Genomic DNA, 114,130 nt, shown 5'->3' with positions numbered 1-114,130 from the left:
GCAGGCATGTATCCTTTTTCAACTGCAGTATCATAAATTTTTTCAATGAAGGCTTCGCTTTTCATATCAACAAAGACGGCAACAACAGCTGCTGATGTCTCTACTTGCCTTTGATTGAATTTTGCAAGTGGTGCCAGTGTTTCTTTGCCTTCTTTTGAATCGATTACCACAAAACGCCATGGCTGCAGGTTTACAGATGAAGGAGCTAAAGAGGCTTCCTCCAGGATTTCAGCCATTTCTTCTCTGCTGATTTTGACTGTTGGGTCATAATTACGGATGGAACGGCGGCCTTTAACGATTTCTTTAAAGTCATTGATAATGGTTTTATTCATGGTGAACTCTCCTTTATGTTTTTCTGGATGAAAAAATTAAAGATTATCTACATTTTCCTGGATGCGAGTGAGCATATTTAATAGTGTGCTTCGCTCAAGCTCCGAAAAGCCGTTCAGGATTTTGGAAATAAACAATTGCTTTTCTTCACAGTAAGCAGCAATCTTCGTTTTGCCTTCCTCTGTCAGGCTGACATAAGTAAAACGGTTATCTGCAGGATTTTTCCTGCGGATCACCATGCCTTTTTCTTCAAGCTGTTTTAGATGTCTCGTGACAGCAGCATGATCGATATTTACTTTTTTCTGAAGCTCCCGCTGTGTAATTTCTTCCGCTTCAAAAAGCTCCCGGAGAATCTCAAGCCGTGACTGGCTGATGCCTGTACAGCGTTCAAACTTCGGCATTGTCTGCTTATTGAGCTCAAACAGCCGGGCAGCAATTAATTCTTCTTGCTTAGAACATTTGAACACAGCATCCCCGCCTTTTTAGATAATTGATAGGTCAATCATTGATACGTCAATTAATATACTGCAAAATATTTTATAAGTCAAACTGGATGCTTAAGGCAGAGAAAATCCTGCTGAATAGCTTATGGATCAGCAGGGTTTTCAGTCATTGAGATCCGTTTTCCTAAAGTTTCTCTGCATCTATTAGCCACACATATCGATTTAGCTGCTTAAACTCAACAGAGAATCCATTGGAATGAAACATGCTTTCTAATATGTGGATGGTTGTATAGTATTCTGTTTCCAGGTCTTGCGCCAGGCTGAGGTAGTGTTTGTTTTTAGCTTCCTGGATAAAAATCTCTTTTTTGTCCTTGCTGCGAAAGACAGTATCGGCAAAAACAACTTTTCCGCCAGTTGTAAGGAGGGCGCTGTATTTAGAGATGGCATTGGCTTTTTCGCTGTCTTCTAAATGATGGAATGCGTAGGTGCTGACGAAAGCATCTATAGGGCCATTCAATTGAAAGCTTAAGAAGTCACCATCCAATATTGTGAGATGAGGCATTTTTTTGCTTGCTATTTTCCTCATGGCAGCAGAAGGTTCAACTCCGACTACTGAACAGCCTTTCTCCAGAAGCATTTGAGTTAAGTTGCCTGTACCTGTACCGAATTCCACTACATTCCCATGAACAAGATCGGCTACTTTATAAAGAATCTGTTCATAATTCATAAACACCTCCTGATATTCAAGGTCTTTACCGGCCACAGTCTCATCATAGGATTCTGCCCAATGGTCAAACAACTCTACAAATTCACGTCCCATTGTAAAATCACTCCTATTAATTCATATAATACTTATTGGTATAGTATGAATTAATGTCTCACTTGGCAACTTTGCAATCTGCCTTAATTCTCAGATGCCAGCTGATTTTTTAGCTGATAATTAATAAAAGTAAACTTAAAACATTCTATACAAGTAGGGATAATAAGGATTAAAAAGAACGTAATAATATCCAAAAAACGCAATGAAAAAGAGTAACCATTCTTTCTGAAAAACAGAGTGCTGACGATGAATTATTACAGCAGCGTGAAAGAACTGATTGGGCATACCCCTCTTGTGATAATCAAACACTATGCTATTCCGCAAGGAGTAAATGTTTTTGCAAAGCTTGAATATTTTAACCCGGGCGGAGTGTAAAGGACCGGTTAGGACAGAAGCTGATTCAGACAGCGATTAAGGATGGACTTCTCCCGGAAGACGGCGCTGTAATTGAACCGACTGCAGGGAATACAGGGATCGGCTTAGCGCTGGCTGCTATAGGAAAGAAGATCAAAATCATCTGTGTTGTACCTCAAAAATTCAGCATTGAAAAGCAGGAACTAATGAAGGCGTTAGGGGCAGAAGTGGTTAATACGCAAACTGAAGAAGGCAGAAAAGCCCCATTTAGTTTAAAATCTAAATGGGGCTTGAGTATTTTTTTATGAGAATGATTAACCTCTTAACGCTCTTCTGACTTTATTAGTGACCTGCTAACAACTTTGCTTTAATGTATGATGTTAGGCTTTGGAGTGTTCTAGGCATCGAAATTTCTTGTACGGGAATATGAAAATCCACTTGATGAAAGGGAAAAGTAAGTGCCCGTCATCTTCAACAGGCACTTAATTTCTTAATTATGGTCTGCAAGGTAAACATCATCTATCTGCCGGGCTAGCTTAAAATCCAGACCTGTCAGCCCATTTTCACTCCAGGAAGTGAGGGAGACAATCACCATTTTGTATTGAATGGCGATAAAAGGATGATGATTTTCGTTTTCAGCAAGTGATGCAATTTTATTTACGAAGGCGATACCGTCTAAATATTCTTTGAAGCGATAGCGCCGTTCAATCCATTTGCTGTCTTTTCTTTTCCAGTCCGGCAGCATGGATAGTTTCCGGGCTATTTCTTCTTCACTTATTTTTGTCATACTGTGACATGCCTCCGATCTAAGATGACATCGAGTCCGTTTTGAATCAGGCGGACATAGCGTTCTTCCTTACTTAACTTTTCAAGCTGGTCCAGGAGCAGTTTTTTCAAAGGCGATTCTTTGTCATGCTTTTCAAGCAGTTCCAGAACTTCCAGCTGAAGCAGCCATTCTTCCGGGAACTCATCGAGAATTTTTCCGATAACACTGTGAAGAAGGACATCTTGAGGGAAATTCGTTTCCCGGATTTGTCTTACTTCCGCATATAATTCTTCTAGAGGGGTTAGGACTGTTCCTTCTTTAGGGCTTTCTTCATTCATAACAGATTCTCCGTGGAATGCAGCGTAATCGGCTGCGAGTGGACGTGCAGAAACAATCTGGCTGCCCACAGCTAAATCATAGGTGCCCCAAGTGGGGTCGAAAAAGATTTCATCTCCCTTTTTGACGAGACATTCTTCAAGTGATATTAAAACAAGGGAATCATGATTAAATAAAAGATTCGTCACATGGCCGGAAATTTCTACTCCGCTTTCGAAGGTGATTTGCATCATTTTATTCATCTCGATGCCAAGTTTTTTCAGGCTCTGTTCCGTTTGATTTTCAAGCCTAATGCCTCCAGCCAATTTTCCGATCGGCGCTCCAAAGCCGTCATGGTGAATATCAGGACCATGATGATTAATTTGTTCATTTTGAAACGAAAGGGCACTCGGACCTGTCGTTTTGACATAGATGGCTTCACCTTCTGCATCCTTCATGATATCAGTGAAAAGACCAGTAATTTGAATGCCTGAATTGAGTTCGATGTGCGCAACCTGGCTTGAAGCGATTGCTTTTTCGATAGCCGCTGTTCCACCTTGCCTGAAGGACATGGACTCGCCGAATCTCGTCACTTCCTCTATCAATTGTTCAAAGCTTTCGCAAACAAATAGCTGGGTCTGCATAGATGTAACGTCATAGCTGGTGTTAATAGCATCTTCAATTGTGAATCGGCGTTTCTTCACCTGATCGGACAGGCAATGCTTGCTTTCACCCACAGATGACAGCAGTCCTGCACCAAAGATCTTGGGCTTCTGCAGGTCGCCAATCAGGCCAAATTCGACCGTCCACCAGAAAATCCGGGAGATTTGCTCAGCTTCAGAAAGTCCTTTTACGTGCTGCTGTTTTTCCTTTAATCGCTGTTTGGCTGCTTCAATTTCTTCTTCAGTTGAAGCTGGCCTTTCCATGACAATCGATAAATGCCTGGTTGCCTCAAACACCTCATGTTCTTCTTTTGTCGCAAAAGCGTTAGCTCCGATATTCCCTATTAATTTAACAAACTCTGAGTAGGTTTCATCAAATAAAATCGGCGCATGCCCCGCCGCTTCATGGAGAATGTCAGGAGCGGGTGTGTATTCGATATTGGTCTTCTGGCGTATATCCGTTGCAATTGGAAGAATGCCATGCGCTTGAAAATCAAAAAATGCTGTGCCGGGAATCAATCCGTCGACAATGACAGCTCCCCAGCCGATTTTATCTAAATGCTCGTTCATTTCACTTACCCGTGGAATGCTGTCGATGGAAATGCCGGATGACTTCAGACCTGAAGTGAATGCATCATGGGCGATGTCCTCAAGGAAATGATGGTTTTGCCTCATCACATATCTCCAAACCGCATGATCAATGGGGCTGTAAGCATTGTAATGCTGCTGGGCTGTAAATGGACGTAAGTGCAAGGGTATCGATTTCTTCATTTGGTATGTCTCCTTTTATTAGCTTTTTATGCTTAAACGCTTTTAAGTGCGAAAGTATTCAGGTATAAAAAATCCCTGCTGAATGTTCATTCAGCAGGGACGAATTTATTCGCGGTACCACCCTGATTGTAAGTAAGAACTTACCACTTCACAGAATAACGGCTAAACCGTCTTATTTCAGAAAAGAAATAAGAAGCTCCAGAAACGTAATTCGTGATCTCCTTTGTACTGGTTTTCAGCACCACCAGCTCTCTGCAACAGGGAGGATACCACTACTTCAATTCCTTCAAAGCATTTAAGTATTAGGATGCTTTATATCTTAAACGCTTTTAAGTATTAAAGTCAATACGTTTTAAATTTAAATCAAAAGAAAAAGCCCAGAAGCCTTTCTGAGCTTGTGTATTATTGCTCAATTTTAGCTGATCTGCGCTCCTGCTCTGCCATGATTTCCGCATCTTCGGCATTGTCCCTTGTCACTTTCTGAGTCAGAATGGACCCGACCGCCACCAGAAGCATGACGGCAATGTAATACCCTTTTTCATTAAGCTCCATATCAGCATTGTAAAGTCCGATCAGAAACAGCCCAGCGCCGGCAATCAGTGTAAAGTATGCTAAAAATGTAAAAGCTGGCGTGTTTCTCCTTCTATACTTTTGCATGTGTTTTAATCCCCTTTTTTCTTAACATATTCTCTCTTTCTCTCCTTGAAGCTGTAAGTTTTCAATCCAATACAACAGATGTAACAATTTATTCTATATTATATAAAATTACCCTTTTTTGTAAAAAAACGCAACAGAAATTTATGGGTGTTTTTTACTGTTTATGATTTTTGTTGAAAATTCACATATTTAGGATGAAATGTTTGTGTAAAAAAGTTTAAATAAAAGAGAGAGACTAAAGCTTGATTTTAATATTGGCTGGAGGGAGGTAAAGATTTGTTAGCAATATAGGTATTCCAGGACTGATTCTGCTATTCCTTAGAAATGTGCCGATGAAAGGTTTGGAAGAGGAAAGGGCTGAAACAAGCCACCATTTAACTGTCAAGTGGATAATAGGTACTGCTCTAGCGGTGTTCGCTTTGGGAGCATTGTTAGGGCTTATAGCCAAATACGCAGATGGTTCAGCTTTGGGGTTAATTGGCTCTGGCCTTGGATTCTGGATAGAAGCAGCTTCTTTGCTTGCAGCCTGGAGCCGAACGCCAATGGCTGCTGGTCTGCATGTTTTAGTGTTCTTTTCTGCGATGCTGTCGGCTTACTATTTGTATTCTATGATTCTGTTCGGATTTTTTCCAAAGTCCCAATTTATCTATTGGGGGAGCATTGCCTTGCTTTCTCCTGTTTGCGGCTATACTGTATGGTTTGCGAGAGGGGCAGGGTGGCTTGCAGCGTTTTGTGCTGCTATGCCGATCAGCCTGCTTATTGGTGAAGGGTTTAGTTTTATCTATACTTACTCCATCCCAAAAGGATTTGTTTTGCTGTTAGCAGTGTTTTTGTGAATTGTTTTGCCTAAAAATCATTTTCAGCGCATTAGGGTTATTCCGCTCACGGCTGTAATCTTATTTTTCATCGAACAGCTTGGACTTCTTTCTATATTGGCAGGCTAAAAAAGCCGGATTGCGTGCGCATGAAGGAGCACTTATGAAAAAACTGATACCATTAGCGGTTTTGGGAGTACTGCTGATTCTGCTTCATTCAACTCCAAACATGGCATTAAGAACCCACGTCTTTTTCAGCGGATATCCTGCAGCTGCCATCGGTTCAGGGATTATTGAAGACGACTTTCATAATGAGGTGGATCGGGATAGGTTTGCTGAGTTAAATGCTAAAGCTTATACATTAACGGAACCTCCTGTTGAAAAAGCGACTCAAGGAAAGTTGAGAAACTATTTAGTTAGAAAATATGAATTCTTCTATTTTGCTGAATACTACGGTGAGGGTTAAAAAGTACAGGGTAATGACCATGCAGGCTGGTTGCAGCCCCTATGATATTAGTTTTTTAAAAAACATATAAACTTCGGCTTAAAGTAAAGGCTCAAGGCCAATAATGTATAGGAGCAATTGTTGAAAGGGTGAGGATCATGACTTATGAAGAAATCATGCAAAAGCTTGAAGAGCTTGGTACAGAGCAGACGAAGAAGACTTTCAAAAATCACGGGGCGAAGGAGCCTTTTTTTGGTGTGAAGGTTGGAGATTTAAAAAATCTGGTAAAGTTTGTAAAGAAGGATCATGAGCTGGCACTTCAATTATATGAATCAGGAAATCATGATGCGATGTATCTGGCAGGGCTGTCTGTCAATCCAAAGCTAATGAAAAAAGAGACTTTACAGGAATGGGCTGAAAAGGCATATTGGTACATGGCTGCGGAGTATACAGTTGCCCAGGTGGCGGCCGAAAGTGAGTATGCTCTTGAATTGGCCCGGGAGTGGATCAAATCCGAGGATGAAATGGTTTCGGTCTGCGGCTGGAACACGTATTCAAATTATGTATCGATTACACCTGATAATGAGCTTGATATAAGTGAAATAAAAGCATTATTGACACAAGTTAAAAATACCATTCATGAAGAAAGAAACCGAGTAAGGTATGTGATGAACGGCTTTGTTATCTCAGTGGGCTCTTATGTACCTGAACTGAATGAGGAAGCGAAGAATATTGCTGAGCATATCGGAAAAGTGCATGTGGATGTTGGAAACACAGCCTGTAAAGTGCCTTTAGCCAAGGAATATATTGAGAAGGTGGAATCGAAGGGAAGGGTTGGGCTTAAGCGGAAGACTTGTATATGTTGAGAATAGCTTTGAACAAAAGACTTGGGAAAATACGTCTCAATAAACTACTGCATCAGACTTTAGGTGAGTGCCAAGATGATCTGGTATAGCTGAGGCACGTAAAATGAGCTCAGGAGGCAATGCTTCTGAACTCATTTGTTTTTATTGAGTTTTCGTTTCTGAATATTCTTTTTCGGTTCCATCTGGAAATTTTGCTTCCAATTCAAATTTTTGGAAAATGCGTCCTTAACCTGGTTAATGACCTCTTGATCTTCAGTATTTTGATCAAACGATATCCCTCAAAAATTGGAGGCATAATTAATAAAATTACTCAAAAAGGATGGACACTATGTTCAAAAAAATCTTTGGAAGAAACTATACAGTTACTGACTTCTGGATCTGGTTTGAAAAGAATTCACAAGGCTATTATCTGTTAGAAGAAGGAAATTTAAATTCATTGTTCAACAAACTAAGTAAACAGTTATCTAAGATAAATGCAGATTTAGCATTTGAATTTAGTGCAGATCTTATCGAAGGAAAGAGAGAGTTTATAATAAGCGCTGATGGCATCTTGTCTGCCTTTCCAGATGTCATTGGCCTTGTTGAAAATGCACCCCAGCTTGCAGGCTTTAAAATAATTGCCTTTCGCCAAAAAAGTACTGTTGATGATATATCCACTATAGAATATGAGGATATACGTTTAGGGCCTGATGATGTCTATTTCACTTACAGAAAAAATGGTGATACTTTAGACATTGTTCTATATCTCAAAGGCTATGATTCTGATTTTGAAGAATGGGAAAATGCTGCTTTTATATTATTAGACACCATTATTGGAGAGTATGATGTTGCTGCTAAAATTGGAAGCATTGATATGCTGCCTTATAAAAAAAGTCCTAATTTAAAATCCATTTTAGAATTACCTGCATTAATAGATAAGGAAGTAACGGGGATAAGATTATAAGTCTTATCCTTTATTAGATAGCAGCTCTTATTGTACTTAAAATAGTTGCCTGACCACGTTTGCTAAAGCTTAAAGCAGGTGGGGCCAGCCTCCTATCTCCTGAAACCCAGCTTGTAAAGTACGCTTGGCCGTATTTACCCTCCGAATTTACCAGTCATTCCCTGCATTATCCACCTTGATGAAAAGAGTCCGATCTTCTATTACATCTCAAGTCCTATTTGAAATAAAGCTGAGGCTCATTATTGGTATTTCCAAATACAGGTAAGATGAAATCAATTATATTTTTTAGCATTCCAGCAACAGGACAAACCGTTGATCAAGGACATTGGTAGAGGGAGAGGTTATATGGCAGTCTTGCCGTCCAGTTTATTAAAAATAATATTGATTCTTATCTTGTTCACTTCATTTAGTTGTTTGCCTGAAAATTCGGCTTCAGCTGAAGAAGACATCGAAGCAAAAATTGAGAAGGCAATTAAGGATTACCTGGAAGACTATCAAGTTCCAGGGGCTTCAGTTGCCTTCGTCAATAATAATGAACTATTTTTTTCAAAATCATGGGGAGTTACTGGAGAATCAGAGGAGGAGGTTACAGAACAAACTCCTTTTACGATTGGCTCCATAAGCAAATCATTAACGGCAATGGCCATTATGAAATTAGCTGATAATGGAACTATCCGCCTGGATGCCAGTATTGAAGAATATCTTCCGTGGTTGAAACTGAACAAGGGGAAAGCGGGCGAAATCACAGTGGAGCAATTGCTCGCGCAGACAAGCGGGTTCAGCACCTATGACGGGCTTGCCCTATCTGATAAAGAGTTAACAGGCAGTAAGGCTATTAAGCATCAAGTCAAGAAACTGGCTGAAGTTGAACTGACTGCTGCACCTGGTGAAAAGCATCAATACAGCAATGCCAATTTCTTAATCTTGGGAGCGATGATTGAAGAACTGACGGGAATGTCCTATGAAGAGTACATGGAACAGCAAATTTTTGATCCCTTAGGGATGAAATACGCTGCGGCTGATAAAGAGGGAGCTTATGAGAAGGGCTACCTGAGCGGGTATCAATCCTGGTTTGGATTTCCGGTGAAAAGTTCTGTAGCCTATGATGACGCCGGGGCACCATACGGATACATTACGGCCAGTTCTGCAGATATGGTCCAATTTGTAAAATTATTGAGCGGGAAAGGGCCGGAGCATTTTATCAGTGATAAAACTTTGGATTTATTTAAGACACCGCAGGTCCAAACTGGAGAAGACCGGTATTATGGTTTAGGAATCCGCATATCAGGACCGGATACTCCCAAAGAAATAATTTGGCATTCTGGTTCTACCCCTGATTCGCATGCAGAAATCTTTTATATTCCGGGAACCAGCTGGGGCGGTGTGATTCTGACAAATAAGAATCATATTTTAGAGGAAGATGGACTTTACTATCTGAAGGAACATATTATTAGTCTATTAAATGGCGATGAGCCTGAACAAGTACCTAATCATAGTTTGACCATACAATACATTCTGCTGGGTTGCGTCCTCCTGCTAGTAATACTTTCAATCTATTTATGGAAAAGATTCAGAACCCGGAAGTTTCTAAAAAAGGGAAAAGGACTTTCCGTAGGGCTGATTTTTATTGGTCTGTCAGCTGCACTAATCCCTGTTTTCACAGCTTGTACATCTTCACCTTGGCATTCCATCTCTGTCTTTGCACCTGATATTGCCCTTTTAACGATAGTGGCAGTAATTATGCTGGCCATAAATGGGCTGCTGCTGATTAGATTAATTCATAAAAAAACAAAGTAATGAAAATGCCTGTCTAAACCAGTTAGACAGGCATTTATTATACGTTCACAGCATTTTTCCTTGCTTTCCGATCTGTCATCACTTTCCATAAACCAAACCCTATTAACGCTCCGATCATATTTAGAATAAAATCATCAATATCCAAACTGCCTCTTCTTGTGACCAGCTGTATAATTTCCACACTAAGGATTATGACAGTCATGGTAATTGTAAAGGACTTATGTCTGTTTAGCCTTTTACTAAAATAGGGCAGAAAAATTCCCATTGGCAAAAATGCAGCCACATTGCCGGCAAGGTTTTTTATAGGAATGATTAAATTCATGCTTCCATTGGTCATAGCCAATACATACCCTTTAATGGTTTTAAAGGGCACAAGATTTGAGGACTGCTTCATATATTCGATTAAAGGCATTTCTGACCAGAATCCTCTCGACATGAAAAAGAGCAGTACTGTTAATAAAAGCAGGTAAATAAGAAAGCTTATTCCCATGAAAAATCTTATAATTATCTTCATCTTTATCTCCCGGAAAAATGAGTCTTTGATAATAGTAACATAATTTTTCCATATTATTTAATTGCCAGCTATTATAATGAAAGTATCGCAATACATAGGGGGGATGTTATGGAAAAGATTTCATCTTTTCAGTGCCTGGAGATGTTATGATGACCCTTGTATATTGGAGCAGAGTGCCTGATAAGTAGAATTCAAGATTATTATGCCGTGCCTAATATAAGATGGGAGAGGCATTTTTTTATATGGTGAAAGTGGATGGTGAATTTTATATCTAATTGGATGGTTAATTGTTGGCCCTTTTGCGATATTATTTAGATATAGCAGTTTATTAAAATGTAAAAGAAGAGGTGCGCAGCATGGGAGTAATGCTTGGACTGGTTCTAATTATCTTAATTTTTGCTGTGGTTTCAACTTTGCTGCTGACAGGCAAGGCTGATGAGAACTATGGAAGTTCAACAAAACGGAACACAACCAATTTAACCTTAATATATGTGGTTATTATTTTTATCGGATTAGCTTCTCTTGGAGTTTATATTTGGCGGATTTAAATACAGATGGAGATGAAGAAAGATGACATGGGCAGTATTGGTACCTATTATTCTCGTTAGTCTGCTGAAAATCGTGCTGACCTGTATGCCGACCGGCACGGTTAATTGGCTGATCCGGAAATTTGAAACTCATTCCAGGCTTGATGAGAAAGAGGTTACAGTCACAATTGGTGATAATAGGCTGGAAGATAAGGAGAAACTTCAGATTATCAATCAGTTCAATGAAGGAATATTTATTAAGAAACATTATATCCACCCGGGCAGCGAACAGCTTTTTTTACGGCCTGAGTTCAGTGGAATACCAATAGTTATCGAGTTTCTGGAAAGAGATGACAAGCTGTTCGTATATAGCTATAAGGACCGCATTGATGTGGTCAAACAGCGCAGAAAAAAGGTCATCGCATACAGCCTGATTTCTGATAGCCTTCAAAACAGCTCACTGGCAATAAAGGTCAGTTAAACTAAGAATATTAAATGAAAGCTAGATCCTTGGATCTAGGCTTTTTTTGTCTGCAGGAGGGATGTAATTAACTGCAGCTTACCATGCAGATCGTGGGTGCTCCTTTGATTCTGATGATATATGAAAAATAGTCATAAGGGATTGGGGCCTTTTTCAATACATGTACATATTGAGTTTACAAATATTTGTTAATATTTATATAATTACTTAATTAAAGTTATAAAGGTGGTTATAAAAATGGAAATATATCAAGCTTCAATGGCGGATCTAGAAGGAGTTTCCGCTTTATTTAATTTATATCGTATATTTTACAAACAAGCACCCGATTTGGAAGCAGCAGCCGAGTACATAAAAGAACGCTTAGAAAAGAGGGATTCTGTCATATATGTGGTGAAGAAGGAAGGAAAGTATCTTGGATTTACTCAGCTTTACCCAACTTTTTCATCTATATCTATGAAAAGAGCCTGGATCCTGAATGACTTGTATGTGGATGCAGAGGCAAGAAATCTGGGAATAGGGGAAAAGCTCATAGACAAAGCGAAGGAGCTCGCTGCTGAAACAGGGGCGGTAAGTCTCAGCCTCAGTACGGCTCCTGATAATTTCTCTGCACAAAGACTCTATGAAAAAATCGGGTTTAAGCGGGATGAGCAATTTTACCATTATGAATTAAGTGTTTAATAAAGAAGAAAGAACGCCTGAAACCCAGGCGTTCTTTCATTATTCGAGATTTATCAGGGCATCGGCAAACCGTTTAATCCCTTCATGAATGTTTACTTCATTTTCCCTGCCAAATGTAAATCGAACGAACCCTTTCTCGGATCCCATGGTTGTTCCGGGAACATATATGACACCATGTTTTATTGACTCTTCAAGCAGCTGATTTTCATTGTGCTCTTTTTTGATCCGGCACCAAAGATGTATTCCGCCTTGCGGTGTACTAAATTCCACTTGGTCTTCCAAAAAATGATCCAGGCTTGAAACAATTGAGTTTCTCCGCTGTTCTAATTGCCTGGTCAGAAATTTTAAATGTGACTCAAATTCTGCGGACTCAATAAAATCATTCGCAACCCATTGTGAATAGCTGCCATGGCCGAAATCCACCTGCTGCTTGGCATCTGATAACCGCTCAATTACCGATCTGGGGCCAATGATCCAGCCGATTCTAAGCCCGGAAGCGACAATTTTGGTCAAAGAACTAATATATAAAACAATGCCATCGCGATCCAGGGATTTGAGTGTATTCATTTTTTCACCGGTAAAGGGTGTTAGGCTGTAAGGATCATCCTCCACCACCGGAATCCCGTATTCAGAGGACAATTCAAGGATTTTTCTGCGCCTGTCTTCAGGAAGCAATGTGCCTGTAGGGTTTTGAAAAATAGGATTTAAAAAGATCATCTTTATTCGATGCTTTTTATATAAGGCTATAATATCCTCAGGATTTACTCCATACTTGCCTGTTTTTAAATAATAGGTTTTGACTCCGGCTGATTTAAAGATTGGCAGGCTGTAGTGATAAGAGGGATCCTCGATTGCAACAGAGTCCCCGGGTTTTAAGAGGCATTGAACGACAAGGTGCAGGGCCTGCTGGGCACCGGATGTAATCATTATGGAAGAAGGGCTGGTCTCGATGTCCCGGTACTCTTTTACATGATCAGCCAGTGTTTTTCTCAAAATTTCATTTCCCTGCGGGTGATCGTACCCCAGTGTCCCGATAAAAGAGCGATTGGAAGTAATTTCTCTTAGGGAAGCCAACGGAAAGAGGTCGTGAGAGAGCTCCCCGCTGGCCAGATTGATCAGTTTTGTCTCTGCCAGTTCTTTATGGATCCTTTGTGTGACTGGTAAGTTGGGCAAAAAGGAGCCTGCTTCAATATACCGGTTCCAGCTTGGAATACGTCTTTTCGCCATTCCCCAAATATCCTTGCTGACCATCGTACCGCTTCCCCGATTACGTTCAACGATCCCGTTTGACTCCAGTTCATCATATGCAGCAACAACCGTGCTTCTATTGATATCAAACTGTTTTGCTAATCCTCTTTCTGAGGGCAGCGGCTTGTCTGGCGGGAAGGTGCCATCTGCTATCCCGTTTTCTATATAAATCGCCAGCTGTTTATAAATAGGTGTTTTTGATTTTCTATCAGGTTTCCAATCCAATTGAAACATCCTTTTAAAAAAATGAGTTATGTAATATTATATCAGCTCTTAGAAAAATTATCGGCTGCAAAATTGAGTGAAAGTTCATGTTGACTTTTGTAACTGTAAATATTATTATTACAGTATATCCTGTAGTAAAAATGAATGCAAATGAATGGTCTATTAACTGTAATTTTTATTATTACATTTTTATAAAGACGAACACAATAGAGGGAGTGTTTTTAAATGGTGAATTTATTCTTATCATCAAGCTGCGGTTCCTGCCGGAAAGCCCGTGCCTGGCTTGAGGAGCATCAAATTGAGTATGTCGAACGGAATATTGTAACCGATCCGCTTACCGTTGATGAAATCAAATCGATTCTTCGCCTTACAGAAAATGGAACCGAGGAGATTATCTCTACTAAATCAAAAGCTTACCAGGAGCTGAACGTGAATATTGATTCCATGCCGCTGAAAGAGTTATATCAATTAATTATTGATAACCCGCAAATGCTGCGCAGACCGATTATTTTAGATGAAAAAAGACTCCAGGTCGGCTTTAACGAAGACGAAATCCGCAGCTTCCTTCCACGGAAGTTTCGTACGTTTTCTTACAATGAACTGCAAAGATTGGCTAACTAGATTAGCTCCAGGCTGTATATTCTTGACAAGCTAATCTGTAAAACTTAACATTACAGTATAACAGCAGAAAATATAGGAGGCCGGCCATGAATAGCGATTTTACTCTTGCCATTCACAGTCTAACTTATCTCGCTCTGCAGCTGGATCGCATGTCAACGAGCGATGCGATTTCTGAAAGTGCAGGTGTCCATCCGGTCCGAATCCGAAAAGTCCTGAGTTTATTAAAAAAACATGGATTTATTAAATCAAAAGAGGGAACGGGCGGCGGTTTTATTTTTGCCCGGGATTTAAGTGAAGTGAATCTTTGGGATATTTATAAGATTACATCTGAAGGTGCACTTCAGCCGAAGTGTCCGGATTCCAATGAAGCGTGTGTAGTGGGTGCGAATATGCAAAGAGTTCTGATCAGCATCTTTTTAGGTGCAGAGGAACATTTGGGTGAATATTTGAAGCACTATACCTTAAAAGATATTGTTGATCTCATCCATAAAGAAAATTAATTGGAAGCTTCCAGGCTTTCCAGCAGCAAAAATGTAATAAAAAATGTTACAGTTTTGAAAAACTCTTCGAAGAAGGTGAATGAAATGATGTCCAACCATAATGCCATTTTAAAAACGGGAGATTGGGTTAAGGGAAAATCCCGTGAAGGGGAACTGATCATTGGCTATATCGAGAACCTTGATGAAGGAATTATTAAGACAAAGGTGATTTCGAGTGATAATAAAACCATTGAAGGCAAAATCATTCCGCTGCAGAGCAAACAGGTTAAGAAAATCCCGGCGGCGAAAGTGTCCAACAAGGAACAGATTCATTTCCTAATTGATCTTGCTCTTTCCACTGGAGATGAAGAATGGTTCTTTGAATTGACCTCGAAGCTGAACTCAATGAGAGAGCTTGTGAAGGATGTTAAATAAATCCGGGGAAGTGCCTGTGTCTGTCTGCTTATCAGCAGGTGGATGCAGGCACTTTGTTTTTATTTTGTAGTTATCCCCATAAAAATACCATTTGAAGAGGGATTAGAGCTTGGATTTCGAATATATTATACCAGGTGGGTTACCACTATTTTTTGTAAGTTTTAATATCGCGTATCGGCTGATTGGGAGGATAGTGTTTTATAAAAATATTACGAATAGTTTTGTCTGTTATTATTCTTCCTTTAGCACTTTATATGTTAGTTACTAATAACTTTGAGTGGATGCCTTTTAATTTGTTTTTGTTAAGCTTGTCTATGATGGTGATGGGGACGGATGAGTTTATGAAAGGCAGAAAACAGTATGGGTATCTAAATGTAGCTGTTTCATTTTTTATTGTCTTTGTTGCTTTTTACATTTGGTGAAAAGGTAGCATGTGAGTGATCATTGCAATATTTTTTTTAAAAGGGATGATTTTATATCAAATACAATTTCAGTCAAATGCTGGCAAGAAAAATAATAACTGCATCTATAGCAGGGTCGCTGTTCGCCGTTATGTTAGGTCTGATTGCAGCGGATCCGTTTGCCGGAGAAGTTAATTCAGCTGGCGAGTATTTTCAGGGAGTTATGTTGTCCATTCCCTTCTATCTTCTGTACAGCTTCCCGGTCATTTTGGTTTATGGCACAGTAACTTCTGCCATTAGTGATTACATAGCCCTGTTTATTTCTTACAAAACAAACAAGAAACTGGAATTTTATATTTCCTTATTCCTTCACTTGCTTTTTGGATTAATTTTACTTGGCTTAAGTTTAGCTGCAGCTGTATTATTTTTTGTTACGGATATTGTTTTACGCCGTATACAAATCGGCGGCTGGAGAGATGCTTTGAGATCATTAGGTTTGCCGGTTTTCATTTGGATTGTGTTTATGGGCGGCGTGTATCTTATGGATGTTGGTGGGATTTGATGTGTATTGTCCAGTCAGCCTATGTTTGTCCGAACACAATGGAATTCCAAGATGTAAATATCACAATACACCATTCCCTCCATTGCCTATAAACTGAAATCGGGGTGATGAATATGTTTAGGCTAAACCAAAAAGATATAGAATCCTATCATCAAAACTATTTCCGCTATTTTCCTATTTTGTATATAGCACTTTTATAAATCTCGATTACAGAAATCATATGATTAACTAATACCCCCACAAAACGTGGGGGTCATGTTCACCAAATATAAGCGCCTTCACATGTATTGGCCTTAGGCTCATAATAGCAATGCTGTTTGAATTGCCCTGAGAAAGGTTGATCGTACCATGTTGGCGGACATGCGGCGTACGGATTGAAATACCAGAGAGCAAACTTGGAAGGATGCTGTCTCCAAAAGTCTAAGGTTTGTTTGGCCAATCTCTTTTCCACACTTCGTGCCCTGTTGTAAAAGACATTTCCTTTTTGTACAGCTTCAAAAGAATAATTCCCTCCCTGCACCTGGAAAATGACTTGCGGGATGGTCCTTAAGCCTTCAAAATCGAGGCAATTAGCTTTTCGCCGGTTAACGATTACATTTCCAACCATCAGCATCCCCAGTTTTCCTTCACCTTCGGCCTCTGCCCTCATCATCCTTGCCATTAAAGCTACATCGCTGTCGGTATATTGTACTCTTGGCACTTTTAATCACCTCTAAAGGAATTGTATTAGGAAATTCTGCAAACATGTTGACTCGAGAAAATATTAATTGGGGGTGCAAACTGCATCGCGTTCAGCACCCCCTTATTAGATATATAAATATTAGAGTTAATGAGCTTGCTAATTTATATGCTATGTCTGTAAGAGAAATGCAGAAAAGTAAATATTGGGTGAAACTTTCATTTTGGGAATTCGTACCATCATTTAAGGGGGTAGGTATCTTGAAAACTAAAGATGATAAAAGAGAAGTAAGCCTGAAAAATTTATTATATGGTATAGGCTTATTTATTTTCAGTGGCATGGCTTTAACAAATGTGACGACACCACTGCCATCAAAGGAAGAAACCAAAGAATTTCTTCTGTTTATTTTTGGAAGTGCATTAATCTATTACTTTTTAGTAAGCATCTACTACATAGGCGGTTTTTGGAGAAAGGTTTTTTATATAATGTTAATTCTGCTATGCGGGATTAGCATCTGTATGGCTTTTTATCTGGCAGCTAATTCAATAGCTCACTAACAAGAAAAGGACAAGGGGACAGACAGGTATTCTGTCCCCAATTTTCAACTGGGACGGGGCATCTGTCCCTCTGTCCCGCTCTTAAACACTGTTGCAGGAATCCCCATTGTTGTTTTTCGAGGTCTTGTTTTAAGTGCCGAGAATAAGAAACAACCCGCAATGACAATAATGCTTCCAATGGCTTGTATCCAGTTCATAACCTCTCCTAAGAAGATAAAAGCTAAGAGGGCTGTGAAAATCGGATTAAAGTTTAGGAACAGGCCGGAAGTGCTTGGTCCCAGCTGGCTGATCCCGATGTTCCAGAGCACCATGCATAGGACTGTTGAGATCAGACCCGTATACAAAATGGATAAAAGAAAGGAAGCAGTGACATCTGTGACGGTGAAATCAGCAGTACCAAATGGCAGAAGCACAAGAAGGCCAAATATGCCTGAGTAAAGAATGGACATCATTGGTGAAACGAAAGACATGGCCCATTTGCTGCAGACCGAATAGATTCCCCACATGCCCACTGCAGCCATCATATAAAGATCTCCGGTATTAAACTGCAGTAAGACCAGCATTTCCAGGCTGCCTTTTGAAAGGACCATTACGACGCCAAACAATGAAACGAACATGGACACGAGCTGCAGTGTGTTTATTTTTTCCTTTAGAAAAATGAAAGAGAAGCCAGCAATGGAAAACATATTTAATGTAGAGATTAAGCCAACACTAGTAGCCGATGTCTTTTCCAGTGCCATGAATTGCAGAGCCTGAAACAAAGCAACGCCCGTGATACCCATCAGCAATAATGGCAGGATGGCATTTTTCGGCGGCAGGAGCCGTTTTTCTTTATGCCAGACAAGAGGAACAAGACAGATAATGGCGATGGTCCATCTTAAAATGGTTAAGGTAATAGGAGATGCGTGGTCCACAAGCGTTTTTCCAACAATAAAATTTCCGCCCCAAAGTAAGCTTGTTAATAAAAGGAGAAGATAATATTTCACGTCATTTAGCCCCTTTTCAGAGCCATTGTGCACAATGACATTGTTTATATGAATAATTTTAACATTTTTTATATTAAACAAAAGATAATTTTGTATAATGAAGTTAATTTAAAATAATTAATAGTATATTGGATAATAATTAAGAAAAATTCAGTTTTGGTATGTAATTTGAAAAGGATTTGGAATAATTGAAAAGGGTGGATGGACAGTGGAATCGATTGTAAGTAAAGTATTGGATCACCTGGATATAAAAATCTTGGATTTACTTCAAAAGGATGCGCGGACTAGCAATCTGGAACTGTCGAAAAGGGTGAACCTGTCAGCTCCGGCTGTTCATGCAAGAATTAAGCGACTGGAAGCGGAAGGGTATATCCAGGAGCATGTCGCTATTCTAAGTCATGAGAAGCTGGGCTTTGACTTATTATGCTTCGTGTTTATGAGCACCAATATGCACCAGGCGGAAAAACTGGAATCTCTTGAAAAGACGCTGGAATCCATGAAGGAAGTTTTGGAATGTCATTGTTTAACAGGAGAGTATGATTATCTTTTGAAAGTGGCGTGCAAGGATCGCAAGGGGCTGGAGATGTTTATCAGGAAGCTGAATGAATTGGGGATTACGAAAATACAGACCAGCCTGGCGCTGAGGGAGATAAAAGATTCGACGGTGCTGCCGATTCAAGATTAGCATTTTTATGGTAAAATTGAAACATTTTCCAGGAAAAACGTAGAATCTAGAAACAAATTTTAGGAGGGATCAGGTTGACGAAAAAGCTCGCGCAGCTCCAAACCCGTTATTATGTGCTTTTTGGCGCAGCAATTGGTTCTGTGGTCGGATTAGTGGCTTATGTGAAAGATTGGATTTAAACGATGGACGGGCAGCCGATTAGCTTTTCTGTATGAGGGGTATGCTTGTCTGTGTTTAAAACAAACATAATCAGGAAAAATACATATAAGTACTTGTGCAGGGGAGGAAACAAAAATGCCATACGATAAACTAAGCGATCTGCCAGACTCCGTTAAAGACAATCTTCCGCATCATGCCCAGGAAATCTTTAAGGAAGCTTTTAATTCTGCAAGTGAAGAGTATGACGAAGAAGAAACGGCCTTTAAGGTAGCCTGGAGTGCAGTGAAGAAGAAATATGAGAAGAATGATGATGATAAATGGGTTGAAAAGGAAGAGTAAATAGGTAAAAGGTGTCCCGTTTGAGGACACCTTTTTTCAATCTTCTTCCGCTTCATTCTCAACATATTTCTTCAATTTCTGGTATTGCTCTTCAAACACAAATTTAGCCGTCCAGCCTAAAAGTTTGGTTGTCAGCTTATAAAAGAGGCTGCTTGGAATCAGGCTGGCTTCTACAATCAGGCGTGTCCCGTCATGTTCCCTTGATAAGAGATACCTTGAAATGCTTAATCCCTCTTTGGAATGGGAGTGCATAACCACTTTATAGGGAGCCTCATATTCGATCAGCTCGGAATCGATTTTGAGTATTTTTTTATCCAATTTCTGAACGGTAACAAATTTAGTCCCAGGCTGCGGGATTGGTTTATTTTCCTCATTGTCATATATGTTTTCGATCAGCATGGTATTCCAGAGCTTTATTTTTTCATCATCATCCACGTATTTAAAAACCAGATCAATGGGGGCGTGAATGACATCCTCATATCTGTAAACCAGTATTTCTTTCATTTTAGAATCCTCATTTTCTACTTAATCAAAAGCATCTTACTAGTTTTTTCGGCAAAGCCCGCTGGAAATTAATAAAGCTTACTAATTTGTAAATTTTCTGAAACTAAACAATCCCTCATCCGTATATAGAAATAAGGGGTGATGGACATGACAGGAATAATTATTATGGGTTTGCTTCTTATTATTGTAATTGGTATTAGTGGTTCCAAACCATCAAAACGTACTTATGATAGCGGGGATTCATCCTCCCATCATTATATAGGAGATTATAGCAGCAGTTCGGATAACTGTGATAGTTTCGGAGGAGATGGCGGCGGCTGCGGAGGCGGCGGTGACTGATTCCAAGCCATATTATTAAAAAAAAGAGGTGCTAAATGAAGTGTTTTTGGAAACTGGCTGCCGGGTTATGGCTGGTTATGGCATTGACGGGCTGCATAGCGGAAGAATATGATTTCACTCCGCCAGCTGTAACTCTCTCCAACACCGATAGTGTACAGTCAGCAGAATTAAAGGAAGCAAATGTTGATTGGATAGGAGAAAATAACAAGCAGATCAAGAAAGAGACAGATGATATAAAATCATTTGCGAAGAAACAGAAAGCACTGACCTATAATGCCGGGCAAAAAATAGATCTGCTGTTTGACAGTGAGGATTTTATGGTGGAAGAATTATCAGTTTCCCTTTGGAAAAATGATAAGGAGATTCAATTGGCCTTAAATGACCATCGTTCTTTTTCTCTTCCTGAAGAAAAAGGTGAATATGTAATAGAAGTGTATCTTCGTTCTGATAGTGGAAGTGCACAATATGCAGGGAATGTGGTCATTCAGTAATTGGAGGATTTCCAAATTTGGATATAGAGAGTTTATCTGCATAGAGTGCCCCCTAAATTAAGGGGGCTTTTTAATTATGCAAGCAAGACACAGGAACAGGTATGAAAGGGAGAGTGTATAATGCTTAGAGTTCTGATAAGAAGACCAAAGGCAGGGGATAAGGCGGAGCTGAACAATTTCTTCAGGGCAGTGATCACCGATACATTTCATAAAGAAGGTATAGGAGAGCTGAAGGAAGACATGGAAGATGAGATAGAAGCCAAGAATGAATATCTGCATTGCGATCTGTTAAGCGGCGGCAAAAATAGATTTTTTTTTAATTGCTTTAGCTGGTGATAAGATCATCGGCACCATTGAATACGGCCCGGCAAGTGAGCTTATAAACAAAAGTACAGAGGGGGCGCTAAGTGATATATATGAAATGGGTACAGTATTTGTGCATCCTGACTATCAGAAATCAGGCATTGGCAATCAATTGCTAAATGAAATGTACGTGACTCTAAAGAATAAAGGGGTGGAAGAGTTCTGTCTGGATTCGGGCTATAAACAATCACAAAAGATCTGGAAAAAGAAGTTTGGTGAACCGGAATATCTGTTAAAGGATTATTGGGGTAAAGGGGCTCATCATATGATTTGGCGGGTCAGGATTAAAGATATTGAGCCAAACTAAAAAAAGAGCCTCAGCGTGAAGGCTCTTTTGCCGTTCCTGTACTGTGAGATGAATTCAATAGAAAAATCCCGCCTATAATCAGCAAAATTCCGGCTATCTTAAGGGTGCTAAAAGCTTCTTCCCAAATAATGGCGCCTATCAAAGCAGTTAACGCAGTTCCTGCCCCAGACCAAATGGCGTAAGCCAGGCTTAATGGAACAGTTTTAAGACATAATGATAAGCAATAAAATGAGAGTGCATACCCAAACACGACTCCTGCAGTCGGAAGCAGCACGGTTAATCCATCCGACAATTTGAGCATGGTAGTGGCAAAGATCTCTCCAGCGATTGAAATTGTTAAGAATACATAGCCCCTCATATTAATGGCCTCCGCTGCTATTCAACAAGATGACTCCGCCGACTATTAAAGCCAACCCCAGCAGTTTTTTGCCATTTGCATTCTCTTTGTAGATAAAGATCCCGACTAAGGCTGTCAGCACAGTCCCGAGGCCGGCCCAGACCGCATAGGCTACGCCGAGAGGCAGCGATTTTAATGATAAAGATAGCGCGTAAAAAGCGACACTGTATCCAATGATTACACCAATGGATGGCAGGAGCTTTTTAAATCCGTCTGCTGCTTTAAGCAAGGAGCTGCCAGCCACTTCACTTACAATGGCTAATGCTAAAAGAAAATAGGCATTCATATAGTCTCCCCGTTTCTTCTGCGAATGGTTTCAATCTATTTTACCTTTTCGAAGGCTCCTTTTGCCAAGTATATGAATAGGTGAAACCAATTTATTTCCAAATCGTATTAATAGGCATAGTCATATTGGGACCCAGGTTGGAGGCTTGTTAATGAACTTCATAACTCGAAAAACAAAATCACTTTGGATAGATCAAATAGCCGGCAAGAGCTGTGAAATAACGGATCCGCTTGATTTCTCCTGTATGGATCGATATGTTGAGGGGAAAAGGATTGTGCTGCTGGGAGAGAGCAGCCATGGAATCGGAGATTACTATAGAACCAAAGTGAATATGATTAAATATTTGCATGAGGTCCATGGATTTAATGCTGTTGTATTGGAGAGTGGCCTGCTTGAAGCGGTATTAAGCAGAAGACTGCTGAAAGGCCTGCCTGCTAAAGAACAAATTCAGCACAGTCTTCTTGATATTTTTCATAACGAAGAGATGCTTCCTTTATTTCAGGAGTCCTGGGCAGATGGCCTTCATATTGCAGGAATGGATATTCAGCCTGCAAATCAGCAGGTCTCTCATCAGATGCTGGACTGGCTCGAACTCCACACTGACAAAGAAATGGTTTCTTCAATCAATCGGGCAGAAACCGTATTCTTTGAAATCGATGAGGAGATTAGAGGACAAGCCAAAATACCAAAAGTGGTCAAAGAAAAGATACGAATGTGCATGGGTTTATATCAATCGTGCCTGGAGCTTTTTGCTAGAAGAGTAAGTGAAGCTGATCTGGAAAGAGAAGAGATCCTGAAGGTTATTGGAGAGGGGCTGAAAAACCGTCTGAAGTGGCTGGAAATCAATACAAAAAGCTTGATGGCATCTGGTGTTATGCGGGGAGCGAATATGTTCAACAATCTGCAGTGGTTATTAGAAGAGCATTTCAAGGGTGAAAAGGTCATTGTCTGGGCTCATAATTTTCATATTAGAAAAAGCAAAACACTGACCTCAAGCCTTTTGGGAATTACGACTGTCGGACAGCTCCTGTCCAGCAGCAGATATAGTAATCAAGTTTATTCAGTAGGGTTTTATGCAGGAGAGGGTGAGTTTGCTTCCCTGATAAGGGTTCACTTTTCCATTAATGCCTCCAAAAATAAGCACCTGGAAAGTTTGCTTCTGGACGCTTGCCGGCATGACAGCTTTGTGCCTTTATGTGACAAGGAGCTGCCGGAGCGCAATTGGATGAAGCGGAGATGGCAGCTCCTTGAAGCAGGAATGATGGGACAGCTGCCGATTTCCATTTATCCTCAAAAGCATTATGACGGCATCTTTTTTTGCAGAGTGGTGCAGCCGCCCGTTTATTTAGAGCGATGAAGGAATGAGAGCAGGAAAGGGTATGTGGTCATGGGTACTATGAATCCGACAAGTGAATACATATTAAATGAAGAGTACTCGGCGATTGCGGGCTGGTCTACTGTTCCTTTGTTTTTCCACGGGACTTTAATGCAAGGTCTTACTTCTCCAAAAAAGTGTACTGAAACATCAATCCGGGATGAATAATGGACCGCCGGTCAGGCATTCTAATTTAGAATGCTTAGTCAAAGGAGATTGATGATCCATGTACTTTTATAAAGAAGATTTAATCAATATGATTGTACCTGATAAGCCGGATCCGCATGCGGCGAGAGTGCTGCAGGAGGCATTGGGCGGACAGTTTGGCGAAATGCGGACCATGATGCAGTTCTCATTCCAAAGTGCGAATTTCAGAGGAAAGGCGAAGCAATACCGCGATCTGATAAGAGGCGTATTTTTGGAAGAGCTGAGCCATGTGGAGCTTGTCCAATCCACGATTAATCAGCTTCTGAATGAAGCTGGAGGCGAAATGCCCGGCAACCAGGCAGCAGATGGGGCTCCTTTGGATGATGTCATCCAGGGTGGAGCGAATCCGCATCATTTCATAATTGGGGCAAAGGCTTCACTTCCAGTCGATGCTGGCGGCAACCCGTGGAATGGCTCCTGGGTATATGACCATGGCAACCTGGTGGCGAACCTCCTGAATAATGTGGTTCTTGAATCCACCGGAGTTCTTCAAAAATCAAGGATTTACGAGATGAGCAGCAATAAGACGCTGAGGGAAACGATTGCCTTTCTGATAGTGCGGGATAATGCCCATCAAAATGCCTTCGCAAAAGCACTGGAAACGCTGGGAGTGGATTGGGGTAAAATATTCCCGATTCCTAATTACGATCTAAATAAATACCCGGAATGCCGTAAATATGTGGAAATGGGCTTTCATAATGCCCAGTTTAATTTCAGGCTGGATGATACCAGGATCGGTGAGGTCTTCCAGGGTAAAACTCCAAGCAGAAATGGCGGAGATCTTGCTGTAGTAGAACCGCCAAAAGGTTATCCAGTTCCAGAAATGCCTGATATGCCGAATGAGCATGCTCCGGGGCTTTTTGATTTGAATAATTAGCTTTTTCTAATGGCGTCCTGAATATAGGACGCCATTTTTCTATATATTTTTAAGGTTTCCTTTAGCATTTTTGGGGAATCTATAGTTATCGAATTAAAGAAGAACTTGTTTGTTCCTGAAAGGAGTGTCGCGGATGGAGTCTATTTGGCTCGAGTATGCCTGGGCATTATTGATATTAATTGGACTGGAAGGATTGCTTTCGGCTGACAATGCTCTCGTATTAGCCGTCATTGCGAAGCATTTACCAGAAGATCAGAAGAAAAGAGCGATAAATTACGGAATCATTATGGCATTTGTTTTCCGGTTTGGAGCACTGTTTGCCATCTCATTTATCGCAAACGTCTGGCAGATCCAGGCGATTGGAGCCGCCTATCTATTGTACCTTGGTTTAAAACATGTGATTAAAGCCAAGTTCGGGAAAGAAAACAAAAATATTCGCGAGGATGTGAAGGAAGAAGCGGCCGGGAAAGGATTTTGGCCTACAGTAGGAAAGATTGCATTAGCCGATCTTGCCTTTGCCATCGATTCGATTCTTGCTGCTGTTGCACTGGCACTTGGTTTGCCGGATTCACCGCTTGATGATTTCGGAGGCATGGATGGCGGGCAGTTTATCGTAGTCGTGCTTGGCGGGATTGCCGGTCTGATCCTGATTAAGTTCGCGGCAACCTGGTTTGTGAAACTGCTTGGCAAACGGCCTGCATTGGAAACAACGGCTTATGCGATTGTCGCCTGGGTTGGTGTCAAGCTTGCTGTTATCACACTTGCCCATGAGGATATTGGTGTCCTTGATCATCATTTTCCTCATAGTACAGGCTGGACTATCGTCTTCTATGGTGTATTGGTGGCCATTGCACTGCTTGGGTGGTTTGCTCCGGGTAAGAAACAAACGGAGGGTGAAGCTTTATAAAGAGAAATGCGTTGATCTTAGGATTAACGCATTTTTTTTATGGGCAGCTTTTGCGGACTGTCTTTTTTGATTGGGTGAATAAAACTGCTGCAGCATTCGATTAAAGTATAAAAAATTACAGGTGATATTAAAAGAGTGCTAGTGATAACGCTTTCATGAACTGGGAATAAAGTTATAATTTTTCCTGTAGACAGGTAATTCTTATCCATTATAAAGGGGGAAAAAGAATGAAAAGAAAGTGGAAAGTCGTTTCTCTTATGCTGTTGATATTTGCATTTATTGCAGCAGGGTGCAGCCAGGGAACCGGCGGCGGAAGCAGTGAAGTAAGTGTCGGGATTGTTTTGCCAACGAAAGATGAGCCTAGGTGGGTTCAGGATGAGCAAAGATTTAAAGATGCGTTAAAAGGAACGGAATACACAACTGAAATTTTATTTAGCCAGGGATCTTCGGCTAAGGAAAAAGAAAATGTAGAGACTTTGCTGAACAAAGGGATTGATGTACTGATCATCTGTCCTCAAGATGGTGATGCAGCTGCAGCGGCGGTTGAAGCCGCAAAGAAGGATGGCGTAAAAGTCATTTCCTATGATCGTTTAATTACTAACACAGATGCAATTGATTATTATGTAACATTTGACAGCCTTGCAGTAGGAGCTGCACAGGCACAATATTTAGTTGACAACGCAAAGGGCAAGGACGTGCCACTGTACCTATATGCCGGCGCTGCTTCTGATAATAATGCCTTCTTATTCTTCCAGGGAGCATGGAGCGTGCTTCAGCCTAAAATTTCAGATGGCACATTCAAGATTGCTAACTCAAGCGAAGCCGAAGCTTTGAAAGATACAGCTGATCTGTCCCGTGACCAGCTAAGCAAAATTATTGGTCAGGTAACAACCAACTGGGATCCTAACGAAGCAAAGAACAAAGCGCAAACCCATTTGACAGCAGCCTCTGACGATCTGAAGGGCGATGTGGCTATTCTTGCTCCGAATGACGGAACTGCCCGTTCCATTGCAGATGTATTTGGAACTGACAGCGCAGTATCCAGCTATCTTGTGACAGGTCAGGATGCAGAGAAAGCTTCCATTCAATACGTTATTGATGAAAAGCAATCCATGACAGTATTCAAGGATGTTCGTACTCTCGTAAAAGATGCAATGGGCATGGCGATTGATATCCTTGAAGACAAAGACCCTGAGACAACTGGATCTTACGATAACGGCAAGATTGAAGTTAAAGCAAAGCAAACAGATGTAATCGTTGTCGACAAAGATAACGTAAAAAATGAACTGATCGATTCTGAATACTATAAAGCAGATGAATTTACAGGGCTTTAATCAATAAAGGACGAGAAGTAGTGATAGATGCGTCTATCACTATTTCTCCTTCTGAATAGCTGTTTGGCTAAGGGGGAGTCATAATGAGCGAAAATATTTTGGAAATGCACGGAATTTCCAAAGAGTTTACAGGTGTTAAAGCGCTCAGCAATGTCAATTTCAAGGTGGAGAAAGGTGAGATACACTGCTTAATCGGTGAAAATGGAGCGGGCAAATCCACTCTGATGAAGGTGCTCAGCGGCGTATATCCTTATGGCACATATGAGGGTGATATTGTATTTGAGGGCAGTGTGCAGCAATTCAACAAGATTAGTGACAGTGTAAAGGCAGGAATCGTCATTATCTACCAGGAGCTTGCCTTGTTTCCTGATCTCACAGTCTATGAAAATATTTTTGCGGGCAATGAAATCAAGCAAGGGGGAATCGTCGATTGGAACCGGACCATTGCTGAAGCTAAAAAAATGCTGGATAAGGTTAAGCTCGATGTGAACCCTGAGACACTCGTTAAAGACCTGAGCGTTGGAAAACAGCAGTTGGTCGAAATAGCCAAAGCTTTAAGCAAGGATGTGAAACTGCTTATCCTGGATGAACCGACTGCAGCATTGAATGAAGATGACAGCGAAAATCTGCTGGATTTGTTAGGTGAGCTGAAAAAGCAGGGAATTACCTGCATTATGATCTCCCATAAGCTGAAGGAAGTCATTTCCATTGCAGATAAGGCGACGGTGCTTCGTGATGGCCAAACCATTTGTACCCTGGACGCAGCAAAAGGTGAAATCTCTGAAAATGTCATTATCAAAAACATGGTTGGCAGGGAGATTGAAGATATTTATCCGAAGAGGCCGAACAAGACGTTTGGTGATCCTGTTCTCGAGCTTCGCAGCTGGTCTGCGTATGCTGTGCATTTGGGCAGGCAGGTTGTAAAAGATGTAAATTTTCATGTTAAAAAAGGAGAAATTGTCGGGATTGCTGGCTTGATGGGGTCAGGCAGGACAGAACTTGCCCTGAGTATTTTCGGAAATCCAAAATCTTATAAATTGCAAGGCGAGCTCCTGGTGGAGGGAGTTCCAAAGACGCTGAAGCATCCGAGTGACGCCATCAGGTCAGGGATTGCGTATGTGACGGAAGACCGAAAAGGGGACGGCCTGTTTTTAATACAGGACATTAAAAACAACATTTCTGCAGCAAATCTCAAACGGGTTGCAGTAAATGGAGTGATTAACGATAACGAAGAAGTGAAGGAAACAGCGGAATATAAAAAGTCCATGTATATCAAAGCTTCATCACTTGAACAGGTTGTCGGCAACTTAAGCGGAGGAAACCAGCAGAAAGTATCCCTGGGCAAATGGCTATTTGTCGGGCCGAAATTGCTGATTCTGGACGAGCCGACGCGTGGCATTGATGTGGGAGCTAAGTTCGAGATTTATACGATTATGAACCAATTGATTGAGGAAGGCATGAGCATCATTATGATTTCTTCGGAACTGGGTGAAGTTCTTGGGATGAGCGATCGTGTCTATGTCATGGCGGAAGGCCAAATGAAAGGTGAGCTGTCGATTGAAGAAGCCAATCAGGAAAGTATTATGCAGCTTGCTACGCAATAGGAGGTTAATCTAATGGAATTTATTAACGAAGCGAAGACGCTATTTAAAGATAATATCCGTGACTACGGCATGTACATTGCCTTATTCGTTATTATGCTCACTTTCACCATTATGACTGACGGGCTGTTTATGTCTTCACGGAATATAAGCAACATGCTTGATTCAACGGGGTACATCGCTGTCCTGGCAGTGGGGATGACGCTGGTTATCGTGATTCGCCATATTGACCTCTCAGTCGGATTTGTTGCCGGCTTTTTGGGGGCCATTGCTGCAATTCTCCTGACGGGAATGGGAGTGCCTTTTTATATCACTATTCCGGTTATTCTGGCGCTGGGTATTTTTGTCGGACTGTTCAACGGTCTTCTAGTTGCAAAATTTGGTATCCCATCCTTTGTTGCTACACTTGCAGGAATGCTGATCTTCAGAGGAGCCCTTCTTCAGGTAACAGAGAAAACAGGGACCATTATCATCAAGGATGCCGGATTTAACGCAATCGGGAACGGATTTATTCCTTCCGTTATGCAAGTGAATGGACTGCACCTGCTTACACTGATTCTGGGATTACTAGCGATATTGCTGTATATATACAGTGAAATTTCCACCCGGACAAAAAAGATCAACTATCAATTCGAGGTAGTGTCTAAAGGGATTTTTATTGTCAAATTAGTTTTCGTTTCAGCTATCATTTCCTATATTACATGGATCCTCGCAGGCTACAACGGATTTTCCTGGACAGTTGTCATCATGCTTTTAGTGGTTGTCGTCTATCATTTCCTGACAACGAAAACCGTGCTCGGAAGACATATATATGCAGTAGGAAGCAATCCGGAAGCGGCACATCTGAGCGGAATCAATGTAAATAAAATTACGTATATAGTCTTCGGTTCAATGGGGATGCTGGCAGCCCTTTCAGGTATATTATTTACCTCCCGGCTTCAGTCAGCGACTACTACTGCCGGGACATTATTTGAACTTGATGCCATTGCAGCTGCTTATGTTGGCGGGGTTTCATCAGCAGGGGGCGTGGGCAAAATCACCGGTGCTATTATTGGTGCTGTGGTCATGGCTTCTTTATCCAGCGGCATGAATCTGCTCGGAGTAGGGGTTTCCCTCCAGTATATGATCCGTGGAGGCGTACTGGCGGGTGCTGTGATCTTTGATGTCATGACTCGGAAGAAGAGAGGCTAGATTACCAGTTTCCTGCATTCATAGTTTTGAAAATGGGGCATCCGGGAAGGGTGCCTTTATGATGCAGATGGGCAGCATTCCATAAAGCGCTGATTATCCTCTTGTTAACACCAAACAATCCTCTCACTTTCTAACTCTTCTATCAGCCTTAAAAAGGTGATAGAATTAAAATTATTTAACTATTCATACTTAGAAACGGAGATACAGCCTTGCGTAAAACGGGTATTTTAATATTTTGTCTAACATGTATCGTCCTTGGTTATTTCACATTCACGCTTTATAAGAAAGCGTTTACATCCGAACGGGATCTTCCGGCAGCATCGGATGGAAAGGAAGTGAAATACCGGCTGGTTCTGATAACGCAGGAATTAGAGACCCCTTTTTGGGATAAGGCAGGTATTGCTGCACAGGAACAAGCACGGAAGGATGGGGCAAGTCTGGAAGTCTGGGGAAGCTATGGAAAGAATCAAGAGGAATTTTTAAAAAAGCTGGAGATAGCCATTCAATCAAAAGTGGACGGCATCATTGTTCAGGGTCTGGACACTCAGGAATTCAAAGATTTAGCAAAGATAAAAGCAGCTTTTTATGGAATTCCGATTATTACAGTGGCCAATGACGTGCCCAAATCTGAAAGTTTGAGAAAAACGTACGTCGGCTCTGATCAATATCTGGCCGGGCAGTTAATTGCAGAACAGCTTCTTGACGATATGGGCCATGAGGGAAAAGTCATCCTTATGGGCGACAAGCATAAAGAGTATTATCAGCAGCAGCGCCTCGATGGGATCCATGAAGTACTGAAGGATTACCCAAATATCCAGACAGTCTATGCGGAAACGACTGATGTTAGGGAGGAAATTATTGCTTCCACTCAGAACATGCTGAATCAAAACCCGGATACTGATAGTTTTGTAGCTATTAAGGCCAATATAGCCGGAGCGATGATTCATGAAATTGGCAGGCGATCACTGGTTGAACCTTATTATATTTATTCTTTTGACGATGGTCCGGATTCAATTTCTTTGCTTACTCAGGGAAAACTTGATGGAATCATCGAACAATCCCCTGAGAAAATGGGAAGCCTCAGTGCAGAACTGATTTTAAAATGGCTCAGGGATGAAGAAGTGCCGCTGAAATCTGATGGCTACCTGACCGATATCAGGATATTAAAGACGATGGAAAAGAAATGAACAAAATACATAAGAAAATCTGGACACTTACGACTGTAATTCTTTTGATCATGGCAGCCATTTGGATCACACTTACTTATTATAATCAGAAAACTCAGAATCAATATAACGATATCCTTCAGCGGTACCTTCGGATGAATGAGGTTACAAGGACAAGCCAGCAGATGATTGCAGACTTGAATAACTATTTTATCACCCCCATTCCGGAGAATTTGGACAAATTAAACACTAGCAAGGAAAAAATGATAAAGGTGAGAAGTGAAGTTTCATATCTGCGAAATTCAGAAAATGATTTCGCACTGACAAATTATATGAATCTAATTGATAGCCTGGTTGAGACAACGGACCGCTCCCTTCTTTTCTTTAAAGAAAAGGAGACAGAGGACTCGGCCAAGGAATTCTCGGAAGCAACGCGCATCTCCATGTATATATCTGAGATGACGCTGACACTGGTCGATAGTGAACTGAATACATATGAACGGTTTTACCGGGGGATCATTGAACAATCCGAAGAAATTAAAAAACTGGGGATTTGGCTCATGCTGATGATCACATGCCTTTTAATGTTCTTGACCTATGGCTTTTCCTTGAGCATCACGAAGCCTGTACAGAAGCTGACCAAGGCAGCCAATGATTTATCAAGGGGAAGATTTCATTTGCCGATAAAGGTAGATTCGAATGATGAAATTGCTTTCCTTGCGCAGACTTTTGACCGGATGCGGGTTAATATCAATAATCTGATTTCAGAAATCCAGCATAAGGCACAGCTGGAGCATGAGCTGCAGGAAAGCAAGCTGCTGCTGAAGGAAAGCCAGCTCTTGAACCTGCAAAGCCAAATTAACCCTCATTTTTTATTTAACACATTAAATACCCTTTCCAAGAAAGCCTATCTGGAAGGTTCTCTTGAAACAAGTGACTTGCTTGTAAGTGTTGCCGGCCTGCTCCGCTATAACTTAAAAAGGCTTGATAGGCCCGTGACACTTGGTGAAGAAGTGATGGTCCTGCAGCAGTACATGGATATTCAAAAAGCCAGATTTACAGATCGTCTGCATTTGAAAATGTCTATAGATGAAACGTGTCTGAATGTGGACATTCCGGGTCTCACGCTGCAGCCAATCATCGAGAATGCCGTTAATTATGCAGTCGAGCCCAGAGAAGATGGCGGGAAAATCTGGTTTCGCATTCAGGACGGAAATGACTGTGTAATTATAGAAGTGGAAGACGATGGTCCAGGAATTGAGGAATTTAAAATTAAACAGATTCTTCAAGGGCAGTTCATTCAGAAAGATGGAAATTCAACAGGCATTGGTTTTACCAATGTAGTCAGGCGTTTGCGCCTTTTTTACGGCAGTGACGATGTCATGAGCATTGAGAGCAGTGCTGCAGGCACAAAAGTAGTTATGAAAATACCGAAAGATAGGAGGGGGGCTGCATGACAAAACTTCTGATCGCGGATGATGAACAAATTGAGCGGGAAGGACTGGAAATGATTCTGCAGAAAGCCTTTCCTGGTGTTGAAATCATCCAGGCGAAAAATGGAAAGATGTCCGTTCAGCTGGCTAAAGAGTTTATGCCTGAATTAATCCTGATGGACATCCAAATGCCAGGGATGAATGGCCTGGAAGCTATAAAGCAAATCAGTGAAGAGATTCCGCATATTAAATTTATCATGATTACAGCTTTCGATACTTTCGATTATGCACGCCAGGCGATAAAGCTTGGGGTAAAGGATTATTTACTGAAGCCAAGCAAGATCACGGAAATTGAAGCAACAATTGGGAGGGTGCTTGAACAGATTGAGGAAGAGCGGAGGTTCCGTGAAATGACAAAGCTCCAGCAGGATGCGCTGCAAAGGGCTCTTCCGGTCATTGAGACAGATGTCGTGACACAGCTGCTGTTCGATCATGTCCATGAAGTTCATCTGGATATGCTGGTTGAAATGCTCGATATTCGCTCAACAGATGAACAGTTTGTCATGAGCATTCTGCTTCCTGATGGACAGGGACACCTCTATACCGCAGTCAAAGAGAAGGTCAGACAAGCAGGCAGTGCATGGGTAGGTGCACTATATGGCCGTCAGCTTCCCATCATTGTTTTTCGGGAAAAGCAGCATTCATTCCGTTTGCAGGCTATATCCATGGCCGGCGAAATTCTTTCTCTTGCAAAAAAAGGGTCATCAGAAGGCTGGTTCGTCGGGATCGGGAATGCTTGCGGTTCCCTGCAATCCATCCGTCAATCCTATCAGGAATCTCTTATTGCCACTTTGGATTCAACTCTTCCTGTTAAATACCGTTTTTATTCTGATGTGCCAGTACTTAGTGCAGGGGAGGATCTGCAACTGACCAAAGAACGGGAAAAACAGTTTTTCGATCAAGTCAGGCTTGGAAAATGGCAGCAAATCAGCTTGCGTGTAATGGAGATGATTCAGCGTTGTGAAACGGAAAGAGCAGGGGTGATTCAAGCTCAGCAGCGGGTGCTGCAAATGCTTTGGATTGCTTCACGCGTAATGAGTGAGATTGGGGTTGAAGCTCCCGCACCATTTTTTGCCTATCAAACGCAGGATTTCCGGCAGCTTCGCTCTGAAACAGATGAATTGTTAGGACAAATGAGGAAATCGTTTATGGAGCATTACGACAGGCTGGAAGCGGATACTGTCCATCAGCTGAAACAATATATAACCGAACATTCCCATGAAGATATTTCTCTTGAAGCATTGGGAAGGAAAGTGGGGTTAAGCCCGATTTATATCAGTAAAATGTTCAAGGAGAAGCTAGGGGTTAACTATATTGACTTCCTGACTGAATGCCGTATTGAAAGAGCAAAGAAGCTGATGGCAGATCAGGGGGAAAGTCTGAAGGAAATTACCTTTGAGGTGGGTTATCATGAACCGAACTATTTCAGCAAGGTTTTCAAAAAGATGTGCGGCCGCTCACCGACGGAATTCCGCAAAACCCTTCTGGGCAAAAGAGACTGATGGAAGGAAAAGGGGCAAGACAGATGGATAGGATTCAAAGGAAGCTGACTCTGGCTGCACTGTTTCTGGTTTGCCTCCTGTCAGCCTGCCAAATGGATACAGCAATCGAAAAAAATCCCGGGAAAGCAATACCTGCAGGCAAAGTGCAAGGAGAAGAGGATGGGAAGAAACCCATTAAAATCGGCTTTTCAATGGATACTTTATTGGAAGAACGCTGGCTGAAGGATCGAGATCTGTTCAAAGAGGCTATAGAAGAGCTTGGAGCGGAAGTGGAGATCATGGCTGCGAATGGGAATGATGCGGTTCAAATATCACAGGCAGAAACATTAATAAAACAAAGGGTGGACCTGCTGGTTGTTGTTCCCCATAATGCTGAAGCCACCGCTTCGATCGTCAAAAAAGCACATGAGGCAGGCATTAAGGTCATCTCATATGACCGGCTTGTGAAAAATGCTGATATCGACTTATACATATCCTTTGATAATGAAAAGGTTGGTGAGCTGCAGGCAAAGGCCATCACCAAACTGGTACCTAAAGGGAAGTATGTGTATATAGGCGGAGCAATCACTGACCATAACGCCCATTTATTCAAACGAGGAGTCTTTAACGTGCTTCAGCCTTTAATTGATAAAGGAGATATTCAGATTGTTTATGATCAGTGGTCCAGAGATTGGACACCGGCGAATGCATTTGTGAATATGGAAGAGGCTCTTAAAGCCAATCAAAATCAAATTGATGCCGTGATCGAGGCAAACGATGCAACTGCAGGCGGTGCCATCCAGGCATTGGCGGTGCAAGGGCTGGCAGGAAAAATCCCTGTAGCCGGGCAGGATGCCGAGCTTGCCGCTGCCCAGCGGATCATCAGAGGCACGCAGACGATGACAGTATACAAACCTATCGGCACACTGACCAAAGAAGCTGCTGAACTTGCGGTCAGAATAGCAAAGGGTGAACAGGTAGAAACAACCCGAAAAATTAATAATGGCAAAATTGAAGTGCCTTCAGTCCTTCTTTCGCCTATTGCTGTTGATAAACACAACATGGATAGCACCATTATTGCAGATGGGTTTCATTCCAGAGATGAAGTTTATAAGTAGGGACGCGGGGACAGACACCCACGCCGCCGACTGGGACTTGGAACCTGTCCCTGAGTCCCTATTGCCTGAACGGTTCTCTGCTGGTATGATAAATGTAATTATAATGAAATGGAGGTTTTCCTTTTGACAGCATCAATTAGACTAAGAAGCCCGCTTTTCAATCGTTAATTGAATACGTTTGAAGGCTCTGCCTATGTTCAGAGCAAAGGGATTGGTCTGTCTATTTAAGGAAACCTATATTTAACGGTATTTTTTAAAGAGGGGATGAATTTCTCCTCTTTTTTGCTGTCTTCAGAAATAGAATGTATAGAACGGATTGATCAGCTGAATATAGGCAAAGCTTGTTTTTATTAAATATAGAAATGAGTGATTAGCAATGAATACAATAAATTCTAATCTGCAGGAGAATTGGCTGAAGAATATTATTCTATTTTTAAGCAGTCAGACGATCTCGCTTTTTGGATCGTCCCTTGTTCAATACGCCATTATGTGGCATATTACGTTAACGACAGAATCCGGTTTGATGATGACTCTCTACATTATTTGCGGGTTCATTCCGACCTTCTTTTTATCACCGGTTGCGGGTGTTTGGGCAGACCGGTACAACCGGAAAATGCTGATTATTTTAGCAGATGGCCTCATTGCCTTTTCCACACTGATACTCGCCATCCTCTTCTTAATGGGATATGAGTCCATCTGGCTGCTGTTTGTCATGGCAGGAATTCGTGCCCTTGGAACAGGAATCCAGACTCCTGCTGTCGGGGCGATTCTGCCTCAGATTGTCCCGAAGGAGAAGCTGACAAAGGTGAATGGAGTAAATGGGAGCATACAGGCTGTCATTATGTTTGTTTCACCGATGGTCAGTGCCGCTTTAATTGCTATGGCATCGCTTGAGGTCATCTTCTTCATCGATGTCATCACAGCAGCGGTTGCAATTGTTACACTGATGACGTTTGTCAAAATTGCTGTGCACAAAAAAGCAGCAGCGGAACAGACAGCGAGTTACTTGAGCGACTTTAAACAAGGGCTGCAATATGTGAACAGTAATCCTTTCCTGAAGAAGTTTTTCTTGTTCTTTGCCGTATTCATCGTATTAATGGCGCCTGCGGCATTTCTGACGCCGCTGCAGGTTACCCGCACCTTTGGAGGAGATGTGTGGGAACTGACTGCCATTGAAATTGCCTTTTCAGTCGGCATGATGGCAGGGGGCGGAATTATTGCTTCCTGGGGTGGATATCCAAATAAAATTACAACCATGACCCTTGCCAGTCTCATTATGGGGATCTGCACCCTGGCACTCGGCATCGTGCCGATTTTCTGGATTTATTTATTGTTCATGGCATTCTTCGGGATTGCCATGCCAATTTTCAATACACCGGTAACCGTATTGCTTCAGGAAAAAATTGATGAGAATTATTTAGGCAGAGTGTTTGGTGTCATGGGAATGATCTCCACCTCCATGATGCCGATTGGCATGCTGATATTTGGCCCGGTTGCAGATGTCGTTGCCATCGAATGGCTTCTTGTGGGAACAGGGGCATTCATTATCCTGTTAGCTGTTATTTTAGGCCGGGATCAGGTGCTTCTGGAAGCGGGGAAGCCCGCGCTGAGTGAATCGTAAGTTTTGTGAAATGGAGCTGTCATATTGGCAGCTCTATTTTTTTGTGAAAACAGGGAACAACAGCACTGAAGGAGAATAGTTATTCGTAACGTCATTTGAGGGGAAGTAGAAAGATGAGGCAAATTATCGCACTCGGAGGAGGAGGGTTCTCCATGGAACCGGAGAATCCATTATTGGATGAATACATTTTACGTCAGTCAGGTAATGAAAAGCCTAAAGTCTGTTATGTGCCGACTGCAACAGGAGATTCCGATATTTGCATTAAATGGTTTTATGACTTTTTTGAAAAGCAGAATTGCCAGCCTTCCCATTTATCTTTATTTAAACCGCCAACAAGAGATATAGAGGGATTTATACTGGACAAAGATATCATTTATGTTGGAGGCGGAAATACGAAGAATTTATTGGCTTTATGGAAAGAATGGGGATTAGATAAGATTTTACGAAAGGCATGGGACCAAGGGATCGTATTAGCCGGCATCAGTGCGGGCTCCATTTGCTGGTTTGAAGAAGGGGTTACGGATTCTTATGGCGATAAACTGGAGCCATTAACATGCCTCGGCTTTTTGAAAGGAAGCAATTGCCCTCATTACGACGGAGAAGCGGAAAGAAGGCCTGCCTATCATGAGCTTTTGGCTTCTGATAAAATAAAGCCTGGAATTGCAGCGGATGATGGAGTGGCTATCCACTTCATTGAGGAGGAGGTCAGCCGAATCGTAAGCTCTAGACCGGATGCCAAGGCCTTTAAGGTCTATTTCGATAAAGAAGTTAAAGAGATTGAACTGAAAACCGAATATTTGGGTTCTTGAAGCGAATCAGTCTTTTGCTGTTAACTTTATTAAAATAGAAGGAAGTGCTTAAAAATGGATTTACAGACGGTTATGCAGGAACTGGAGGCTCTTGGCAAGGAACGGACCAAGAAAATATACATATCAAACGGCGCACACGAGCCGCTTTTTGGCGTTGCAACAGGTGCGATGAAACCGATAGCTAAGAAAATAAAAAGAAATCAGCCTTTGGCGGAGGAGCTATACGCCACAGGGAACTATGATGCCATGTACTTTGCAGGCGTCATTGCAGATCCTGAGGTGATGACCGAGGCGGGTTTTGATCGCTGGATGGATGCTGCTTATTTTTACATGCTGTCCGATTATGTGGTGGCCGTTACATTAGCTGAAGCAGAAATTGCACAGGATGTTGCCGACAAATGGATCGAAAGCGGGGAAGAACTGCGAATGTCAGGCGGATGGAGCTGCTATTGCTGGCTTTTGGGAAATCGTCCGGACGCTGAATTTTCCGAAGAGAAGCTGGCCAAAATGCTTGATAGAGTGAAAGACACCATCCACGATTCTCCGGAGCGTACGAAATCCGCTATGAATAACTTTGTCTATACCGTTGGTGTCTCCTATTTGCCGCTCCATGAAAAAGCGCTTTCGACTGCAAAAGCCATTGGTCCGGTCGAAATGAATCGGGAAAAGAAAAAAAGCACCTTCCTGCACGCCACAGAAAATATCCAAAAGGAAGTGGATAGGGGAAGGATTGGATTTAAACGGAAATATGTAAGATGTTAAACCTTAGGGGCCGGATGGGACAATGAACCTGTCCCATTGTGTTATAATGGGGAACTTAGGAATTATGAGTTGTGCTCATAGTGGAACGGATGCCCAGAAAGCCTCCGCCCAGCGATTAAATATGGAGGGATAAGGTAATGAATAAACGGTGGACCATCAGTAAAATCAACGAATTTGTTGAAAAGAACTCGGATAGTAAGCTGCTATCAACGGAATATCATGGGTTTTCTCAAAAACTGCTTTTTCAATGTGCATGCGGCAGCCAGTTTGAAAAAACATTTACGAAATTCAAAAATAATCACCAGCGCAAATGTGACGTTTGCCAGCCGCCTAAAGCGTCACGCTAAAGGGACACGGGGACAGGTACACTGTCCTTTTTTCAGTTCTGCATTTGGAAAATATACTTGAAAGCAGGTCTTAAAAATGAAAACAGAAAAAGAAAAAATGCTGGCCGGAGAAATGTATGATCCTGCCGATCCGGTTTTATTAAAGGAACGAGAAGAAGCAAGACGAAAGGTCAGAATGTACAATCAGACTCTGGAGACAGAAGGAGAAAAGCGGACAAATTTATTAAAGGAGCTACTTGGGTCAACCGGAGAAAACGTATATATGGAGCCTAATATCCGGTTTGATTATGGCTATAATACGCATGTAGGAGAAAACTTTTTTGCGAACTTCGACTGCACAATCTTAGATGTCTGTGAAGTTCGTTTTGGAGATAACTGCATGCTTGCACCCGGTGTACATATCTATACGGCAACGCATCCGCTCCATCCTGCTGAACGCAATTCGGGCAGGGAATATGCAAAGCCGATTACGATTGGAAACAATGTATGGATTGGGGGAAGTGCAGTCATTAATCCAGGTGTAACAATAGGGGACAATGCGGTAATCGCATCAGGTGCAGTCGTTACCAAAGATGTGCCTGATAATGTAGTAGTTGGCGGAAATCCGGCGAAAATCATTAAACAGATTGAGTTCTAGACCTTTATAAGATTCCTTGTGTAAATTCACCTAATAAGAAAAGAGTTGGAATATAGTGCTGCAGTTCATATCCCAGGAATACCCACCACATGAATAACATGATTCCTCTAAGTGAAAACTTTTATAAAAAGGCCGGAGGGAAACTCATGAGAGAAAATAAAGAAGGAATGAACAAGGTCTTTAAAAGCACCATAAATGATCAAGGTATGAAGGATGTCAGCAGTACAGAATATGGACTTGAATCAGTTGCAGAAGGCTGCGATTTTGCTGAGGGAGAAAAGGAAAAGCCTCCTGAGTGTGGCGGAATGTGATGACAAATGTTCTAAAGATTTGATGCGGGAGCGGATTTATTTTAACTATTAAAGACATAAAAAAAGGAAGCAGTCAATTAACTCTGCTCCCTGTACACTATTGATTTGTATAATTCCTGTGACTAAGGAGAAAAGGTGGTTGTCATTGGTTCTCTAGAAGCTGTGCAGATAGTTTGGCGGAATGTAGTTGAGGGGCAGTGGACGTAAAATTACTTTAATGTCAGTGGGCATTTCAAAATCCTGCTGTGCTTGTTTTAAATAATGATACATGGCTTTCCCGCCGACTGAATTGGCAGAGTGAACAGTTATTCGATCCGCAAATAACTGTTTTTGAACCATTATATGAACAAGCATAAGACCATTTCTCGATTTGCTTACTAAGTCATGGTCTAAAGACAAGTGGTCAATTTCATAGGTCTGAAGCAAAAGGATACATTCATCAATGGTCTCAACTAATACATGACCATCCGGCGCTCTCCGATAATCATCCAGAAATACGCTTATTTTCTCCATTTTTTTAATCCCCTTTCGAAGGGGTGACTAAGAAAAGTCAAGTTGACCCTAAAGTTTGATACTCATTTCATTGTAACATAGATATGTAAGCAAAGATACCGAAGAGGGATGGGACTAAAGTAATTAATATGGGATCTGTTTCCTTTTTTAGAGTTTGCATTCTGGAACGAGCTTTGGAGGCGGATCTTTGTCGGGGGAGCCGGGATTTGATGCTTGGGACATAGAATGAGGAAATCTGGGCTGCAGAGTCAGAACCTGGAGCAACTACGGACAGAGAAAGCGGAAATTGGCGGTTCAGAGTCAGAACCTGGATCAACTTCGGACAGAGAAAGCAGAAATTGGCGGTTTAGAGTCAGAACCTGGAGCAACTTCGGACGGGGAAAGTGGAAATTGGCGGTTCAGAGTCAGAACTTGGAGTAACTTCGGACAGTCAGTATATTGACAAACATTTCAAAAAATTATATGATAAAAATCCTGCCAATTTCACATTGGCCTAAGGGGACTGTGAAAAGTTCATTCTTCTTTGAAAAGGATGGGTATGATGAATAAAGAGCAATTGATGGAAAGTGCACGCAGTATGAAGGAGAGAGCTTATGCTCCCTATTCCAAATTTCCGGTTGGAGCTGCATTATTGCTGAAAGACGGCACGGTCATTAATGGTGTGAACGTGGAAAATGTTTCGTTAGGTGCAACGAATTGTGCCGAGAGAACAGCTATTTTCACTGCAATTGCTAATGGTTACAAAAAAGGTGATTTTCAAGCTATAGCTGTAGCTGGTGATACGGCAGATTTTCTTCCGCCGTGCAGCATCTGCAGGCAGGTGTTAGCTGAGTTCTGCATGCCTGATATGCCAGTTTACTTAACTAATGAGAAAAAAGATATACTGGAACTGACATTAAAAGATTTATTGCCGTACGCGTTTACGGATTTAGAGATGTAGCATAAAAAGAGGGCAAGTTTTGAGAGATATTCACTCAAAGCTTGCCCTCTTTATTTTACACGGCGGTAACCACTCTATTTCTTCCCTCTTGTTTAGCCTTGTATAATGCCTGGTCCGTTTTGTTCATTAACTCTGAAAAGCTATCCGCTGCAGCGGGAAAGCTGCTAATTCCCATGGAAACAGTGATTGGTTTTCCGGAGGGGCTTAAGGTGTATTCAGTGATTTTCCTTATCCGTTCTCCAACAGATTTCGTGATGTGAATATCGGTTTCTGGAAGGATGATTAGAAATTCTTCGCCGCCTATGCGGAAGCAAAGATCACTTGCTCTCGTTTCCCTCTTAACTAATTCAGAAAGAAATTTTAATACATCATCTCCCACTTGATGGCCAAACTGGTCGTTTACTGCTTTAAAATGGTCAATATCAAATAAAATGATGGAGTACCTATCGAGCTCCCTTATCTTTTTCTCTAAAAAACGCCGGTTATAGAAACCGGTAAGCGGATCCAGGTTCGACTCACTTTCTGCATTCGTCAGTTTGGTCTGATAAAAATCCACAGCTATTAAAATTGCACGTTTTAATTCCCTTAACTCAAAATACCAGCCGGGAATTTGCGGTGCAGGACGAGATGGTTCGGTCGTCATCTGCTTTGCGTATAAAGCTAGATTTCTGATCGGATTTACAATTTTTTTCAGCATGATCAGGGATAAGGCGAAAACAAACAGCATAAAGAGAATGGCAATCAAGCTTACTTGCCTGGCCATTTCAAAGGTTGGCTCCATTACTGACTCTTTAGGAGTCTGGGATACAATGCCCCATTTGCTTGTTGAGGTAGCTGAGGCATATCCGGCAAGCATGGCTATGCCTTTCGTATTCGTGACTTCCAGATTTCCGTTTCTTCCTTCTAAAACTTGCTGTATCACTTTGTTTTCTTTCACATTATCGTTAATTCTTTTTTTATCCGGATGATAAATAATATTACCTTCAGAATCAACCACATATACATAAGAGTTATTTTCATGCTTTGGATGCTGCCCCAGAATCTGGATGAGGCTGTTATCTTCATGTAAATAGATGGTTCCGGCAAGAAATCCCTCATACGATCCGCTTTTATCAAAAACGGGGACAGAAATAAGCATAATTAATTTTCCGGTTACACCTACATAGGGCTTTGATATTATAGGAACTTTCTTTTCGAGAGATTTTTTTGCACCGACACTAGTTAATTTTGTTCCATTTAAAGCCATATCAGGAGCAGATGCCACGACGCGGCCAGTCTTGTCAGCAAAAAATGTAGAATTGAAATAGGTAGTGGACTGCAGTATGAAATCTAACTCTTTGTGGATTTTTCGGGAATCGTTCGTCAAAAGATCTTCATTTCGTGCTTCCATCGTCAGATTTTTAATCATATTGACAAAAAGAGAATCTGTAACAGCTGCGAGTTTTTGAGCATAATATTGGTTTTCTATTAAATAATTTTTCTCCAGGTTGTTCTTGCTGACCACTACACTAGAAATGACACTCCCTGCATAGGTGCCAAGCATAGCAAAAGCCAGTAAGCCTAAAATTAGCCACTGGATGCGTAATCTGATAGGTTTTTTCATATCTTTTCACCGATAATAAAGTGCTATTATTAGTTCAAATAGCCTACTAAAATATACCATGAGATTTGTATGACTCACAACAAGAAATAAGCAATTTACGGATACTAGAAGGAATTTCCAATTATTAAAAGAATTGAAAATAAATGAATGGAAGTTGAAAATTAATATAAATATTAGTGTTAGGGGATACTGTCTGATTCTTAATCAGCTGTGAGGAGGTGCCGTTCATGATCGAAAAGGATAATAAAGTGAATAAAAAAGCGATTTGGGCAATCGGGGGTTTGCTTTTTGGCGCAGGTGTTGGTGCCATATTAGGGATCATAGCTTACAATCAGCAATGGCTGGGGTGACTGGGGAGTAAAGTGGTTCCCGTTTCTGGATAGTGCGGGAACCTTTTTTATTGATTTCTAATACTATTATATGTGTGAAATGGGGGATACCATGTCAAAGTATATTAGTATTTTCTTCTTAGGCGCGTTGGTAAGTGTCGTATTCTTTTTTATCTTTGGTTCAGTATATATGGACGGAGGCGACCCTGCAGAAGAAGCGGTATACACATTCGGAACAATCATTGTCTTATTTCTGTCTTTTGTTATTTCACAGATATATTATTTAATTGATTTGCTTAAAAAGGACCAGTAATTCACTGGACACATCGGATACTCTACTTTATTTCCTTCAAGCCCTGCCCTTCAAGAATATCTCGAATACCTTCTTCACAAACTCCATAAGACCGCCAGGAACAGGTTTCACAAACAGTTTGTATATCTGAGGGAACGGTATATTTTTGGATGTTGGACTCGATGTCCTGCCAATACAGGATTTGCCCGATTTTAAGCCCTAATTTCTCAAGAATAACGGCATCTCTTTCATAAATATCATCGTGTTCACAATGGTATTCACCTGAATTGGGATACTTTTCACAAAGGTGATCCGGCCCTTTAACAAGCTGTATCCATGTCCTGGGATTGTCTCTCAAGGTTTGATGCATACGGGTCATATTTTCCACATATTCCTGAGAGTAGCCCATTCCCCGATAGCCCAGAAGGCAAAAGAGATGATGGCCACGCAGCTTATACATAAAATCCCCCCATTGTTCGATTAGATAAATGGTTAACTAAAATGATAAATAGGTTAACATAATTATTTATATTATCATATATTTTTGCCTTATGAACAATGATTGAAAAGTGGAGAAATGGGAATATGTAATAGAATCGAATGTTAACTTTATAAATGAGCACATTGATTGTTGACGCAATTCATTTTGGTTTTTATAATCTTATCAAGTGATAGGGTTCGCTTACTTGAAAGGGATTTTGTTTATGTTACTAAATGCAAGCGATACGCATAAAAAAATTGTGAAAGCAGCACATAAGCTTTTTATGGATTTAGGGTATCGGGCGGTTTCCACAAGGAGAATTGCTGAAGCTTGCGGCATTACGCAGCCTACCCTTTATCATCATTTTTCCAATAAAAAGGCCATTTATATGGAAGTGCTTAGGACTGAACTGGTTGATATGCAGAACGCTTTAAGCAGAATTATTAAGCGCTTTGAGGGTGATATTGAAGAATGTTTATTTCAGGTCACTTATTATATTTTAATCAATAAGCCTCCTTCAATGGGCCAGATGTTTCATGATATTCAAAAAGAATTAGATCAGGAGCATCAGGGAATCGTCCGGAAATGGTGGATGGAATCTTATCAGGATCCGATTGCCTCGATCTTTGAAAAAGGGATTAAAGATCATAAGCTGCGCGATCCAGCGGAAATAGGGTCCGACCCGGTTTCATCGGCGTACCTGCTGTTAAGTCTGATTTCATCAAGGAATACTGATTACAAATTGAAAGAAAGCCTGGCGAAAGAACAAGCCAGATTTTATGTCAAAGTAATTCTTTATGGTTTATCGCAGTCTAACTGCCCGTAAAGGCCCGAAATACGAACAAAGACTAAAAACGCCACGTCCTCCCAAAAGCTGCCGCTTTCGGTCGTGCGATGCTCATGCTGACGAAGCCTTCCTTGTCCTGTGGGCCTCAACTAACAATCAGCGGGGATAAAGCCCCCACTGATTGAATCGGCATTAACGGAATAACGATTATTAGCTTTAACAAACTGGCTTGTTAAAGTTTTTTTTTGGAAACAGTCTATCAATTGATAGGTTTGTATGGTTTTTGTATAATTTATTTATAAATTAAATATAAAGGAGATTAAAAGATGAGTTTTTTAACTAAGTTCAGTTTAAAGAATGCCGTTGCGGTCTTTATCATTTCATTTTTATTAATCACTGGCGGTATTTACTCTTTTTCAAAATTAAAAGTGGATCAATTTCCTGATATTGAATTCCCGCAGATATCCATTGAAGCGGTATACCCTGGTGCATCTCCATCTGATGTGGATAAACAGGTAGTTTCAAAGCTTGAAGATCAGCTGGATTCCATTGAGGGTGTAAAAAAGATGACCAGTTCTGCTTATGACAGCATTGGGATCATTAACCTGGAATTTCCGTTTGATACAGATCTCGATAAGGTTGAACAGAAGGTGAATTCGGTTATTGATGAAGCCGGATTGCCTGAAGAGGCTGAAGTGAAATTAAACCGGCTCTCTTTTGGATCTTTTCCCATTTATAATATTTCTTTTTTCAGCAAGGACGGGGAAAGCATAGAAGCTGTCATGAAGGATGGCGTCATTCCTGAATTAAATAAAATAGAAGGAATTAACAGCGTATCTGTTGCAGGGTTAACTGATAATCTTGTTCAAATTACGGTCGATAAAGAGAAAGCAGCAGAAGCAGGATTATCACTCAGCAGCATTAAAGAGCAGATCAATGAAAAATATCTTTCTTTCCCGGCAGGTGAGCTGACGGAAAAGGAAGAGCAAATACCGATCCGTGTAGAAGAAAATCTTGATTCTATTGCAAATCTGGAAAATCTTCAGCTTCAGCCTGCTTTTGGCGGTGCTCCAGCTGAAGGGGCCGGTGCCGGCGGAGAGCAGGGAGCCCGGCAATCTGCTGATATTTTGCTGAAAGATATTGCAGACATTGAGCCAATAACAGATAAAAGTGAATTAGCCCGTTATAATCTGAAAGAATCTTTATCCATGGCGATCACGAAAAAGCAGGAAGCCAACACTGTTGAAGTGGCAGACAAGGTGACGAGTGTACTGGAAAAATACAATGATCAGCTCGACTACGAGATTGGCATCGACTCTGCCAAGGATATTGAAAAGTCTGTCAGCACATTAGTCAAAGAAGGGCTGTTAGGGGCACTATTTGCGTCCATTGCCGTTCTGGTTTTCCTTCGCAATGCCAGAGCGACCATTATCGCAGTCGTTTCCATTCCTTTGTCCATTCTGATTGCAGCGATTTTTCTAAACCAAATGGACATCTCATTAAACATCATGACACTGGGCGGAATGGCTGTAGCTGTAGGGCGTGTGGTGGATGACAGTATTGTCGTCATTGAAAATATCTTCAGGCGGGTCCGCAAATCCAATGAGGGAATGTCCGATAAAATTATTCTGGAATCCACCAAAGAAATATTAAAGGCGATCACCTCATCAACATTAACGACCGTTGTGGTTTTCCTTCCAATCGGCTTTGTTGGCGGGATAACAGGGAAATTCTTTTTGCCTTTTGCTTTAACGATTGTGTTCTCACTGTTAGCATCGCTGCTGGTTTCCATCACGATTGTGCCGATCCTGGCAAAATTTTCGTTCAAGAAAGTGCCGGCTGAAGAAAAAGAGGGAGCCCTTCAGAGGTTTTATGGCCGTTTAATTGAAAAATCGCTCAATCATAAGTTTATTATCTTATTTATTTCTTTCGTATTGCTTGTTGGCTCATTTGCGGTTGTGCCTTCATTAGGATTTACATTTATTCCTAATGAACAGTCGAAAACGCTGACAGCATCGATTGAATTGCCATCATCCGCTTCCCTGGAAAAAACAAATACCATCTCACTGAAGGTGGAAGAGATGCTGGATGAGCAGAAAGAAGCTGCGGATGTTACAGCCGCTATAGGAGCCCGGGATTTTGCCACAGGACTTCGGCTTGAAAACAAAGCAAGCTATTTTGTTAACTTAAAAGATAATGTAAATGTGGAGAAAACGATCAAATCAATTGAAAGTAAAATAGAAGATATCTCAGATGAGGAAAACGCTGATTTGAAGATTAGTGTTCAGGAGCTGGAAACAGGCGGGCCTCCTTCGAATAATAATGTGGATATTGACTTGTTTTCCAATGATTTAGAGGCATTGCAGAAGGCTTCCAAGCAAGTGGAAGAGTATATGAAGGGAAATAAAAACCTGAAATATATTACGAATAATTTCAGCGAAAAGCAAAAGCAATTTTTAGTGGAAATAGATTCTGAGAAAGCTAGTGAATATGGTTTGTCAGGATTCCAGATTCTTGGAACTGTCAGCGATCAGACGAAGCCTGTGAATGTCGGGACGCTGCTGCTGGATGATAAGGAGCAGGAGGTTCAGCTGTCCTTTGATAAAGAGCTCGGGTCAAAAGATGAACTGGAGGAGGTCACCCTATTCTCTCAAAGAGGGCCAGTCCCGCTTTCGGAGGTCGCTGAAGTTAAGGAAATGGATACCTTCACATCGATTCAGAAGCTGGACAGCAAGGTTTATGCCCGTGTTTCAGGCCAGGTAAAGGGAAATGATGTGCAGGCAGTATCATCAGAGATCAAGGCGGGAGTCGAAAAGCTTGATCTTCCGGATGGAGTGTCCTTAACGAGCGGTGGTGGCAATGATGAAACAGTGGAGATTTTCCAATCACTTGGGATTTCCATTCTTGTGGCAATCGGGCTTGTGTATTTAACCATGCTGATTACCTTTGGTAAAGCCCGTATTCCATTTATTATCCTTTCATCACTCATATTTGTTCCGATAGGTTCGCTTGTATCACTTTACCTTATTAATGAGCCTCTTTCTGTAAGTGTAATGATTGGCTTCCTGATGCTGATTGGAATTGTCACAACGAATGCGATTGTGCTTGTCGACCGGATCGGGCAGAACAGAACGAAAGGTTTGCCTATTAGAGAGTCGTTAGTTGAAGCTGGGAAAACAAGGCTACGACCAATTTTAATGACAGCATTTGCGACCATTGCCGCATTGATCCCGCTGGCATTGACCACCTCATCAGGAACCCTTATTTCAAAGGGTCTTGCGGTAACGGTTATTGGCGGTTTAACATCATCCACACTGCTGACATTAATTATTGTTCCTGTTGTGTATGAATTATTTTTCCTGAAGACGTCTAAGATAGAGAGAAGAGCTGAGGGGAAATAGGATGGAGGGGAACACTCCATCAGGAATTTATTTCTGCCTGTATTGAATTACTCATCACAAGTTGGTATATTAACATATATATGTAATCAATGATGTGATCAAGTAAATAAGGATTGTGAAACAGAAAATATAGCCTGGGCTGAGAGCTATATCACCCCTCCTTATTGAAACCTGCCACGGAGATGTTAGGAAAAAGCTAACCGGGTCGTTTCGTTATTAACGATTAGAGGGCTTTAGATTTTGTAAAAGCCGAACTAAGGTGGTACCGCGTCTATTAGCATAAAGACGTCCTTTTGAAGGACTCTTTATGCTTTTTTTATTCTTAAAAATATTTTCAGGAGGAAAACAAGATGTCTCAAAACACCAACAACTTTACAAAATGGTATCTGGATACGATACAAAAAGCAGATTTATTTGATTACACCCCTGTTCGCGGGTGTATCGCCTTTAAGCCTGATGGCTATGAAATTTGGGAGCATATTCAGGCTGAGATGGATAAGCGTTTTAAGGAAACCGGCCACCGCAATGCCTATTTCCCGATGCTGATTCCGGAGAACTTTTTTCAAAAGGAAAAGGATCATATTGAAGGATTTTCGCCGGAGCTTCCATGGATCACAGAAGCGGCAGGAGAGAAGCTTGAGGAGCGTCTGGCACTTCGCCCAACTTCTGAAACAATGATTGGACATTTGTATTCCGATTGGATTAAAAGCTACCGGGATCTGCCGGTCTTAATCAATCAATGGGCGAATGTATTCCGCTGGGAGAAGAAAACTCTTCCTTTCATCCGCACATCAGAATTTTTATGGCAGGAAGGCCATACAGCGCATGTGGACGAAGAAGATGCGCGCAAGGAAACAATGCAGATGCTGGAAATCTATAAAGAAGTGGTAGAAGGCTTGCTTGCGATTCCGGTTTATGATGGGCAAAAAACACCATCCGAGCGCTTTGCCGGTGCAGTTGATACATTCTCCATTGAAGCGATGATGAAGGATGGAAAAGCGGTACAGGCGGGAACTTCCCATTACTTGGGCACAAAGTTTGCGGAAGCTTTTGATATCAAATATTTGAACAAAGAAAATAAACATACTTTTGTCCATACAACATCATGGGGTACATCCACACGGTTAATCGGCTCTGTCATCATGGTTCATGGTGATGAACAAGGCCTTGTTCTCCCTCCAAGAGTAGCACCGACTCAAGTCGTGCTGATTCCAGTCGGACCATGGAAAAAGAACCCTGCGATTATGGAGAAATTAGATGAAGTGTTTGCTGCATTGAAGGCAGAAGGAATCCGCGTACGCCTTGATGATTCCGATCAATCACCAGGCTATAAATTTAATGAGTGGGAGCTAAAAGGCGTGCCTGTCCGCATAGAGCTTGGACCTCGTGATTTAGACCAAAATCAATGCTTAATGAAGGCGCGTGATCTTGGGGATAAAGTGGCCGTACCGCTTGATTCGATTATTGAAAGCATCAAAAAAGAGCTTGAAACGATGCAGACTCGTCTTTTAGAAAAAGCAAAAGAATTCCGCGCTGAGAATTCGCACACACATATCGATACTATCGAGCAATTAGAACAGCACATTGCCCAATCTGAACAAAATGATGCCATCCCAGGCTGGATCTTAGCCGGATGGTGCGGTGAAGATGCATGTGAAGAAAGTGTAAAAGAAAAAACGAAATTCACGACACGGAACATCCCGTTCAACCCGCCGTCCACCAAGGATACTTGCATCCATTGTGGAAAAGAAGCGAAGCATACGGTTTGGTTTGCCCGGGCTTATTAATCTGGGAATGTGGAATATTGATCTTAGGCCGCCTCACTCAGGCGGCCTTTTTCTTATGGTTTCAAAAGCATTATGGATTAACAATATTAAATTTTTTTCTTTAGATATTCTGTTATAATTAAATATATCTAAAAATTTAGATAAATAATTGACTCCATTTTAGGATACAGATATTATGACAAACAAATATACTGGCGAAAAAAACATAGAGGAATATATCCGAAAAATTTTAAAGGTGTTGAAAGGGGAAAACGATTTGAATCAAACCTTATTAATTATTGATGCCCAGCAGGAGTTAATCGATGGGAACCTGGAAGAAACGGCTATTTTTAATAAAGAGCGCCTTATTGGGAATATCAATTTAGTGATTGAAAAAGCAAAACAATCAGGTGTTCCAGTTGTCGTTGTAAGGGATTTAGATGTTGCGGAAGGAAAAGGGAAAGGATTTCAGGTTCATGAAGATATTAAAGTGCCTGCAGAATCAAAGTATTTTGATAAAACGGCAACCAATTCTTTTCATGGAACAGGACTGCTGGATCACCTTAAATCCCAAACGGTCAAGCATGTTGTGATAATGGGATGCAAAACCCAGCACTGTATAGACAGTGCAGTTAGAACCGCAACGATTAGCGGATTGGATGTCACATTAGTAGGTGATGGACATTCAACAACGGACAGCAATGCTTTATGTGCAGAGCAAATTATTAAGCATCATAATGAAACGCTTCACGGCCATTACAATGTGGAACACTTTTCAGTTGTCAGAAATGCAGAGGAAGATCTGTTCCATCCGATACATGATTCTTATAGGTAAAGTGAAATGATAATTAGCATTAACAATAGAGTCCCAATTTCATATTAGAAATTGGGACGTTTAGGTGAGAACTTCAAAAACCTATATCCCTAAAGTAGGAGCGTGAAGGAATCTTTCGAAAAATCAAGGTTCCTATCCCCGGACTTTCTCCCCTTTTTTCGCTTTTAGTATCCAGTCTATGAATTGTTCCCGATCGCATAAGAGGGTATTGTTTGCTTTAGCATATTCAATTGCTTGCGGGGTGAAACGCTCGTTTGTGATAACCCAACATTCACCAGCCTCATAAATATCCAATTGTTTTAAAGTTTTCTGAACAAGGCGAATTCCTATCTCTCTTTTATGGCTTTTGACTTTTACAATCGCTTGATTGCCTGTTGGATGGGTCAGTAAAAAACTTATATCCGGATTTTCATCATCCGGCTTTGTTATTGTATACCCTAATTTAGTTAAAAGGGGGATGGTGAAATCCTCTAATTGCTCATCCGAAAGTTTGCTGATTTTCCAGATTTCCGAATCCACTTCCCTTTTCTGAATTCGGCGGAACCAAAACAATCCGTAAAGAAGATAAAAAATTACTCCTCCCAAAAAAGCCATAATCGCATTTTCCCAATTGTTCGTTTTTATAAATACAATTATCGGCACCAGAATGATTATAATCCAAAGTAAATTATGATAACGATAGTTCAAGCTAATCCACATCCTCCATTTTAAATCTGCTAATCTTGTTATAACATATGGGATAAACAAAATTGGAAGAATAGGAGAAAAATTTCTGGGTAAAATTTACAATAACGAACATGTGTTTTATAATATCATTATCAGAATGGGGAGGTAGAATACTTGAGGCCGGAACTAAAAAGGGATTTGGATGTGCAAGCTTTCCACAGCTTTTATTGGTTGAAAAAAGAGCTGCAAAATTTTTGCAGAGAAAACGGAATGAGTGCTGCTGGATCTAAAATGGAAATTACGGATCGAATAGCTGCATTTCTTCAAACAGGAGAAATAAAAAAACCGGTAAAGAAAAAAAGTCTTCTGGCTAAAGAAGTAAAATTATTAGAATTAACTTTAGATACCGTTATTACAGAAAACCACCGTTGCAGTCAGAATGTAAGAGTTTTCTTCAAATCGGTTATTCCTAGATTTCATTTCTCGACTTATATTCAAAATTATTTTAAAGAAAATACCGGAAAAACATATCGTGATGTTGTTCATGCTTGGCACGAAGAGGAAGAAAGGAAAAAAGACCCTTCTTATACGAAACAAATAGGCTCTCAATTTGAATATAATCAGTTCATCAGAGATTATTTTGCAGACCCGAAAAACAAAGGCAATAATCGTGAAAACGCCATAAAAGCCTGGAATGAATTAAAAAAACAGCCTGGCAGCAATAGATACAGAGGCTAGTCTTTGTGAGGCAACCCTAATTGTGAATCCATGTAAGTTTCATAAGGGAGGTTCTTGAATGAAGATTCGACTTACTGCATTTAGCGATGATTGGGCCCTAATGTATCAAAATGAAGTTCAATTTTTAAAATCCATCTTTAAGGATGAAATCATTAAGTGTGAACATTTTGGGAGCACTTCAGTCCGGGGGATGAAGGCAAAGCCTGTAATCGATATGATGTGTATTGTGAGAAACATCGAGAAGATAGATGAATTTACTGAAAAGATGAAGAAGCTTGGATACGAATCTGCAGGGGAATGGGGCATTACAGAGAGAAGATTATTTCGTAAAGGCGGGGAAAATCGAACTCATCATATACATTTCTATCAATCTGATAACCCCCAAATAGAACGGCATCTTATCTTTAGAGACTATCTGCGGACCCATCCTGATGAAGCGGAAAGGTATACGAATTTTAAGGAAGAATTGGCACAAAGGTTTGATGACACGACTGATTATAGCCAGGCGAAAAAGGTGTTTGTGAAAGAGATGGAGCAAAAGGCGCTTGATTGGTTTGCAGGTGTAAGAGACTTCACTGCCGATAAATAGCGGTTTACTTACATTCCTTTTCCAGTAGGCATTGGCGGGAGGTTCTCTGGAGCCTGGAGAGACATTGGAAGAGGTGGCTAAGAGAGAGCTGTTTGAAGAAACTGGGTTAACAGCAAATGAACTGATGTTGTTTAATATCTATTCAGGAGAAGAATTTTACTATAAATATCCTCACGGTGATGAAGTGTATAATGTCATTACAGCCTATATCTGCAGCAACTATGATGGAGAACTTACAGTGGATACCGAAGAGGTAAAAGATTTACGTTTTTTTCATGTCCATGAGATTCCCTCGAATATAAGTCCTCCAGATTGTAAAGTGATTAAGGATTATATTAATTCAATTTAGAAAGGAGTTCCGAAGAGGAGCTCCCTTTTTTCTTCATTGGTCCTCATAAAAAATTAAAAATTGAAACAATTTAAGATTTCAGCCGTATAGTTAGTAATAAAGGAGGTTTGGTGTGTTGAAGCATCTAACTATCGGGATCGTTTTCTCAATAACTGGTGTATTATTATCACTTGGTTTTTGGGAATTAAGTAAGGCTTACTTAGTGACAGGAGCCATTGGATTATTTTTTATAGCCATCTCTGTTCTTATGTCAGGTTCTATAGCTGGTCCCCATCGGATGAGGGCAGGCTTGGAAGCACAAGATTCTCCTGACGAAAGACGAAAGCGGAAAAGAACAAGCATCGGCTCAGTTTTAATTGGCCTGCCAAATATTATGATTGCGCTGCTTCTGTATCTTTTCTTAAGCTAAAGTTTAACTATAAAGGCGGCCTTTCAAACCAGGGGAGTGAACCTATGTGGTGGTTAGTGATTTTTATTGCTGGAATTATACTATTTGCTATATTTATTGATTGGAGACGCAGGAAAAATAATAATAACCCTCTTACCCCAACAAATCCGAACACAAAGCCAGGGGAAAGTTCAAATTATTTAATGGGAGATAATAAGGACACAGGAGGATTTCAATAATTTCATAAACTAATTGTTCGTGGCTCCAGTTAACTGCAGTTGAAAAAGCAAGTCAAGAAAAGTTTAGGGGTGAATTTATGGAGAAAATCATAGTGAAAACAGGAATCTATTCATTTATTGTTTCCTTTTTCTTATTGGTCGCCTTTATGAAGCGAATCGAAAGTACAAAAGATGTTGATGGTATGACTTCAAGTATTATCACACCATTTCCTGAGTTCTTTTTTACTATTTTTCGATATTCTGTAATCACTTCCATTATTGCCGTTATCATTGCAATTCTTTATTTGTTTTCAATGAGGGAAAATGATTAACGGCTTCTTCTTTTTAAACAAATAGGTCTTTGAAGAGGCAAATAGGATGGGGTTCAAAGGAAGGTGCCTTTTCAAAATAAATGAAACTTATATCCGACTCATTCGTCTTAGCATTAAAGTGATAATGGGGTGGGGAGTGTGTGAGAAAGATCAGGGATGATGATTCATTAGAAGATCGTGAAGTTTGGCTTGAGATGATTATGGATGATTACGGTGAACGGCTCACAAAGCTTGCTTATAACTATGTGAAGGATTGGAAGCTGGCGGAAGATATTGTTCAGGATGTATTCATCACATGTTACCAAAATTATGACAAAATCGATGAAGTGACCTCGTTTAAATCATGGATTTATCGATTGGCTATTAATAGATCAAAGGATGTCCTGAAGAGTCATGCGTTTAGGAAAGTGGTTCTGAATTCGAGCCTGTTTTCTTTATTTTCATCAAAGGAATTGCCGCCGGAAAAGGAACTGCTGAAGCGCAGCGAGGAAGAATTTCTTTCCTTGTGTGTTTTGTCTTTGCCTGTGAAGTACCGGGAAGTTGTTACTCTCTATTATTATGAAGAATGTACGATTGAAGAGATCCAGGGACTAATAGGAGTAAACCAAAATACGATTAAAACAAGATTGAGCAGAGGCAGGATGAAGCTGAAAAAAATGATGGAGAGGCGGGGATATAATGGAGAGCAAGCTTAGGCAGCTGCGGCGGGCCATGGACTCGACAACTCACAAGGGCGAGCACTTTACGGAATTTCAAAAAATAAATATTAGAAAAGCGCTCCATTCCGATAGAAGAGAGATGCCAACAAAAAAGCCTCATAAATTCGTTATATTAGTCATATCCACTTTTGCCATCTGCCTCTTAGCTTTCTTAGTTTCAACTGAGACATGGGTCAGGCAGGATCAAAACCAGATACATGGCGGTACAGCTGGTGAATGGAACATCCGGCATGAATATAAGGTGAATCAAAAGATGAGATTCAGCATATTACCCGATCCTTATCTGAAAGCTGGAACGCCTTATGGCTATATCTTTAGTTTCCAGGAGCCTTTTAACACGTATAAAGGAAAAGAGCTTTCCATTTCTGCCTTTCATAAAGAAACTAGTGAAAGAATACAAGTCTTACCTCAGCAACAAATAATAGCACCTTCTCCCGGGTACCCAAGTTTGCAGCGGTTCACGACGACATTCACCCTTCCTTACGAAGGCCTGTGGAAGTTTGAAGTGTATCTGGATGGAAAATCCTATGGGGATGTAGTGGTCAGTGTGGCAGAAAAAGCTAAGGATGACCCTATTACATTGCCTCAGGATATACCTGATTTTGTTCAGGTGAGCGATTTTGACACTATTGATTGGAAGAGAAAAGCTGTGGAGTTCGGCGACAGGGGCATAATCGGAAATGAAAACAAGTCCGGGGTGATTGGCGCTGGCATGCCCAGTTTAAACGGCCAAAAGTGGATGTGGCATTTGTGGGGCGTTGAGAATGTTGATCTGACAATCGTTGGCTTTCATAAAGAATCGCAGACAGTTCATCCCATTTTAACAAATGGAATGGGATGGACCATTCGCGCTTATGGTCCAAACAACGGGGCGGATGCCCATACACCATCTTCTGTTAAGATTCCTAAAAAGGGAGAATGGGCTATTTTGCTTTATGTGGATGGGGAGTTATTTGATGAATTGATTTTTGATATAAGGGAATGAAGAAGCAAATAGAAAGCTATCTCTGGATAATGATAGAGATAGCTTTTGTTTAAACTCTGGCTTCTTATTCTGAAAAAGCTTTTGAATAATGAACAACCCCGGCAGCATTTTTAAGAGCATTCTCTGTTAACTCCAGAGCCATGAATATTTCGTCAGGCACTTCAAAAGGGGCATGAATATTCCAAAGACTGGCTGGCTTAAAGCCGAACTTTGGATAGTAATTTTTATGGCCTAAAACGATTACGGAATGATAACCGATTTCTTTGGCCTTGTTAAGTGCAGTACGTATCAATTGGCTCCCGATGCCTTTCCCCTGATAACCGGGACGAACAGAAAGTGGGGCAAGTGCAAGAGAATCTCCCGCTTTCTCACCATCCGATATTTTGATTTTAGATAAAAGAATATGGCCCACAATCTCTTTAGATTGAGTTAACGCCACTAAAGAAAGCTCCGGAATAAAAACATCAGAATTTCTGAGCCTTTTGACAAGAAAATGTTCATTTTTATCGCTGTAATCTTCATGTGAAAAAGCTTCTTTTACCATTTCTTCAGTCGAATCATAGTCTGCAGGGAGTTCTTGCCGAATTAAGATATCCATTTGTAGTCTCCTGTTCTTTAAGTGATGATAAAGTTTCAATATAAATGGCACTTTCTCATGGAGAAAGTGTTACTTCACCAGCTCTAAACATAAGTTCAACAAACAAAAACCTCCAATTTGGGATGATTTCATTTTATTTACATATGCTGCAGCGGTCAACTGTATCAGGAACTTGTGAATAGTCCGGGATAGTCTGAAAGGAGAAATTACGTTTTTATTGAATATGTTAGTAACGAGCTTATTAAAGAGGTGATATCTGTGCTTTTTCATTATCATTATTGGACTCCACACGTGGAAGAAACAGAAAGGTTTTACGTGAATGCAGGCTTTCAGATATATCAGCGTATCGGTAAATACCTGGGGGGATTCCAGAACTTTGATCCTCCCTTAGTATGGAATAACTTTCGGACGAAGAATATTATTTTTCGTATTATCGAAGCAAGAAAAGGGAGCGTAAATATCACATTTGGATATGGAAAGAAGAGTAAATTTGACCATATAGGTTTTTTGGTATCTGAAAAAGAACAAGAGCTTATCTGTCAGAATGCAGATAATATGAATTGGATTGTGGACAAGGGGGAAAGAAGAACGTTTATTACAACCCCTTATTCTTTTAGGATAGAACTCCAAACAAACAAAGAAATAGTAGATTCGGTGACTGATAACCTAAAAATAGAAGAATTAAGATTAGAAACAAGAAAAGAAGGGCTAGAAAATGACTTATCCATTTTGTTCGGTAAGCCTATGAGTTCAATTAAATCGGTGTTTGGTGAAACAGTTACAATTAATGAAGCAGTTATAAAGGACCTCTCTTCGAAGATATTAGTGGACCCTAATGGTGTAAGGATTGTGAATTGAATTTGTTTTTCTAAAAGAGGAGAGCTTATGAAATTATATTGGTTATTGGTGTTATGTTTCTTATGCATTTGGATTATGGTATCTGTCTTTTTTCCTGAACCAAGTTGGTGGTCTATTTTTTCATCGGAGCGATCAACGCACACCTCTCTGATGAAACAGCTTTCAATTAATAAAATCTTTTTTATCACGATCATTTGTTTTGGTTTAGCATACCTTTTACAGCGTATATTTCAAAGAGGCAGATAAAAGCTTTTTATGTGAGTAAGGTCAGCTGCAGGGATGATGCCTGATAAGTCTCTACGTTGGCAATTCTTGAACATTCTGTGAATATGGCGAAAATATAACCTGTTTTTAGTACCAGGTATTATATTTATCACTATTCAATCGCCCTCATTCGCTCAATAATGGAGAAGAAATAAATTGGCGATGAAATGGGGTAGTTCTTTTGAAATTTCCACAATTAAAAATCGGTCATATGACGCCTGAGTTTCCCATCATGCAGGGTGGAATGGGCGTTGGTATTTCGTTAAGCGGCCTGGCATCAGCTGTTGCTAATGCCGGGGGGATTGGAATTATTTCAGGAACAGGAATTAGCATTGAAGAGTTAAGGCTGCATATACGAAAGGCCAGGGCAGCTATCAAGGGTGAGGGCTATATTGGGGTGAATGTTCTATTTGCCATGAATGATTTTGCTGAAAAAATGAAGGCCGCTATAGAGGAAAAGGTGGATTTCATTATTTCAGGTGCAGGAATATCAAGGGATATGTACAATTGGGGCAAAGAATCCGGCACACCGGTGATTTCGATTGTGTCATCTGCAAGGCTTGCCAAAATGTCAGAGCGGCTGGGTGCTTCTGCGGTTGTCGTAGAGGGCAATGAGGCAGGAGGGCATTTAGGGACCGAAAGACCGTTATTCGATATTTTACCGGAAGTGGTGCAAGCTGTTAAGATTCCTGTCATAGCTGCAGGGGGAATCCTGACAGGAAAAGATATTGCGCATGCCATTCGTGTCGGGGCTTCCGGTGTTCAAATGGGAACCAGATTTGTCGCAAGTCACGAATGTGATGCCCCCCTATCCTTCAAGGAAAAATATGTACATGCCAAACAGGAAGATATCGTTATGGTGAAAACCACCGTAGGTTTGGAGGGGCGTGCCATTAAGAATAACTTTACTGAACAAATATCTGACAATAAAAAGGTGAAAATCAAGAAGTGCATCGATTGTCTGAAAAACTGCTCCTACCGCTTTTGTACATTGGATTCTCTGGTCACATCCATGGAGGGGGACTGTGAGAATGGTCTCGTATTTGCGGGGGCAAGAGTCCATGAAATTAACGAAATTTTGCCTGTTCAGACGATCATTCATAATATCAAAAGAGAATATGAAGCTTGTGTTTAATGTCAAGATGGTTCATTGCTTCACGTCCGGCTGCCAATTAGGCGGCTCTTTTTGGATTTAAAAAGGGTGTTTTGAGACTGGAGGAATAATTCATATTAATATAGAATACCTTTTGATGGAATATAGCGGGTGAAGAAATATGGAGAATAAGCGACATAGTTATGATAGAAATTCAAATTCTTTAATCATCGTAATCCACGAAATATATGGAATAAATCAACATATAAAGAGTTTTTGCGAATTATTAATAAAGCAGAATTTTGAAGTGATATGCCCCAATTTACTAGAGCGAGAGATGCCTTTTGATTATTCTCAAGGGGAAGCCGCTTATCGTCACTTTATGGAACATGTCGGTTTCGATATAGCGGCACGTAAAATCAAAGATTTATTATTGGATGTTAAAGATGAATACGAAACAATAGTAATCATTGGATTTAGTATAGGTGCCACTGTTGCCTGGCTATGCAGTGAGGAAGATTGTGTTGATGGAATAGTTGGATATTACGGTTCAAGGATTAGGGACTATTTAGAGCTAACACCCCGGAGTCCTGCCATGCTATTTTTTCCACAGGAAGAGCAGTCTTTTAATGTTGATGAGTTAGTATTGGCTTTGGAAAAAAAGAAAATTAAAGCATATAAATTTACTGGGAAACACGGATTCAGTGATCCTTATTCCTCTAAGTATGATGCAAAATCAGAACAAGAAGCCTTTAGCAAAATGCTGAATTTTTTATTGCATACTGATTGAGGTAGTATGAAGCACTAACGGTGACTGTTATCACCGAGGAATTTTAATAAAAGTTTACAAGCGCGTTCAATATACTTAATACTAAGATGCTAATTTAGATGTAGCGGGGATAGCATGTGTGGCTATCATGGCATTTGGCGCAGGTGGAGCCAAATGCTTTTTTGTTTTATACAGGGAATACTTAACTATTTACAAAAATTATCTTGGGATAATATAATGATTTAGTGTTCTATGCTTAATCTTATTTTAAGAACGGGGGACCCATTATTTACGGCGGAGTTTCCGCACGGGGTGAATCCGAAAGATGGAAGGGCTTACTGTTTCCACAGTCCTAACCCGAAAGCTAACCTCGTCAGCGTTTAAGGAAACATAAGAGAATATGAATCAGGGTGAATTGACAATTGTCGATTTTCTTTTTTTTGAGATCAGCTTTGTTTCCCTTGCCTGAGCAGCACGTTAAAACTAAACAAGAAGGTAGGGTAATTGATGAAAAGAATTAAATTAAGTTTAGCCACTCAAATTTTTATCGGTCTTGTCCTGGGGATTGTGGTTGGCGGTATCTTTTACGGTAATGAAGCAGCGCAAAGTGCCTTACAGCCATTTGGCGATCTGTTCATTCGTTTAATTAAAATGATTGTGGTTCCTATTGTATTATCAACGATAATCGTTGCCATTGCTGGTGTAGGTGATTTAAAATCCGTGGGTAAGCTTGGCGGTAAATCATTGACCTACTTTATCGGCATGACATTGGTTGCCATTGTGGTTGGCTTAATCGCCGGGAATGTATTTCAGCCAGGTGCCGGCCTGAATATGGACAGCCTGCAGCAAAGTGATATCTCAAGCTATGTCGAAACCAATAAAGAGCAGGAAGGCAAGTCGGTAGCGGATACATTCTTGCATATTGTGCCTACTAATCCGGTACAAGCCATGGTTGAAGGCGATATGCTGGCGATTATCTTCTTTGCGGTTGTATTTGGACTCGGAATTGCAGCAATTGGAGATGTCGGAAAGCCAGTTCTGAGGTTTTTTGAAGGTACGGCCAAGGCGATGTTCTATGTAACGAACCTGTTTATGAAGTATGCGCCGATCGGGGTATTTGCCTTAATTGGTGTTACGATTTCCAAGTATGGCTTCGCCTCACTGATTCCATTAGGCAAGCTGGCGCTTACTGTATATGGATCCATGATTTTCTTTGTTCTTGTTGTTCTGGGAGTTATGGCCAAAATTGTCGGGTTCAGCATCTTTAAATTATTGAAGATGATCAAAGAGGAATTGATTTTGGCATTTTCAACAGCAAGCTCGGAAACAGTTCTTCCAAGAATTATGGATAAAATGGAGAAAGCGGGAAGCCCGAAACATATTTCTTCATTCGTTATTCCGACAGGCTACTCTTTTAACCTGGACGGATCTGTTTTATATCAGGCGATTGCCTCTTTATTTATTGCCCAGATGTTTGGGATTGAATTGAGTATCGGACAGCAAATTACACTAATGTTAGTGCTGATGGTTACATCGAAAGGAATGGCGGGTGTACCTGGTGTATCCTTTGTTGTGCTGCTGGCGACATTCAGCACCATTGGATTGCCTGCAGAAGGCCTTGCCTTTATTGCCGGCATCGACCGTATCCTTGACATGGGACGCACAGCGGTTAATGTGGTGGGGAACTCACTGGCGGCGATTGTTATTGCGAAGTGGGAAGGGCAATTTAACCCTCCAGCTGAAGAAAGATTTGAACAACAAGCTTCATAATAATAGATTTGGAAACACTAACAAATGGCATCGTTTGTTAGTGTTTTTTTGTGGAGCCAGATAGTTCAGGTTCAGACACAGGAAGGGAAAATCATCAGGTCTGAGTCCGAAGTTGGTTCAAGTTCAGACACAGGAAGGGAAAACGTCGGGTCTGAGTCCGAAGTTGGTGCAGGTTTGGACACAGGAAGGGGAAATCATCGGGTCTGAGTCCGAAGTTGGTGCAGGTTCGGACACAGTAAGGGGAAAACGTCGGGTCTGAGTCCGAAGTTGGTTCAAGTTCAGACACAGAAAGGGGAAAACGTCGGGTTTGAGTCGGAAGTAGGTGCAGGTTCAGACACAGGAAGGGAAAATCATCAGGTCTGAGTCCGAAGTTGGTGCAGGTTCGGACACAGGAAGGGGAAATCATCAGGCTTGAGTCCGAAGCCAGTTTCAGGAAGGTTAACCCGGCGCCTGCTTTTATCATCTGCCCTTTAGGGTCATAATTATATTATAATGAAGAAAAAAGGAGGTACTCATATGACACTGGGAAGTAAGGCGCTGTCACCAGAACAGCGGGATGAATTGCTGCAAACATTGAAGGCCCGTTTTGAGAAGAATACGCACAGGCATGAAGGGCTGTTATGGGCAGATGTACAAGCTAAGCTTGAGGCTAATCCTGAGAAATTATGGTCGCTGAATGAAATGGAAGAAACGGCCGGCGAACCGGATGTTGCCGGGTATGATGAAGAGACGGGCGAATACATATTTTATGATTGTGCAGCAGAAAGTCCTAAGGGCCGCAGAAGTTTTTGCTACGATCGTGAAGCGCTGGAGGCAAGGAAAAAACATAAGCCGGAAAACAGTGTGATGGATATGGCAGCTGCCATGGGCGTTGAGCTTTTAACGGAAGAGCAATACCGGGAGCTCCAGGAGCTTGAAGCTTTTGATAAGAAAACATCGAGCTGGGTGCAGACACCCCCTCATATCAGAAAACTTGGCGGGGCTCTCTTCTGTGACCGCCGCTACGACACGGTCTTTGTGTATCACAATGGAGCTGATTCCTACTATGCTGCAAGGGGGTTCCGCGGCTCGCTGAGAGTTTAGGTTCAGGGAGACTCGGATTGTATGAGCGTAAGAAGGATTCGGCGGGTTTTTTGCTAAAACATAGTTTAAAAGGTATACCAGCAGGCGCGTTAGTAAAGGAACGCGTCTCTTTTTATTTACAAAAAGATTGTCTGGCGGCCGGATATTGATGAAAATAACCTACACTCCATTTATCAGGAATAATATCTCCAATCCAGGTTAATTTATGAATGAGAATTATTAATCAATTCGGTACATAGTCAAAATGGGATGATGGAAGGAGGTTGTTTACTTGATATTAACCAATCCGCTAAGTGTTTCTGAAATAGGGACTATATGGCAGACTTACCAGGAAAAAACATTGATAATGAGATTTTTGGAATACTTTATCGAAAAGTCAGATGAACAGGAGGCTAGGAATATTTTAGGAGGGTTATGGCAGGAACTGAACTTTTATGTGAAAGAGATGGAAGAACTTTTCTCCGATCAAGGAATGGTTAAGCCTGAGGGGTTTACTTCAGCTGACGTTAATTTAGAAGCCCCTAAATTATACGATAATGGTTTTGATATCATGTTTCTTCGTGTATTAAAGGAAGTTAGCATGGGGCTTTACACCCTGAATATGAATATGACATACAATAAGAAGGTTTTATCCATTTATGAGGGGCTCACGACTGTAACACAGAAAATCTATAAGCTTTCGACCTTTTATCTGCTGGAAAAAGGAATACTAGCGCTGCCACCAAAAGTGACGATGCCCAAAAATATAGAGTATATCCAGTCAAAAAAGTATAAGGACGGTTTTAGGCTGACAGGAGATAAAAGGGCATTAAATGACCTTGAAATCGGAATTCTGCATCACAATATGGAGGCAAACAATATCGGGATGCAGCTTATTACGGGTTTTGCGCAATGCGCTCAAAACAAAGAGGCCAAAAAATACTTTTTAAAAGGAAAAGAACTTGCCAAGAAACAAATAAAAATGATGGAAGAAATCCTCCTAGAGGGTGATGTTCAATTTTCCGCAACCTCCGGGGCTACGGTAACCACATCGACAGTACCTCCGTTTTCCGACAAACTTATGATGCATTGCATTTACATACTCAATGGGTTTAGCCTTGTAGGATCCGGTACAGGTGCATTCTTTAGCTTGAGAAATGATATAGCGATGAAATCCATGATACTGGCGAAGGATATTTACTTCTATGCCCAAGAGGGAATTAAAATCAAGATTAAAAACGGCTGGTTTGAGGAGCCCCCGCAAATGGAGGACCGTCCGGGACTCATAAGAGAATAAAAACTCCTGCTCAGTCTAACACTAACATTAGTGTCCAGAACACTAAATTTCAGTGTGGGGGGTATTTGTACATGCTTTTCAACTTATTCTCTGCTTTAATCACTTTGGTTATTAAAGTGTCATTCTTTTTTGAAAAGATGGGTGCCAGATTTGACAGGCTGATCAGGACACCATCTTTTTCACATGTATAAGTTGTTGGCGGGCAGATTACATTTCCACATTGTTAACAAAGGTAAGCACTCCAATTTGTGCTTGCCTTTTAGTTTGTTTCATAAATGATTTTTCCTGTCCGGGCTGTATCATAATCGCTTAATGACCTTATGAATTATAAAAAGGCAGGAACAAGGATTTTTTTTAGATGGGGAAGATTATATTCGCCAGTGTCCCTATAAGTAGTTATAATTAATTATTACTAGATATAACTATTCAGAGAAGGAGATACTTAATGAAAAAGAAATCCCTGTTATTTTTTTCATCAATGGTCCTTTTTTTATTATTGGCTGGATGTCAGTCTAAAAATACAGGAGAAGAGCAGCGGGATGCAGCCGGAGAGAGTGTGGAACTGACTATTTCAGCAGCGGCAAGCCTGCAGGACGCCTTAACGGAGATCGAAGCAAGGTTCGAAAAAGAACATCCAAATGTGCTGATCAACTTTAACTTTGGAGCTTCAGGCTCTCTTCAGCAGCAAATCTCCCAGGGAGCACCCGCTGATCTTTTCTTTTCAGCTGCTGAGGATAAATTTGATAAACTGGTAAATGACGGACTGATTGAAGAAAAGAATGGAATTGATTTAGTTGGGAATGAGCTTGTTTTAGTGGTGCCGAAGAAGTCAGCATTGAAAATCAAATCGTTTCCTGATCTCACTAACGCAGATAAATTGTCCATCGGCACACCGGAGTCGGTTCCTGCCGGGAAATATGCGAAGGAATCATTAGAAAAAATGGATATCTGGGACAACATAGAAGAAAAAGTGGTGTATGCCAAAGATGTCCGCCAGGTCCTTACATATGTTGAGACAAATAATGTGGATGCCGGAATTGTTTATAAAACGGATGCGTTAATATCTGAAAAGGTCAACATTGTGGACACGGCAGAGGAGAATACTCATGGTCCTATTATTTATCCTTTGGGTATGATTAAAGATACAAATCATCCATCGGAAGCTAAGCTGTTCTATGATTATCTTCAAAATGAAAAATCTATGGGTATTTTTGAAGAGTATGGATTTAAAGGATTGAAATAATTATATGGCTACTGATTTTTGGTCACCAGTCCTATTATCTGCTGAAGTTGCAGCTGTCTCAGGAGTATTGGCAATCATTCTTGGCGTTATCATAGGGAAAGGTATGGCGAATAAAAGATTTAAAGGGAAAGCCATTGCAGAGACCGCTTTTCTTTTGCCATTAGTATTACCGCCATCTGTTGTAGGGTTTTTGCTGATTGTCATTTTTGGAAGAAACAGTTTTGCAGGCCAATTCATTGAGTTTATTTTTAAACAGCCAGTTATGTTTACCTGGTGGGCCGCTGTTATCGCTTCGACGGTTGTCGCATTTCCTCTGATGTATCAGTCTGCTAAGACAGGCTTTGAAGCGATTGATCGTGACATTGAAAATGCGGCTCGTGTAGATGGGGCGAATGATATTCAATTATTTATGAATATCACGATCCCTCTTTCATACAAGGCCATTATTTCAGGCGGCATCCTGAGCTTTGCAAGAGCCCTGGGGGAGTTCGGAGCTACTTTAATGTTTGCCGGTAATATTCCGGGAAAAACACAAACGATTCCAACAGCTATTTATGTAGCCATTGATTCAGGCAATATGGAGATGGCCTGGTTATGGGTAGCGTGTATGATCGGAATATCATTTATCATGTTAGTTTTTGTTCAGCTGATAAAAACATAAGAAGACATCCTTTCGCGGGATGTCTATTTTTCTTGCAGGAAGTCGGTGAAAACGTCACGATAAAAAAAGCTGCCAAAATGGCAGCTTGAGCAAACTCTCGAAGGAATCACCCTTCAATAATCTTCTCCCATGTAACATTGAAAGCCAGCCTCCAAATAGTTACGAGACCAATGCTGCATATCCCCAAATACAGATAGATTCCATATGGCAAGAAAGTGCTCGCGAAATGCAAGCCTGCAAGTAATGCTACAAACAGCATCAATCCAAAGATAATGGCACTATTTCCGTTTTGGTTGTATTCATCGAACGATTCCGAAAAGGGCAGAGATTTCTTTAAAACCATAAAACAAATGACCGCGTATAGACAGGCGCTGATAAATACGGCGATAAGGTCCGGAAGAATTCCTGCCCCGAACAGGAAAAGGAAGAGTGCACTTAGAATAAAGTAGACCGGCAGATATAATTTAATAATAAATGCCTTGATGGTACCGCTGAACACCGGCTTTAATGATTTGAGAGGGGCAACCCGGTAAATAAAGGCCCCTTTATATTTTCCTGAATACTTTAGAAGAATCATGATGGTCGGAATAATGATCAAGCTAAAGTAAATCGTTATATAGGACTTGCTGTCAGATAGCTGTGCAAAATCTTCACGGAGAGTATTTATGATAAAAATAAACGGAATCACGATGGAAAAACCAAGTGATGGATAGGCCTTCAGTTTAAAGTCCCGTTCATTTTTCATCATCCTGCCTGCAAAGCGGAAAAAGGCTCTCTCCTCCGGTGAGCGGCAAATGATGGTAAGAAGGATTTGCCCCGCTTTACTCCGCTTCGTTACTTTGGCTTTTCCGTGATAAGCAAGCTTTTGCAGGCTTTGCTCGAAGGTGCCGGTAAATTTCATATAAATCCAGATGGACAGGATCGGAATTAGGAGTGATAATGCTGAAAAAAGGAGATAAACCGGATCGAAAGCCCCCTTCAACAGCATTTCCATATTTGCGCCATACCACATTGGGAAAATGAATACCTGCCACCACTTAGGCTGAAAAGAGACCGTTAAGTCAATGAACTCAAAAGACCGTATAAGCAATTGATACCCAACCATGATCATCAGGGACAGCCCGATTTGAACATAGTTGATGATATCTTTCAATTTTTCCCCATCAAAGAATCGCAATATTGATAAATAGATCAATGCGGTTAGACCAACAACCAATAAATCAATCAGGATAATGTTTACGGCAGCAAGGAGGAAAAATAATGGCCCATTTTTGATTAGTCCCACTATCAAAGGGATACCCGCAAGCGCAATGGTAAGGAAAGAAAGATAAATCGTAACATGCATCATTTTTGCCGTGCTGATTGTTTTTCGGCTGACTGGCTTTGGAAACAGGATGTTGCGATCCCGTATATCCAATAAAACCGAAGAGAAATCGGAAATCATGGAGGTCATCACAAAAAAGGTGAAAATCCCATAAAATAGGCTCATCTGAAAAAGGTAATTGTCCCCCATAAGAACAAATGGAATCAAGAACAGACCGAACAATACGTAAACCCATAAAGATTTAATGTACTGATTATTCTTTTCTTTGTTTTCTTTTTTTGCATTCTGCGAGAAAATGGTGGGCATGCGCCTTCCATCCATCGTAAGCTTTACCTGCAGGAGTCTCCTCATAACCTTGTAATCTACGTCAAAGCTATTAAAAACCCGCTCAAAACGATCCAATAGTTTAAGAGTGCGATAGTCCTGCATTCCTACATCTCCCTTACAGCCGAAACAAACCGGGCACCAATTTCCTTATGTTCACTGAATCCTGTAAGCTGGTTAAAGATCTGTTCGAGTGAACCTTCCGTATTTTGCTGCTTTAGTTCGTCAAAGGTGCCGTCTGCTGCGATTCTCCCGTCATGCAGGAGAATAATGCGGCTGCTTATTTTTTCAACCACATCCATGATATGTGAAGAATAAAAAATCGTTTTTCCCTGTTCGGCAAGCTGTGCCATGATTTCTTTGAATATCATGACACTATTTGCATCCAGGCCATTGATGGGTTCATCGAAAAAGAGAAGTTCCGGATCATGCAGCAGGCTCGAGATAATGAGAAGCTTTTGGCGCATTCCTTTTGAAAAAGAAGCGATTCGGGAATGATAGACTTCCCCTATGCCGAATAGCTCCATCAGGCTTTTTGCCTTATTACTGGCAAGGTCGGAATCAAGACCATACAATTCGCCAACAAAGGTTAAGTATTCCTGGCCGGTCAAGTTATCATACACTTCAGCAATTTCCGGCACATATCCGATTTTTCTCTTATACTCGATATCTCCATCCGAAATATCCTGGCCAAAGATGTTGACCTGTCCTGAATAGTCATCTTCAATGCCAAGCATGATCTTGACAGTGGTGCTTTTTCCAGCGCCGTTCGGGCCGATATATCCGATGATTTCTCCGCGTTTCACCCCAAAAGAGACACCGTTGAGCACTGACTTCGGACCATAGCTCTTTCTCAAATTATTAATTTCTAATATAACGTCCTCCATCATCTAACTCCTCATTTCTAAAATATTCCATTAATTACATTGTAACATTAGGGCTGCTGTTTGCTAAAGAGGATTTTGGTTTTGTTCTTCCAATTGAGATGGAATTATTAGGTTGTTAACTGGATGACTATTTAAGATAATTAAATTAGACTTTAAAAAAATTTAGGGTGGCTAATAATGAATATTTACCAAGTTGAGGATTTACCGAAAGATAAAATAATAGAATTTTTTAAGCTGCATTGGGGGAGCCCGGAAATGGTAATTTCCAGTGGGGTTTATGATTGCAGTGCATTAGATGGGTTTGCTGTTCTAAATGAAGAAGACAAAATCATTGGTCTAATTACTTACATAATTAAAAATACAGAATGTGAAATTATATCTTTAGATAGTACGGAAGAAGGTAAGGGGATAGGTACATCGTTAGTGGAGGAAGTCGAAAATCTTGCTAAAAAGAAAAATTGCAGGATCGTGAAGCTAATAACAACAAATGATAATTTATTAGCATTGAAGTTTTATCAGAAACGAGGGTTTATCCTGTCTCAAATTATTCTTAATGCGGTTGAGGAAGCAAGGAAGGTGAAACCTGAGATACCCTTAATTGGAAATGAGGGTATTCAGATCAGAGATGAAATTGTATTGATGAAGGTATTGAACTAATGGGTGCTTATGTACAAAATTAGCTGCTAATATAGCAGCTTTTTCTTTTTAAACAGAGGAGTTGAAAGGGTACAATGCATAAATCGTAATGATTACTATTTACAAACCGTAATCATTACGATAAAATGTTCCCTAAGTAAAGGGGGAATAAAAATGTTAAAAAGATTCGCAGGTTTACTTAGTTTATTTATAGTCATCTTCACGCTGGCTGCATGTGGAGGAAAAGCTGCAAACAGCAGTGAAAGTGATGGGGAACCAAAAGGATCCAGCAAAGAGTTAAAGATATATACAACTGTATATCCGTTACAGTATTTTGCTGAACAAATTGCAGGAGATCAAGCTTCTGTGGAGTCTATTCTGCCATCGGGATCAGACTCGCATACATATGAACCAACCACCGGCGATATGATAAAAATATCTGAATCCGATGCTTTTATTTATAATGGGGCAGGCTTAGAATCATACGCAAACAAAATCTCGGAAACTATTCAATCTAATGACGTTAAGATACTTGAAGCATCTAAAGGAATTAACTTGGAAAAGCATGTACATGAGCATGAAGAAGAGAGCAGTCATGAGGATGAACATGCTGAACATAATCATGGGGATCAGGATCCTCACGTTTGGCTGGATCCTATTCGTTCTATTCAGCAGGCAGAGCATATAAAAGATTTATTAGTTGAATTAAAACCTGAGCAAGAAGAGATTTTTAACCAAAACTTTGAGAAGCTGAAAGGAAAGCTGGAAAACTTAGACCAGGACTTTCGTACACAACTTGGAAATTTGCCTGAAAATAAAATTATTGTTTCTCATGCTGCTTATGGCTATTGGGAGAAATCCTATGGGATCGAGCAAATCTCAGTATCCGGTTTGAGCCCTGCTAACGAGCCCTCACATAAAGAGGTGCAAAACATCATTAAGACTGCTGAAAAGCATGGATTGAAGCATGTGTTTTTTGAACAGAATATAACTCCGAAAGTGGCAGACATAGTCAGGAAGGAAATTGATGCAGAGGCTTTACGTATACACAATTTATCGGTTTTAACAGAAGAAGATATAAAGAATAATGAGGACTACTTTACGCTCATGCAGCACAACTTAGCGGAACTGACAAAAGCATTATCGGAACCTTCAGCCGAGGGAGACTCTGAGACAAATGAGCAGGGTGAACACGATCATGGCCATACTCATTCACATAATGAAGAAACAGCAAAAATTTATGAAGGATATTTTGAAAACAGTCAAGTGAAGGATCGATCCTTATCCGACTGGGAAGGTGACTGGCAGTCAGTATACCCATTTCTTCAAGATGGCACCCTTGACGAAGTATTTGCACATAAAGCAGAACATGGGGGTGAGATGACAGCTAAAGAATATAAGGAATATTATGATGAAGGATACCAAACAAATGTTGAACGAATTCAGATACAGGGGAATAAGGTAACGTTTGTCAAAAACGGAGAAGAATATACCGGGGAGTATATCTACGATGGATATGAAATTCTGACATATGATGCGGGAAATAGAGGGGTTAGATATGTATTTAAGCTAGAAGCAAAAGCTGAAGGTCTTCCTCAATATATTCAGTTTAGTGATCATAGTATCTATCCGACAGAAGCTAGTCACTACCACCTTTATTGGGGTGACGACCGGGAAAAATTGCTGGATGAAGTTACCCATTGGCCTACGTACTATCCATCTGACATGGATGGCCATGACATTGCCCATGAAATGATGGAGCACTAAGCCAGTGTGGCATCCCCTTCAGAACACCAATCAATGAAATTTTTAATCTCTTTAATAGGCATTCCGGTGGCTTTCAGGCATTCAATCACTTTTAGAGCACTAAGATCGGATTCTTTAAATAAACGGTTTCCACTGGGGGTCCGTTCTACAAAGGGCATCAGACCCTCCTTATCGTAGTAGCGTAGGGTTGGGGAAAATTCAGTGGTTGCGGCAGGAGCTTATGTCACTAGGGAGCTTCCTGAAAATACTGTTGCTGCAGGAGTTCTCCTGGGAAAGTTGTGGTTCAAGGGTTATTAACGGCCACTTTGCCGACCAAAATAGGCGGTGATGCAAATGTGCTGGCCCGTACGATGAACTTTGAGTTTTTGAAACCAGTTTTTACAGGAGATACAATTCTCTGCGAAGTAACGATCGATAGATATGAAGAGAAAGATCAATGGCTATTGCCGCCTCTTTCGTTTGTACGAACCAGAATGGGAAACATGTACTAAGAGGAAATTTTGCCGGTGTGATTTTATCTTAAATGGTACTTAAATTGAGCAGCTGCCGAGTAAGGCAGCTTTTCCAGTTACATGAAAAGCAGTAGCATGATTTCAACAAGCTGTACAAGCTGCGGGTCGGGCAGCTCCTGCTCGTGTGGGAGGAGATTAATAAAAAAAAGAGAGCCGAGCCCAATCGATTGGCCAAGCACGGCTCAGCTGCTGGTAATACATTGACAGCGGGAAAACTTACACAAATGAGGGGATAACTTATTTATCCTGTGCAAGTTCTTTTCTATTGGGAGCAAGCGGCGGCTGTTCTAACCACTTGTTCTTCACCATAATGCCGAACCATTTTCTGGTGACTCCCAATGATTTCAAGATTGCTTTTTCATAAGTTAAGGCCAGGTCTGTACGCATGGATCCGGCCAGGCCTGTCCCGTAATATACTTGTGCAGTTTGAACCAGGAAACCCATATGATACAGCATTAATTTATCGGAAAATGGAGATTCCTTTGATGTGGTAATCTCTGATTCCAATGAAGTTGGGACTGGCAAGTTATCCTTGTGCAATATTTTTGAAAGAGCCTGCAGGTTTTCATCGGCGGCTTTTTCCAGCTCCTCAAAAAACTTCCTAATCTCTTTCGACTCTGTGACTTGGCTAAACCCGATGGATATTGCTTTTGCCATAATCCCCTTTTTAATGTTAAGGGAGATACTGATTAGTTCTGTAGAAGATAAACGTCTCCCTTTTCCGAAAAATCCATCCGTAAAATCTGTTGCAGTAATAATTTCAGGGCTTTCGGAGGGATAAAAATAGGGATCTCTCTGAAAAACTCCTTTTTTCAGGAGCAGCTCAATGGTTAAATCGTACATATTTTTTGCATCATCTACACATGAGTTGTAAAACTCCCGTATGTCCTCTCTGACCGAAACACTTAAAGCGGTTGTATGACCTAACAAACCATGGATAGTCATAATATGTAAATAATTCAGGCAGAATATGTCTGAAAACAATCTCCCTGCACCTTTATTGAGGTCGGACTCCGAAAAACCAATTGGAATTGGAAATCCATCCTTCTCAATGAAGGAAACAAGCTGTTTCTTTTGCTTTTCCCCTGTCTTAATAGCTATTTCAAAAACTTGTTTTATTTCTGCATCTTCTATAATTGAAATCATATACCTATTTACGATTTCGGTCATTGTTCCGTTTACATATTCCCCCCATAATGTTCCTATTTCGGAAGATGTAAGCTTTAAATTTTCATTTTCCAATTGTTCTCACCTCTTCCTTATTTTTTACCAATATAGAATGATGTATGCAGTTCTTTGGCTTAAACCTCTTAGACTTGTTCTCGGTGCTTGCTGCCAAGATTGAAACGGCACCTTTAATAGGCAACTTGGAGATTGCTTGTATTGACAAGTAACCGTATGGTTGCTTATAATCATAATATGAATTGGGACAAAGACGCGATATTCAAAGCACTTAGTGATTCGACCCGGCGGCTTATATTGGACGAGTTGTCTGAGCGCAAAGAGATGACGCTGTATGAACTGACGGCCCGTCTCATTATGAAGCACGGCCTTTCCATTTCGCGGCAGGCAATAGCTAAGCATCTTTCTGTATTGGAGGATGCACAGCTCATTAGATCCGAACGAAAGGGAAAATATCGGGTAATTATTTTTAATAACCAGCCACTTAAGAATCTGCTGGAAGGATGGCTGGAGTAACTTACTAAAAGCGGAATAGGGATTCATACAGAGGTACGTGCCGGCTTTGCTGGAAGCCCGTTACAATATCAAAGGAGGCAAATACATGTTGAAAGTTATTGTTACCAGTATCTTCGTCCAGGATCAGGATAAGGCATTGAAATTCTATACAGAAACGCTGGGGTTTGTTAAAAAGCATGATATTCCAGTCGGAGAACACAGGTGGATCGCCCTTGTTTCTCCCGAAGATCAAGATGGTACGGAGCTTTTGCTCGAGCCGAATGTACATCCGGCGGCCAAAGAATATCAAAAGAAGATTTTTGCAGAAGGAATTCCGGCCACAATGTTTGGCGTTGCTGATGTTCACGAAGAATATAACCGATTAATAACCCACGGAGTGAAGTTTACTATGGAACCGACAGTAATGGGTGATGTCACATTGGCGGTCTTCGATGATACATGCGGGAATCTTCTTCAAATAGTGCAGAAATAGCTTTAAAAGTGAAAAGATATTTTTTCATATAAATAAGGCTTTGGTGGAATGAAGTGTTATCTGAATGATGAGGCTATCTCTTGATTTAATTTGCTGTTGATGACAAAAAATACAAGAAATGTACATGGATATTTGGAAATAGCTCAAATTGCTGAAGATGAAGGTCTTCAGCTTCTTCTCATAAAATTGGGTAATATATACGCAGACAGATTAGAACACATTATTGCAATATAATGGATGATAGAGGGACGAACGTTGTGATTCTGTTTGCTACACTCGAATAATGTCATTTCCTCCCGAATTCTTTTATATCAAAAGAAATTGGGGAGGATTTTTTAATGTTAATAAGATTTAGAAACATGCTGATGGCCATCGTGGCTGTGGTTCTCATGCTGGCTGCTCCTTCGTTTACAGAAGCGGCGCTCGGGGATCGTACACTTGCCAATGGATCATCAGGATCTGATGTCGCTGAATTGCAGGATTACCTGATGACAAAAGGGGTATTCCCATACCATACATCAACAGGATACTATGGAAGCATCACGGTGGAAGCCGTCAAGGATTTTCAGCGTAAGCGCAATCTGAAGGCTGATGGGATTGCCGGACCGCAAACGAATCACGCACTAAAAGTGCTGCGATATGGGGACATTGGAAAGCAGGTCATCCAAATTCAATATCAATTAAAACAAACAGGTCACTACAAATCTAATTTAGATGGTATTTATGGAAATGGTACAGTGAGTGCTCTTAAGAGCTTTCAAAAACAGCAAGGCTTGACGGCGGACGGAATTGCCGGTCCTCAGACGAGAGCTGCACTTGATCGAAAGGCGAAGCGCGGCACAGCGGCAGGTAAAACATTGACTGTGGAAAGCACAGCATATACAGCGAGTTGTGAGGGCTGTTCAGGTGTGACCAGGATGGGTCTGGATTTAAAAAAGTACCCTGATGCGAAAGTGATTGCAGTCGATCCAAGTGTGATTCCGCTTGGCTCCATCGTGAAAGTAGAAGGCTATGGAACTGCAATAGCAGCGGACATAGGCGGCGGTATAAATGGAAGTTCAATCGATGTGTTCATTCCTAACCAGGGCGATGCCCTTCAGTGGGGGAGAAAAAGCGTACGCGTGGAAATAATCGAATAGGTATGGGCTGTCCCGCACTAATAATAGTGCGGGACAGCTTTTTTTTAGAAAACTCTAAAGAAAAAATTCCTTATCATACCTATTAAATTTGCAGAGTTTATGGATTTCAATAGATTGTAATACTTTTTGTAAGTTTATTTGGTTAAGTGAAGTACATCACTTTAGTATATTCTTGCTGTTATTATGCTCTCTTTATATACGATAAGGGAGGAACATTCCATGATTAAGTTTAAAATGATATTTATTGTATTTTTATTGTTAGGCGTGATACTGGCTGGATGCAGCTCGGGAAATGCTGTTGATGAACAGAAGTCTGCTTCCGGGGATGCTCAGCAAGCGGAAGGCAATAAAGAAGAGGCTGAAGAAAAAAATGAGGTCCAATATTATTACACTGCGAACGAAAAAGGCAGCATCTCCAAAATTGACGCAGCTGACAATTCAATTGTAACGACAATAGAGGTAGAAGGTTCCGCTCACAATGTGCAGGTTTCACCAGATGGAAAATTAATCGGGGCTACGGTTGTGCCAGGTATGGGAGGCCATGGAGGAGGTCATGACGGCCACGGAGAAGTGAGTGCAAAAGCTGTTTTTTACAGTGTTGAAAGCGATGAACTGGTTCAGGAGGCCGAAGTTGGAAATCACCCTGCCCACATTGTTTTTACGGAGGATGGGAAGTACGCTGTTGTAACAAACAACGAGGACAATACTGCATCTGTCATTAATATGGAAAGCTTCAATGTGACAGATACAGTTGAGACCGGCAAAGGGCCGCATGGATTCAGGATTTCATCAGATAGCAAAAGAGCTTACATTGCCAACATGGGTGAAGATACGGTCAGTGTTATTAATCTTGAAACCCTGAAGGAAGAAAAGCGGATAAAAGTGGGAATAGCTCCTGTCACTACGGGTATTACTTCTGATGGAAAAACACTTGTCGCAGCATTAAATGGAGAAAATGCTCTCGCTGTGGTTGATCTGGCTACTGATAAGGTTGATAAAATTCCAGTGGGAATTGGTCCTGCACAAGTATATATCGATGAGAAAGGTGAGTTTGCCTATGTGGCCAACCAGGGAACAGAAGAAGCTCCTTCGAGCAGTGTGACCGTTATAGATCTTGCTTTAAGGAAAGCAGCAGCTGAAATTGAAACCGGCAAAGGCTCGCATGGAGTGGTAACAAGTCCGGACAACAAGAGGGTGTATGTGACGAATATGTTTGAAGATACGGTCAGCATCATCGATAAAGAACAGAATAAGGTCATTGATACAATTGAAGTAAAAGGAGTGCCGAATGGGATAAGCATTACCGATTAGATTAATATTAATGCAGCGAATTACATAAATCTCGATTCGGAAGGTACACACACATTCGTTTTCAGTGCCTGCCCCCATAAAATACCTTATAGACTATGGGGGGAGGCACCTGATTTTATATTCTGAAGGTGCCTTCGGTCAATATTGAGGTATTTCATCGTATGTACCTGCATTTATGCGGTGATAGATGATAGTAAAGTCAGAAGCGGCACCTTTTTGTCGGCCAATCCTTATTCAATATCCTTCGTCAAGTTTTCCATTATGCCTTCATCCATCGGTCCGACAATTTTCTTTGTGATCACGCCCTTAGTATCGAGGATATAGCTTGTTGGAATGGTAAATGCCTGATACTGGGGGCCGATCATGCCATTTTCATCGAGGGGGATGGAAAAGGTAAGTCCGTAATCCTTAACGAATTTCTCGATATCTTTCCGGCCGTTGTCGATATTTGTGAGATTGACTGCTACCACTTCAATGCCATCTTCTTTATGCTTTTCATAGAAATTTTGCATATGAGGCATTTCAGCTTTGCAGGGCGGACACCAGGTTGCCCAGAAGTTGAGGATGACCTTCTTCCCTTGAAGGTCTGATAGTTTCATTGTTTTGCCATCGAGAGTAGTTAGTTCAAAATCTGGAGCAGGCTTTCCTTCCTCAACTTGAGTAAGGTCTGTTCCAGGTATATCCTCGGTTTCGACCGACTCCTCTTCGTTTTCCACAGCAGCATTGCTTGTGCTATCTTTATCTGCAGATGGTTTCCATAGATTGACGAATACAATCGCCAGAGCCAATAGAATTATGGCTATTGATAACAGACTTTTATTCAACCTTTTGCACCGCCTTAGGAAGTTAGTTTGAAGCAAAGATTTTTACGATACCCGTTTGACAGGATGTATACGGTAAATGCCAGCCAGCCGAATGTCAGAATTTCAAGGGACAGGATCGGCTGAAAGAAACTGATGATAAGAAGCTCGAAAAGGAAAAGGAAAGAGAATGCCCGGATTGAGAAGCTTTCATTTTTCTTTTTAAGAAAAACAGCATAGCTGATCAGCAGAGCCAGACTTGCCACGGCAGCAGGGAGATTTGTTTCCAGTGCATATTTGGTGACTTCAAAACCAATGAAAAAAAGAGGGAATACCTTAAAAGCGTCCCGATAGACTGTCTGATGCTTCTTTCCTGCAATATAAATCAGGTAAACGGAAAGCGATACAAGAGCAAGGAAATGCCCTTTTGTACTTCCGTTAAAATAAACAATAGACAGCGGCATCTCTATGGCCATCTTAAAATGAAACAGAGCATAGCTTAGCTTCCACACCAGAAAGTAAAGAAAAAAACTGTTCCAGTACCAATCCTCAAGCTTTCTTCCCGAGACGAATATGTACAAAAGTGATGTCATAAAAAAGGAAAGCAGAACAGCCAGCCAAACAGCGGGAATTGTCAGGCTCCCGATATTAAAATAACTCAATCATAATCACCCGTGAATGTAATCTCGTAGCTTATGTCGATAGAGCCGATCACAGATTGAATCATTCCGCAATTTTTCACAGTGAGCTCTGCCACTTTTGCGGCCTGTGCCTCGGAAAGAGCTTGATCTGCATGAACCTCAGCTGAAATGGCCAGCTTATTTATCCGATTGGCTTCTTCAGGAATTCTGGAGACAGAAACTTCCGCCTCAATCATCTTAACTCCCAGCCTCTTCTTTTGAAGGATATTCCAAAGAACTCTGCCGCTGCATCCAGCCAAGGATGACACAAAGAGTTCCAGCGGGCGATAGCCTGCCTGGTCATTAGGAGAAACAGGCAGCTTTCCGTAGCCCAATTCAGCTGTAGTGTTATCATAATTTATTATAAATTTCATATCTTCACCCCTTTCCTGCCATTAGTATGAAAGGGTTTTATTAAGATTTGATTAAGAAAAGCAGCTAAATTTTAGAAGCCGCCCTATTTGCAGGAAGGATAATTTCAAAGATGTGGTGAAATCCATCTGTCTGTATTGAAATCTGTCCCTTATGCGCATCTGCAATACTTTTCGCAATAGCCAGTCCTAATCCTGCTCCGCTCACTCTGGTGCTCCTGGATTCCTCCAGGCGGTAGAACCGTTCAAAAATCAGGTCTTTTTTTATAGGATCAATGAATTGACCTGTATGGGAAATAGTAATGGAATAGAAATGATCGGAGAGAGCGGTATTTATAGCCAGTTCGGTCCCTGTATTGTAATCAAGTGCATTTTGAAGAATATTAGTAAAAACCTGTTTAAGGCCGTCTTTATTCCCCATTACCATTGCAGGCTCAATCCGGACCTCCTGGAGATCAAACGTTTCGTCCAGCTTTAACCGGAAGGCACTAAGTGATTCTTTTAGAATCGTGTCAATGGATAAAGGCTCGAATGGCTTTTCTGTAAAATAAGTGCCATTGCTCCACGTGTTGAGCTCTGTTATCAGTTCCACGATGCCGGTGATCCGCCGGGACTCCTCAAGCAGTGAGCCGAATAATTCAGGATCACCATCGATGACTCCGGATTGCAGGGCTTCAAGATAGCCATTGATATTGGTTAAGGGAGTACGGAGCTCGTGGGCGATGTCACGGAGCATTTCTTCCCGTTTTTCCTGAAAAGAAACAAGGGAGGCCGTCATGGCATTAAAGTTTTCGGTCAGTTCCTTTAATTCTCCCGAAGAAGGCACGGCCAGTTCTTCAGGAGCCTTGCCTTCCATCACGTCCTTGGCAGCCCGGGACAGATTCTTAATGGGATGGACCAGGTTGCGGACAGTGAAATAATGGAATAAACCGGCGATGACAAATGCAGCAATACTAACCCTCCAGAGAAATCCGTTCAAGGTATCAACCAGATCCTGCCCGGTGACATCTTCGGAGTTGACGAGGAAGCATGCGTAATCTTTAACCGAAAAACCGGCCAGGAGGATCACAAGCAAAATGACCAGGCTATTCAGGGCAACGAGACGCGATAAGAGATTGGAAAATTTATTATACACCCACAAATTTATACCCCATTCCCCTTACCGTCTGAATATAATCCTTCGGTGTTTTTTGCTTGATTTTTTCCCGGAGATGCTTGATATGCACATCGATTGTCCGTTCAGACACAGCCTTCTGATTATGTTCATATATGCAGTTTAGAATCTGTTCTCTCGATAAAACTTGACCCGGGTGCTGCATAAACATATGCAGAAGTTTAAATTCGAATTGTGTCAGCTCAAGAGGATCTCCATTAATGAGGGCTTCTCCTTTTGCCGGCTTGAGAGTAAATCCGGTAAAGCTTAATTTTCCGCACCTGCTTGAGGTTCTTCTTAGGACTGCTTCGATGCGCACCATCAGTTCGGCGGGGCTGAAAGGTTTGACGACATAATCGTCTGCACCCAGCTTGAAGCCCTGAATGCGGTTTTTTTCAGCAGCCTTGGCAGTAAGCATAATGATTGGCATCATACTCTTCAGGTCTTGACGCACCCAGCGGCAAATTTCCTCTCCGCTGACTTTAGGAAGCATCAGATCCAGAATTAAAATGCAGGGATCAAATTGTTCAATTTTTTTCATGGCTTCACGGCCATCCGCTGCCTCCATCACTTCATAACCTTCTTTTTGCAGGTAAATTTTCACGAGGTTGCGGATTTTGGCATCATCCTCTACCACCAGTACTGTTTTTCCAATAAGATGCTGATCGGGCAAAATAATCATCCTTTATTTTTATCGCTTTTTTAGAATTGAAATAGGCTATATGCCGAAAGCCAGGCGCTAATTTTTTGCATCTGCCCGCTTAAAACGAGCATTCCGAGTGCAACCATAATCATGCCATTAGCAAATGCTAGCCTGGATAAGTACTTATTGATTTTGCGCATGGTTTTTAAAGAATAAGAAATGATTACTGAAATAACGAAAAATGGAATGGCCATTCCAAGAGAATAAGCCATTAATAAGAAGATACCCTGGCTTAGCGTATCGGAAGAGCTCGCCAATAATAATATGGATGAAAGGGCAAGTCCAACACAAGGTGACCAGCCGCTTGCAAAGGCCATGCCCAGCAAAACAGAGCCAAACATGCCCTTTGATTTATTTTCTGTATGGAATCGCTTTTCTTTCATTAAAAATTTAAATTTAAGCAAGCCGGCCATCTGCAATCCGAAAATAATAATTAACAGCCCGGCAGCCTGCATAATGATCATCCGATAATTCATTAAAATTTTTCCGACAAAACTGGCAGATGCCCCGAGAGCAATAAAAATTATACTAAACCCCATTATAAATCCAAACGAACGCAAATAAAGCTTCTTCCGGTCCACCTGCATCTTAGCGTTTTCGATTCGTCCTCCAGTCAGGTGGGTTACATACGCCGGAAGCAGCGGAAACACGCAGGGAGAGAAGAAAGACAGCATTCCTGCTGCGAGGGCAAAAAACATTCCAATATCATTCATGTAAGTCACTCCTTTGTCCACCATTTTGATGGGCTATTGTTAAGGCTTTATTAAGAAATGAAGCTGAAGCCTAAATAAACAAATTATAAAGAATGATTTGAAGAAAAAGGTTTAGTTTGTATTCATACGGATAGAGGTATAGAGAATCAAGTTATCAATAATTGGAAAGCCCGGCCGGGCATTGAAAGCAGAATTAAAAAGATACTAAAAGGGAATGGAGGGAAAAGCATGAATGTGAATAAAGTCTTGGATGCTAAAGGACTTTCCTGTCCAATGCCAATTGTTAAAACCAAAAAAGAGATGACTGCTCTTGAGCCAGGACAGGTAATGGAGGTTCAGGCGACAGATAAGGGGTCTACCGCAGATATTAAAGCATGGGCCCAGAGCACCGGCAATCATTACTTGGGAACAGTGGAAGACGGAGATACCTTAAAACATTACCTGCGCAAAGCGACGGAGGAGGAAGAAAAGGTGGAGGCGAAACATCCTCATGTAACAGACCTTGGCGATCTCCAGGAAAAAATAAAAGGTAATGAAGAGGTCACCATTCTCGATGTGAGGGAGCCTGCAGAGTATGCATTTGGCCATATTCCGGGAGCCGTCAACATTCCTTTAGGGGAGCTTGAAAACCGATTTGAAGAATTGGATAAGAATAAAGAAGTGCACATTATCTGCCGGACAGGCAACCGCAGTGACCTGGCTGCCCAAAAACTGGCTGAAAAAGGGTACCAAAACGTCAAGAATGTAGTGCCAGGCATGACAGAATGGAAAGGCCAATTAAATCAGAGTCATTAAGGAGATGGAAAAATGAAGGTAGCCATTATTGCAGCCAACGGAAGCATGTTTGATGCTTATAAGGTGTTTAACATTGCGACAGCAGCTGCAGCAACAGATGCAGAAGTAGGAATCTTTTTTACATTTGAAGGGCTAAATTTAATTCATAAAGAGGGCCATAGGAATCTGCCGCTGCCTCCGGGAGGCGAGCATTTTCAGGAAGGATTTAAAAAAGCCAATGTTCCGCCGGTAGAAGAGCTTGTAAACATGGCGAGTGAGATGGGTGTGAAAATGATTGCCTGCCAGATGACGATGGACGTAATGAGCCTTGAAAAAGAGCACTTTGTGGAGGGCATTGACGTTGGCGGAGCCGTAACGTTTTTAACCTTTGCCAAGGATGCCGATGTAACACTTACTTTTTAAGAGGTGAAAAATATGGCTGAGAATCATGTTAAGACAATCACTGTAAAGGAATTGACCAGAAAAATTCTGGACCATGAAGAAACATTCATTCTGGATGTGCGAAATACGGATGATTTTGATGATTGGAAAATTGAAGGGAAAAACGTCCATGTCATTAACGCCCCGTATTTTGATTTGCTTGAGGGAGTGGAATCCATCCAGGACAAGCTCCCCAAAGATCAGGAAATTTTTGTTGTTTGTGCCAAGGGTGGCTCATCAGAATTCGTTGCTGAACAGGTAGCGGAAGCAGGCTTTTCAAATGTATATTCCATTGAGGGCGGGATGAAGGCATGGAGTGAACATCTCGAGCCTATTAAAATTGGGGATTTGAAGCAAGGGGGATCCATTTATCAATTTGTCCGGATTGGAAAAGGCTGTTTATCCTATCTGATTGAGTCCAATGGCAAGGGAGCATTGATTGATGCGAACCGGATGGCAGGTCCATATGAGGACTTTATCAGACAAAAAGAGATAGCCATCACCCATGTGCTTGATACCCATTTGCATGCAGACCATATTTCCGGCGGAAGAAAGCTGGCTGAAAAGTTTGGAGCGGATTATTATCTGCCTCCAAAGGATGCGGAAGAGGTCCAATTTGAGTACCATCCCATTCATGACGGCGATGACTATCAGGTAGGAGATACTGTCATAAAGGCAGTATATTCGCCGGGCCATACGATCGGCAGTACATCATTTGCAGTCGATGGGCAATATTTGCTCACTGGCGATATTCTGTTCATTGATTCGATTGGCCGCCCTGATCTGGCCGGAAAAGCTGGAGATTGGGTAAAGGATCTGCGGACAACCCTATATACAAGATATAAAGAGCTGACCGACGACCTGCTTGTGCTGCCAGCCCATTTTATGATTTCGGATGAAATGAATGAGGATGGAAGCATTTCGGAAAAGCTCGGGGTGCTGTACCAGCAGAATCATGGCTTAAAGATCGACAGCGAGGAAGAGTTCCGCAGAACCGTTACGGAGAATCTTCCGCCGCAGCCAAATTCCTATCAGCAAATCCGGGAAACGAATATGGGTAAAATCTCACCAGAAGCAGAAGAACAGCGTGAAATGGAAATTGGTCCGAACCGGTGTGCGGTCAGGTAGAAAATAGAGTTCTGGAGTGTTGTAGCAACAAGATCCTGATACGCATCAGGATCTTGTTGTTTTTTACATAGATTTATATGATTAATCTGAATAAAAACATTTCATTTGACGAATTTAGTATTTTCATGGCAAAAGAATGTTGACGAAATGAAGGATGATAGGTAGAATAAATTTAGTGATAATAATTCTCATTTTCAAATACATATATAAAGGTGGAAAGAAAACATGAACTTATCAAAATTACTAAAGCCTTTTATCGCAACAACAGCTTTAACTCTGGCTCTTGCCGGGTGCGGGGGAGAAGGCACATCAGAAGGTGACAAAGAAAAAGACACCGCTTCCAAAAAGGAAGAGCAGGTGGTCAATGTCTATACTGCCAGACATTATGAAGCAGATGAACAAGTATACAAAGATTTCACAGAAGATACAGGCATTAAGGTCAATGTTGTTAAAGGGGAAGCGGAAGAGCTGATTGAGCGCCTGAAGCGTGAAGGAGAAAGCACGGAAGCCGACTTATTTATTACAGTTGATGGCGGTGTCCTTGCACACGCGAAAGATAATGATATTCTTCAGCCGGTTGAATCCGATGTGATCAGCGGAAATGTACCTGAAAACCTGCGCGATAAGGAAAACAAGTGGATTGGAATGGCGACCAGAGCACGTGTTATCGTGTATTCGAAGGATAGAGTTTCCCCGGATCAATTATCAACTTATGAAGATTTAACAAGTGATAAGTGGAAGGGTAAAGTGCTTGCGCGTTCTTCAACAAGTCTTTACAACCAGTCTTTGCTTGCATCTTTCATTGAATTGAATGGTGAAAAAGCGGCTGAAGAATGGTCTGAAGGCATTGTGAAAAACTTCGCGCGCCAGCCGGATGGCGGTGACCGCGACCAGGCGAAGGCTATTGCAGCAGGCACTGGTGATGTAGGTATTATGAATACGTACTATGTAGGATTGCTTGCCAATTCATCAGACCCTGAAGAAGTGAAAGTGGCAGAAGGTCTGGGTGTATTCTTCCCTAACCAGGAAACAAACGGCACACATGTAAACATTAGCGGAATTGGATTAACGAAGCACAGCAAAAACCCTGAAAATGCAACGAAACTAATCGAATACATGACTGGAAAAGAAGCTCAGGAATATTTATCAGCAAACAACTATGAGTTCCCGGTTAACCCTGACGCAGAAAAGCCTGAAATCCTGAAGTCATGGGGCGACTTTAAAATGCAGGAGCTTGACTTTGATACTTTAGGAAAGCATAACCAAAAAGCGATTGAAATCTTTAATAAAACAGGCTGGAAATAATAATGAATACGGAATCTGTTAAACATTTTTTTCGAAAAGATTTTAACGGATGGTGGCTGGTAAGCTTGATTGGGGCGGCAATAATTTTGCTGCCCATCTTGTTTATCTTTTTTTCTATTTTCCAGGAACCGAATGAAAACTGGTTTCAGATTAGGGAATATCTATTAAAAACTTATGCTGCCAATTCGATTATTCTCGTAGTGCTGACAGGGCTATTTACAGCCATATTAGGGGTGAGCCTTGCCTGGCTCGTTGCCGCATACGATTTCCCGCTGAGGCGCTTTTTTAGCTGGGGGCTTATTCTCCCGCTGGCCATTCCTCCCTATATCGCTGCTTACACCTATCGGACGATGTTAAGCTACACAGGGGTCGTACAGGTTACATTAAGGAACAAGTTCGATTATCAGATCAATCCGGAATGGCTGTCAATCTCCTCACTGAGAGGGGCCGTATTTATATTTACGATCTTTCTTTTTCCGTATGTATACATTATCTGCCGAGCTTTTCTTGAAAACCAGAGCTCTTCTTTCCTTGAAAATGCAAGGCTGCTGGGAAGAAAGCCTTTTTCGATTTTTGTAAGAATTGTCCTCCCGCTCTCCAGGCCGGCAATCGTGGCCGGCGCTGTGCTTGTCATTTATGAAGTCTTAAGTGATTACGGAGTAACAAGCTATTTTGGCATCCATACGATTACGACAGCCATCTTCCAGACCTGGTTTGGCATGTATGATGCAGATTCAGCCATGAGGCTGGCGGCATGGCTAATGGTCATTATCGTTGGATTATTTTTTATAGAAAAATTGCTCAGGCAGGGGAGACGCTATAATATCAGCAGCAAATCAAGACCTCTGGTCCGCAAAAAGCTAAAGGGGCTTCAGGCTGCAGCGGTGTTCAGCTATTGTTCGGCCATCTTCCTGCTCGGGTTCTTTATACCCGTGGTCCAGCTGCTGGCATGGACCAGGCTGACCTTCGCAAAGGTATGGAACGATACGTTCTTTACCCTGTTAAACCAGACTGTTTTTGTTGGGATGATCTCCACGGCGCTGATACTCTTATTTGCTGTGATTATCGCCAATGTAACGAGATCGCATTCGAACGGAGCCTATGTTTTATCCAAGCTTGCCACAGCCGGCTACTCGATTCCCGGGGCGATCATTGCGATTGGCATCCTTGCTTTATTTATTGAACTTGATTCTTTGCTTGCGCCATTTTATGCTTATATGGGATGGGGAAAAGCTCCTCTTATCTTAAGTTTATCTCTGGCTATGCTCGTGATTGGCTATACCATCCGATTTATGGCAACAGGCTATAATGCTGTTGAAATCGGGTTTGAGAAAATTGGGCCGAAATATACAGAAGCATCCAGGATGCTCGGATTCGGCGTCACTAAGACCTTTTTTAAGGTGGATTTGCCGCTGATCAAGGGCGCTTTATTCAGCGGGTTTATATTAACATTTGTAGAGATTATTAAGGAACTGCCTTTGGCTTTGCTGCTCAGGCCGTTTAACTTTGATACCCTTGCCACGAAGACCTATCAATACGCAAAAGATGAGATGATTCATGAAGCAGCCATTCCGTCTCTCATGATTATCCTCATAAGTGTTTTATCTGTAGCGGTGTTCCAAATGATTGATAAGAAGGTGAAGAAATGAACATCCTTACCATTCAAAATCTGACATTTTCATTTCCAAAAGCCCGTGTTCCTGTAATTGAGAATTTCTCTTTTAGAGTGGACGAGGGGGAAATCGTTGGCATACTCGGACAGAGCGGCAGCGGTAAAAGCACGCTGCTCAGATTGATTTCCGGGCTTGAAATTCCGAGGTCGGGAAGCATTGAAATCGCAGGGACAGAAGCAGCCGGAGAGAAGACGTTCGTACAGCCGGAAGACCGCGGGGTGGGCATGGTATTCCAGGATTATGCCCTTTTCCCTCATATGTCAGTTAAGGATAATCTATTATTCGGTTTGTCGCGTCTGCCTAGAAAAGAAAGATATCCTCGTGTCAGGGAGATGCTTGAGCTTGTCCAGATGACAGAGTTTGAGAAACGATATCCGCATGAGCTAAGCGGCGGTCAGCAGCAGCGGATTGCTCTGGCAAGGGCTTTGGCTCCCAAGCCTAAGCTGCTGCTGATGGATGAGCCATTCAGCAATTTGGATGCGAACTTAAAGGGATCCATCAGGGATGAACTTCTGATGATACTGAAAAAGGCAAACATGACCTGTATCATGGTGACGCATGATAAGGAAGATGTGGAAGCCATTTGCGGCCGAAGCATTGTATTTGGAAAAGCGGAAGGAACACCATGTGAAGCTCCTGGAAAGGAAAGTAAACTTACATTTGTAAGGTAGCTTTTTTAAGGCTCGCTAAAGTAGCGGGCCTTTTTGCTGTTCTGTCAGCAACTTTATTTTGGAAGCTTTCATAAATTGTTCATATTTATTTGCTATAGTACTTTGGTATAGTTAGAGATGAAGAAAGAATAAGGATGTGAAAACGATGAAGATCAAATTGGTTCTCGCTGCTTCACTGATTTCAATGGCATTAGCTGGCTGTGGACAAGCAGACTCCAAAGAAGATGCTGCTTCAGAGACTGAAGACATCAAAGCATTAGTGAACGATTACAGCGCTGGAAACATAAAGACCGGATCTGCCTCCATTACCTCGGAACAGCTGATCGTTAAAGAAGCGGATGGAGAGGAATTATCCTATGATCTGCCGGAAGAAGAATTTTTCGTGTCGATTGCGCCTTACGCTAATGAAACCCACCCTTGAACGAATCATAGCTTGACAGGTTGTCAAGGTGAACTGGCTGAAAAAGAGTTTGATGTATATATTGAGGATTCGGAAGGCAATGTGATTTTGGATGATAAGGTCAAAACCCAGGCTAATGGGTTTTTCGATCTATGGCTTCCAAGAGACAAAACCTATCAAATAAAGATTAAGCATGATGGAAAAGCATCAGAATCAGAAATTTCCACTTTTGAGGATGATGCTACCTGCATTACCACGATGCAATTAACATAAAAGGATCTGCTGCAGGGGAATACCTGCTATCGGGCTGCCATTGGGCGGCTCTTTTTTTGAGAAAATGTATTCCTTTTTCTGGTTATTATGTATAATTATATTCAAATGTATATTTGAATGTAATGCGGGGAGCGATGGCCATGAAAAAATATGAAGCTGTGATTATTGGCGGTGGTCAAGCCGGGTTAGCGATGGGCTATTTTTTGAAAAAAGAGAAGCTTTCCTTTGTGATAATAGAAAAAAACGGCAACGTGGGGGACTCATGGAGACAAAGATACAATTCCCTTGTTTTATTTACTCCGCGCCAATATAGCAGCCTGCCCGGAATGCAAATGAGAGGTCCATCAGAGGAGTTTCCGACGAAGGATGACATGGCAGATTATCTGAATGACTATGTAAAGCGTTTTGATCTTCCGGTCATGCTGAATACGAACGTCACTCAGTTGAATAAGCTGCCAGATGGTTCGTTTATTATAGAGACTAATAGCGGTATCATTAAAGCTCAACAAGTTATCATCGCAGCTGGTGCATTTCAAAAACCTTATATACCTCCTCTTAGTAAAGATGGAACAGGTGCTTTCCAGCTTCACTCTTCGGAATATCGATCACCGGAAGAAGTGCCAGGTAGTGAAGTATTGATTGTGGGCGGCGGCAATTCAAGTGCGCAGCTTGCTGTGGAGTTAGCCAAAGACCGGAAAGTTACAATTGCTGTTGGCCATCGCATGAAATTTTTGCCCTTAACAATACTCGGGAAAAGCATTTTCTATTGGCTGGAGAAACTCGGGCTGCTGTTCGCGGGGGCAGATACGATTAAAGGCAGCTGGTTTCAGAAACAGAAGGACCCGATTTTTGGAAAAGAGCTGAAAACACTCATTCAGAATAAAAAAGTTGATGTAAAACCTAAAGTTTTACACGTCAGTGGTACAGAAGTTCTCTTTGGAGATGGGACTCAGAGGAATTTCGAAAGTATCATCTGGTCTACTGGCTTTGTTCCCTCATACGATTGGATTCATTTAGATGGTGTGGTCTCTGCTGAAGGAAAACCGATACATAAAAGGGGAGTGACCCAAATTAAGGGACTCTATTTTATAGGTCTGCCCTGGCAATATCAGCGAGGATCCGCTTTGATTTGTGGAGTGGGGAAAGATGCAGAATATTTGCTTGGTGTAGTGCTTTCTAATAGAACATAGAATGATTAAGTCAGATAAACTATAATAAATTGAAGAGAGGACTGCGCCTAACATGGAAAACGTATCAAATGCAGTTAAATTGGAATCCATCAAATCCTTTCAATCGACAATCGGTAAACTCGAAAAGGCTCTCGCACAGATGACTGAGAAAGGTGCTAATACTACCCTGGTAGAAAAGCGGCACAAAGCATGCTGCATCGGCTTAGCTGTCCTGGAGAATGTATGGAATCAGAGGCCCCATCCTTATACCGGGGAGGATTTAGCAGAAGCCAGCAAAGTTCTTAGTGGTTTAATACCTTCAATAGAGAGCGCTTATGCTAAGTTAAAAGAGGGAAGTTCCCAGAAGACACTTTTGGAAAGAAGAATAAAAGCGTTAGAGCTGGCTGGGGAAGCGCTTAAGGATTTTTATGAAAGGAATAGCACTAAAGGTGTTGAATAGTTTATTAAAAGTAAGAGATAAGAGAGTGTTAAAATGCATAAGTGGCTTGGTTCGGCGGGAGTTTGCATTAGAGGGGATAAGGTCCTCATGGTATTGCAGGGGACAGCAGATGAACCAAAACGCTGGTCTGTTCCTTCAGGCGGTTTGGAAGAAGGAGAAACGTTTGAAGAATGCTGTATCAGGGAGGTAAGGGAAGAAACAGGGTTTGAGGTGAAGGTTATACGGCCTATTTTCAATAAAGTGAGTTGCAGCGGGGAAGTAAGATATTTTGAAGTGGAGATTATTGGAGGAAAAGCAGCCATTCAGGATCCTGATCAATTAATTTATGAGATTGCCTGGAAGAGTATTGAGGAATTAAGAACCTTAGAGTTATCGTTTCCCGAAGATCGAGACTTTTTGACTGACTATATCAGCAGAAATCTGATTAGGGCAGAGGAAGAACTGATTTAAAGAGGCAGTCAGTCTTGGTGTAGCTTGGTATTGGGGAAAATAAATCTTATTTAAAATATTTTGAGCAATGAGGTTAAATTCCTAAGGAGTAGGGTGGCGGTAAATACGAATAGTTTATAAAATGAATATGCGATTCATAATATACGTGATTAGACTAGGATTGGGGGAATTATCTTGGCAGCAGGTAAAAGTTTAAGGATTTGTGAAAAGGGACATAAATTTTACAAAACTAGTGAGTGTAAAAGCTGCCCTGCCTGTGATAAAGAGAATAAACCAAAAAGCGGCTTCCTTTCAAATCTCAGTGCCCCTGCAAGGAATGCATTGGTATTCGAAGGAATAGACACTTTGGAAAAACTATCAAATTACACAGAAAAAGAAATATTAAAACTGCATGGTATTGGACCAGCTTCCCTGCCTATTATGAGAACCTCCTTAGAAGAAGAAGGGCTATCATTTAAAAAATAAATCGCTGGCTCTTATTTTACAGCGGGTAAGAAAGCTCATTATTCTATGGAACCCAAAAGTTATGGAGTGAAATGAATAGCAGGCTGCAACATTAAGGCCGGAAAAAATATGACAGCCGGACCCTCTTGTTAAAATTCCAGACTGCCATATTTTTGTTTAAGTATTTAAAAATGGAAAGAGTAACACACAAAACCTTCTGCTTCTTTAAATCCTTCTTGCACATACAATGATTTTGCTTGCTCATTTTCTCCATTTACAGATAAATATATTTGTTTGTATTACTGGTCTAATCCAAACTGCAGAGCTTTCCGCAGAAGCATTCTTCCTAATCCTATACCTTGGTACTCTGGAATCAAGGCAAGAGACCCGATATTCATTGTCTGAATATCATCATATTCATCGTCGGAACATTTCACCACTCCAACCGGCCTTTCATAATGGTAGAGTATCATGGCCCCGCCATCAAGATAGTCATCAGAAGCCATCATTTTCTTTACTTGGTCCGGGCTCATTGGTGTTTCGCTCCCTTTAAGCTTAGCGAAACCAGTGTTTCGGACCATACACCAGTTTTCTTCGTCCTTCCCTGATTCATAATTTTTGATTTCATAGTTTTCCGGAAAATTTACTGACGCAACCGGTGAATGATCTCGTAAAAGGATAAACGAGTACCGTTCTGCTGAAAATTGTAATTGTGATAGTTTACTTTGCAGCTTCTTATTATCAAGTGGTATAAATATAAAATATTTATCGTAGCCTTCTTTATACTTCAACAATTGGTTCATTAAGCCTTTATAAACATCAATATCTTCAATCTCAGAGTGGAAAATGCGGAATCTTGATTTCCGCCCGCGTTTCGCATATTCATCCATAATCAAGGAAGCGGCTGCTTTTACTTTCCCATTTTCATCAATTGCTAAATAGGCTGGGTTCTCTTCAGTATTCTGAAATTGTTTTAAATCATCCTCATATAAAAAGGAAGAATCAACTGCTCCTTTATGAATCCTGCAGTAATTTAAAAAATCTTCTACTCTTCCATTTGATAAGCGCTCAATTTTCATTTGCACATACCTCCCATAAATAAAATAATACACATGAACGAAAGAAAATGAATAGGTATACAGCAGCACAATTAGTAGACTTTACTTAAAATAAGTGCCTTAAGCTTTAAAGTCGGTAGGGGACCAGACATCATTCATTAAATGTTAAGATGCCAAGCCAGGTGGCTTTATGTTACTAACGGGGAGGATAGTTGAATAATAGTTTTAATATTGTTAAATTTTAACTAACGTTAGTTGGCAAAATGAGAGGAATGAACTGATGGATAAGGAAATGTTTATACCTATAAGTAAATGTACACTATACGCTAGATTAGTGGGAGAAAATAGCGGAAAACCAACAGTTATCATGGATGCTGGATATGGAGACTACTCTAAGGCCTGGAATTCAGTATTAAGGGAGATTTCAATGCTTTCTCGTGTACTAATTTATGACAGAGCTGGACTTGGAAAAAGTGAATCAAGCTCTAATCCCAGAACAAGCCGTGAAATGGTAAAAGAATTAAAGGAACTGCTAAATGAAGCCAAGATTAAGCCTCCCTACATATTAGCAGGTCATTCATTTGGTGGAGTTAATATGCGGATGTTTGCTGCAGAATATCCAAATGAAGTGTGTGGACTAGTCTTGATTGACTCTACTCCCGAAGATTACAGAGAACGTTTTCTCCCTGCTATGTCACAAGATTTTCAGCAAGCATATAACAAGCAATTCGTTTACGAAGGAAATTATGATGAATTTATGGAAAGTCTAAAGCAGTTAAAAGACACGAGACAACAATTAAATGTACCATTAATTGTTCTTTCAGCGGGTAAGAAAGCTCATTATTCTATGGAATCCCAAAAGTTATGGAATGAAATGCAGAGAGAGATTCTTGAAATATCCTCAGATGGCGAATTGGTCATTGCTGAAAACAGTGCTCACTATATACAAAATGACGAACCGGAATTGGTGGTCAGCGCGATAAAAAAGTTAATTGAGAAGTAGTTCTAGGTAAGCTGCTAATCAGGCAGCTTTTTTTCTATTTAAACAATCGAGGGAGATTTGTTAAAAGAGGTGTTAATAAAAGTAAATTAGAAGTGTTTTAGAAAAAATTTAGAAACAAATTGGAGTTGAACTCAACTAGATAGTTGTATTTTTTATCAAAAATGAAACTTTCAGATTTTAATTCCGTATATTTGGAAAATACTGTTTTTCCAGAGGTGGATAAAATGCTTAGATTTAGGGTCTTCTGTCTCATATCAATATTTTTATTAACAGCATGCACTCGAGATGCAGCTGTTCCTGAAGAAAAAGTAAAAAAAGAAAAAAATGAAGAAAATACTGTCGTTACAGCAGATGGTAAAATAACCTTTAAGATCTTTAATACAATAAAGGTTCCGCAAGAAAAAGTAGAATTTATAAAAGAAGAACTCCTTAATGCATATGATGATATTCAGAACTCAATTCATACTGATTATGCTCCATCCGAGCGAATAAATGTATTTCTTAATGAAGGTAATCAAGCATCATGGGGGTTGAGATCGGAACTCAAACTTTATTCCATTAAGGAAAATCAATATCCCCTTGTCCATGAACTGACACATTCTTTACTTGGTTATGGGAACAACTTTGATTCAGGTATGGGCTATTTGACGCAAGAGGGTTTTGCTACTTATATGGAAGATAAGCACGGGAAACAAAAATCACACTCTCATAAGATTATGAAGTACTTTTTCGACATCAATAAATCAATTCCAATTAGCAAATTGATAGATCTAAACCAGGACGATGCCTACTTTCGTCCCCCTCTTACAAACCAAGAAGAGTACACCCTTCAATGGATGGGCTATATACATTCAGCTTCTTTTGTCACCTATTTAATTGATACATATGGATTGGAAAAGTTTGAGGGAATTTACAACAAAGAAGACTTAGCTTCTAAAATAGAAGAAATATACGGAAAGAACATTAGTGAAATTGAAAAGGATTGGATAGTTTATGTAAAAGAAAGTCAAACGGAACTAACATATGGAGATAAGCTTGATATGAGGTATTTTTATGATGCTGCTTTTGTGATTGACCAAATTGATCCTAAGTTTTTTGCCAGGGAATAATTCGTTTCTAATAAAAGAGGCTAGACCCGTTGATTGTAATATAAATTTTATACATAAATTATTAAGGAGTTCAAGTTAATGCTGTCTTAGGCAACATTTTTCTAATGGAAAAACGGGTAGTTGAAGAAAAACAGGTGATTTTTACATCGGAGAGAATTTATTAAGAAATTAATTACTCAAGGTGGTTAGAAAATGGGGATGTCCGATTATTATAAAAAACTCCGAGAAAAAGTCGGTAACGAACTAATCTTTATGCCAAGTGTAGCTGGGATTGTGCGAAACGATTTTGGAGAAATTTTATTACAAAACAAAGGAAATGGCGAGCAGTGGAGTCTTCCTGCTGGTGCAATTGAACTTGGAGAAGCACCTGCCGAAGCAGTTGTTCGGGAAGTATGGGAAGAGACAGGATTATATGTTGTTCCCAAAAATTTATTAGGTGTATTTGGTGGTAAAGACTTTCGCTACCAATATCCCAATGGTCATCAAGTTGAGTATAACGTCTTTATGTTTGACTGCATTATTCAAAGTGGTGAACTAAACCCAATAGATAATGAAACGGCTGAACTTCAATATTTTAATCCAATTAATATGCCTGAACTTGCTTTACCTTATCCTAAAGATTTATTTTTACATAGAAAAAATAGTGAATTATATTTTCATTGGAATGGACAGTGGTTAAAAAATCTTTCTAAAAAATAATCTTTTCTTATCCAATAAACGGGAGCGTTAGTTAAACAAAGGGGAATTGAAAAAGAAGTAGAAATAGTAGGTTAGGTAATTGATTATTTGATAAGCAGCTATCATAGCAGCTTATTTTTATTTTGGAAGTTTATTCAGCAGGAGGTGTGTATTTGTCAAAGGGGTTGCTCCATCATATCGAGCTGTACGTATCAAATTTGGAAAGGTCATCCGAATTTTGGGGGTGGTTTCTCGAGGAGTTAGGATATGTATCTTTTCAAAAGTGGGAATTCGGACAAAGCTGGAGACTAGGTGAAACCTACATTGTCTTTGTGCAGGCAGAGGAACGCTTTCTTGAAATTCCATATCATAGATGCCGAGTGGGGCTGAATCATCTGGCATTTTATGCTGAATCACGGCTTCACGTTGATGAAATAACGAATGTATTAGAGGCTAAAGGGGTCAATATCCTTTATAAAAACAAGCATCCTTTTGCGGGAGGAACTGCTCATTACGCAGTCTATTTCGAAGATCCTGATCGAATTAAAGCTGAATTAATTGCTCCTTTATAAAACGTGGTCTGCTTCTATTTATTATGGAAAGTGAAATTTATGAGCGGGAGGCTTAAAATGTTCATTGTAAATGTAGAAGGAGCTATAAGGAAAAATGACAAGTGGCTCATTGTTGAAAGAAGTAAAAAAGAGGAACATGCAGGTGGTTTGCTTTCCCTTGTTGGAGGAAAGGTGGATTTAGAAGGAAATTCATCAAATATTTTAGAAAGAACTGTAAAGCGTGAAATTTTAGAGGAAGTCGGTGTAAAAGTAAAAGACCGTTTAACTTATGTACACAGTACTTCTTTCGTAACAGATACTAATCATAATGTAGTAGATATTGTTTTTCTATGCGAATATGAATCTGGTGATGCATTACCTTTATGTTCCGATGAGGTCGAAGAGGTGTTTTGGTTAACTACTGAAGAGATTTTACATCACCCGAAAGCGCCTGTTTACTTAAAAGAAAGTATTAAATGTGCTGAAGCCTTGATTCCGGTCCATTAGTAGCAGGGGTCTATTAATCTCGTAATTGTAAAAAAAGCAGCCCAATTTCTCATTAATAATTATTGGGAAATTGGGCTTTAAACTTTTCTTAACTATTCTTTTATCAAGAACTGTGCTTTACAACAGAATCTATAATCTGATCCCAGTCTTCACTATGAATCTCATGGCCAGTTCCAACAAGTGTCAGCAATTCAGAATGAGGGATGGCTTTTTTAAGGGTAAGTCCGTGCTCATATGGGAGGGCCGGGTCTTCTGTTCCATGAATAATGAGAACTGGTACGCGGATCTCATCCATTCTATCGTAATATTCTTCTCCGCCCTGCAGCAGGGCATGGTTAAATCTGCTTGGCAGCTGATTGGCGCGGTCTGCTTCTCTTGCTGCAAGTTTATTCATTCTTTCCTGTTCGAAAGGCTTGGAGCCGGCTAGTGTTTTCCATCCTCCCGCGAGATAAGGAATAGCCGCATCCCGATCCGACCAATCGATGGAAGCGCTCTTCGCGTGGTAATCCAGGATGTTCTGATCCATTGGCGGCAGTTTTTCCATCTCAGTTCCAAATACACTTGATGCGATAAGTGTAAGTGTCAATACACGGGCCGGATATCTTAAGGCAAGAATCTGTCCGGTTAATCCGCCCATGGACATGCCGACGATATGGGCCTGGTCAATATGATAAGCATCCAGTACGCCTGCCGCATCGTCAGCCAAGTCCGTTATTGTATAATTGGAAGTCCCGGGTTCATAAGTGGTCGATCTTCCCAGATCCCGATGATCGTACCGAATAACAAATCTCCCCTGATCAGCCAGACGGAGACAGAAATCTTCGTCCCACCAGTCCAGTGAAGACATTGCGCCCATGATCAAAAGAATTGCTGGATCCTTGGAGTTTCCAAAACTCTCTGTACATATATCCACATTGTTTATTTTCATTATTTGCTCACTCATATTTTACCTCCGTATTATCGTATCACTGATTTAAATATCGCAGATCAGATTGTTTCCGGAGCATAGGACTGCCCCTGTTCATTATCTGTGCCGAATCCACTTGATAATCATGACGAGGCCTCCTTTATTTTTTTTAACAAGGGACTCATCCCTATATGTATTACCCTAACATATGTCTAAGCACTAAAAACCAGAAAAGTACACTATTTTTGGCTGGAATAGCTGATTGGGCAGATTAGAGAAGAGAAGATATAAGTGTTTTAGAATTCACATAAATTAATAGATGTACAGCCTTATCGAAGGTATAGACATAAGCATTTGAATTAATTACCAATATTTGTATTGTTTGGCAGTTGAAAGATAGGGAAAAAACTATTAAGCAATTTATCTATTAATTGTTCAGGAGGGAAAATGTGAATAAACAACCAAGAGACTTAGAGAAAAAAGATATTTCAGTAATAGACAGCAGTGTCGCTAAAAAATCTATGATGGGAACATCGATCGGGAATGCGATGGAGTGGTTTGATTTTGGTATTTATTCCTTCTTAGCTGTTACAATTGGAAAAGTTTTTTTCCCGGAAATTGATCCATCCTTTCAGCTTATATATGCTTTTGCTACATTTGCAGTGGCTTTTATAGCACGGCCGCTCGGAGGGATGTTCTTTGGAATGATGGGTGACCGCATCGGCCGGAAGAATGTTCTGGCCATCACCATGATTCTGATGTCGGCTGCCACCCTTAGTATTGGTTTAATACCCGGTTTTGCAGCAATTGGGATTACTGCCCAGGTCTTATTGCTAGTAGCCAGACTTGTTCAAGGTTTCTCGACTGGCGGTGAGTATGCGGGGGCAATGACCTACATTGCAGAGACCACTCCCGATAAAAAACGCAGCTTTATGGCAAGTGGATTAGAGGTTGGGACACTGGTAGGGTTTATTGCGGGTGCCGGCCTTGTAACCCTGCTGACATCTATTCTTGGAAGTGAGACAATGGTGGAATGGGGCTGGAGAATACCTTTCTTTATTGCTGCTCCACTTGGCATTATTGGTTTCTACTTCCGTAATCATTTGGATGAAACTCCAGCATTTGAAGCGATGAATCAAACTATAGAAGAAAGAAAAGAACATTCCTCTTTAAGAGAGATTTTTGCTGAGCATTGGAAGGCACTATTGATTTGCACATCAATCGTTATTTTTTACAATGTAATGAGTTACACCGTTCTTACGTATATGCCATCATATATGTCAGAAGAGCTTGGCTACAGTGAACAAAAAGGTTTATTGCTTCTTGTGCTTGTTATGATTGCGATGGTTCCAATGGTTTTAACAATGGGACATTTAAGTGATCGATATGGCAGGAACAGAATATTGAAAGCAGGCTTATTGGGGGCAATAGTACTAAGTATACCTGCATTCATGCTGGTTCGTTCAGGCAATATTTATGCGGCCTTTTTTGGATTGCTGATTCTGGGTGCGCTGCTGTCCACCCTGCAGGGGTCCTTGCCGGCTACCCTGCCGTCTTTATTCTTCACCAAAGTGCGTTACGGTGCACTTGCCATCACATATAATACGGCGACATCACTTTTTGGAGGAACGACACCGCTGCTTGTGGCATGGCTGGTGAGTGTAACTGATAATAAAATGGTACCGGCATTTTATCTGATGGGTATGTGTGCATTCGGAATAGTAGTTGTTACTCTGTTTGTAAGAGAGACTGCAGGCAGGTCGCTTCGAGGATCGGCTCCAGTCGTTGAACATCCGAGTGAGATAAAGGAAGTTCTTAAGAACCCTGAAAAAGCCTACTGGTGGCATGATGAGACAAAGCAAACAGGAAAACGCAGCCTGGACAAGGGGCTGCTGACCAGCTTATTTCAAAAACACTAAATCATTAAAAGCTTGCTCGCGTCTATTAACTTAGCCGAATTGAGCAAGTTTTTTTCTTGCTTTACAACAACAAGCGTGATGAGAATACTGTAAGTGCAAAGGGATCAATAGGGGGTAAAAAATAAAACTAGCCGTATTTAACATTGGGAACGTTAAATACGGCTAGTTTGGAATAGGCAATCAAATAATTATGTAAATACCATTGAAAAAGAGAAAGCTATGTGGTAAATTTATATAGATGTGCATTGTATTGATAAAGTTAAGTGTATTATCCCTATCTTAATTATATAATGCCGTCGATTCGTTTGTCAACCTTTTTATAAATATTTTTAAGGAGTGTTTGCTATGAATTCAAAACTTCAGCACGAGCAAAAACGATTGGACGGTGTAATGGAGACGATTACGGAGGAAGTCCGCAGATTGGAAGAAGAAACCTCCAGGCGTAAAAACGAAGTGGTTCATATCCGCAAACACTTTTGGGATGAAGTCAAGGTAAACACGGATACCTTTGATGATTATTTGGAGACCATTATCGGTTTGAGGCAGGAGGCACAGGCTCTGTCTGTAAGTCAGAGTACCCATCGGCATGCTTCCAAGCGCTTGTCCACCCTGCGCCGGATGGAGGAGGTCCCCTATTTCGGACGGATCGATTTTACTGAAGAAGGCTCTTCCGAACAGGAGCCTGTTTATATTGGCATTTCTACGCTAAGGGATCAGAGCGGCGAGAATTTTCTTATTTATGACTGGAGGGCGCCGGTTTCGAGTGTGTACTATGATTACCAGCCGGGACCTGCTAAGTATGAAACACCCGGAGGCACTATTGAGGGCACATTGGAGAAAAAATGGCAATATTTGATCCGCCGCGGTGAACTTCAATCCATGTTCGATACGAGTCTGACCATTGGGGATGAAATTCTGCAGCAGGTTCTCGGCAAGGGAACTGATAAGCATATGCACAATATTGTCGCGACCATTCAACAGGATCAAAACCGGATCATCCGCCATGATCAGGGAAGGCTGCTTATTGTTCACGGTGCGGCCGGAAGCGGAAAGACGTCAGCTGCCCTGCAGCGGATTGCTTATCTGCTTTACAAGTACCGGGAAAATCTGAATGCTGATCAAATCATTCTGTTTTCACCTAATAGGATGTTTAACAGCTATGTATCCAATGTGCTGCCGGAGCTGGGGGAAGAGAACATGCAGCAGGTTACCTTCCAGGAATATTTGGATCATCGGCTGGGTAAAGAGTTCGTCGTAGAAAATCCATATGAGCAATTGGAGTATGTTTTAACTGCTGCGAAAACCCCTGAGTACAGATCAAGGGTTGCGGGCATTAAATTTAAAGCATCTGTCCGTTTTTTTGAGGCCATTAATGCGTACTTGAAGTCGCTGGAGTTATCGGGAATGGTGTTTAAGGATATAAGTTTCAGAGGAAAGCCGATTGTTCCTGCTCAGCAAATGGCAGATCAATTCTACAGCAGCGACACTTCACTCGGTTTTCATAACAGGCTTGAGAAGCTGGCGGATTGGCTTATAAAGAAAATTACTGAAGCTGAAAAAGCTGAACGGTCCAAGGAGTGGGTACAGGAGGAAATCGAGCTGCTCAGCAATGAGGAATACCATAAGGCACATGCCTACCTGGCGAAAAAACGCGGCTTTACAGGGGATTCGATTCATGATTATGAAATCGAGCCTGAAGCGTTAGCCCGCCTGATTGTCCGGAAAAAATTCAAGCCGCTGCGAAAACAAATCCGGGCCATGCGTTTCATTGATTTTAAGGCGATATACAAGCAGCTATTTGCAGATCCCTTGAAGATCCGAGAGTGGATGGAAGAGGAGATGCCGGCAGAATGGGCTGCTATCTGTCAGTCGACACAGGAAATGCTCGATGAAGGCAGATTATGTTATGAAGATGCTACTCCGTTTTTATATGTGAAGGAGCAGATTCAAGGCTTTCAGACGAATAGTTCGATTAAACATATTGTGGTGGATGAGGCGCAGGATTACTCTCCGTTTCAATTTGAGTTCTTAAAGCGTTTGTTTCCTGCTTCCAAGATGACGGTGCTCGGTGATTTTAACCAGGCGATTTTCGCCCATGCCAGCGAAACGGCCGATTTTCACACACTCACCAGCCTGTATGGACCGAATCAGACAGAACTGATTAATTTAGCGAGGAGCTACCGGTCGACTAAACCAATCATCGAATTTACAAGAAGACTGGTTCCTAACGGGAAAGAGATCATCCCCTTTGAACGAGATGGCAAGCTGCCTGAGCTGAAGCGATTACCCGGTCACACCGAACTGCACAGCTTCATTGCCTCGAAGGTTGCTGAATGGAGAAGCCAGGGGCTTAACAGCATGGCCATTATCTGTAAGTCTGCAGAAGAAAGTGCACAGGCCTATGAAGCCCTGTCCGGCATCGAGGGAATAAAACTCCTGAAAAGCAACTCGACCGAATATGAAGAAGGAGCCGTTGTCGTACCTTCGTATTTATCCAAGGGCATTGAATTTGATGCCGTTATTATTTATGATGCATCGGAAAGTGTATACGGTGATGAAAGCCTGCGAAGAGTGTTTTATACCTCCTGCACGAGAGCGATGCATGATTTGCAGCTCTGCAGCGTGGGTGAACCGAGTCCGTTCTTGCAGGATGTTTTGCGGGAAGGTCTCATTCAGGTCTGACCCGGCTGGGTGTATCATCTATAGTTAACTTAGAAAGAAGGATTGATCTAATGTCACAGCAAACCAATACGGATCAAAACAAACCGCCATATGGCATGATCGCCATTTTATTTATCGGGGCTTTTGTAGCAATATTGAATGAAACATTGCTGAACGTTGCTCTCCCATCCATTATGGAAGAATTTGATGTGAATGCAACTGCCGTACAATGGCTGTCTACAGGCTATATGCTTATTAACGGGATTTTAATACCGGCGAGTGCATTCTTCATTCAGCGATTTTCCGATAAGAAATTATTCATTACAGCCATGTCACTGTTTACTTTGGGAACATTCCTGGCCAGCATTGCGCCTGCATTTGGTGTGTTATTAGGGGCCCGGATGATTCAGGCTTCAGGATCCGCGATTATGATGCCCCTATTAATGAATGTCATGCTTACCGCCTTTCCGGTCGAAAAAAGAGGGGCAGCAATGGGGATGTTTGGTCTTGTCATGATTACAGCTCCAGCAATTGGTCCGACTCTTTCCGGATGGCTCATTGAACATTACAGCTGGAGAATGTTATTTGACCTTGTTCTGCCAATTGCCCTGCTAACCGTAGTTTTTGCAGTCTTTAAGTTAAAAGATATCACACCGCAGAGAGCGATTAAGCTTGATTTCATCTCGCTGGTTTTATCAAGCATCGGGTTTGGCGGCTTGCTTTATGGCTTTAGTTCAGCAGGGGAAAAAGGCTGGGATAGTCCCCTCGTGTACGGTACGATTGTGATTGGGGCACTTGCTTTACTTACCTTTGTACTCCGTCAGCTTCGGATGGATGATCCTATGCTTGAATTTCGCATCTATAAATATCCGATGTTTGCCCTGTCATCGGCCATTTCGATCGTGATCGCCGTTGCCATGTTTTCAGCGATGATTTTGATGCCCATCTATGTACAGACCATCCGCGGAATTTCACCGATGGATTCGGGTCTATTGATGCTTCCGGGAGCGATTGTCATGGGGATCATGTCTCCCATTACAGGGAAGCTCTTTGATAAGTATGGGGCAAGAGTTTTAGCGGTGATTGGGCTGACTATTACCGTTGTAACATCTTATTTCTTCAGCAGAATCGGCATGAATACGGCCTATTCAACCCTTGTTCTGCTGTATACCTTTCGAATGTTCGGGATGTCAATGGTTATGATGCCTGTCATGACAAATGGATTGAATCAGCTGCCGCCGATCAACAATCCGCACGGAACCGCCATGAATAATACACTGCAGCAGGTATCCGGCGCCATTGGCTCCGCGCTGCTGATTACCGTCATGAATAACCGTACGAAAGAAAAAGCAGAGGAGCTGGCTGCTGACACACTGGCCAATACGAGCGCAAGTGCAGCTCAGCCATCTGCACAGGCCGCAGCTGACATGCAGCAGCAAATCATGAATGAAGCGATGCTGCATGGCATTAATTTCACTTTCTTCCTTTCTGCATTGATTGCGGTCATTGCACTTATACTTGCTTTCTTTATTAAGAGAGTGAAACCTCATCATGAGAATCAGACAGGTGAAGGAGCAGCTGTTAAAGAGTAATCAATATACTGAAAACCGGGTGGTGTCCAGTTTCTGGCACCGCCCGGTTTTTTTTATGCTGCCGCTATTTTTTTAATAAAAAAGGGGCGGTTGCAATAACACCAATCACATACAAAAGCAAAGCGAAGTAAGCAGGAAGCAGATGGATGAAATCTATATAGTTAATAAAAAAGTGAGTTAAAATCCCGGCGGCAAATGCAGGGATGGCACCAATGGTGAAGGTCCACCATACCCAGCGTTCCCCCTCGCGGATGCCCCATAAAGCCAGCATCAGGACGAGCAAGCCTACACTCAGGAGTGCGCTCCCAAAGCCTGCCCGGTCATGTGCGATCACAGGAATTAACCGATCGTTAAACTCGTTAAGCGCTTCCGGAGTCAGGCAAAGATAAGCAAGATCTGTTGGTACAAACACATGTGAAGCTCCTATGGCGGAAATGACCATCCCGCCAATAGCTAATGAAAAGCCCAGTATTACAAAACAAAGCTGGCCGAATAAGCTTAGCTTCCACTGCGCACTGTTTGAAAGGTTTGAACTGGCGGGGGGTGCACTTGCGTTTCTTGATTTTGCATATCCCAATATAAACAAGGGCAGTAAAATAAGCCAAAACAGCCCATGAAGCCAATCGAAATAACCGTAGCCAATAAACAGGACAATCCCCAGGAAGCCGATGGTTCCTGCTATATTTACTGCTTTTCTTGCCCAGTGGAGGCCGTGTCTTATACCATGCCTGGCAAGCTGCATATAGATGATTCCACCTGAAATCATCGTTCCAGAAAGCGTCATTCTGTCATGTGCCATAAAATATAAAATGGCAGGGTTAAAATAAAGAATATCTTTCCTGAAGATCCCAAGAAATCTCTCATCATAGGGAAGGATCACCGAGGTCATGCTGAAAAACAGGGCAATAAAACCTGCAATGGCAATAGCCAAGCCAAACAGCCAATACCAGCGCCATCCTTCCACTTTAACAGGCTCCATCTTGAATGTGCTGGTATAGGCCTCGTTAATCCTCTTCGGCAATCCAGGTCCAGTGAAAATGTACTCATCGCCTAACAGGATTAAAGAAGCTCCGTTTTCCAGCAGTTTAATAGCATCTGAAGGCTCTTTAACACAGCCTGTAGTGATGATGGGCAAATCTTCGCTGTACAGCTTCCTGAGAGCTGCAAGCTTATGAATGAGTTTTTCCGGTGAATCACTGCCTGTAAGAAGAACTCCGTCCGGGCTATAGTCAAGCCTGAGAGTATCATCCTGTGAAATAGAAAGAATGATAGGTTTATTTAATTCGTATTTAAATTGATTAAATTGGCTCGCTGATTGAAAAGTATGGCTGCCCAAAATAAATCCGTCACTAAAAGGAAGCAATGCTTCACAAATTTGGATTGCCTCTTGATGAGTACCTTCAACGTTTATAAGAAACGGAATCTTCTTTTTCTTTAGTGAAAGCAGCTGTTCCTTAGCAGCCGTTAACTCTACGGAAGCGTCAGTTAATCTATGTATCTTCTCTTGTTTCGGGTCTGCATATAGTTCTTCTGATGACCCTCGAATGGAAACGGGCCCAATTTCGATAAAACCAAACCCCAGATTCTGAAAAGCCTTCATCCCCGATAATTGAGGATCAATCCTGCCGCTTAGTCCGACTGGAGTGGAAAAATGAACGCCAAATACATTTTTCGCAAGCTTGCAGGAGGGTTCCAAATGACCAAGAAATTCGATTAATCCTTCCCCTATACGGCTGGATGATATCATGCTCATTCCGCGATGGATAAACTCTCTGCTGAAGGAAGGGGGCAGCTTTTGAAGTATGGGCTTAAAAATAGGATGATACGACCAATCCGGCAAATAAACACCTCCCATTTTTATCTATTTTAGCATATGAGTTTGGATGGATAGGTTTTTATTGTAGTGGAAGAGTGTTCTTTCTTTTTTATAATTGGACCCATGCATCTCCATTAAAAAGGCAAAATATATCTTTATTTTTATTGCATATGCAACAAAAATAAGTTAAATTGAATATATTGCACCATTGTTGTATTTACAACAAAAATTCGTGTTAAGGAGCTGACTACGCTGGAAATTCTCCGTGAAATTGGCATGATTGCGAGGGCGCTGGATTCCATAAGCAATATCGAATTTAAAGAGCTTGACCTTACAAAAGGGCAGTATCTGTACCTTGTGCAAATATGTGAAAAACCAGGAATTATTCAGGAAAAATTAGCTGAAATGATAAAAGTAGATCGGACAACAGCGGCCCGTGCGATTAAAAAGCTTGAACTGAACGGTTTTATAGAAAAGAAAGGTGATGAACAGAACAAGAAAATCAGGAAGCTCTTCCCTACAGAGAAAGGGAAAAAAGCGTTTCCTTTTATAAAAAAAGAACATGAATATTCCAATGCGATTGCCTTAGAGGGATTCACTGAAAAAGAAGCAGAAATCATTTTCAGTCTGCTCCAAAAAGTTAGGAAAAATGTAGAGAAAGACTGGGAATATGTGAAAAAGGGGAACAAGAGAAATTATTGAAGGAGAGTCATAATGACTATTAATATAAAAAAATGTACGGTTGAAGATTTAAGGAGACTACAGGAAATTAGCTATGAAACCTTTAATGAGACGTTTAAGGATCAAAATTCACCCGATAATATGCAAGCCTATTTGGAAAAGGCATTTAACCTAAAGCAACTAGAGACTGAACTATCTCAACCTTCATCACAGTTCTATTTTGTTGAATTTGAGGGCGAGACAGCCGGGTATTTAAAGGTCAATACTGATGAGGCTCAGACTGAAGAAATGGGCGGCGAAGCACTCGAAATCGAGAGAATTTATATCAGAAGCCCATTTCAGAAACAAGGGTTTGGTAAGTATCTGTTCCATAAAGCCCTTGAAAGTGCGATGGAGCTTAATAAAAAGAAAATTTGGCTGGGTGTATGGGAAAAAAATGAAAAGGCAATTGCCTTTTATAAGAAAATGGGGTTTGTCCAAACGGGAGCCCATTCTTTTTATATGGGTGATGAAGAACAAACGGATTTTATAATGGCCAAGACTCTTAACTAATTTTTTCGAAGGGCGGATGGTTATGTATATTCCAAAATACTATAAAGTCACTAATGCGGATGAAATATGGGAGTTTGTTCAAAGTAACTCGTTTGGCACGATCGTCACAGTAAAACAAGGAAGGCCCATTGCCACTCATGTGCCATTGCAGCTAATAAAAGAAGGAGATACGTGCTATTTAACAGGGCATATGGCTTACGGGAACCCGCAATGGAAAACTTTTGCAGACTCTGAAGATGTACTGGTGATGTTCCAGGGGCCACATGCTTATATTTCTTCCTCCTGGTATGAAGAAGAAAATGTGCCGACTTGGAATTATCAGGCTGTCCATGTATATGGTCAAGCGAGTATTCTGAGTGAAGAGGAATTAAAGGGTGACCTGGCCATCCTGCTTCAAAAATATGAAAAGCATCGCAAAAATCCTGTCTTATGGGATACACTTTCTCCTGAGCTTGTAGAACAGCAGCTAAAAGGAATTGTTGGATTCAAGATAAAAGTACAGGAAATTCAAGCTGCCAATAAACTAAGCCAGAACCGTAATGAAAGAGACTATCAAAACATCATTCATAAACTCTATGAAGAGAATGATTTTAATTCTAAGCAAATGGCCCGGCTGATGGAAGGAAAGCTAAAAAGGGATTAAGTTTATAAAAAAACAGAGGAATCCAATGTCCTCTGTTTTTTTAGTGATTGGAGTATTATGTCAGGATGGAGGGAGATTGAACCTTTACATGAAACGAATGTATACCACTCTCATACATTAGTATTACAGGGAGGTGAAACCCAATATGGAAATCATTATATTTTTGGCCATACTTGGTTTATGCCTATTTGGTTTTAATTGGATAATGGGATACAGAAAGAATCATATCACGATTGATCTGGATGAGAGGTATGTGGACTTCAAAGAGTATATTGAGGCAATCCAGAGTGAACTTGTCAACCAAGGGAGAGAGGTCAGCTATGTAGGGAATCGAAAATTCATTATTGATGGCCGGACCTATATTTTCATAGAACGCAATGTTTCGATGGGAGGCGTTCCCCTGCAAAGAACCATTCTGAAACCTGAAAAGTGATTAACTTGAAGGTGTTAAAGAGAGATAGGGGGACTGAATCAAATTTGAGAATGTCTTTTATAAGAGGGAAAGATAAACCATCTTCCAGCGCAGAAGATGGTTTATTTCATATTCGGAAATCCCTGCTGGCGCAATGCTTCATACACCAATATCGCAGCTGTGCTCGAAAGGTTGAGTGATCGGACATTGCCATTCATGGGGATTCTTAAGAAATGATCTTTATTTTCTTCCAGCAGGTCTTTAGGCAAGCCTGTTGTTTCTTTTCCAAACATAAAATAATGCTCCTTTGAGACATCACTGAAATCAAAGGAAGAATGCGCCTGTTCACCAAAGGTTTCAATATAGTAAAACTCCCCCTGGTTTTTTGAGAAAAATTCATCCATGGAATCATAATACGATATGTTCACTGATTCCCAGAAATCAAACCCTGCCCGCTTGATCATTTCCGGCTCTGTTGAAAAGCCAAGCGGCCGGATCAAATGCAGAGCTGTATCCGTTCCAGCGCAAGTCAGGGCAATATTTCCGGTGTTGGCCGGAATATCCGGCTGATATAGTACGACATGTATGGCCAAGGGTTGTCACCTCAATGTTTTGATTTAGCCTTTAAATTATAGCATACGATCAAATGCGAGGTGAAAAACAGCAGTATTCATTTATCCTAACCGGTTTTCAGGATATTAAATCGAAATAACGCCAAATGCAATGGCAGCAATAATCATAAATAGTGAAGAGGCAACTGCCCACTTTAATGCAAAGCGCTGATTCTGACCATAGTCAATGCCGATCATGCCGACTAGCAGGTAACCTGCGGCATAGAGCGGACTTAGCACGTGAGCGGGCTGGCCGAGCACTGATGCACGGGCAATTTCAGCCATAGGAATATTGTAGTTCGCAGCCGTTTCCCCTATGATCGGGATAATTCCATAATAATAGGGATCGTTCGCCATGAAATACGTAAATGGCATGCTTGTGATCGCTGTAATTAATGGCAGCTGTGACCCTAACTGATCTGGAATGACTTGAACAAGCGCTGTCGCCATTGCATCCACCATTTCAGTTCCATTCATGATTCCTGTGAAAATGCCAGAGGCAAAGACTAAGGCGACAACTGCCAGGACATTTCCAGCATGCGCGGCAACACGTTCTTTTTGCTGTACTAAGTTGGGATAATTTATCATCGCGGCAAGTGCAAAGCCTAACATAAAGAGAACAGGGAGCGGCAGCAATCCGGCGATTAAGGCAATCAGAAGGGCTATGGTCAGTCCTGCATTTACCCAAATTAGCTTTGGACGCTTCAGTTCAGTAAGCGTTTCTCTGCTGGCAGCAGCGGCCACCTCTTCCTCTGCAGCCTGTAGCTCTCTGATAGCTGAATCATCCATTTGGCGGATTCCGATTCGTTTCCGTTCCTTAAGGCCAAAGTACCAGGCAGCAAGGAAGGCAAAAAGAATGCCGGCTGCCATTACAGGAATCAGCGGAAGGAATACTTCCTCGGTTGTAAGCTGCAGAGAACTGATGACTCTGGCTGTCGGTCCGCCCCAGGGTGTCATGTTCATAACGCCGATGGAGAGAAGGGCGAGCGTTGCCAGCATGTATAAATTCATATTCAGTTTTTTGTATAGTGGCAGCATGGCTGTGACAGTAATGATGAACGTTGTTGTTCCATCTCCGTCCAGAGCGACCAGCGACGCGAGAGCAACAGTTCCAAGGGCAATCTTTAGCGGGTCACCCTTAACAATCCGTAAAATTGTATTCACAATTGGTTCAAATAAGCCTGCATCAATCATGACGCCGAAATAGAGGATAGCAAACACAAGCATAACGCCTGTAGGAGCAACCTGCTTAATCCCTTCAAGCATCATATCTCCAATCCCTGTATAGAACCCGCCAATTAAAGCAAATATGATTGGCACAATAATTAATGCCAATAGGGCAGACATTCGTTTCGTCATTATTAAAGCCATAAAAACAGCAACCATACAATATCCAAGCAATGCGAGCATAAAACCCCTCCTAATCATTTGTAAGCGCTTCCTTTTGAATCACTTTATCAGGGGTGCTCCTGAAAGGCTAGATTAGTTGTTTAAGTTGAATAAAACATAATAATTTCATAATTTTCATATTTTTTATGAAACTAGAGATGAAGACATACTGGTTTACCGGTGAATAAGGGAGGCAGGAGGGCTGCTTTCCAAGTAAAAAGCAAGCCCCTTTATATGAGGGCTTGCTAGAGTTGTTTGTATCGGCGTTCGGGACGGCCCACACTGCCATAGACTATATCCACTTCCACAAGGTCAAGGGAAACCAGGTACTCTAAATAGCGCCTTGCTGTGGAGTGACTTGCGCCGATTTGCATTCCTACTTCTTCAGCATTCAGGCTTGTGGATGCAGCTTCCATTGCTTGTGTAACTTTTCGCAGTGTATGTTTGTCGATGCCTTTTGGCAAAGCCTCAGCCTCGTGCTTTGTCTCCGCAGCAGGGGAACTTTTTTTAAAAAGCCGCTGTATTTGATCTTGTTTAATATGAGCATTGGTTTGCCACGCGTGCCTTGTTTGGCTGTACTCTTCAAAAGTTGAAAAAAAGCTTTCAACCATTATAGGCTTCAGCAGATAGCTATATGCTCCCCCGCGCATGGCATCTCTTACGGTTTTAGCATCATTTGAAGCTGTTATCATGATGATATCGATATGACGGTGGTTGTGTTTGATCTGAAACAGCAAATCAATGCCATTGGCGTCCGGCAGGTGAACATCGAGCAAGATCAAGTCAGGTGTAATCACGTTTAGCAATTGAATCGTTTCAGAAGCTTGCTTTCCCTATGACAGTGAAATCCTGTCTTTTTTGGATAAGCTGTTCATATACAGACGAAGCGACAGGGTCATCCTCAACGATAAGCACCCCAATTGATGGGTTAGTCATGATTTTCTCTCTCCTCCGCGGTTGTGTATTCAGGATTGTTTTTTGGAATGGCGATGGTCATGCATGTTCCTTCTAACCGGTCTGTACGGTACCATTCCCCGCCAAGCTGGCTTAGTGCATGCTGCATGATTGTCAGGCCCAGGCCGTGCTGCGGGTGGTTTTTGGTTGTGGCTCCTTCAGTGAAAAAGTAGGCTTCTTCTTCGGAGGTCATTCCTTTGCCATTATCTTCAATATCCATAACCAGCTCGTCTCCATAGTCTGTAAAGGACAAGTGGACAGCGGCGTTCTTTCCTTTCCATTCAGAAGATGCTTCAAGAGCATTATCAATCAAATTGCCAATTACAGTAACGACATGTTCACTTTGAATGGTATCAGGGAAGTCCAGCCATTGGCTGTTTTCATCAAAGGTGATTGAGACTTTCATTTCTTTGGCCCGGTTCACTTTCCCAAGAAGAACGGCAACAATTAAAGGATCTTTAATTGTGGACATTAAAAAGGTGACAGTCTGCTGCAGTTCCTGCACCTCCATCTTCATAAATGCCTTTGCCTCTTCGTAACGCTCCAATAGCAGGAGCCCGTTTAATGTGTTCAATTTATTTAAATATTCATGGGTCTGTGCCCGAATATGGTTCGCGTGCTGCCGGATCTCAATAAGTTCATTTGCCAGATCTTCTACTTCAGAGAAGGGGCGGATAGTCAGCACTATACCTGATATTGCCGTTTCTTCAGCTAAGATGGGCGAGAGGTCTACAATATATATCGAGTTCTTGATGAGTACTTGTTCCTGAATTAATTGATCCGGATTCTGTAATGCAGTTCTGATAAGCGCTTTCAAATGTGGCTCGGTCAGTGTACATTCTACATGCTCCCCCAGAATGACACGCGCTTTTTTATTGGCTGATAAAATTTGGAGTGCAGGGCTGATGGCAAGAGTGGCGTCCCCAATCGACTCCAGAATAGCCTGTTTTTCAGAAAAGGCATGAGAAATCTCCTCGGGCTCTAAATTAAATATTAGCCTTTTGACTCGTCTGGCAATATAAAATGCGCCTGGTATGCCAATCAGAAGGGCAAGTCCGCCGAAAGCTGCTACCCGCAACTGGTAAACAAAGATTCTGCTTTCTACTTCATTCGTTAAGAAGCCAACGGAAGAAACACCGATAATAGTACCTGCCTCATCATAAATGGGTGTTTTCGCTTTAACTGCTTCTCCTAAGACGCCATTTCCTATGAAAATAACAGAATCTCCTGCGAGCGGGGCTTTGTTGCTTGTTTCTGTCACTTTGCCAATTTGATCCGGGTAGGGATGGGAATAGCGGATGCCATCCTCGTTCGCTATTACTATATAATCTGCACCTGTCCGCTCTCTAAGTTTCTCGGCAATCGGCTGTATAAGCTGTGCCGGATGTTCTGCAGCAAACGCATCGATAATAGAATCGTTTTCAGCAACCAATTCCGCAACGGTCATCGCCTGCTGGCCGGTGGTTCTCTCAATCATTTGATCAATAATGGAGGAAAAAGAAATGATGATTAACAGTATGCAAAGTATGAGTACAGTAAGAACGAGCAGAACCATTTGCCCGAAAAGCCCCGGCCGTTTTAATTTAAAGAGTTTCGACACTTTGGCCACCTCTGGCAATTTTATTTACTACTAGATTAAAGGAGGCAATTCCATTCGGCAAGGTAAAGTTTAATCACAGGATGTGCCATTCTGCAGTTGGGGTGTTGCCACCCTGTACTCTATTTTCAGAATAAAGTAATTTTTGTAAAAATATGTTAAACTAAAGATTAGAAGGTACTTGAAAAAAGGAGGGGAAAATCATACGGACTAAATATTTTATTGTTTTGCTTCTGACTTTTTTGATTGAAGTAGGTGTAACACTTTTCGTTGCCTCCACATTCTCTGTAAGGTTCATTGAGGTCATGTTTTTTACTGGCATGGCTTTTGCTGGCCTTAGCTTTTACTTTTCAAGCAGCGGGGGAGTCATTTCTGATTTCAGTTCCTCAAATGCAAGCGCACAAACAGGCCTCATCCAAAAGCGGGAAGTGTTTGTGTTTAGGAGGGGGCCAGTCTTCACAGCCTCCATCATTTTTTTCTGCATTGGGTTAGTGCTGTTTATTCTGCTTATTTCAGGGGTTATTCGCCTGCAGGTTAAGGTGTGATGCTAATAATGATTCGCAGTAATCGTATGTCATAATCATTGTTTATATTGTACAACGGAAAGGGGTGTTATATGAGGATTAGGGCAGCCAATCTATCAGATGCAGGCGCAATTGCTAAGGTACACGTTGACAGCTGGAGAACTACATACAAAAATATTTTTCCAGAAGAATTCTTAGAAAATTTATCATATCAAAGTCGTGAAGAGTTATGGATTAGTATTATTCCACAGGGGATTGTCTTTGTGGCGGAAAATGATGAAGGACAGATTGTTGGTTTTTCATCTGGAGGCAAGGAAAGAAGTGGGGATTACAAGGAATACCAGGGAGAACTCAGTTCCATCTATATTTTGAAAGAATTTCAAGGGCAAGGAATAGGCAAGGCTCTTGTTAAATCTGTAATTAAGGAATTAGGAAAATCAGGGATGAACACCATGCTCGTTTTTGTATTAGCGGATAATAATTCCACGTTATTTTATGAGGCCATGGGCGGCAAGGTTATTGATAAGATTGAAGTTGAGATTGCAGGAAAGAAACTTTATGAACTTGTTTACGGCTGGGATACAATTGATACTTTAAATGGACAGGAATGAACTCGTAAGAACAGAGGCAGTCATGCAAAATAGGAGAATCATCCATATATATATATTCACGGTTTATTTATTACATTAAAAGCAAATATTTTAAAATTTGGGAGATGACGAAAATGAGCGAGAAATTATTACGAGTAGGTACAACCTATATTCCAGTAACAAATGTAGATCTTTCCTCTGAGTGGTATGTAAATAAATTAGGAGCAGAGTTAAGCTACAAAGATCAGGACAAAGCAATTTTAAATTTTGCCAATCAGAGTATTTTTCTGGTGAAATCTAAGGAAGGTCAAAGTGCCAATTTCTTTGATATTTACGGCAATGAGCGATTTTCGCTTACATTTGAAGTTAATGGATTAAGTGCCTTAGAAGCCATACATAAAGACTTTAAGCAAAATGGAATAAGAGTAGGAGAGATCGAAGACAGAGGACACTCTGGAAGAAACTTTGTCTTTTATGATTTAGACGGGAACAAATTTGATGTGTGGAGTGAACTGAGTCCAGCCTTCAAGGAGAAATATCTCATTTCTAAATAGATATTTTAATGAAGGTTTTCATAATACATTTATAATAAGGTGAAAGGTTGAAGAATAGTCGAAATCAGCTGCTGTCCAGGCTGATTTTTTTTATTAAAGAGGCGGGTTATCTTAAATGAAACTTATTCTCCACCTATCCGTAATATCAAAAGAGATATGAAACTTAGTTATAAATGAGATGAGGAAAAAACAATGGATATCATTATTGGAGTGGCAATTGCAGTGGCTTTAATCGGGTTGCCTCTATTATTGTTCACTTGGTCATTAGTGAGATTAGTTGATTTGATAAAGAAACGGTAAAAGATAGTAAACAAATAAAAAAGGGAATGATCCAAGAAGGATTATCCCTTATTTTTGCTGAAGTGGCATCTATTATTATTTATTGTTACTATTTTGTACTTGGCGATCTTCGCTTCTATTTGGATTGTTTTCTAAGGGGTCCACGGTATGCTTAAAGTTATAGGCTTTAGAAGTTGTGATAACACTTAAGAATAGCACAATTAAAACAATCAAAACCCCAACAATTATTAATCCCGTTAACATTTTATTCACCTGATTTCATCTGTTTTTTCATAATCGCCGTTTAAGGCTGTTCGGTATGATCATCATCATTAAACTTATCTAGCATTTCGATCGTATCGACAAGGTGGTTATTAAAAATTTGGCGTGCTGCTTGAAGTAATTCAACAATCATGGGGTCTCTTAAGGAATAGATAACACGATTTCCATCTTTCGTTCCCGTGACAATGTTTTTAGCTCTTAAGACAGTTAGTTGCTGTGAAACCGCAGACCCTTCACTTCCTACAAGGCTTTGAATTTCATTTACATTTTTATCTCCATCCGCTAATAATTCCAAAATCCTTATCCTCAACGGATGGGCAAGAGCTTTAAAGAATTCAGCTTTAAACTGCTGGATTTCAAGGTTCAATTTATTGGCCCTCTCTTTCAAATCGGTTTTTAAGATGAACTGGCAGCCTTTCGTAATTCTTCCCTATCACTTTCTTCACCAGAAAAGACTGTACATTCTCTAAATGCAAAGTGTTTGCAGCCTAGGCATTTCCCTTTATTTAAGTGTGTAAGTGAAAAATTAATCGCCTCACCAGTATGTTCAAAGAAATATTCTTTTCCTATAAATTCATATAATCCTGTCTTTTTAAGCACTTGTTTTGGCTGAGGTTTTATTCCAGATATTAAAATAATCCCGTGTTTTGAGAAATCCTTTATCACTCTGGATAAATAATATTCACCCGTTGTATCCAGCAGCGGGACTTTCCCCATTCTTAAAAGTAAAACTCTCGGTTTATGGTTGAACGTATTCATGACTGACTGTTCGAACGATTGAGCATCCCCGAAAAATAAAGGGCCTTCTACCGTATAAATACTAATTTGAGGACAGTCATGAGTATCTGTCACCATGTGAGATTGGATTTTTCCATGTTTGTTTTCGTGATTTGGCAGTGCCTTTGAAGCTACCATCATATCACTCATGCGTTTTGTAAATAAAACTATTGCTAATATGAGTCCTGCCTCAACAGCAATCGTCAGGTTTGCAAAAACCGTTAATAAAAAGGTCACAACTAAAACGAGTGAATCTCCCGTCCTGGTTTTTAATACATGATAAAATTCATGCTTCTCGCTCATGTTCCAAGCAACGACCATTAAAATAGGGGCCATACTTGCTAAAGGAATAGTCGACGCATAAGGTGCAAAGAGCAGTAAAATTAACAAAACCGCGATTCCATGAATGATTCCGGAAAAGGGAGAAACGGCTCCGTTTTTTATATTTGTGGCTGTTCTGGCTATTGCGCCTGTAGCCGGTATCCCGCCAAATAATGGAGTAATTATATTTGCAATACCTTGGCCTACGAGTTCTCGATTACTATTATGCTTACTTTTTGTCATTCCATCGGCTACTACTGCAGATAATAAGGATTCCATGCCGCCAAGTAAAGCAATAATGAAGGCAGGTCCGATTAACAGCTGTATTTTTTCAAGCGTAATCTCCGGGATCTCAAAACGGGGTAACGAACTTGGAATATCCCCGAATGTTGATCCAATCGTTGCTACTTGATCTGGATAGAAGAAAATTGCTACAAGTGTAGAAAGCAGTAATCCAGCAAGAGATCCAGGTATCCTGGAAAAGAATTTAGACGCCAGTAAGATGGTCACTAAACAAATCCCGCCTGTTAAAACACTATAACCATTCATGGTATGAAAGTGAACGATAATTTCATTTATATTACTAAGAAATGATTCATGCTTCTCAACACCTGTCAGTCCTAAAAAGTTGGCAATTTGACCGGCAAAAATGATGACAGCGATCCCTGCTGTAAAACCAATCGTTACAGGTCTTGGAATAAATTTAATCAAAGACCCCAGCCGGAAAATGCCCATAAAACATAATATAACCCCTGCTATAAACCCGGCAATTAATAGGTTTTCATATCCATATGTCATCACAATTCCAAACAAAATGGGGATAAATGCCCCAGTAGGTCCACCGATCTGAAATTTCGACCCGCCGAACAGTGAAATCAATATCCCTGCAATGATTGTCGTATAAATTCCATATTCAGGTTTTACTCCTGAAGCAATGGCAAACGCCATACCTAATGGAATGGCAATTACGCCAACCACAAGACCAGACAGAAGGTCCTTCTGCAACCTTTGTAAGGAATACCCGCTATATCTTCCAGTAAAAATCGATTTGTATTGCATATCTAACCCTTCTTTAATTTTATAATTTGTATATCTGGTTATTTGAATATACTATGATATGAATTTACTCCGATTACTTAATATTGTCAAAAGGAATTTTTAGGGGAGGTTTTATGAAGCATATCAAGAATCACGGGAAGGGAGATGAAGCGGTGTCCGTCTGGATATAAACGGAGAAGTTGGAAACCCTATAATGAAAGATTTTTATCGCAGTCTAACGGGCAGTAAGACCCCCGCTTCAAGACTCAGAGGAATCAAAGAAGGATAAGTGGGGGTCAAACTGCCCGTAAAGGCCCGATTGGCGAGATACAGTGAAACTTGCCGACGCGCAGGCAGAGGCTTAGTTGAACCAATCGGGTTCGTAGTGTCGATTGATCGAAGCGCTAGCGGAGATCT

The 114,130-nt window shown here is 41.1% G+C and carries 124 protein-coding genes, 5 pseudogenes, 1 riboswitch and 2 other annotated features (1 of these 132 cut by a window edge); of the genes and pseudogenes, 91 read left to right on the top strand and 38 right to left on the bottom strand.

The annotated features are described in order from the left end of the window. From BK139_RS14660 to BK139_RS14650, 3 genes are all read right to left on the bottom strand, one after another. Positions 1-332, bottom strand: the 5' portion of a protein-coding gene (locus BK139_RS14660) for a nitroreductase family protein (RefSeq protein WP_076260102.1). Its footprint begins 304 nt before the window's first position; only the first 332 of its 636 coding nucleotides appear in the window; it begins with the start codon at positions 330-332; its stop codon lies off the left edge, out of view. Positions 333-368: 36 nt separating this feature from the next. Further along, on the bottom strand, positions 369-797 hold the full coding sequence (locus tag BK139_RS14655) for a MarR family winged helix-turn-helix transcriptional regulator (RefSeq protein WP_076260099.1): 429 nt from the start codon (positions 795-797) through the stop codon (positions 369-371). A 160-nt stretch (positions 798-957) separates the two neighbouring features. Continuing rightward, a complete protein-coding gene (locus tag BK139_RS14650) occupies positions 958-1,593 on the bottom strand; it encodes a class I SAM-dependent methyltransferase (protein ID WP_076260096.1) in 636 nt (211 codons plus the stop codon). A 246-nt stretch (positions 1,594-1,839) separates the two neighbouring features. Here BK139_RS14650 and BK139_RS14645 point away from each other — a divergent pair. Next, positions 1,840-2,201, top strand: a pseudogene (locus tag BK139_RS14645) (pyridoxal-phosphate dependent enzyme); the annotation flags it as partial. 236 nt (positions 2,202-2,437) lie between these two features. On the opposite strand, the gene BK139_RS14640 reads toward BK139_RS14645, so the two are convergent. The 3 genes from BK139_RS14640 to BK139_RS14630 form a co-directional block, all read right to left on the bottom strand. Beyond that, on the bottom strand, positions 2,438-2,734 hold the full coding sequence (locus BK139_RS14640) for a 4a-hydroxytetrahydrobiopterin dehydratase (protein ID WP_076260093.1): 297 nt from the start codon (positions 2,732-2,734) through the stop codon (positions 2,438-2,440). Then, positions 2,731-4,461 carry an aromatic amino acid hydroxylase gene (locus BK139_RS14635; protein WP_076260090.1) on the bottom strand — a complete coding sequence of 577 codons (1,731 nt, stop codon included), beginning with the start codon at positions 4,459-4,461 and terminating at the stop codon, positions 2,731-2,733. The genes BK139_RS14640 and BK139_RS14635 overlap by 4 nt, the downstream gene beginning before the upstream one ends. 92 nt (positions 4,462-4,553) lie before the next feature. Continuing rightward, positions 4,554-4,760 (bottom strand) — a binding site (T-box leader). 103 nt (positions 4,761-4,863) lie between these two features. Next, entirely contained in the window at positions 4,864-5,118 is a 255-nt protein-coding gene (locus BK139_RS14630) for a YiaA/YiaB family inner membrane protein (RefSeq protein ID WP_076260087.1), read from the bottom strand. Between the two features lie 332 nt (positions 5,119-5,450). Between BK139_RS14630 and BK139_RS14625 the strand changes: the two genes are divergently transcribed. From BK139_RS14625 to BK139_RS14605, 5 genes are all read left to right on the top strand, one after another. After that, entirely contained in the window at positions 5,451-5,954 is a 504-nt protein-coding gene (locus BK139_RS14625) for a hypothetical protein (RefSeq protein WP_076260084.1), read from the top strand. Between the two features lie 142 nt (positions 5,955-6,096). After that, entirely contained in the window at positions 6,097-6,399 is a 303-nt protein-coding gene (locus tag BK139_RS14620) for a hypothetical protein (protein WP_076260081.1), read from the top strand. A 137-nt stretch (positions 6,400-6,536) separates the two neighbouring features. Beyond that, positions 6,537-7,244, top strand: coding sequence for a DNA alkylation repair protein (locus tag BK139_RS14615; RefSeq protein WP_076260078.1), 708 nt, complete (start codon positions 6,537-6,539; stop codon positions 7,242-7,244). 328 nt (positions 7,245-7,572) lie between these two features. Beyond that, positions 7,573-8,187, top strand: a complete 615-nt coding sequence (locus tag BK139_RS14610; RefSeq protein WP_076260076.1) for a hypothetical protein — start codon at positions 7,573-7,575, stop codon at positions 8,185-8,187. 345 nt (positions 8,188-8,532) lie between these two features. Continuing rightward, positions 8,533-9,984: a serine hydrolase domain-containing protein gene (locus BK139_RS14605; protein WP_076260073.1), complete on the top strand. Its 1,452-nt coding sequence runs from the start codon at positions 8,533-8,535 to the stop codon at positions 9,982-9,984. A gap of 37 nt (positions 9,985-10,021) precedes the next feature. Here BK139_RS14605 and BK139_RS14600 read toward each other — a convergent pair whose 3' ends face one another. Further along, on the bottom strand, positions 10,022-10,498 hold the full coding sequence (locus tag BK139_RS14600) for a VanZ family protein (protein WP_076260070.1): 477 nt from the start codon (positions 10,496-10,498) through the stop codon (positions 10,022-10,024). Positions 10,499-10,854: 356 nt separating this feature from the next. Between BK139_RS14600 and BK139_RS14595 the strand changes: the two genes are divergently transcribed. From BK139_RS14595 to BK139_RS14585, 3 genes are all read left to right on the top strand, one after another. Next, complete coding sequence (locus BK139_RS14595; protein ID WP_076260068.1) at positions 10,855-11,046, top strand: hypothetical protein; 192 nt, start codon at positions 10,855-10,857, stop codon at positions 11,044-11,046. Between the two features lie 22 nt (positions 11,047-11,068). Further along, a complete protein-coding gene (locus tag BK139_RS14590) occupies positions 11,069-11,506 on the top strand; it encodes a YfmQ family protein (protein WP_076260065.1) in 438 nt (145 codons plus the stop codon). 237 nt (positions 11,507-11,743) lie between these two features. Then, positions 11,744-12,184: a GNAT family N-acetyltransferase gene (locus tag BK139_RS14585; protein ID WP_076260062.1), complete on the top strand. Its 441-nt coding sequence runs from the start codon at positions 11,744-11,746 to the stop codon at positions 12,182-12,184. A gap of 39 nt (positions 12,185-12,223) precedes the next feature. On the opposite strand, the gene pdxR is transcribed toward BK139_RS14585, so the two are convergent. Beyond that, a complete protein-coding gene (gene pdxR / locus BK139_RS14580) occupies positions 12,224-13,657 on the bottom strand; it encodes a MocR-like pyridoxine biosynthesis transcription factor PdxR (protein ID WP_076260059.1) in 1,434 nt (477 codons plus the stop codon). 225 nt (positions 13,658-13,882) lie between these two features. Here pdxR and spxA point away from each other — a divergent pair, with 225 nt between their 5' ends. From spxA to BK139_RS14555, 4 genes are all read left to right on the top strand, one after another. Beyond that, complete coding sequence (gene spxA, locus BK139_RS14575) at positions 13,883-14,278, top strand: transcriptional regulator SpxA (RefSeq protein WP_076260056.1); 396 nt, start codon at positions 13,883-13,885, stop codon at positions 14,276-14,278. Between the two features lie 86 nt (positions 14,279-14,364). Then, positions 14,365-14,778, top strand: coding sequence for an RrF2 family transcriptional regulator (locus BK139_RS14570; protein WP_076260054.1), 414 nt, complete (start codon positions 14,365-14,367; stop codon positions 14,776-14,778). 84 nt (positions 14,779-14,862) lie between these two features. After that, positions 14,863-15,192 (top strand): IDEAL domain-containing protein, encoded by a 330-nt coding sequence (locus tag BK139_RS14565; RefSeq protein ID WP_076260130.1) that lies wholly within the window; start codon positions 14,863-14,865, stop codon positions 15,190-15,192. A gap of 552 nt (positions 15,193-15,744) precedes the next feature. Further along, a complete protein-coding gene (locus BK139_RS14555) occupies positions 15,745-16,155 on the top strand; it encodes a hypothetical protein (RefSeq protein ID WP_286148894.1) in 411 nt (136 codons plus the stop codon). Between the two features lie 259 nt (positions 16,156-16,414). On the opposite strand, the gene BK139_RS14550 is transcribed toward BK139_RS14555, so the two are convergent. Then, positions 16,415-16,855, bottom strand: coding sequence for a cell wall hydrolase (locus BK139_RS14550; protein ID WP_076260048.1), 441 nt, complete (start codon positions 16,853-16,855; stop codon positions 16,415-16,417). Between the two features lie 239 nt (positions 16,856-17,094). Here BK139_RS14550 and BK139_RS14545 point away from each other — a divergent pair, with 239 nt between their 5' ends. Next, complete coding sequence (locus BK139_RS14545; protein WP_076260045.1) at positions 17,095-17,391, top strand: hypothetical protein; 297 nt, start codon at positions 17,095-17,097, stop codon at positions 17,389-17,391. Between the two features lie 44 nt (positions 17,392-17,435). Here BK139_RS14545 and BK139_RS14540 read toward each other — a convergent pair whose 3' ends face one another. Continuing rightward, the gene (locus BK139_RS14540; RefSeq protein ID WP_076260042.1) at positions 17,436-18,377 is read right to left on the bottom strand and encodes a DMT family transporter; all 942 of its coding nucleotides are present in this window, start codon (positions 18,375-18,377) and stop codon (positions 17,436-17,438) included. Between the two features lie 208 nt (positions 18,378-18,585). On the opposite strand from BK139_RS14540, the gene BK139_RS14535 reads away from it, so the two are divergent. Both BK139_RS14535 and BK139_RS14530 read left to right on the top strand, forming a co-directional pair. Continuing rightward, positions 18,586-19,062, top strand: coding sequence for an Lrp/AsnC family transcriptional regulator (locus tag BK139_RS14535; RefSeq protein WP_076260039.1), 477 nt, complete (start codon positions 18,586-18,588; stop codon positions 19,060-19,062). A 294-nt stretch (positions 19,063-19,356) separates the two neighbouring features. Then, positions 19,357-19,560 (top strand): ChaB family protein, encoded by a 204-nt coding sequence (locus tag BK139_RS14530; protein ID WP_035325486.1) that lies wholly within the window; start codon positions 19,357-19,359, stop codon positions 19,558-19,560. 36 nt (positions 19,561-19,596) lie between these two features. Here BK139_RS14530 and BK139_RS14525 read toward each other — a convergent pair whose 3' ends face one another. Beyond that, a complete protein-coding gene (locus tag BK139_RS14525) occupies positions 19,597-20,064 on the bottom strand; it encodes an SRPBCC domain-containing protein (protein ID WP_076260036.1) in 468 nt (155 codons plus the stop codon). 147 nt (positions 20,065-20,211) lie between these two features. Here BK139_RS14525 and BK139_RS14520 point away from each other — a divergent pair, with 147 nt between their 5' ends. The 3 genes and pseudogenes from BK139_RS14520 (at position 20,212) to BK139_RS14510 (ending at position 21,564) form a co-directional block, all read left to right on the top strand. Beyond that, on the top strand, positions 20,212-20,403 hold the full coding sequence (locus tag BK139_RS14520; protein ID WP_076260033.1) for a hypothetical protein: 192 nt from the start codon (positions 20,212-20,214) through the stop codon (positions 20,401-20,403). 35 nt (positions 20,404-20,438) lie between these two features. Beyond that, complete coding sequence (locus BK139_RS14515) at positions 20,439-20,894, top strand: hypothetical protein (RefSeq protein WP_076260030.1); 456 nt, start codon at positions 20,439-20,441, stop codon at positions 20,892-20,894. 120 nt (positions 20,895-21,014) lie between these two features. Further along, positions 21,015-21,564: pseudogene (locus BK139_RS14510) on the top strand (GNAT family N-acetyltransferase). 10 nt (positions 21,565-21,574) lie between these two features. Here the strand turns inward: BK139_RS14510 and BK139_RS14505 are convergent. Together BK139_RS14505 and BK139_RS14500 are read right to left on the bottom strand one after the other, a co-directional pair. Further along, a complete protein-coding gene (locus BK139_RS14505) occupies positions 21,575-21,922 on the bottom strand; it encodes a DMT family transporter (protein WP_076260027.1) in 348 nt (115 codons plus the stop codon). 1 nt (position 21,923) lies between these two features. After that, the gene (locus BK139_RS14500; RefSeq protein ID WP_076260024.1) at positions 21,924-22,247 is read right to left on the bottom strand and encodes a DMT family transporter; all 324 of its coding nucleotides are present in this window, start codon (positions 22,245-22,247) and stop codon (positions 21,924-21,926) included. Between the two features lie 151 nt (positions 22,248-22,398). Here BK139_RS14500 and BK139_RS14495 point away from each other — a divergent pair, with 151 nt between their 5' ends. The 17 genes from BK139_RS14495 (at position 22,399) to BK139_RS24025 (ending at position 39,484) form a co-directional block, all read left to right on the top strand. Beyond that, positions 22,399-23,604, top strand: coding sequence for an erythromycin esterase family protein (locus tag BK139_RS14495; protein ID WP_076260022.1), 1,206 nt, complete (start codon positions 22,399-22,401; stop codon positions 23,602-23,604). A gap of 30 nt (positions 23,605-23,634) precedes the next feature. Further along, a complete protein-coding gene (locus tag BK139_RS24030; RefSeq protein ID WP_175609127.1) occupies positions 23,635-23,790 on the top strand; it encodes a hypothetical protein in 156 nt (51 codons plus the stop codon). Between the two features lie 58 nt (positions 23,791-23,848). Further along, a complete protein-coding gene (locus BK139_RS14490; protein WP_076260020.1) occupies positions 23,849-24,706 on the top strand; it encodes a manganese catalase family protein in 858 nt (285 codons plus the stop codon). 133 nt (positions 24,707-24,839) lie between these two features. After that, positions 24,840-25,613, top strand: a complete 774-nt coding sequence (locus BK139_RS14485; RefSeq protein WP_076260017.1) for a TerC family protein — start codon at positions 24,840-24,842, stop codon at positions 25,611-25,613. A gap of 227 nt (positions 25,614-25,840) precedes the next feature. Beyond that, on the top strand, positions 25,841-26,947 hold the full coding sequence (locus BK139_RS14480; protein WP_076260014.1) for a sugar ABC transporter substrate-binding protein: 1,107 nt from the start codon (positions 25,841-25,843) through the stop codon (positions 26,945-26,947). Positions 26,948-27,030: 83 nt separating this feature from the next. Continuing rightward, a complete protein-coding gene (locus BK139_RS14475) occupies positions 27,031-28,551 on the top strand; it encodes a sugar ABC transporter ATP-binding protein (RefSeq protein WP_076260011.1) in 1,521 nt (506 codons plus the stop codon). A 12-nt stretch (positions 28,552-28,563) separates the two neighbouring features. After that, a complete protein-coding gene (locus BK139_RS14470; RefSeq protein WP_076260008.1) occupies positions 28,564-29,739 on the top strand; it encodes a sugar ABC transporter permease in 1,176 nt (391 codons plus the stop codon). A gap of 209 nt (positions 29,740-29,948) precedes the next feature. Continuing rightward, positions 29,949-30,926 (top strand): sugar ABC transporter substrate-binding protein, encoded by a 978-nt coding sequence (locus BK139_RS14465; protein WP_076260005.1) that lies wholly within the window; start codon positions 29,949-29,951, stop codon positions 30,924-30,926. Continuing rightward, the gene (locus BK139_RS14460; protein ID WP_076260003.1) at positions 30,923-32,362 is read left to right on the top strand and encodes a sensor histidine kinase; all 1,440 of its coding nucleotides are present in this window, start codon (positions 30,923-30,925) and stop codon (positions 32,360-32,362) included. The genes BK139_RS14465 and BK139_RS14460 overlap by 4 nt, the downstream gene beginning before the upstream one ends. Then, entirely contained in the window at positions 32,359-33,900 is a 1,542-nt protein-coding gene (locus BK139_RS14455; protein ID WP_076260000.1) for a response regulator, read from the top strand. Before BK139_RS14460 ends, BK139_RS14455 begins: the two co-directional genes overlap by 4 nt. Beyond that, positions 33,897-34,997 (top strand): D-xylose ABC transporter substrate-binding protein, encoded by a 1,101-nt coding sequence (gene xylF / locus BK139_RS14450; RefSeq protein WP_076260125.1) that lies wholly within the window; start codon positions 33,897-33,899, stop codon positions 34,995-34,997. The genes BK139_RS14455 and xylF overlap by 4 nt, the downstream gene beginning before the upstream one ends. A 376-nt stretch (positions 34,998-35,373) precedes the next feature. Next, on the top strand, positions 35,374-36,618 hold the full coding sequence (locus tag BK139_RS14445) for an MFS transporter (protein ID WP_076259998.1): 1,245 nt from the start codon (positions 35,374-35,376) through the stop codon (positions 36,616-36,618). Positions 36,619-36,731: 113 nt separating this feature from the next. Next, on the top strand, positions 36,732-37,427 hold the full coding sequence (locus tag BK139_RS14440; RefSeq protein WP_076259995.1) for a Type 1 glutamine amidotransferase-like domain-containing protein: 696 nt from the start codon (positions 36,732-36,734) through the stop codon (positions 37,425-37,427). Between the two features lie 54 nt (positions 37,428-37,481). Then, positions 37,482-38,189, top strand: a complete 708-nt coding sequence (locus BK139_RS14435) for a DNA alkylation repair protein (protein WP_076259993.1) — start codon at positions 37,482-37,484, stop codon at positions 38,187-38,189. A 137-nt stretch (positions 38,190-38,326) separates the two neighbouring features. Beyond that, the gene (locus BK139_RS14430; protein ID WP_035325521.1) at positions 38,327-38,536 is read left to right on the top strand and encodes a hypothetical protein; all 210 of its coding nucleotides are present in this window, start codon (positions 38,327-38,329) and stop codon (positions 38,534-38,536) included. Between the two features lie 76 nt (positions 38,537-38,612). Next, positions 38,613-39,173, top strand: coding sequence for a sugar O-acetyltransferase (locus tag BK139_RS14425; protein WP_076259990.1), 561 nt, complete (start codon positions 38,613-38,615; stop codon positions 39,171-39,173). Between the two features lie 146 nt (positions 39,174-39,319). After that, positions 39,320-39,484 (top strand): hypothetical protein, encoded by a 165-nt coding sequence (locus tag BK139_RS24025; RefSeq protein WP_175609126.1) that lies wholly within the window; start codon positions 39,320-39,322, stop codon positions 39,482-39,484. 153 nt (positions 39,485-39,637) lie between these two features. Here BK139_RS24025 and BK139_RS14415 read toward each other — a convergent pair whose 3' ends face one another. Then, a complete protein-coding gene (locus BK139_RS14415) occupies positions 39,638-39,997 on the bottom strand; it encodes a cyclic-phosphate processing receiver domain-containing protein (RefSeq protein ID WP_076259987.1) in 360 nt (119 codons plus the stop codon). Between the two features lie 541 nt (positions 39,998-40,538). On the opposite strand from BK139_RS14415, the gene BK139_RS14405 reads away from it, so the two are divergent. Then, positions 40,539-40,937: a cytidine deaminase gene (locus tag BK139_RS14405; protein WP_076259982.1), complete on the top strand. Its 399-nt coding sequence runs from the start codon at positions 40,539-40,541 to the stop codon at positions 40,935-40,937. 55 nt (positions 40,938-40,992) lie between these two features. Here the strand turns inward: BK139_RS14405 and BK139_RS14400 are convergent, their stop codons facing one another. After that, positions 40,993-42,540, bottom strand: coding sequence for a sensor domain-containing diguanylate cyclase (locus BK139_RS14400; protein ID WP_076259979.1), 1,548 nt, complete (start codon positions 42,538-42,540; stop codon positions 40,993-40,995). Positions 42,541-42,767: 227 nt separating this feature from the next. On the opposite strand from BK139_RS14400, the gene BK139_RS24420 reads away from it, so the two are divergent. Continuing rightward, positions 42,768-42,890 carry a CrcB family protein gene (locus BK139_RS24420; protein ID WP_139325635.1) on the top strand — a complete coding sequence of 41 codons (123 nt, stop codon included), beginning with the start codon at positions 42,768-42,770 and terminating at the stop codon, positions 42,888-42,890. A gap of 91 nt (positions 42,891-42,981) precedes the next feature. Continuing rightward, positions 42,982-43,182, top strand: a complete 201-nt coding sequence (locus BK139_RS14395) for a hypothetical protein (protein ID WP_076259977.1) — start codon at positions 42,982-42,984, stop codon at positions 43,180-43,182. 22 nt (positions 43,183-43,204) lie between these two features. On the opposite strand, the gene BK139_RS14390 is transcribed toward BK139_RS14395, so the two are convergent. Further along, entirely contained in the window at positions 43,205-43,621 is a 417-nt protein-coding gene (locus BK139_RS14390; RefSeq protein ID WP_076259974.1) for a DUF1284 domain-containing protein, read from the bottom strand. A gap of 244 nt (positions 43,622-43,865) precedes the next feature. Here BK139_RS14390 and BK139_RS14385 point away from each other — a divergent pair, with 244 nt between their 5' ends. The 4 genes from BK139_RS14385 (at position 43,866) to BK139_RS14370 (ending at position 50,431) form a co-directional block, all read left to right on the top strand. Continuing rightward, entirely contained in the window at positions 43,866-44,468 is a 603-nt protein-coding gene (locus BK139_RS14385; protein ID WP_076259971.1) for a TetR/AcrR family transcriptional regulator, read from the top strand. A 287-nt stretch (positions 44,469-44,755) separates the two neighbouring features. Further along, on the top strand, positions 44,756-47,830 hold the full coding sequence (locus BK139_RS14380) for an efflux RND transporter permease subunit (RefSeq protein WP_076259969.1): 3,075 nt from the start codon (positions 44,756-44,758) through the stop codon (positions 47,828-47,830). Between the two features lie 80 nt (positions 47,831-47,910). Continuing rightward, positions 47,911-48,126 (top strand) — a binding site (T-box leader). Positions 48,127-48,180: 54 nt separating this feature from the next. Next, positions 48,181-49,617, top strand: coding sequence for a proline--tRNA ligase (proS, locus tag BK139_RS14375; RefSeq protein WP_076259966.1), 1,437 nt, complete (start codon positions 48,181-48,183; stop codon positions 49,615-49,617). 256 nt (positions 49,618-49,873) lie between these two features. After that, positions 49,874-50,431 carry an isochorismatase family protein gene (locus tag BK139_RS14370; RefSeq protein WP_076260122.1) on the top strand — a complete coding sequence of 186 codons (558 nt, stop codon included), beginning with the start codon at positions 49,874-49,876 and terminating at the stop codon, positions 50,429-50,431. Positions 50,432-50,563: 132 nt separating this feature from the next. On the opposite strand, the gene BK139_RS14365 is transcribed toward BK139_RS14370, so the two are convergent. Then, on the bottom strand, positions 50,564-51,118 hold the full coding sequence (locus tag BK139_RS14365; RefSeq protein ID WP_286148875.1) for a restriction endonuclease: 555 nt from the start codon (positions 51,116-51,118) through the stop codon (positions 50,564-50,566). 153 nt (positions 51,119-51,271) lie between these two features. On the opposite strand from BK139_RS14365, the gene BK139_RS14360 reads away from it, so the two are divergent. From BK139_RS14360 to BK139_RS14330, 8 genes and pseudogenes are all read left to right on the top strand, one after another. Next, a complete protein-coding gene (locus BK139_RS14360) occupies positions 51,272-51,835 on the top strand; it encodes a DUF6434 domain-containing protein (RefSeq protein WP_076259961.1) in 564 nt (187 codons plus the stop codon). A gap of 58 nt (positions 51,836-51,893) precedes the next feature. Continuing rightward, on the top strand, positions 51,894-52,424 hold the full coding sequence (locus BK139_RS14355; protein WP_076259959.1) for a GrpB family protein: 531 nt from the start codon (positions 51,894-51,896) through the stop codon (positions 52,422-52,424). A gap of 31 nt (positions 52,425-52,455) precedes the next feature. Then, positions 52,456-52,773, top strand: a pseudogene (locus tag BK139_RS14350) (NUDIX hydrolase); the annotation flags it as partial. Positions 52,774-52,885: 112 nt separating this feature from the next. Beyond that, entirely contained in the window at positions 52,886-53,182 is a 297-nt protein-coding gene (locus BK139_RS14345) for a DUF5316 family protein (protein WP_286148872.1), read from the top strand. 44 nt (positions 53,183-53,226) lie between these two features. Beyond that, positions 53,227-53,400: a hypothetical protein gene (locus tag BK139_RS24020; RefSeq protein WP_175609125.1), complete on the top strand. Its 174-nt coding sequence runs from the start codon at positions 53,227-53,229 to the stop codon at positions 53,398-53,400. 77 nt (positions 53,401-53,477) lie between these two features. After that, positions 53,478-53,711 (top strand): hypothetical protein, encoded by a 234-nt coding sequence (locus tag BK139_RS14340; RefSeq protein ID WP_076259954.1) that lies wholly within the window; start codon positions 53,478-53,480, stop codon positions 53,709-53,711. A 140-nt stretch (positions 53,712-53,851) separates the two neighbouring features. Then, positions 53,852-54,406, top strand: coding sequence for a sigma-70 family RNA polymerase sigma factor (locus BK139_RS14335; RefSeq protein WP_076259951.1), 555 nt, complete (start codon positions 53,852-53,854; stop codon positions 54,404-54,406). Further along, positions 54,390-55,415 carry a hypothetical protein gene (locus BK139_RS14330; RefSeq protein WP_076259948.1) on the top strand — a complete coding sequence of 342 codons (1,026 nt, stop codon included), beginning with the start codon at positions 54,390-54,392 and terminating at the stop codon, positions 55,413-55,415. The genes BK139_RS14335 and BK139_RS14330 overlap by 17 nt, the downstream gene beginning before the upstream one ends. Positions 55,416-55,479: 64 nt before the next feature. Here BK139_RS14330 and BK139_RS14325 read toward each other — a convergent pair whose 3' ends face one another. Then, complete coding sequence (locus BK139_RS14325; protein ID WP_076259946.1) at positions 55,480-56,013, bottom strand: GNAT family N-acetyltransferase; 534 nt, start codon at positions 56,011-56,013, stop codon at positions 55,480-55,482. A gap of 258 nt (positions 56,014-56,271) precedes the next feature. Here BK139_RS14325 and BK139_RS14315 point away from each other — a divergent pair, with 258 nt between their 5' ends. From BK139_RS14315 to modB, 8 genes are all read left to right on the top strand, one after another. Then, on the top strand, positions 56,272-56,871 hold the full coding sequence (locus tag BK139_RS14315; RefSeq protein ID WP_076259941.1) for a hypothetical protein: 600 nt from the start codon (positions 56,272-56,274) through the stop codon (positions 56,869-56,871). Positions 56,872-57,316: 445 nt separating this feature from the next. Next, positions 57,317-58,270: an NAD(P)H-dependent flavin oxidoreductase gene (locus BK139_RS14305; protein WP_076259935.1), complete on the top strand. Its 954-nt coding sequence runs from the start codon at positions 57,317-57,319 to the stop codon at positions 58,268-58,270. A 139-nt stretch (positions 58,271-58,409) separates the two neighbouring features. After that, positions 58,410-59,018 (top strand): dienelactone hydrolase family protein, encoded by a 609-nt coding sequence (locus tag BK139_RS14300; RefSeq protein WP_076259933.1) that lies wholly within the window; start codon positions 58,410-58,412, stop codon positions 59,016-59,018. Between the two features lie 222 nt (positions 59,019-59,240). Further along, a riboswitch (cyclic di-AMP (ydaO/yuaA leader) is annotated at positions 59,241-59,391 on the top strand. 113 nt (positions 59,392-59,504) lie between these two features. After that, the gene (locus BK139_RS14295; protein WP_048009638.1) at positions 59,505-60,767 is read left to right on the top strand and encodes a cation:dicarboxylate symporter family transporter; all 1,263 of its coding nucleotides are present in this window, start codon (positions 59,505-59,507) and stop codon (positions 60,765-60,767) included. 516 nt (positions 60,768-61,283) lie between these two features. Continuing rightward, on the top strand, positions 61,284-61,850 hold the full coding sequence (locus BK139_RS14285) for a DUF4256 domain-containing protein (RefSeq protein ID WP_076259928.1): 567 nt from the start codon (positions 61,284-61,286) through the stop codon (positions 61,848-61,850). Positions 61,851-62,121: 271 nt separating this feature from the next. Further along, entirely contained in the window at positions 62,122-63,126 is a 1,005-nt protein-coding gene (locus BK139_RS14280; protein WP_076259926.1) for a DUF3231 family protein, read from the top strand. A gap of 445 nt (positions 63,127-63,571) precedes the next feature. Continuing rightward, on the top strand, positions 63,572-64,369 hold the full coding sequence (modA, locus tag BK139_RS14275) for a molybdate ABC transporter substrate-binding protein (protein ID WP_076259924.1): 798 nt from the start codon (positions 63,572-63,574) through the stop codon (positions 64,367-64,369). 4 nt (positions 64,370-64,373) lie between these two features. Continuing rightward, a complete protein-coding gene (modB, locus tag BK139_RS14270) occupies positions 64,374-65,030 on the top strand; it encodes a molybdate ABC transporter permease subunit (protein WP_048009629.1) in 657 nt (218 codons plus the stop codon). A gap of 106 nt (positions 65,031-65,136) precedes the next feature. On the opposite strand, the gene BK139_RS14265 is transcribed toward modB, so the two are convergent. Together BK139_RS14265 and BK139_RS14260 are read right to left on the bottom strand one after the other, a co-directional pair. Continuing rightward, positions 65,137-66,783 carry a hypothetical protein gene (locus tag BK139_RS14265; protein WP_076259921.1) on the bottom strand — a complete coding sequence of 549 codons (1,647 nt, stop codon included), beginning with the start codon at positions 66,781-66,783 and terminating at the stop codon, positions 65,137-65,139. A gap of 2 nt (positions 66,784-66,785) precedes the next feature. Beyond that, positions 66,786-67,565, bottom strand: coding sequence for an ABC transporter ATP-binding protein (locus BK139_RS14260; RefSeq protein WP_076259919.1), 780 nt, complete (start codon positions 67,563-67,565; stop codon positions 66,786-66,788). 177 nt (positions 67,566-67,742) lie between these two features. Between BK139_RS14260 and BK139_RS14255 the strand changes: the two genes are divergently transcribed. Further along, the gene (locus tag BK139_RS14255; RefSeq protein WP_076259916.1) at positions 67,743-68,222 is read left to right on the top strand and encodes a GNAT family N-acetyltransferase; all 480 of its coding nucleotides are present in this window, start codon (positions 67,743-67,745) and stop codon (positions 68,220-68,222) included. A gap of 153 nt (positions 68,223-68,375) precedes the next feature. Further along, positions 68,376-69,968, top strand: coding sequence for a metal ABC transporter solute-binding protein, Zn/Mn family (locus tag BK139_RS14250; protein ID WP_076259914.1), 1,593 nt, complete (start codon positions 68,376-68,378; stop codon positions 69,966-69,968). Positions 69,969-69,970: 2 nt separating this feature from the next. On the opposite strand, the pseudogene BK139_RS14245 reads toward BK139_RS14250, so the two are convergent. Continuing rightward, a pseudogene (locus BK139_RS14245) lies at positions 69,971-70,156 on the bottom strand (MerR family transcriptional regulator); the annotation flags it as partial. 81 nt (positions 70,157-70,237) lie between these two features. Here BK139_RS14245 and BK139_RS14240 point away from each other — a divergent pair. Further along, positions 70,238-70,491 (top strand): annotated as a pseudogene (locus BK139_RS14240) (FAS1-like dehydratase domain-containing protein); the annotation flags it as partial. A 226-nt stretch (positions 70,492-70,717) separates the two neighbouring features. On the opposite strand, the gene BK139_RS14235 reads toward BK139_RS14240, so the two are convergent. Further along, complete coding sequence (locus tag BK139_RS14235; protein ID WP_076259911.1) at positions 70,718-71,722, bottom strand: DUF3231 family protein; 1,005 nt, start codon at positions 71,720-71,722, stop codon at positions 70,718-70,720. Between the two features lie 177 nt (positions 71,723-71,899). Between BK139_RS14235 and BK139_RS14230 the strand changes: the two genes are divergently transcribed. From BK139_RS14230 to BK139_RS14215, 4 genes are all read left to right on the top strand, one after another. Continuing rightward, positions 71,900-72,178 (top strand): ArsR/SmtB family transcription factor, encoded by a 279-nt coding sequence (locus tag BK139_RS14230; protein WP_076260119.1) that lies wholly within the window; start codon positions 71,900-71,902, stop codon positions 72,176-72,178. An 88-nt stretch (positions 72,179-72,266) separates the two neighbouring features. After that, positions 72,267-72,650 carry a VOC family protein gene (locus BK139_RS14225; protein ID WP_076260116.1) on the top strand — a complete coding sequence of 128 codons (384 nt, stop codon included), beginning with the start codon at positions 72,267-72,269 and terminating at the stop codon, positions 72,648-72,650. A 338-nt stretch (positions 72,651-72,988) separates the two neighbouring features. Then, on the top strand, positions 72,989-73,789 hold the full coding sequence (locus BK139_RS14220; RefSeq protein ID WP_076259909.1) for a peptidoglycan-binding protein: 801 nt from the start codon (positions 72,989-72,991) through the stop codon (positions 73,787-73,789). 219 nt (positions 73,790-74,008) lie between these two features. Then, positions 74,009-75,100, top strand: a complete 1,092-nt coding sequence (locus tag BK139_RS14215) for a YncE family protein (RefSeq protein WP_076259906.1) — start codon at positions 74,009-74,011, stop codon at positions 75,098-75,100. Positions 75,101-75,330: 230 nt separating this feature from the next. On the opposite strand, the gene BK139_RS14210 is transcribed toward BK139_RS14215, so the two are convergent. The 6 genes from BK139_RS14210 to BK139_RS14185 form a co-directional block, all read right to left on the bottom strand. Beyond that, the gene (locus tag BK139_RS14210) at positions 75,331-75,924 is read right to left on the bottom strand and encodes a peroxiredoxin family protein (RefSeq protein ID WP_083675381.1); all 594 of its coding nucleotides are present in this window, start codon (positions 75,922-75,924) and stop codon (positions 75,331-75,333) included. A gap of 14 nt (positions 75,925-75,938) precedes the next feature. Next, positions 75,939-76,562 (bottom strand): hypothetical protein, encoded by a 624-nt coding sequence (locus BK139_RS14205; RefSeq protein ID WP_076259903.1) that lies wholly within the window; start codon positions 76,560-76,562, stop codon positions 75,939-75,941. Continuing rightward, positions 76,559-76,954, bottom strand: coding sequence for an OsmC family protein (locus BK139_RS14200; protein WP_076259900.1), 396 nt, complete (start codon positions 76,952-76,954; stop codon positions 76,559-76,561). The genes BK139_RS14205 and BK139_RS14200 overlap by 4 nt, the downstream gene beginning before the upstream one ends. A 64-nt stretch (positions 76,955-77,018) precedes the next feature. Further along, positions 77,019-78,086 (bottom strand): HAMP domain-containing sensor histidine kinase, encoded by a 1,068-nt coding sequence (locus BK139_RS14195; RefSeq protein ID WP_286148909.1) that lies wholly within the window; start codon positions 78,084-78,086, stop codon positions 77,019-77,021. Continuing rightward, entirely contained in the window at positions 78,079-78,777 is a 699-nt protein-coding gene (locus BK139_RS14190; RefSeq protein ID WP_139325634.1) for a response regulator transcription factor, read from the bottom strand. The genes BK139_RS14195 and BK139_RS14190 overlap by 8 nt, the downstream gene beginning before the upstream one ends. 29 nt (positions 78,778-78,806) lie before the next feature. Beyond that, a complete protein-coding gene (locus tag BK139_RS14185) occupies positions 78,807-79,520 on the bottom strand; it encodes a cytochrome c biogenesis CcdA family protein (RefSeq protein ID WP_083675380.1) in 714 nt (237 codons plus the stop codon). A 228-nt stretch (positions 79,521-79,748) separates the two neighbouring features. Here BK139_RS14185 and BK139_RS14180 point away from each other — a divergent pair, with 228 nt between their 5' ends. The 11 genes from BK139_RS14180 (at position 79,749) to BK139_RS14125 (ending at position 88,729) form a co-directional block, all read left to right on the top strand. Beyond that, a complete protein-coding gene (locus BK139_RS14180) occupies positions 79,749-80,315 on the top strand; it encodes a sulfurtransferase TusA family protein (RefSeq protein ID WP_076259894.1) in 567 nt (188 codons plus the stop codon). A 12-nt stretch (positions 80,316-80,327) separates the two neighbouring features. Continuing rightward, positions 80,328-80,717, top strand: coding sequence for a DsrE/DsrF/DrsH-like family protein (locus BK139_RS14175; protein WP_076259892.1), 390 nt, complete (start codon positions 80,328-80,330; stop codon positions 80,715-80,717). A 12-nt stretch (positions 80,718-80,729) separates the two neighbouring features. Beyond that, entirely contained in the window at positions 80,730-81,863 is a 1,134-nt protein-coding gene (locus tag BK139_RS14170) for an MBL fold metallo-hydrolase (RefSeq protein ID WP_076259889.1), read from the top strand. Between the two features lie 225 nt (positions 81,864-82,088). Then, on the top strand, positions 82,089-83,168 hold the full coding sequence (locus BK139_RS14165; protein ID WP_076259887.1) for a Fe(3+) ABC transporter substrate-binding protein: 1,080 nt from the start codon (positions 82,089-82,091) through the stop codon (positions 83,166-83,168). 2 nt (positions 83,169-83,170) lie between these two features. Further along, on the top strand, positions 83,171-84,817 hold the full coding sequence (locus tag BK139_RS14160) for an ABC transporter permease (protein ID WP_076259885.1): 1,647 nt from the start codon (positions 83,171-83,173) through the stop codon (positions 84,815-84,817). Continuing rightward, positions 84,814-85,512, top strand: coding sequence for an ABC transporter ATP-binding protein (locus tag BK139_RS14155; protein WP_076259883.1), 699 nt, complete (start codon positions 84,814-84,816; stop codon positions 85,510-85,512). Before BK139_RS14160 ends, BK139_RS14155 begins: the two co-directional genes overlap by 4 nt. Before the next feature lie 145 nt (positions 85,513-85,657). Continuing rightward, the gene (locus tag BK139_RS24015) at positions 85,658-86,185 is read left to right on the top strand and encodes a CueP family metal-binding protein (RefSeq protein ID WP_175609124.1); all 528 of its coding nucleotides are present in this window, start codon (positions 85,658-85,660) and stop codon (positions 86,183-86,185) included. Positions 86,186-86,325: 140 nt separating this feature from the next. Then, positions 86,326-87,375: a flavin-containing monooxygenase gene (locus BK139_RS14140; protein ID WP_076259875.1), complete on the top strand. Its 1,050-nt coding sequence runs from the start codon at positions 86,326-86,328 to the stop codon at positions 87,373-87,375. Between the two features lie 52 nt (positions 87,376-87,427). Next, positions 87,428-87,814, top strand: a complete 387-nt coding sequence (locus BK139_RS14135; protein WP_076259873.1) for a hypothetical protein — start codon at positions 87,428-87,430, stop codon at positions 87,812-87,814. A 33-nt stretch (positions 87,815-87,847) separates the two neighbouring features. Then, complete coding sequence (locus BK139_RS14130) at positions 87,848-88,264, top strand: NUDIX domain-containing protein (protein ID WP_076259871.1); 417 nt, start codon at positions 87,848-87,850, stop codon at positions 88,262-88,264. 174 nt (positions 88,265-88,438) lie between these two features. Further along, the gene (locus BK139_RS14125) at positions 88,439-88,729 is read left to right on the top strand and encodes an RNA polymerase alpha subunit C-terminal domain-containing protein (RefSeq protein ID WP_076259869.1); all 291 of its coding nucleotides are present in this window, start codon (positions 88,439-88,441) and stop codon (positions 88,727-88,729) included. Between the two features lie 278 nt (positions 88,730-89,007). On the opposite strand, the gene BK139_RS14120 is transcribed toward BK139_RS14125, so the two are convergent. Then, positions 89,008-89,787 carry a GNAT family N-acetyltransferase gene (locus tag BK139_RS14120; RefSeq protein ID WP_076259867.1) on the bottom strand — a complete coding sequence of 260 codons (780 nt, stop codon included), beginning with the start codon at positions 89,785-89,787 and terminating at the stop codon, positions 89,008-89,010. 259 nt (positions 89,788-90,046) lie between these two features. On the opposite strand from BK139_RS14120, the gene BK139_RS14115 reads away from it, so the two are divergent. The 5 genes from BK139_RS14115 to BK139_RS14095 all read left to right on the top strand — a co-directional run bounded on the left by BK139_RS14115 (position 90,047) and on the right by BK139_RS14095 (position 93,614). Further along, entirely contained in the window at positions 90,047-90,769 is a 723-nt protein-coding gene (locus BK139_RS14115; RefSeq protein WP_076259864.1) for an alpha/beta fold hydrolase, read from the top strand. 224 nt (positions 90,770-90,993) lie between these two features. Then, positions 90,994-91,878 (top strand): hypothetical protein, encoded by an 885-nt coding sequence (locus tag BK139_RS14110; RefSeq protein ID WP_076260108.1) that lies wholly within the window; start codon positions 90,994-90,996, stop codon positions 91,876-91,878. Between the two features lie 192 nt (positions 91,879-92,070). Further along, a complete protein-coding gene (locus tag BK139_RS14105; protein WP_076259862.1) occupies positions 92,071-92,577 on the top strand; it encodes an NUDIX hydrolase in 507 nt (168 codons plus the stop codon). Positions 92,578-92,729: 152 nt separating this feature from the next. Next, positions 92,730-93,128, top strand: a complete 399-nt coding sequence (locus BK139_RS14100; RefSeq protein ID WP_076259860.1) for a VOC family protein — start codon at positions 92,730-92,732, stop codon at positions 93,126-93,128. Positions 93,129-93,185: 57 nt separating this feature from the next. After that, a complete protein-coding gene (locus BK139_RS14095; protein WP_076259858.1) occupies positions 93,186-93,614 on the top strand; it encodes an NUDIX hydrolase in 429 nt (142 codons plus the stop codon). A 103-nt stretch (positions 93,615-93,717) separates the two neighbouring features. On the opposite strand, the gene mleCBF is transcribed toward BK139_RS14095, so the two are convergent. After that, positions 93,718-94,557 (bottom strand): CBF family alpha/beta fold macrolide esterase, encoded by an 840-nt coding sequence (mleCBF, locus tag BK139_RS14090; protein WP_076259856.1) that lies wholly within the window; start codon positions 94,555-94,557, stop codon positions 93,718-93,720. Between the two features lie 485 nt (positions 94,558-95,042). Here mleCBF and BK139_RS14085 point away from each other — a divergent pair, with 485 nt between their 5' ends. From BK139_RS14085 to BK139_RS14075, 3 genes are all read left to right on the top strand, one after another. Then, a complete protein-coding gene (locus BK139_RS14085) occupies positions 95,043-96,440 on the top strand; it encodes an MFS transporter (protein WP_175609130.1) in 1,398 nt (465 codons plus the stop codon). 345 nt (positions 96,441-96,785) lie between these two features. Then, the gene (helD, locus tag BK139_RS14080) at positions 96,786-99,122 is read left to right on the top strand and encodes an RNA polymerase recycling motor HelD (RefSeq protein ID WP_076259852.1); all 2,337 of its coding nucleotides are present in this window, start codon (positions 96,786-96,788) and stop codon (positions 99,120-99,122) included. 50 nt (positions 99,123-99,172) lie between these two features. Then, positions 99,173-100,693: a DHA2 family efflux MFS transporter permease subunit gene (locus BK139_RS14075; protein ID WP_076259850.1), complete on the top strand. Its 1,521-nt coding sequence runs from the start codon at positions 99,173-99,175 to the stop codon at positions 100,691-100,693. Positions 100,694-100,757: 64 nt separating this feature from the next. On the opposite strand, the gene BK139_RS14070 is transcribed toward BK139_RS14075, so the two are convergent. Continuing rightward, the gene (locus BK139_RS14070; protein ID WP_076259848.1) at positions 100,758-102,533 is read right to left on the bottom strand and encodes a beta/alpha barrel domain-containing protein; all 1,776 of its coding nucleotides are present in this window, start codon (positions 102,531-102,533) and stop codon (positions 100,758-100,760) included. 252 nt (positions 102,534-102,785) lie between these two features. Here BK139_RS14070 and BK139_RS14065 point away from each other — a divergent pair, with 252 nt between their 5' ends. The 4 genes from BK139_RS14065 to BK139_RS14050 all read left to right on the top strand — a co-directional run bounded on the left by BK139_RS14065 (position 102,786) and on the right by BK139_RS14050 (position 104,818). Next, positions 102,786-103,211, top strand: a complete 426-nt coding sequence (locus BK139_RS14065) for a MarR family winged helix-turn-helix transcriptional regulator (RefSeq protein WP_076259846.1) — start codon at positions 102,786-102,788, stop codon at positions 103,209-103,211. Between the two features lie 12 nt (positions 103,212-103,223). Then, a complete protein-coding gene (paiA, locus tag BK139_RS14060) occupies positions 103,224-103,742 on the top strand; it encodes a spermidine/spermine N(1)-acetyltransferase (protein WP_076259844.1) in 519 nt (172 codons plus the stop codon). A 22-nt stretch (positions 103,743-103,764) separates the two neighbouring features. Continuing rightward, the gene (locus BK139_RS14055; protein ID WP_076259842.1) at positions 103,765-104,385 is read left to right on the top strand and encodes an FMN-binding negative transcriptional regulator; all 621 of its coding nucleotides are present in this window, start codon (positions 103,765-103,767) and stop codon (positions 104,383-104,385) included. A 145-nt stretch (positions 104,386-104,530) separates the two neighbouring features. After that, complete coding sequence (locus BK139_RS14050) at positions 104,531-104,818, top strand: hypothetical protein (RefSeq protein WP_076259840.1); 288 nt, start codon at positions 104,531-104,533, stop codon at positions 104,816-104,818. A gap of 101 nt (positions 104,819-104,919) precedes the next feature. Here the strand turns inward: BK139_RS14050 and BK139_RS14045 are convergent, their stop codons facing one another. From BK139_RS14045 to BK139_RS14030, 4 genes are all read right to left on the bottom strand, one after another. After that, the gene (locus BK139_RS14045; RefSeq protein WP_076259837.1) at positions 104,920-105,390 is read right to left on the bottom strand and encodes a tRNA (cytidine(34)-2'-O)-methyltransferase; all 471 of its coding nucleotides are present in this window, start codon (positions 105,388-105,390) and stop codon (positions 104,920-104,922) included. A 105-nt stretch (positions 105,391-105,495) separates the two neighbouring features. Beyond that, positions 105,496-106,818: a CitMHS family transporter gene (locus BK139_RS14040; RefSeq protein ID WP_076259835.1), complete on the bottom strand. Its 1,323-nt coding sequence runs from the start codon at positions 106,816-106,818 to the stop codon at positions 105,496-105,498. A 224-nt stretch (positions 106,819-107,042) separates the two neighbouring features. After that, on the bottom strand, positions 107,043-107,594 hold the full coding sequence (locus BK139_RS14035; protein WP_286148906.1) for a response regulator: 552 nt from the start codon (positions 107,592-107,594) through the stop codon (positions 107,043-107,045). Between the two features lie 131 nt (positions 107,595-107,725). Continuing rightward, positions 107,726-109,351, bottom strand: a complete 1,626-nt coding sequence (locus BK139_RS14030) for an ATP-binding protein (protein ID WP_076259833.1) — start codon at positions 109,349-109,351, stop codon at positions 107,726-107,728. A gap of 613 nt (positions 109,352-109,964) precedes the next feature. On the opposite strand from BK139_RS14030, the gene BK139_RS14020 reads away from it, so the two are divergent. After that, the gene (locus tag BK139_RS14020) at positions 109,965-110,483 is read left to right on the top strand and encodes a GNAT family N-acetyltransferase (protein ID WP_076259827.1); all 519 of its coding nucleotides are present in this window, start codon (positions 109,965-109,967) and stop codon (positions 110,481-110,483) included. 113 nt (positions 110,484-110,596) lie between these two features. Next, positions 110,597-111,016, top strand: coding sequence for a VOC family protein (locus tag BK139_RS14015; RefSeq protein ID WP_076259825.1), 420 nt, complete (start codon positions 110,597-110,599; stop codon positions 111,014-111,016). Positions 111,017-111,391: 375 nt separating this feature from the next. On the opposite strand, the gene ytzI is transcribed toward BK139_RS14015, so the two are convergent. From ytzI to BK139_RS14000, 3 genes are read right to left on the bottom strand one after another with little or no spacing between them, the layout of a single operon-like run. After that, complete coding sequence (gene ytzI / locus BK139_RS14010) at positions 111,392-111,559, bottom strand: YtzI protein (RefSeq protein WP_076259822.1); 168 nt, start codon at positions 111,557-111,559, stop codon at positions 111,392-111,394. A 40-nt stretch (positions 111,560-111,599) separates the two neighbouring features. Continuing rightward, entirely contained in the window at positions 111,600-111,944 is a 345-nt protein-coding gene (locus BK139_RS14005) for an ArsR/SmtB family transcription factor (RefSeq protein WP_076259819.1), read from the bottom strand. A gap of 29 nt (positions 111,945-111,973) precedes the next feature. After that, entirely contained in the window at positions 111,974-113,734 is a 1,761-nt protein-coding gene (locus BK139_RS14000; protein WP_076259816.1) for a SulP family inorganic anion transporter, read from the bottom strand. Positions 113,735-114,130: the final 396 nt, after the last annotated feature.

Origin of the sequence: Paenibacillus sp. FSL R5-0490, assembly GCF_001956215.1 — a bacterium.
In the GTDB taxonomy this organism is placed as follows: domain Bacteria; phylum Bacillota; class Bacilli; order Bacillales; family Cytobacillaceae; genus Cytobacillus.
The sequence above is the reverse complement of the archived record's forward strand: the minus strand, read 5'-3'. Positions and strand labels throughout refer to the sequence as shown.

Excerpts from the sequence above, each read along its gene's own strand:
- BK139_RS14650 (WP_076260096.1), bottom strand. The coding sequence starts at position 1,593 with ATGGGACGTGAATTTGTAGAGTTGTTTGACCATTGGGCAGAATCCTAT.
- BK139_RS14640 (WP_076260093.1), bottom strand. The coding sequence starts at position 2,734 with ATGACAAAAATAAGTGAAGAAGAAATAGCCCGGAAACTATCCATGCTG.
- BK139_RS14635 (WP_076260090.1), bottom strand. The coding sequence starts at position 4,461 with ATGAAGAAATCGATACCCTTGCACTTACGTCCATTTACAGCCCAGCAG.
- BK139_RS14630 (WP_076260087.1), bottom strand. The coding sequence starts at position 5,118 with ATGCAAAAGTATAGAAGGAGAAACACGCCAGCTTTTACATTTTTAGCA.
- BK139_RS14625 (WP_076260084.1), top strand. The coding sequence starts at position 5,451 with ATGAAAGGTTTGGAAGAGGAAAGGGCTGAAACAAGCCACCATTTAACT.
- BK139_RS14620 (WP_076260081.1), top strand. The coding sequence starts at position 6,097 with ATGAAAAAACTGATACCATTAGCGGTTTTGGGAGTACTGCTGATTCTG.
- BK139_RS14615 (WP_076260078.1), top strand. The coding sequence starts at position 6,537 with ATGACTTATGAAGAAATCATGCAAAAGCTTGAAGAGCTTGGTACAGAG.
- BK139_RS14610 (WP_076260076.1), top strand. The coding sequence starts at position 7,573 with ATGTTCAAAAAAATCTTTGGAAGAAACTATACAGTTACTGACTTCTGG.
- BK139_RS14605 (WP_076260073.1), top strand. The coding sequence starts at position 8,533 with ATGGCAGTCTTGCCGTCCAGTTTATTAAAAATAATATTGATTCTTATC.
- BK139_RS14600 (WP_076260070.1), bottom strand. The coding sequence starts at position 10,498 with ATGAAGATAATTATAAGATTTTTCATGGGAATAAGCTTTCTTATTTAC.
- BK139_RS14595 (WP_076260068.1), top strand. The coding sequence starts at position 10,855 with ATGGGAGTAATGCTTGGACTGGTTCTAATTATCTTAATTTTTGCTGTG.
- BK139_RS14590 (WP_076260065.1), top strand. The coding sequence starts at position 11,069 with ATGACATGGGCAGTATTGGTACCTATTATTCTCGTTAGTCTGCTGAAA.
- BK139_RS14585 (WP_076260062.1), top strand. The coding sequence starts at position 11,744 with ATGGAAATATATCAAGCTTCAATGGCGGATCTAGAAGGAGTTTCCGCT.
- spxA (WP_076260056.1), top strand. The coding sequence starts at position 13,883 with ATGGTGAATTTATTCTTATCATCAAGCTGCGGTTCCTGCCGGAAAGCC.
- BK139_RS14570 (WP_076260054.1), top strand. The coding sequence starts at position 14,365 with ATGAATAGCGATTTTACTCTTGCCATTCACAGTCTAACTTATCTCGCT.
- BK139_RS14565 (WP_076260130.1), top strand. The coding sequence starts at position 14,863 with ATGATGTCCAACCATAATGCCATTTTAAAAACGGGAGATTGGGTTAAG.
- BK139_RS14555 (WP_286148894.1), top strand. The coding sequence starts at position 15,745 with ATGTTAGGTCTGATTGCAGCGGATCCGTTTGCCGGAGAAGTTAATTCA.
- BK139_RS14530 (WP_035325486.1), top strand. The coding sequence starts at position 19,357 with ATGCCATACGATAAACTAAGCGATCTGCCAGACTCCGTTAAAGACAAT.
- BK139_RS14525 (WP_076260036.1), bottom strand. The coding sequence starts at position 20,064 with ATGAAAGAAATACTGGTTTACAGATATGAGGATGTCATTCACGCCCCC.
- BK139_RS14520 (WP_076260033.1), top strand. The coding sequence starts at position 20,212 with ATGACAGGAATAATTATTATGGGTTTGCTTCTTATTATTGTAATTGGT.
- BK139_RS14515 (WP_076260030.1), top strand. The coding sequence starts at position 20,439 with ATGAAGTGTTTTTGGAAACTGGCTGCCGGGTTATGGCTGGTTATGGCA.
- BK139_RS14505 (WP_076260027.1), bottom strand. The coding sequence starts at position 21,922 with ATGAGGGGCTATGTATTCTTAACAATTTCAATCGCTGGAGAGATCTTT.
- BK139_RS14500 (WP_076260024.1), bottom strand. The coding sequence starts at position 22,247 with ATGAATGCCTATTTTCTTTTAGCATTAGCCATTGTAAGTGAAGTGGCT.
- BK139_RS14495 (WP_076260022.1), top strand. The coding sequence starts at position 22,399 with ATGAACTTCATAACTCGAAAAACAAAATCACTTTGGATAGATCAAATA.
- BK139_RS24030 (WP_175609127.1), top strand. The coding sequence starts at position 23,635 with ATGGGTACTATGAATCCGACAAGTGAATACATATTAAATGAAGAGTAC.
- BK139_RS14490 (WP_076260020.1), top strand. The coding sequence starts at position 23,849 with ATGTACTTTTATAAAGAAGATTTAATCAATATGATTGTACCTGATAAG.
- BK139_RS14485 (WP_076260017.1), top strand. The coding sequence starts at position 24,840 with ATGGAGTCTATTTGGCTCGAGTATGCCTGGGCATTATTGATATTAATT.
- BK139_RS14480 (WP_076260014.1), top strand. The coding sequence starts at position 25,841 with ATGAAAAGAAAGTGGAAAGTCGTTTCTCTTATGCTGTTGATATTTGCA.
- BK139_RS14475 (WP_076260011.1), top strand. The coding sequence starts at position 27,031 with ATGAGCGAAAATATTTTGGAAATGCACGGAATTTCCAAAGAGTTTACA.
- BK139_RS14470 (WP_076260008.1), top strand. The coding sequence starts at position 28,564 with ATGGAATTTATTAACGAAGCGAAGACGCTATTTAAAGATAATATCCGT.
- BK139_RS14460 (WP_076260003.1), top strand. The coding sequence starts at position 30,923 with ATGAACAAAATACATAAGAAAATCTGGACACTTACGACTGTAATTCTT.
- BK139_RS14455 (WP_076260000.1), top strand. The coding sequence starts at position 32,359 with ATGACAAAACTTCTGATCGCGGATGATGAACAAATTGAGCGGGAAGGA.
- BK139_RS14445 (WP_076259998.1), top strand. The coding sequence starts at position 35,374 with ATGAATACAATAAATTCTAATCTGCAGGAGAATTGGCTGAAGAATATT.
- BK139_RS14440 (WP_076259995.1), top strand. The coding sequence starts at position 36,732 with ATGAGGCAAATTATCGCACTCGGAGGAGGAGGGTTCTCCATGGAACCG.
- BK139_RS14435 (WP_076259993.1), top strand. The coding sequence starts at position 37,482 with ATGGATTTACAGACGGTTATGCAGGAACTGGAGGCTCTTGGCAAGGAA.
- BK139_RS14430 (WP_035325521.1), top strand. The coding sequence starts at position 38,327 with ATGAATAAACGGTGGACCATCAGTAAAATCAACGAATTTGTTGAAAAG.
- BK139_RS14425 (WP_076259990.1), top strand. The coding sequence starts at position 38,613 with ATGAAAACAGAAAAAGAAAAAATGCTGGCCGGAGAAATGTATGATCCT.
- BK139_RS24025 (WP_175609126.1), top strand. The coding sequence starts at position 39,320 with ATGAGAGAAAATAAAGAAGGAATGAACAAGGTCTTTAAAAGCACCATA.
- BK139_RS14415 (WP_076259987.1), bottom strand. The coding sequence starts at position 39,997 with ATGGAGAAAATAAGCGTATTTCTGGATGATTATCGGAGAGCGCCGGAT.
- BK139_RS14405 (WP_076259982.1), top strand. The coding sequence starts at position 40,539 with ATGAATAAAGAGCAATTGATGGAAAGTGCACGCAGTATGAAGGAGAGA.
- BK139_RS14400 (WP_076259979.1), bottom strand. The coding sequence starts at position 42,540 with ATGAAAAAACCTATCAGATTACGCATCCAGTGGCTAATTTTAGGCTTA.
- BK139_RS24420 (WP_139325635.1), top strand. The coding sequence starts at position 42,768 with ATGATCGAAAAGGATAATAAAGTGAATAAAAAAGCGATTTGGGCAATC.
- BK139_RS14395 (WP_076259977.1), top strand. The coding sequence starts at position 42,982 with ATGTCAAAGTATATTAGTATTTTCTTCTTAGGCGCGTTGGTAAGTGTC.
- BK139_RS14390 (WP_076259974.1), bottom strand. The coding sequence starts at position 43,621 with ATGTATAAGCTGCGTGGCCATCATCTCTTTTGCCTTCTGGGCTATCGG.
- BK139_RS14385 (WP_076259971.1), top strand. The coding sequence starts at position 43,866 with ATGTTACTAAATGCAAGCGATACGCATAAAAAAATTGTGAAAGCAGCA.
- BK139_RS14380 (WP_076259969.1), top strand. The coding sequence starts at position 44,756 with ATGAGTTTTTTAACTAAGTTCAGTTTAAAGAATGCCGTTGCGGTCTTT.
- proS (WP_076259966.1), top strand. The coding sequence starts at position 48,181 with ATGTCTCAAAACACCAACAACTTTACAAAATGGTATCTGGATACGATA.
- BK139_RS14355 (WP_076259959.1), top strand. The coding sequence starts at position 51,894 with ATGAAGATTCGACTTACTGCATTTAGCGATGATTGGGCCCTAATGTAT.
- BK139_RS24020 (WP_175609125.1), top strand. The coding sequence starts at position 53,227 with ATGTGGTGGTTAGTGATTTTTATTGCTGGAATTATACTATTTGCTATA.
- BK139_RS14340 (WP_076259954.1), top strand. The coding sequence starts at position 53,478 with ATGGAGAAAATCATAGTGAAAACAGGAATCTATTCATTTATTGTTTCC.
- BK139_RS14330 (WP_076259948.1), top strand. The coding sequence starts at position 54,390 with ATGGAGAGCAAGCTTAGGCAGCTGCGGCGGGCCATGGACTCGACAACT.
- BK139_RS14325 (WP_076259946.1), bottom strand. The coding sequence starts at position 56,013 with ATGGATATCTTAATTCGGCAAGAACTCCCTGCAGACTATGATTCGACT.
- BK139_RS14300 (WP_076259933.1), top strand. The coding sequence starts at position 58,410 with ATGGAGAATAAGCGACATAGTTATGATAGAAATTCAAATTCTTTAATC.
- BK139_RS14295 (WP_048009638.1), top strand. The coding sequence starts at position 59,505 with ATGAAAAGAATTAAATTAAGTTTAGCCACTCAAATTTTTATCGGTCTT.
- BK139_RS14285 (WP_076259928.1), top strand. The coding sequence starts at position 61,284 with ATGACACTGGGAAGTAAGGCGCTGTCACCAGAACAGCGGGATGAATTG.
- modA (WP_076259924.1), top strand. The coding sequence starts at position 63,572 with ATGAAAAAGAAATCCCTGTTATTTTTTTCATCAATGGTCCTTTTTTTA.
- modB (WP_048009629.1), top strand. The coding sequence starts at position 64,374 with ATGGCTACTGATTTTTGGTCACCAGTCCTATTATCTGCTGAAGTTGCA.
- BK139_RS14265 (WP_076259921.1), bottom strand. The coding sequence starts at position 66,783 with ATGCAGGACTATCGCACTCTTAAACTATTGGATCGTTTTGAGCGGGTT.
- BK139_RS14260 (WP_076259919.1), bottom strand. The coding sequence starts at position 67,565 with ATGGAGGACGTTATATTAGAAATTAATAATTTGAGAAAGAGCTATGGT.
- BK139_RS14255 (WP_076259916.1), top strand. The coding sequence starts at position 67,743 with ATGAATATTTACCAAGTTGAGGATTTACCGAAAGATAAAATAATAGAA.
- BK139_RS14250 (WP_076259914.1), top strand. The coding sequence starts at position 68,376 with ATGTTAAAAAGATTCGCAGGTTTACTTAGTTTATTTATAGTCATCTTC.
- BK139_RS14230 (WP_076260119.1), top strand. The coding sequence starts at position 71,900 with ATGAATTGGGACAAAGACGCGATATTCAAAGCACTTAGTGATTCGACC.
- BK139_RS14220 (WP_076259909.1), top strand. The coding sequence starts at position 72,989 with ATGTTAATAAGATTTAGAAACATGCTGATGGCCATCGTGGCTGTGGTT.
- BK139_RS14215 (WP_076259906.1), top strand. The coding sequence starts at position 74,009 with ATGATTAAGTTTAAAATGATATTTATTGTATTTTTATTGTTAGGCGTG.
- BK139_RS14200 (WP_076259900.1), bottom strand. The coding sequence starts at position 76,954 with ATGAAATTTATAATAAATTATGATAACACTACAGCTGAATTGGGCTAC.
- BK139_RS14185 (WP_083675380.1), bottom strand. The coding sequence starts at position 79,520 with ATGAATGATATTGGAATGTTTTTTGCCCTCGCAGCAGGAATGCTGTCT.
- BK139_RS14180 (WP_076259894.1), top strand. The coding sequence starts at position 79,749 with ATGAATGTGAATAAAGTCTTGGATGCTAAAGGACTTTCCTGTCCAATG.
- BK139_RS14175 (WP_076259892.1), top strand. The coding sequence starts at position 80,328 with ATGAAGGTAGCCATTATTGCAGCCAACGGAAGCATGTTTGATGCTTAT.
- BK139_RS14170 (WP_076259889.1), top strand. The coding sequence starts at position 80,730 with ATGGCTGAGAATCATGTTAAGACAATCACTGTAAAGGAATTGACCAGA.
- BK139_RS14165 (WP_076259887.1), top strand. The coding sequence starts at position 82,089 with ATGAACTTATCAAAATTACTAAAGCCTTTTATCGCAACAACAGCTTTA.
- BK139_RS14160 (WP_076259885.1), top strand. The coding sequence starts at position 83,171 with ATGAATACGGAATCTGTTAAACATTTTTTTCGAAAAGATTTTAACGGA.
- BK139_RS14155 (WP_076259883.1), top strand. The coding sequence starts at position 84,814 with ATGAACATCCTTACCATTCAAAATCTGACATTTTCATTTCCAAAAGCC.
- BK139_RS14140 (WP_076259875.1), top strand. The coding sequence starts at position 86,326 with ATGAAAAAATATGAAGCTGTGATTATTGGCGGTGGTCAAGCCGGGTTA.
- BK139_RS14135 (WP_076259873.1), top strand. The coding sequence starts at position 87,428 with ATGGAAAACGTATCAAATGCAGTTAAATTGGAATCCATCAAATCCTTT.
- BK139_RS14130 (WP_076259871.1), top strand. The coding sequence starts at position 87,848 with ATGCATAAGTGGCTTGGTTCGGCGGGAGTTTGCATTAGAGGGGATAAG.
- BK139_RS14120 (WP_076259867.1), bottom strand. The coding sequence starts at position 89,787 with ATGAAAATTGAGCGCTTATCAAATGGAAGAGTAGAAGATTTTTTAAAT.
- BK139_RS14115 (WP_076259864.1), top strand. The coding sequence starts at position 90,047 with ATGGATAAGGAAATGTTTATACCTATAAGTAAATGTACACTATACGCT.
- BK139_RS14110 (WP_076260108.1), top strand. The coding sequence starts at position 90,994 with ATGCTTAGATTTAGGGTCTTCTGTCTCATATCAATATTTTTATTAACA.
- BK139_RS14105 (WP_076259862.1), top strand. The coding sequence starts at position 92,071 with ATGGGGATGTCCGATTATTATAAAAAACTCCGAGAAAAAGTCGGTAAC.
- BK139_RS14095 (WP_076259858.1), top strand. The coding sequence starts at position 93,186 with ATGTTCATTGTAAATGTAGAAGGAGCTATAAGGAAAAATGACAAGTGG.
- mleCBF (WP_076259856.1), bottom strand. The coding sequence starts at position 94,557 with ATGAGTGAGCAAATAATGAAAATAAACAATGTGGATATATGTACAGAG.
- BK139_RS14085 (WP_175609130.1), top strand. The coding sequence starts at position 95,043 with ATGATGGGAACATCGATCGGGAATGCGATGGAGTGGTTTGATTTTGGT.
- helD (WP_076259852.1), top strand. The coding sequence starts at position 96,786 with ATGAATTCAAAACTTCAGCACGAGCAAAAACGATTGGACGGTGTAATG.
- BK139_RS14075 (WP_076259850.1), top strand. The coding sequence starts at position 99,173 with ATGTCACAGCAAACCAATACGGATCAAAACAAACCGCCATATGGCATG.
- BK139_RS14065 (WP_076259846.1), top strand. The coding sequence starts at position 102,786 with ATGATTGCGAGGGCGCTGGATTCCATAAGCAATATCGAATTTAAAGAG.
- paiA (WP_076259844.1), top strand. The coding sequence starts at position 103,224 with ATGACTATTAATATAAAAAAATGTACGGTTGAAGATTTAAGGAGACTA.
- BK139_RS14055 (WP_076259842.1), top strand. The coding sequence starts at position 103,765 with ATGTATATTCCAAAATACTATAAAGTCACTAATGCGGATGAAATATGG.
- BK139_RS14050 (WP_076259840.1), top strand. The coding sequence starts at position 104,531 with ATGGAAATCATTATATTTTTGGCCATACTTGGTTTATGCCTATTTGGT.
- BK139_RS14040 (WP_076259835.1), bottom strand. The coding sequence starts at position 106,818 with ATGCTCGCATTGCTTGGATATTGTATGGTTGCTGTTTTTATGGCTTTA.
- BK139_RS14020 (WP_076259827.1), top strand. The coding sequence starts at position 109,965 with ATGAGGATTAGGGCAGCCAATCTATCAGATGCAGGCGCAATTGCTAAG.
- BK139_RS14015 (WP_076259825.1), top strand. The coding sequence starts at position 110,597 with ATGAGCGAGAAATTATTACGAGTAGGTACAACCTATATTCCAGTAACA.
- ytzI (WP_076259822.1), bottom strand. The coding sequence starts at position 111,559 with ATGTTAACGGGATTAATAATTGTTGGGGTTTTGATTGTTTTAATTGTG.
- BK139_RS14000 (WP_076259816.1), bottom strand. The coding sequence starts at position 113,734 with ATGCAATACAAATCGATTTTTACTGGAAGATATAGCGGGTATTCCTTA.